Source organism: Pseudomonas sp. UBT (assembly GCF_050915955.1).
GTDB classification, from domain to species: domain Bacteria; phylum Pseudomonadota; class Gammaproteobacteria; order Pseudomonadales; family Pseudomonadaceae; genus Aquipseudomonas; species Aquipseudomonas antarctica_A.
This window is the reverse complement of record NZ_CP168080.1, coordinates 118,125-204,738: the sequence shown is the minus strand read 5'-3', so window position 1 is coordinate 204,738 and position 86,614 is coordinate 118,125. Positions and strand designations below refer to the sequence as shown.

Genomic DNA, 86,614 nt, shown 5'->3' with positions numbered 1-86,614 from the left:
GGGGCAAGAGCCCTTTGCTTACTTTGGGGCTTTTCCAAAGTGAGTCGCCGTAAGGGCGAAACCCATAGCTGCCATGACGCTTATAACGGATATGTACTCCGTAGCCCGGTGACAACCATAAGGCTTGCAGATAGTTATCCCCTGATAGTGCCCACATTTCATCTCAGCAATGCTCCACTAATGGCGTAAAGCTAGCATTCATTGAACGCTGCAAATCATTCCTTTGGCTGATTTAGCTGAAACATAAGCGCTCTAAAGTGCAGGTCTTCAAGCCAAGACCGTGCAGTCAGATAAGGGATTCGTATGTTGCAGACCCGTGTTATCCCGCCCGCCGAAGGCGCTTACCAATACCCGCTGTTGATCAAACGCCTGTTGATGTCCGGGGCGCGCTACGAGAAGACCCGGGAAATCATCTACCGCGACAAACTGCGCTACACCTACCCAACCCTGATCGAACGCGTTGCCCGCCTGGCCAATGTGTTGACCGAAGCCGGGGTCAAGGCCGGTGACACCGTCGCCGTGATGGACTGGGACAGCCACCGTTACCTGGAATGCATGTTCGCCATCCCGATGATCGGCGCGGTGATCCACACGATCAATGTGCGCCTGTCGCCGGAACAAATCCTCTACACCATGAACCACGCCGAAGACCGCTTTGTGCTGGTCAACAGTGAGTTTGTCGGGCTCTACCAGGCCATTGCCGGCCAGTTGACCACGGTCGACAAGACCCTGCTGCTCACCGACGGCGATTCCAAAACCGCCGAGTTGCCCCATTTAGTCGGCGAGTACGAAACCCTGCTGGCGGCCGCGAGCCCCAAGTACGACTTCCAGGACTTCGACGAAAATTCGGTCGCCACCACCTTCTACACCACAGGCACCACCGGCAACCCCAAGGGCGTGTACTTCACCCACCGCCAGTTGGTGCTGCACACCATGGGGGTGGCGACCATCATGGGCAGTGTCGACAGCGTGCGCCTGCTGGGCACCAACGATGTGTACATGCCGATCACACCGATGTTCCACGTCCACGCCTGGGGCTTGCCGTATGTGGCAACCATGCTCGGCTTGAAGCAGGTGTACCCCGGCCGCTACGACCCGGAATACCTGGTGGAGTTGTGGCGCAAGGAAAAGGTCACCTTCTCCCACTGCGTGCCGACCATCCTGCAAATGGTGCTTAACGCCAAGGCTGCCCAGGACGTGGACTTTGGCGGTTGGAAAATCGTCATCGGCGGCAGCGCGCTTAATCGCACACTGTATGAAGCGTCCAAAGCGCGAGGCATTCAACTGACCGCCGCGTACGGCATGTCCGAAACCGGGCCGCTGGTGTCTTGCGCCCATCTCAACGAAGAGCTGATGGCCGGCAGCGAAGACGAACGCACCACCTACCGCATCAAGGCCGGCGTGCCCGGGCCATTGGTGGAGGCGGCGATCATCGACGGCGACGGCAACTTCCTGCCCGCCGATGGCGAGTCGCAGGGCGAATTGGTGCTGCGTGCGCCCTGGCTGACCGAAGGCTATTACAACGAGCCGCAAAAGGGCGCCGAGCTGTGGGAAGGCGGCTGGATGCACACTGGCGATGTGGCCACTCTGGATGCGTTTGGCGTGATCGATATTCGCGACCGCATCAAGGACGTGATCAAGACCGGCGGCGAGTGGATCTCGTCCCTGGCCCTCGAAGACCTGGTCAGCCGTCACCCGGCGGTACGCGAAGTAGCGGTGGTGGGCATCGCCGACCCGCAATGGGGCGAGCGTCCGTTTGCCTTGCTGGTGGTGCGTGATGGCCATGTGATAGGTGCCCGCGAGCTCAAGGAACACCTCAAGCCTTTCGTCGAGCTGGGCCATTTGAGCAAGTGGGCCATTCCTAGCCAGATCGCCGTTGTTACTGAAATTCCCAAGACCAGCGTCGGGAAACTCGACAAAAAACGTATCCGCATCGACATCATTGAATGGCAGGCCAACAACAGCACGTTCCTGTCCACTCTCTGACGCCTCTCGCCGCGCCCGTTCGGGCGCGGCAATGCTCTATCTCGCGCCTTCACTTGTGATTTATCGATTTTCAGCCATCCTTGCCTCGCCGGCCTTCGTCGGCGTGGCGAAAGGGTTGTGGCAGACGGGTCGGTGATGCAAATCACACTTTAGAGGGATCAAGCGATACCCCCCGCTGGCTATAGTCCCTTCCAGAGTTTTTCAAGGATGTTGTGCTTCGGGCCATGGGGGCTCGGTTGCCGTTCAGCATTGGAATCGTTGTATTCCGGCCGTTACAAGCATCCAGAAGAAAGAACTCACTGCCATAACAATAATGCACATGGAGTAGCGTCGATGACCTCAGTAAACCAGTTCTGGCGCCGGGCAAGACTGCCCCTGGCCGTCAGTCTCGCTTCTACGCTCGCCGGGCCCGCATTCGGCGTCAGTTTCAACATCGGTGAAATCGAAGGTAGCTTTGACTCATCCCTGTCCGTAGGGGCGAGCTGGTCGACTGCCGGTCGCAATAAAGACCTGATCGGTGCCAACAACGGTGGCAGGGGTTTGTCGCAGACCTCTGATGACGGCCACCTGAACTTCAACAAGGGTGATGCCTTCTCGAAGATCTTCAAGGGCATCCATGACCTTGAGTTGAAATACGGCGATACCGGCATCTTTGTGCGTGGCAAATACTGGTACGACTTCGCGCTGCAAAACGAAGACCTCGACTTCAAGAACGTCAGCAACGACAACCGTAAAGAGGGCGCCAAGTCCTCTGGCGGGCAGATTCTCGATGCCTTCGTCTACCACAACTACACCATCGCCGATCAGCCGGGTAACGTGCGTCTTGGCAAGCAGGTCGTTAGCTGGGGCGAAAGTACGTTCATTGGCGGCGGTATCAACTCGATCAACCCGATCGACGTTTCTGCATTCCGCCGTCCGGGCGCCGAGATCAAGGAAGGCCTGATTCCGGTCAACATGTTCTACGTGTCCCAGACCCTGACCGATAACCTCTCCGCAGAGGCGTTCTACCAGTTGGAGTGGGACCAGACCGTGGTGGATAACTGCGGTACGTTCTTCTCCCAGCCGGACGTGATTGCCGATGGTTGCAGCAATAACCTGCGCGTCTTGAACAAGCGTTCCACCATCCCTGGCGCGGCCTTGCCAACCCTTAACGCGCTTGGCGTCGATGTGAACAACGAAGGCGTGCTGGTGCGTCGCGGCGGTGACCGTGATGCACGCGACAGCGGCCAGTTCGGCGTGGCCATGCACTACAACTTCGAGCCGCTGGACACTGAGTTCGGCGCGTATTTCATGAACTACCACAGCCGTGCGCCGATCTTCAGCGCGACAGGTGCGCCAAACTCGGCCTACACCCGTCCGCTGGGGCCATTGGCGGCATTGCGTCCGTTGATCGTGGCGGGCAGTTCGAATTACTTCGTTGAGTACCCGGAAGATATCCGCCTCTATGGCTTGAGCTTCTCCACCACGCTGCCTACCGGCACTGCCTGGAGTGGTGAATTGAGCTATCGGCCAAACGCGCCGGTACAGCTGAGCACCACCGATATTCTGTATGCGGGCGTCACGCCGATTCCGGGCTTTGGCAATGCTTCGGTGCTCAAGGGCACGCCGGGCCAGGACCTGCACGGTTACAACCGCAAGGAAGTGACCCAGTTCCAGACCACCTTTACGCACTTCTTCGACCAGGTGATGGGCGCCACCCGCCTGACAACCGTGGGCGAAATCGGCGTGACCCATGTGGGCGGCCTTGAGAGCAAAAACGTTGCACGTTATGGCCGTGATCCAGTCTTTGGTCCCGGCACCCTGCCTGGCGGTTTCTGCACCGCACTCGACAATTCGACGGCTCAAGGTGCCGGCCTGCCCAATGCGTCCGGCCTGAACACCAACTGCAACAATGACGGCTACACCACTGCGACGTCTTGGGGTTACCGCGCCCGGGCAATCTGGGAATACCCGGATGTGTTTGCCGGTGTGAACCTCAAGCCCAACGTGGCCTGGTCCCATGACGTCAAAGGTTACTCGCCAGGCCCTGGCGGCAACTTTGAAGAGGGTCGCAAGGCCGTCAGCCTGGGTGTCGATGCCGAGTACCAGAACACCTACACCGTCAGCCTGAACTACACCAACTTCTTTGGTGGCAAATTCACCACGGTGGATGATCGCGATTTCATCGCTCTGAGCGCCGGCGTGAACTTCTAAGCACACTCTTTTCAGATGCATGTAATTCAGGAAGAACCAGAACATGAAAATAACTAAAAGTCTGTTGCAGGTGGGTGTGCTTGGGCTGTCGATCATGGCGGGTAGCGTCATGGCGGCAGTCTCGGCGGATGAGGCGGCCAAACTGGGCACGACCCTGACGCCGATGGGCGCCGAAATGGCCGGTAACACGGCCGGCACCATTCCGAAATGGTCGCCACTGCCGACCAATGCCGGCGCTGTGGACGCCCGTGGTTTCCTGGCCAACCCGTATGCCAGCGAACAACCGCAGTTCACCATCACCGCGCAGAACGTCGAGCAGTACAAAGACAAGCTGGCGCCTGGGCAGTACGCGATGTTCAAGCGTTACCCGGACACCTTCAAGATGCCGGTCTACCCGACGCATCGCGGCGCTACCGTGCCGGCTGATGTGTTCGCCGCTATCAAGAAGAACGCCACCCACACCAACCTGGTGTCGGGCGGCAACGGCCTGGAAAACTTCGAAACCGCTGTACCGTTCCCGATTCCCAAGAGCGGCGTCGAGGTTATCTGGAACCACATCACCCGTTATCGCGGCGGCAGCGTGACCCGTCTGGTCACCCAGGCCACCCCGCAAACCAACGGTTCGTTCAGTCTGGTGTACTTCCGCGACCAGTTCGTGTTCCGCGACAAGATGAAGGACTACGACCCGAAAAACCCAGGCAACGTGCTGTTTTACTTCAAGCAGCAAGTGACCGCACCGGCGCGTCTGGCCGGTGGTGTGCTGCTGGTGCACGAAACCCTCGACCAGGTGAAAGAACCGCGTTCGGCGTGGGTCTACAACGCCGGCCAGCGCCGTGTGCGCCGGGCACCGCAAGTGTCCTATGACGGGCCGGGTACCGCTGCCGATGGCCTGCGTACCTCGGACAACCTCGACATGTACAACGGCGCACCCGACCGCTACGACTGGAAGCTGGAAGGCAAAAAAGAAATCTACATCGCCTCCAACAGCTACAAGATCGACGATCCGAAACTCAAGTATGTCGACATCATCAAGGCCGGCCACATCAACCAGGACCTGGCTCGCTACGAGCTGCGTCGCGTCTGGCACGTGGTTGCGACCTTGAAGGAAGGCCAGCGCCACATCTACGCCAAACGTGACTTCTTCATCGACGAAGACACCTGGCAAGCAGCGGTCATCGACCACTACGACGGCCGTGGCCAACTGTGGCGCGTCGCCGAAGCCCATGCCGAGAACTACTACGACAAGCAAGTGCCGTGGTACGCCCTGGAAACCCTCTACGACCTGCAGTCCGGCCGCTACCTGGCGCTGGGCATGAAGAACGAAGAGAAGCAGGCGTATGACTTCGGCTTCACCGCCACCACCAGCGACTTCACCCCCGCGGCCTTGCGCCAGGACGGTGTTCGCTAAGCCGCACTCGCTCGACAATGTGGGAGGGGGCTTGCTCCCGATAGCGGTGGGTCAGTCGATGTATTAAGTGACTGACACAGCCTTATCGGGAGCAAGCCCCCTCCCACTTTTGTTCGTGGTGCTCTGGCTGGGATATTTTTTGTCGCAGTTCTTTTTCAGGCAAATGTTGCAAAGATCTACAAACCTGCCGCTTTTACCGCTAGTCTGCGGACATCTGCAATGCCGACAACAGCCTTCTACAAGAGCCCGGCGATGACTGATCTGTCCCGAATCCAAGGGCCTGCAAGCGCTGTGATTCCGACGCTGGAAGCGCGCTTCTACAGGCCACCGTTGCCTGACGGCTATGTGCTGCGCCCGCGCCTGTGCGAGCGGCTGAGCGCGGGGCTGGAAGGGCGACTGTTACTGGTCAGCGCCCCGGCCGGGTTCGGCAAGAGTTCGTTAGCGGTGGAGTTCTGCCAGAGCCTGCCCGCCCATTGGCAAAGCCTGTGGCTGGGCCTGAGCCCTCGGGATAACGACCCCGGCCGCTTCCTCGAGCGCCTGCTCGACGGTTTACAACAATACTTCCCACAGCTCGGCGCCCAGTCCCTGGGCCTGCTGAAAATGCGCCAGCGTCACCAACCCTTTGCCTTTGAAGAATGGCTCGATGGCTTGCTCGATGAGCTGACGCTGCACCTCTCCACGCGCGCGCCGATATTGCTGGTGCTGGATGACTACCACCTGGCCCAGGGCCCGGTGCTGGATCGCTGCCTGCAATTTTTCCTCAACCATTTGCCCGATGGGCTGTTGGTCATGGTCACCAGCCGCCAACGTCCGGACTGGCATCTGGCGCGACTGCGGTTGTCGCGGCACCTGCTGGAACTGCATGAACAAGACCTGCGCCTGACCCATGACGAGTCGCTGGCTGTGTTGGATCGGCACAGCAGCTCGTTGCGCGGCGAGGCCCTGGATAACTTGATTCGTCGCAGTGAGGGCTGGGTGGCCGGCCTGCGTTTCTGGTTGCTGGCCATTTCCGAAGCCGGCAATGAGGCCGTGTTGCCGCAACACTTGCACGGCGGCGAAGGGCTGATTCGCGATTACTTGCTGGAAGAGGTCATCGACTGTCTGCCGGTTGACGTGCAAGCGTTTTTGTACGACACCGCCCCTCAGGATCGTTTCTGCAGTGAGCTGTGCGACGCCGTGCGTGAGGCCCATGACAGCGCGGAAATCCTCGGGTATTTGCAGGCCCACCAAGTGTTTCTGGTGCCGCTGGACGAGCAGGGCCACTGGTATCGTTATCACCATCTGTTTTCCGACTTGCTGCGCACCCGCCGTGCCAGCAATGCCACATTGCCGATTGCCAGCCTGCACCTGCGGGCCTGCCGCTGGTTCAACGCCCAGGGTTTGATTGATGAGGCGGTGGAGCAGGCGTTGCGCGCCGGCCACCTGGATGTGGCGGCGAACCTGGTGCAAAACCTGTCGGAGGAGCAACTGCTGGCTGAACAGAATGTCGGCATGCTGCTGCGCTGGAAGATGGACTTGCCCGACAGCCTGCTGATCAGCACGCCGCGGTTGATCGTGCTCTACAGCTGGGCGTTGGGGCTGGCCTGCCAGTTGGATGCGGCGGAAGAATTGTCCGGCTATCTCAGTCGGTTCCTGCCGGCGCCGTCGGCCACTGCGCAAAAATCGATGCTGGCGCAATGGTTGGCGCTGAGCGGGATCATCGCTCGCGGCCGAGGCGATCGCGAGTTGACCCAGCGCTATTGCAGCGAGGCGTTGGAAAGCCTGCCGCACAAGCGTTACGGCCAGCGCCTGATGTGTTTGTCGACCCTGTCCAACCTGGCCATCGTCGACGCTGATCTGTGGCGCGCCCGTGGCCTGAATCGCGAATCCCTGGAGTTGGCCCAGCGCGTCGGCAACCCGCTGTTTGAAGCCCTGGCCCACTACGACCGGGCGCGTGTCTTACAAGCGCGCGGCGAAATCCTGCGTTCTCTGGATGAGGTTCGCCAAGGCTTGCAGCGCTTGCATGGCCTGGCGCCCCAGCGCCTGTACGCCGTGCGTGCGCGGTTATCGCTCTACGAAGGTTATTTGCTGCTGGTGCGCTACCAGCCCGAAGCCGGCCTTGCACGCTTACGTGCTGGCTTGAGCGAAGCCCGCGCCTGCCGGGATATCAGTGTGTTGATCGGGCATTGCGTCATCGCCAGCTTTGAAGGGCGGCGTGGCGATTTCCCGAAGGCCTTCGCCGAACTCGCCGAAGCCGAGCGCTTGATGCATATCTGGGATGTGCCGCCGATCTACTACCTGGCGATGATCACCCTGATCAAATGCGAGCTGTGGCTGGCCCAGGGGCGCACTGACCTGGCCGACGCCTGGCTGGCTCGGCTGGGCCAAACCTACAATGGCGAGCACGCCGCCGCCGCCCCGGAGTTTCACCCACACCTGCCGCAACACATCGGGCTGCAACAGGCCGCGCTGGACGCTACTCGGCATCAGCCCGCCGCCGCATTGGAACGCCTCGAAGACCTGGCGCAACAGGCGCATAACAGTGGGCGCCAGATGATTGCGCTGATGGCCCTGACCCAGCAGGCGTATTTACTGCTGGAATGCGGCCAGGAAGCCAAGGCGCGGGCCATAGTGATTCAGGCCCTTGAAGCCGCCGCCGGTGGTGCGTTGCAGCCGTTCCAGCGCCTGCTGGAACGTTACCCGGACTGGATGCGTGAGCAACTGGGCAAAGACCCCCATGGCTTGCTGAACCAGAGTCTGTTGGCGCTGCTGCCGGCAGTCGCTGACGCGCCGGCGGCGCCCAACCACGAAACGCTGAGCACCCGCGAACTGGCGGTGCTGCAACTGATTGCCCAGGGCTGCTCGAACCAGGAAATCAGCAATCAGTTGTTCATCTCTCTGCACACGGTGAAGACCCACGCCAGCCATATCAACAGCAAGTTGGGCGTGGAGCGCCGCACCCAAGCGGTAGCGCGGGCCAAGTCGATGGGCTTGCTGGCCTGAAACTACCGCGCGGTCGGGCACTCTTTCAGTGATGTGTCGACCGCTTGGCTGACCAGGGCGGCGAAGCGCTTGACGTTGTTTTGGTGCGCCGCCACGAGGTCGTCGATGCTCGGGCCTGCGGGCGTTTGCAAGGTGGTGCGGCAGTTCAACGGCGGGCGGTCACCGCCGCTGGTTGGCCTCAGGCGCCAGCGCACGTCGAGCAACGCGTACTGCCCGGGCACCGAGTCAAAACGTTGAACCTCAAGGCGCAACGACACGGCTTGCCGGGAATGACTGTTCGCCAGTTGATCCACCAGCGCACTTTTCAGCTCATCGGCCAGGCTGGCGGCCCACCACTGGGTTTCCAGAATCGCCACGCCACTGTCACCCTGACGAATCACGATCTGCGGCCGGTCAACCTGTGGCGGCACGCTGATGCTTTCAATGCGGATATCGCTCGCCTGCGCTTGAGTGGCGTTACTCCAGTGCGCCGGCGTCAGGGTGTGGAATGCAATCGGCTCACTGCGACACGCCGCGAGTAGCACCAGCGCGGTAACCAGAGTGATTTTCAAGGGACGGGTCATGGCGGCTCCATTGCTCATTTGCGCGGTGGCCCTTGCAGGTCCAGGGGCGCGGCGTTGTCGGGGCGACCGCGAATCAGCGACTCCGGATGTCGGCCGAGGTAGTCCGACAGTTCGCGCAAGGAGCGCGACATGCGCGCCAGTTCATCCAGGGTCTGGGTCAGTTGTTCGCGTTGCGGCGAGTCGTCGGCCAGGGTCGAGTTGGCCGATTGCAGCGTCTTGCTCACGTCGCCCAGCGTGGCCTGTACACCGGGCAGGGTTTTGGCGTTGAACTGGGCGAGCCCTTTGCGCAGTTCGACCAGGCTGCTGTCGAGGTTACCCGCAATGCGCTCGACGGGCAGTTGGTTGAGCTTGTTGACGATGCCTTCGAGTTTTTCCTGCAGTTGTTCCAGGTTGCCGGGAATGGTCGGAATGTTGATTGGGCGCAGGTTCGGGTCAAACGCAACTTTTTCGGCTTTCGGGAAGAAATCCAGGGCGATGTACAGCTGGCCAGTCAGCAGGTTGCCGCTGCGAGCCTGGGCACGCAGGCCGTTTTCGATAAACGTGCCGATCAAGCGAACGCCGCCCGCTTCGTCGTTGGGGTCATGATTGGTGGCCTTGAGCAGCTTGGTATTGGCTTCCCCGAGCAATTGCGGATAAATCACGATGCCGACATTGATCGGAAAGCTGCGTTTCTTCGCATCGTAATCCAGGTTGATCGACACCACTTTGCCGAACTCGACGCCGAGGAACTCCACCGGTGCACCGACTTTCAGGCCGCGCAGGGCCTGATCAAACCGCAAGGCCATATATTGCCCTTTGCCATTGGGCGGGGCGAGGGCGCTTTGCTGGTCGTCGAACAGCTCATAGGCGTGATCTTCAGCGGCCGGCTTGTCGTTGGGGCTGTAGGGCGGCGCCTGGAAAGCGATGCCTCCAGCCAGCATTGACGACAGCGACTCGGTTTTAAGCGCGAAGCCATTGGCGCCGACGCTCAGGTCAATACCACTGGCGTTCCAGAATCGCGTGTTTTCGGTGACATACACATCATTGGGCGCATGCACGAAGACTTCGATATTCACGCCTTTGCCGTCGTCATCCAGCTCATAGGCCACCACCTGGCCGACCGGAATTTTGCGGTAATACACTGGCGAGCCGATATCCAGCGAACCCAGGCCCTGGGTATGCAGGGTAAAACGTTTGCCCGGTTCGCCATAGGTGATGGGCGGCGGGTTTTCCAGGCCTTTGAACTGTTTGGCGCGGGTGTCGGACTGGCCGATATCGGCACCGATGTAGTCGCCGGACAGCAAGGTGTCGATGCCGGACACGCCACCGGCGCCGATGCGCGGGCGGACAACCCAGAATTTTGAGTCTTCTCGGGTGAAGCTTTCCGCCTGCTTGGCCAACTTGATCGTGGCGTTGACGCTTTTCTGGTCGTCACTCAAGGCTACGTCAGAGACCTGGCCGATCACCACATTGCGATATTTGACGTCAGTTTTGTTGGCGACCAAGCCGCTGCCGGTCTTGAAATTGAGGACGATGGTCGGTCCCTGTTGCAGCACGCTGTGAACCACCAGCGAAATCCCCACCAGCACCGCCACTATCGGCACGATCCACACCAGCGAAACGCTGAAACGTCGTGTCTTGATCGCGGGTGAGCCGGCCGGCGTGTCAGTGTTGGGTGAGCTCATCCGAGGTCTCCTCATTGTGTGGGTTTTCCCAGATCAGCCGTGGATCAAAACTCATGGCTGCCAGCATCGTGAAGACTACCACCAGGCCAAAGAACAGGATGCCCAGGCGCGGCTCGATGGTGCCCAACGCCTGGAACTTCACCAGTGCGGCCACCAGTGCAACCACAATCACATCGAGCATCGACCAGTAGCCGATCAGCTCGACAAACCGAAACAGCTTCGAGCGTTCCTTGCGCGCCCACAGGCTGTTGCGCTGCACGGTGACCAGCAGCAGCGTCAACGACACGAACTTGATCCCCGGCACTGCAATGCTGGCGATGAAAATGATCAGGGCGATGTCCCAGGCGCCGTGCTGCCAGAACTCCAGTACGCCACTCATGATGGTGCTGTCCGCCCCCGAGCCGAGCATCGTCGTATTCATCACCGGTAACAAATTCGCCGGGATATAAAACGCGAGTGCCGTGAGCATATAGGCCCAGGTGCGCGTCAGTGAGTGAATCTTGCGCCGGTGCAGGGGCGCGCCGCAGCGTTCGCACTCGCTGGGCTCGTCGCGCATGTCGCACGACTGGCCGCAGGTGTGGCATAGGCACAGGTTCAGCTCGCGGGCGGTCGGTGGCGAATTCATACGGTGTCCCACAAGTCGCGCACATCGCGCCCGGCGATGCGGATCAGCAACAGGGCCAGGGCGGCAAGGGCAAACAGGCCGGTGCCGGGTATCACGTCGAGCATCCCGGCCAGTTTGAACACGGCCACCATCGAGCCCAGCAAGCAGACTTCCAGCATGCTCCACGGCCTGAGCGCTTCCAGCCAGCGCATGCACAATTTGAACGCCGGTGAGCGCTTGCCGGACAAGGCGAAACTCAAGACCCAGATCAGCAACAGCAGTTGAAAAACCGGCGCGATGATCATGGAGATCGCCGCCACCAACGCAATAAAGGTGATCGGCCCCAGGCTCAATGCAACCACCGAATCCCACAGGGTCGCGCTGTTTTTCAAGCCTTGCAGGCTTATGCTCATCACCGGGTAAAAGTTGGCGAAGGTCCACAATACTGCCGCCGTGACGGTCAGCGCGAGTCGCTGTTGCACTGACAACCCGTTGTAGCGCTGCAATACGCCGGCGCAGCGTGTGCACAGGGCTTTTTGATGTTTGGCGAGCGTGACCTTTTCATACACACAGTCGCAGTGTTCGCAGATGACCCGGTGATTCGCCATAAGTCTCGCTCCAGACGCGACGCTGCGGTGTTGGACGTGCTACGGGTTTGATGGCGCCTGAGTAGATTAGCAGCTGAAGCATCCCAAGCTTGATCCCTTCCTGATCAAGGGCAAGGTCAACCATACTGCGACTGGAATGTGCCATAGAGTTTGCAGGAACGCCCATGAATATCGAAAAAGCCGCACTGATCCGCGAAACCTTCCCCGTTGGCCCGTTGCAGTGCAACTGCACCATTATCGGCGACCCGATCACCAAAAAAGCCATCGTGGTCGACCCGGGCGGTAATCACGAGCTGATCCTGGCACGCCTCGACGCGCTGGGCTTGAAGGTGGTGAGCATCATCCATACCCATGCGCACCTCGATCACTTCCTGGCGTCCGGCCAGTTGAAAGAGAAAACCGGTGCGACCCTGCATTTGCACAAGGAGGACCAATTCCTCTGGGACAACCTGGAAATGCAGTGCCAGATGTTCCGCGTGCCCTACACGCCGGTGCCGCCGCCGGATCGCTGGCTGGAAGATGACGAGGAGTTGGCCTGCGGTTGCGGGGTGGCGCTGCATACGCCGGGGCACACACCGGGCTCGATGAGCTTTTGGTTTGCCGATGCCAGGTTATTGATTGCCGGAGACACCTTGTTCAAGCGCGGCGTGGGGCGTACGGATCTGTGGGGCGGGGACCAGGCGACCATCGTGCGTTCGATCAAGCAGCGTTTGTATACCCTGGATGAGGGCGCAACCGTCGTGACGGGGCATGGGCCGGACACGCGTCTTGGGGATGAAATGCGTGAGAACCCGTTCGTAAGGGCTTAGGTATCTTCGCGGATACCAAGTGGCAACCGTTCGACGATCCCTATAAAGAAAATGACAATTCCCGTTCAGGAAGTCTCTGCTAGGGTTTTAGAGTGCTCATCGGTTGTAGAGCGCGGGCCTGCCGGGCATGGAATTTTTACCGTTTGTCGTGTTCCAAACTCGGCACAGGTCTATTGCCAATGTCCTCTGCATCACAGAATGCAAAAGTAGGAGCTTTCTTCATGTTCACTTCGCGTCGTCTGCTTGTCGTTGCCACGGCTGTTGCCTTGTTGTCCGGCTGTGCGTCTCCTAACCCTTATGATGGAAGCCAAGGACAGGCAAACGGCTCATCGGGCATCAGCAACACGGCCAAATACGGTGGCCTGGCTGCATTGGCCGGTGGTCTGGCCGGTGCTGCGATCGACCACAATAACCGTGGCAAGGGCGCCCTGATTGGTGCTGCCGTTGCGGGCCTGGGTGGTGCGGGCTATGGCTACTACGCCGACCAGCAGGAAAAGAAACTGCGGGCCAGCATGGCCAATACCGGGGTTGAAGTTCAGCGCCAGGGCGACCAGATCAAGCTGATCATGCCGGGTAACATCACCTTTGCTACCAACTCGGCGGATATTGCCGGCAGTTTCTACACGCCGCTGAACAATCTGGCCAACTCGCTCAAGCAGTTCAACCAGAACACTATCCAGATCGTCGGCTACACCGACAGCACCGGCAGCCGCCAGTTGAATATGGACCTGTCCCAGCGTCGTGCGCAAAGCGTGGCCAACTACCTGACCTCCCAAGGTGTCAGCCCGACCAACCTGAGTGCACGCGGTGCCGGCCCGGATAACCCGATTGCCAGCAACGCCGATGTGAATGGCCGTGCCCAGAACCGTCGCGTGGAGGTTAACCTCGGCCCGATTCCGGGTCAGCAATACGGTCAGCCTGGGCAACAGCAGCAACAGCAACAGGCGCCACAGCAGAACAACCAGTTCCAGGGCAACCCATACCAGCAGTACCAGTAAACACCGGCCACAAAAAAGGGCGCCGTGCAATCAATGCACGGCGCCCTTTTTTTGTGGCTGTCGTTTATATCAGTCGATGTATTCGAACACTTTCACGATTTTCTGCACTCCGGACACACCCTGTACCAGATTGGCCGCACGGGTGGCTTCCGCCTGGGTCAGCAGGCCCATCATGTAGACGATGCCGTTGTCGGTGACGATCTTGATGCGTGAGCCAGGGATCGCGTTGTCGGTCAGCATCTGCGCCTTGATCTTGGTGGTCAGCAGGGCATCGTTGCTGATGGCCAGCAGCGTGATCGGGTCCATGACTTGCAGTTCGTTGTGAACCTTTTTCACCCGTTGCACGCTGGAGGCCGCTTGTTCAGCCTGCGCCTTGAGGTCGGCACGCGGGGTTTGGCCGGCGAGCAACACCACGCCGTTGAAGCTGGTCACGACAATGCGCGACGCACCATTGCCCAGGTCGGTGGCGGCCTTGGCGACGTTCACTTCAACTTTGGTTTCGATCAACGAGTCGTCAATCTTGCTGCCGAAGGTTCGTGTGCCCTTGTCGTCCTGGATGGGGGTGTCACGTGTCGCAGTGATTGCCGTGCTGCAGCCGCTGATGGCGAGGCACAGCGTAATGGCCAAAAGGCTGATGCGGTTAACGGTCATTCTTCACTCCCGAACAGTTGGCTGTCGATCAAATCGCACAGGCAGTGGATCGCCAGCAGGTGGACTTCTTGAATGCGTGCAGTGACATTGGCCGGGACGCGGATCTCCACGTCTTCAGGCAACAGCAGCGAGGCCATGCCGCCGCCATCGCGTCCGGTCAATGCTACGACAATCATTTCGCGATCATGTGCGGCCTGGATCGCTTGAATAATGTTTGCCGAGTTGCCGCTGGTGGAAATCGCCAGCAATACATCACCCGGCTGGCCAAGGGCACGGATCTGCTTGGAGAAGATTTCGTTGTAGCTGTAGTCATTGGCGATCGAGGTGATCGTCGAGGTGTCGGTCGTCAAGGCAATGGCCGGCAGGCTCGGGCGCTCGCGCTCGAAGCGGTTGAGCAGCTCGGAGGAAAAATGCTGGGCATCACCGGCCGAACCGCCGTTGCCGCACGAAAGCATTTTGCCCTCGTTGAGCAAGGCATTGACCATGACCTGACTGGCTTGCTCGATGTGCGGTGCAAGTACGTCCATCGCCTGTTGCTTGGTGTCGATGCTGGCCTGGAAAAGCTGGCGAATTCGGGATTGCATGTCCATCTGTGTGACCTTAAGTAGCGCGGCTGTGTGGCACAGGAATGTGCAGCCCGCAAAGCAAAGAGCAAAAGTGTGTGGTGAAGATGTCCGGTGAATCAGCTGTCGAAGGCATCTTTGAGCCAGTTCGGATCAGCAGGACCAGACGGTGTGCTTTCTATGGCAACCACATCGAAACGGCAGGGATAGTCAGCCCAGCGATGCTCTTTTTGCAGGAAAAACTGCGCAGCGAGTATCAGCTTCTGACGCTTGCGCCCGTCGATACTGGCGAGCGCGCCACCCCATTGTGCGTGTTTTCTGTAGCGGACTTCGACGAATACTACTGTATCGCCGTCAAGCATGACCAGATCAAGCTCACCGCGTTTACACAACCAGTTCTGCGCCAGAAGGCGCAGACCCCGTTGTTGAAGATACTCGAGAGCTTGCAGTTCGGCGTCCTTGCCGCTTTGTGCGCTGGACCGCTCGGGCATCAGCGCGGGGTGTCCGGCAGGCGCTGGATATCGCCGCCGACGAACTTCGCCCACGGCATCTGGCGGTCAACGCGCTGGTTGGCGCTGATGCCCAGGTTGCCCGAGAGACCGTCAACGCGCGTGTCCGGCAGTGCCTTGAGTTGGCCCAGGCGCGGTGCCAGGCGGTAGGCGTCCACGCCCATCGCATACAGGCGGCCGAGGCTGCCATTGGCCTGTGGCCATTGCGCGGCAACCTGATTGCGCAGTGGGTCAGTGGTGTTGAGCAACCAAGGGGTTTCGCAGAACATCACGTTAGTCATGTCCAGGTACTGGTTTTTGTCGCCACTGGCGCTGAACACGTGGGACGTCGCATACACCGGCACATCACCGGCGTACTGGAAGTTCAGGGTCGGCTTGATCTGCTGGGCCAGTTGCGGTGTCACGGCCAGGAAGATGAACTCGATGTCCTGACGGCGCGAAGGCTGCGCCGCTACGTCGGTGCCGACGGTGCTTTGCAGGCTCTTGGCGCGGCCTTCGCTTTTACGCAGTTGGAACAGGTCGGCAATCTGTTGGGCGAGGGCGACCGGCTGATCGACATACTCGACGCCGACGACGGTGCCGCCATTGGCTTCCCAGTCCTGACGGAAGGCCTTGTAGACACGTTCACCCCATTCGCCACGGGGCACCATGGCGGCGGCGCGATGCAAGCCGTCGGCGCGGGCGCGGCGCGAGACTTCGCGGGCTTCGTCTTCAGCTGCCAGGCCGAACTGGAACAGTTGCGGCGGGTTTTGATCGACTTCGCTGTAGTTCAACGCCAGGGTGGTAATCGGCAGTTGCGGGCGCGCGGCCAGTTGTTTGACCAGCGGCTTTTCCAGCGGGCCGACCACCAGTTGTACGCCGGCGGCCTGGACCTTGGCGTAGAAGTCGTCGATGGAGCTCAAGCGCGAACTGTCATAGAACTCGATGACTGGCGGCTTCTGTCCGGCTTGTTCAGCCTGGTAGTGCGCGGCCATGAAGCCTTCGCGCAGTGCCTTGCCGACCGAGGCCAGCGGACCTTCCTGCGGCAGCAGCAGGGCGATTTTGCTCAGGGGCTGGCTGGCCAGCTCCTTGAGCTTGGTCAGCGGGGTTGGCAGATCCACCGCCGCTGGGTGGCCTGGGTTCTGAGCGCGCCAGGTATCGATAGCGGCTTGCTGCTGCTCCAGGGTCCCGGCGCCTTTGACGGCCTTGGCCAGGCTGATCCAGCCGTCGAGTGTCGGGTTGCCGCTGGCTTGCAGTTGTTCGGCCGGCAGCGCGGCAATCAACGCCCAGATGGCTTCGTGGTTGCTCTTGGCGGCGTCACCTGTCAGCAGCGGGGCCATGGCGACACGCTCGCGAGCGGCTGCCAGGGTCTGGCCATCCGCTTCATAGGCGCGCGCATGCACGGTGCCGGTGCGGACCTGCTGGTCTGTCGGCAGCTCCTTCAGGCTTTGCAGGCTGGGGTGGTTCAGGGCGGCCAACGCAGCCTTGGGCTGGTTGCGCGCCATGGCCAATTCGGCAGCCAGGGTGCTGGCAAATACTTGCGCGGCCGGCTTCAGGACATCCAGGGGCACCTGCGCAAGAATCTGCGACGAACGGCCAGGGTTGTTCTGGTGGTAGGCCAGGTCTGCCGCACTCAGGCGCAATAACGCGGCCTTTTCTGGCGTCTTGGCGGAAGTGGCCTGTTCGAGCAGTTGCTCGATACTGGCGTCCGGGGTCCGGGGGAGGTCGCCAAGGCTGGACGAGGGCGAGCTGGCGCAAGCGGCCAATAAGGCAGCGAGGCAGAGGGCGGAGAGCAGCCGCAGGCAAGCGATCATGTAAGTGTTCCTGATACCGATCAAATTAGCGTGGAATTGTACCCAAGCACTGGCCCAGGCGCGATGTTAGTGGTGTGAAACCGTCGATTTAGGTCATGTAAATGTTGCTATTCGTCATCGGCGGCTGAAAAGGCATCAGCGCTGATGGCATATTTTCGAAGCGCCTACGCGTTACAATGCGGCTTTTGCCAACCATCGAGGTGTGCGTTTTGACTGCTCCAGGTCCTTTGAATTCCACTGCAGGCTCGCTTTTTGTCGTGGCGACGCCCATTGGCAACCTGGACGACATCAGTGCCCGGGCGCTGAAAGTGTTGCGCGACGTAAAACTGATCGCGGCGGAAGACACACGGCACTCCCAGCGTTTGATGCAGCATTTTGGTATCAGCACGCCATTAGCCGCGTGCCATGAACATAACGAGCGCGAAGAAGGCAGCCGTTTTATCACCCGCTTGTTGGCCGGTGATGATGTGGCGTTAATCTCGGATGCCGGAACCCCGTTGATTTCCGATCCCGGCTACCACCTGGTCCGCCAGGCCCGTGCCGTAGGTATCAATGTAGTGCCTGTTCCGGGGGCTTGCGCGCTGATTGCTGCATTATCGGCGGCCGGGTTGCCCTCAGACCGTTTTATCTTCGAAGGTTTCCTGCCGGCCAAGGCGGTTGGGCGTCGGGCGCGTCTGCAAGCCTTAAAGGAAGAACCGCGCACCTTGATCTTCTACGAAGCCCCGCACCGCATTCTTGAATGCCTGCAGGATATGGAACTGGTGTTCGGCGGTGAGCGCCTGGCGCTGCTGGCCCGGGAGCTGACCAAGACCTTCGAAACCCTCAAGGGCTTGCCCCTCGAAGAGCTGCGAGCCTTCGTCGAGGGTGACAGCAATCAGCAGCGCGGCGAATGTGTGGTGCTGGTGGCCGGTTGGACTGCCCCGGAAAGTGAAGATGCCGTGAGCAGCGAAGCCATGCGTGTGCTGGATTTGTTGCTCAAGGAGATGCCGCTCAAGCGTGCAGCAGCCCTGGCGGCTGAAATTACCGGTGTGCGTAAGAATGTGCTTTATCAGGTCGCACTGGATAAACAGAAAGCCGAATAGTTCCGGGGTTAAACCTGTATTCCGTCTGAACGTGATGGCACTGCTGCACTTTAATACTTGTCCTGAGCCCGCCGTGCCGTTAACCTGCGCGGCGGAGAGTCGATTGGACAGTCGCTGCCCTCTATGAAAATTAGGGGGGGGAGGAAAGTCCGGGCTCCATAGGGCGAAGTGCCAGGTAATGCCTGGGAGGCGTGAGCCTACGGAAAGTGCCACAGAAAATAACCGCCTAAGCACTTCGGTGCCGGTAAGGGTGAAAAGGTGCGGTAAGAGCGCACCGCACGACTGGCAACAGTTCGTGGCTAGGTAAACCCCACTTGGAGCAAGACCAAATAGGGTCCCAAGGCGTGGCCCGCGCTGGGACCGGGTAGGTTGCTAAAGATGTCCAGTGATGGCCATCGTAGACGAATGACTGTTCAAGACAGAACCCGGCTTACAGATCGACTCTCCACCTTTTTTCCTTCTGTTCGAATCTCGTGCAGAAACCCGGTAGTAACGCAAGAATCCCTCCCTGCCAAATCATTGGCAGATGCATCTTCGTAATACCAAAAAAATCTTACTCTTAATAAATTACTTTAACTTTAAGCCATAGCTCTATGAGCTATCTGCGGTTGTTGAGTCAAAAACATCGCCAAACTCTCGTTTCTCCTCCTTTTACGTTCCTAAATCTCCGTTCTGTAAGGCTTTTCCTTGAATCCGCGCCTTGACGGTGTGGTGGGCGCATTCCTATAGTGTGCGCAAGTGGCGGAAAGTGGCACAAAGTGGGTTTTTTGAACGTAAAACGCTAAAATTTGGAGAAACGCATCTGTGTTTCGCGGAGCTAACGCTATCAGTCTCGATGCAAAAGGCCGTCTCGCTATGCCGAGCCGGTATCGTGACGAGCTCGTTTCGCGAAGTTCAGGCCAGTTAATCATCACGATTGACGCCGTTGACCCTTGTTTGTGTGTTTACCCGCTCGATGAGTGGGAGTTGATCGAAACCAAGTTGCGCGCTCTGCCTTCATTGCGTGAAGAAAACCGCCGCCTGCAGCGTCTGCTGATCGGTAATGCCGTCGACCTAGAGCTCGATGGCAGCGGTCGTTTCCTGGTGCCTCCGCGTTTGCGCGAGTACGCCAAGCTGGATAAGCGCGCAATGCTGGTCGGCCAACTGAACAAGTTCCAATTGTGGGACGAAGATGCCTGGGATGCTGTTTCTGCAGCTGACCTGGCTGCTATTCAACAACCGGGCGCTATGCCTGATGAACTGCGTGATTTGATCCTGTGACTATTGATAGCGGCTTTAACCACATCACCGTACTGCTTGACGAAGCCGTTGAGGCTCTCGCCGTACGCGCGGATGGCTGCTATTTGGATGGCACCTTCGGCAGGGGCGGGCACAGCCGGTTGATACTCAGCCAGCTCGGGCCTGACGGCAAACTCCTCGGGTTTGACAAAGACCCTCAAGCGATTGCCACCGGGCAAGCGCTAGCGGCCGAAGACGGCCGCTTTGTCGTTGTGCAGCGTAGCTTTGCCGAGCTGGGTGCCGAAGTGGCCGAGCGCGGCATGGCAGGCAATGTGGCCGGGGTTCTGCTCGACCTGGGCGTGTCTTCGCCACAGCTTGACGACCCGGAGCGCGGCTTCAGTTTCATGAACGACGGCCCGCTCGATATGCGCATGGACCCTACTCGCGGCATCAGCGCTGCGCAGTTCATCGCCACCGCACCCCACGAAGAAATTACCCGTGTATTCAAGGAATACGGCGAAGAGCGGTTCGCTGGCCGTATGGCGCGCGCGGTTGTCGAGCGCCGCGAAATCCAGCCGTTTGAACGCACCGCCGACCTGGCTGAAGTGCTGAAAGTCGCCAACCCGGCGTGGGAAAAGGGCAAGAACCCTGCGACCCGCGCATTCCAGGGCCTGCGCATTCACGTCAATAACGAACTGGGTGATCTGGAAGTCGGCCTCGAAGCCGCACTGGAAGCCCTGGAAGTGGGCGGTCGCCTGGTGGTGATCAGCTTCCACTCCCTGGAAGACCGCATCGTCAAGCTGTTCATGCGTCGTCTGGTCAAGGGCGAGTCCGATAACCTGCCGCGCAACCTGCCGGTACGTTTTGAAGCCTTTGTGCCGAAAATCAAAATTCATGGCAAAGCGCAGTTCGCTTCCGAAGCCGAACTCAAGGCCAACCCACGTTCCCGTAGCGCCGTCATGCGCGTCGCGGAGAAGCTGCGGTGAGCAAGCTTTTCGCCAAGCCCCTCCCGGGCGGCAGCTTCTTTATGTTGCTGCTGTTTGTCGGCGTGCTGGTGTCCGCGATTGCGGTGTCCTACAGCGCCCACTACAACCGCCAATTGCTCAATACCCTTTATGGGGAATTGAGTGTGCGTGACAAAGCGCAGGCGGAATGGGGCCGGTTGATCCTTGAGCAAAGTACCTGGACGGCCCATAGCCGCATCGAAGTATTGGCCACCGAACAGCTTAAAATGCATATTCCGGGCGCGGCTGAAGTTCGCATGGTGGCGCCATGATGAAACTTGAAGGCGCACTCTACCCATGGCGCTTCCGTCTGATGCTGGGCTTGCTGGCACTCATGGTTGGCGCGATTGCCTGGCGGATCATCGACCTGCAAGTGGTCGACCGTGACTTCCTGATCGGCGAGGGCAATGCCCGTAGCCTGCGGCATATCCCGATTCCTGCGCACCGCGGCCTGATCACCGACCGTAACGGCGAGCCTCTGGCCGTCAGTACGCCGGTGACCACTCTGTGGGCCAACGCCAAGGAACTGCAAACCGCCAAGGAAAAGTGGCCAGAGCTTGCTGCCGCCCTGGGTCAAGACCCGAAAGCCCTGGCCGAACGCCTGGAAGCCCAGGCTAATAAAGAATTCATCTACCTTGTTCGCGGGCTCACCCCCGAGCAAGGCCAGCAAGTGCTCGACCTTAAAGTCCCCGGTGTCTACGGCATCGAGGAGTTTCGTCGTTTCTACCCGGCCGGTGAAACCACCGCGCATATGGTTGGTTTTACCGACATCGACGACCATGGCCGTGAAGGCGTAGAGCTGGCCTACGATGAATGGCTGGCCGGCGTTCCCGGTAAGCGGCAGGTCATCAAGGATCGGCGCGGCAGACTGATCAAGGATGTCCAGGTCACCAAAAACGCCAAGGCTGGTAAGCCCTTGGCGTTGTCGATTGACCTGCGCCTGCAATACCTGGCCAACCGCGAACTGCGTAACGCGATCATCGAAAACGGCGCCAAGGCCGGCAGCCTGGTGATCATGGACGTGAAGACCGGCGAGATCCTCGCCATGGTCAACCAGCCGACCTACAACCCGAACAACCGTCGCAACCTGCAACCGGCGATGATGCGTAACCGCGCGATGATCGATGTGTTCGAACCTGGTTCGACCATGAAAGCCATCTCCATGAGTGCCGCCCTGGAAACCGGGCGCTGGAAGCCGAGCGACAAAGTCGAGGTTTACCCGGGCACCCTGCAACTGGGCAAGTACACCATTCGTGACGTATCCCGTACCGAAGGCCCAGTGCTGGATTTGACCGGTATTTTGATCAACTCCAGTAACGTGGGCATGAGTAAGGTCGCCTTTGATATCGGCGGCGAAACCATCTATCACCTGGCGCAAAAAATCGGCTTGGGTCAACCCACAGGCCTGGATTTCCCGGGTGAGCGCGTGGGCAACCTGCCGAACTACCGCGACTGGAAAAAGGCCGAGACCGCCACGCTGTCCTACGGCTACGGCCTGTCGGTGACCGCGATCCAGTTGGCCCATGCCTTCTCTGTATTGGCCAATAATGGCCGAATGGTTCCCTTGAGCCTGATCCATGTCGACGAAGCGCCGAAAGCCACCCAGGTGATCCCGGAAAACGTCGCCAAGACCATGCAAGGCATGCTGCAACAAGTGATCGAAGCACCGCGCGGCGTATTCCGTGCCCAGGTGCCGGCGTATCACGTGGCAGGCAAGTCGGGTACCGCCCGTAAAACGTCGGTGGGCACCAAGGGTTACGCCGAAAACTCATACCGTTCGCTGTTCGCCGGCTTTGGCCCGATGAGCGACCCGCGCTACGCCATTGTTGTCGTGATTGATGAACCGAGTAAGGCCGGCTACTTCGGTGGCCTGGTATCGGCGCCCGTGTTCAGCAAAGTGATGTCCGGCACCCTGCGCCTGATGAACATCACGCCGGATAACTTGCCGCCGACTCAACAAGCGAACGCCGGGCCACCGGCCGCTGCTGCCAAAGCCAATGGAGGGCGCGGCTGATGTCTCTTAGTCTGAACAAGATTTTTGCCCACGCCGGTCGCGATCTGCTGATTCGCGAGTTGAGCCTGGACAGTCGTAATGTGCGCGCCGGTGACTTGTTCCTGGCGGTGCCTGGCGGCAAGTTCGATGGCCGTGCGCACATTGCGGATGCCTTGCAACGCGGTGCGGCCGCCGTCGCTTATGAAGTGGAAGGCGCCACCGTACTGCCTATCACCGATGTGCCGTTGATTCCGGTCAAGGGTCTGGCTGCGCAGCTGTCGGACATTGCCGGGCGTTTCTATGGCGACCCGAGCCGTCAATTGAACCTGGTGGGCGTGACGGGCACCAACGGCAAGACCAGCGTGACCCAATTGGTCGCGCAAGCCCTTGACCTGCTGGGTCAGCACTGCGGCATTGTCGGCACCCTGGGCACCGGTTTTTATGGCGCGCTGCAAAGCGGCATGCACACCACACCGAACCCGATTGCCGTGCAAGCCACCCTGGCCGACCTGAAAAAGGCCGGTGCCAAGGCCGTTGCCATGGAAGTCTCCTCACACGGTCTGGACCAGGGGCGCGTGGCTGCCCTGGCGTTTGACGTGGCGGTGATGACCAACCTGTCCCGCGATCATCTGGATTACCACGGCACCATGGAGGCTTACGCCGCCGCCAAGGCCAAGCTGTTTGCCTGGAATGACCTGAAGTGCCGGGTGGTCAACCTGGATGATGCATTCGGTCGTCAGTTGGCTGCCGAAGACAGCGAAGCGCGCTTGATCACCTACAGCCTGGAAGATTCCAGCGCGTACCTGTATTGCCGTGAAGGCCAATTTAATGATGAAGGCGTGCTCGCCACCTTGGTCACGCCGCAGGGCGAGCACCACTTGCGCAGCGCACTTCTCGGCCGTTTCAACCTGAGCAACGTGCTTGCCGCCATCGGCGCACTGCTCGGCCTGGATTACGCGCTGGATGAAATCCTGCGTGTGCTGCCGAAGCTGGAAGGCCCGGCCGGTCGCATGCAGCGCCTGGGTGGCGGTACACAACCGCTGGTCGTGGTCGATTACGCCCATACCCCGGACGCCCTGGAAAAAGTGCTCGAAGCCCTGCGCCCACACGCCAAGGGCAAACTGCTGTGCCTGTTCGGCTGCGGCGGTGATCGCGATCGCGGCAAACGTCCGTTGATGGCCGAGATCGTCGAGCGCCTGGCCGATGGTGTGGTCGTGACTGACGACAACCCGCGCAGCGAAGCCCCGAGCCAGATTTTCGATGACATCCGTGTCGGCTTTAAAGACGCCTCCAAGGCGAGCTTCGTTGCCGGTCGCGGCGCAGCCATTGCGCAATTGATCGCCAGCGCCAGCGCTGACGATGTCGTGGTGCTGGCCGGTAAAGGTCACGAGGACTATCAGGAAATCAACGGCCAACGCCATGCCTTCTCTGACCTGGTCGAGGCCGATCACGCGCTGACGGCCTGGGAGATCGCCCATGCTTAAGGCGATGAAGTTCAGCGAACTGACCCAGGCCTTGTCGGCCCGCGTACTGTCGAGCGATTGCAGCTTCGACGGTGTCAGTATCGATAGTCGCAACATCAAACCGGGGCAACTGTTTGTCGCATTGGCCGGCCCGCGTTTCGATGGCCACGATTACCTGAACGAGGTCGCCGCCAAAGGTGCCGTAGGCGCCTTGGTACAGCGCGAAGTGGCGGATTCCACTTTGCCGCAGTTGTTGGTCGCTGATACCCGCCTGGCTTTGGGCCAACTTGGGGCTCTGAACCGCGCTGCCTTTAACAAGCCGGTTGCAGCCATCACCGGCTCCAGCGGCAAAACCACGGTCAAGGAACTGCTCGCTGGCGTCCTGCGCACGCGCGGGCCGGTCCTCGCTACCCGTGGCAACCTGAACAATGATTTCGGCGCTCCGCTGACCTTGCTCGAACTGGCCCCGGAACACACGGCGGCGGTGATCGAGCTGGGCGCTTCGCGTATTGGCGAAATTGCCTACACCGTGGCGCTGACCAAGCCCCACGTTGCGATTCTCAATAACGCCGGTACCGCCCACGTTGGCGAGTTCGGCGGCCCGGAAAAAATCGTCGAAGCCAAGGGCGAAATCCTTGAAGGCCTCGATGCTTCGGGCACCGCTGTATTGAACCTCGACGACAAGGCGTTCGAGACCTGGCGTGTACGCGCCGCCGGTCGCAAGGTGCTGACGTTTGCCGTGCTGAACGCGGCGGCTGATTTCCATGCCTCCACGATCACTGTTGACGCCCGTGGCTGCCCGTCCTTCACCTTGCATACCCCGCAAGGCAGTGAGCATGTGCAACTGAATCTGCTGGGCAACCATAACGTCGCCAATGCCTTGGCCGCCGCCGCTGCCGCCCATGCCCTGGGTGTGTCGCTGTTCGGAATTGCCACTGGCCTGGGCGCGGTGCAGCCGGTTAAAGGCCGCACGGTCGCACAGTTGGCTACCAACGGCATGCGCGTGATTGATGACACTTACAACGCCAACCAATCCTCGGTCTGTGCCGCCATTGACCTGCTCAAAGGCTTCGAGGGGCGCAAGGTATTGGTGCTGGGCGATATCGCCGAACTGGGCGACTGGGCCGAACAGTCCCATCGCGAAGTCGGCGCCTACGCCACAGGCAAAGTCGATGCGCTCTACGCCGTCGGCCCGAACATGGCTCACGCGGTAAACGCCTTCGGTCTCGGCGCGCGGCATTTTGCAACCCAGGCCGAGCTGATCCAGGCGCTGGGCGTGGCTGAACAAGACAAACACACAACCATTTTGATCAAGGGATCGCGCAGCGCGGTGATGGAAAACGTCGTCGCGGCCTTGTGTGGCTCAAGTACGGAGAAACATTAATGCTGCTGCTGCTGGCTGAGTATCTGCAACAGTTCCACAAAGGCTTCGCGGTCTTTCAGTACCTGACCCTGCGCGGGATTCTGGGTGTGCTGACCGCGCTGTCTCTGTCGCTGTTCCTGGGGCCGTGGATGATCCGCACCCTGCAGAACCTGCAAATTGGTCAATCGGTTCGCAATGATGGCCCGCAGTCGCACCTGTCCAAGTCCGGCACCCCGACCATGGGCGGCGCGTTGATCCTCTCGTCCATCGGCATCAGCACCTTGCTGTGGGCCGACCTGCATAACCGCTACGTGTGGACGGTGCTGCTGGTGACCCTGTTGTTCGGCGCCATTGGCTGGGTCGATGACTACCGCAAAGTGATCGAAAAGAACTCCAAGGGGCTGCCGAGCCGCTGGAAGTATTTCTGGCAGTCGGTGTTCGGCCTTGCGGCGGCGATCTTCCTTTACACCACCGCGCCGAGCGCCGTGGAAACCACCCTGATCATCCCGATGCTCAAGGATGCGAGCATTCCACTGGGCATTGGCTTCGTGGTGCTGACCTACTTCGTCATCGTCGGCTCCAGCAACGCCGTGAACCTGACTGACGGCCTCGATGGCCTGGCGATCATGCCGACGGTGATGGTGGGCGGCGCGCTCGGCATCTTCTGCTACCTGTCGGGTAACGTGAAGTTCGCTGAATACCTGCTGATCCCTTATGTGCCGGGCGCGGGTGAGTTGATCGTGTTCTGCGGCGCGCTGATCGGTGCCGGCCTGGGCTTCCTGTGGTTCAACACCTATCCCGCACAAGTCTTCATGGGCGACGTCGGCGCACTGGCGCTGGGCGCAGCCTTGGGCACCATCGCCGTGATCGTTCGCCAGGAAATCGTGCTGTTCATCATGGGCGGTGTGTTCGTGATGGAAACCCTGTCGGTGGTCATCCAGGTGGCCTCCTTCAAATTGACCGGGCGCCGCGTGTTCCGTATGGCGCCGATTCACCACCACTTTGAACTCAAGGGCTGGCCCGAGCCGCGTGTGATTGTCCGTTTCTGGATCATCACCGTGATTCTTGTACTGGTCGGCCTTGCCACCCTGAAACTGAGGTAGAAACGAGTGTCCCTGATCGCTTCAGACCACTTCCGCATCGTTGTCGGCCTCGGCAAGAGCGGCATGTCCCTGGTTCGCTTCCTCGCGAACCGGGGCACGTCGTTTGCCGTGGCCGACACGCGGGAAAATCCACCGGAGCTGGTCACGCTGCGCCGTGACTACCCGCACGTGGAAGTGCGTTGTGGCGAGTTGGATGTCGAGTTTCTGTGCCGCGCCGATGAGCTCTACGTGAGCCCCGGCCTGGCTCTTTCGACACCGGCCCTGCAAGCGGCAGCGGCGCGTGGTGTGAAGCTGTCCGGCGACATCGACCTGTTCGCACGTAACGCCAAGGCGCCGATCGTGGCCATCAGCGGCTCCAACGCAAAAAGCACCGTGACGACCCTGGTCGGCGAGATGGCGGTTGCGGCCGGCAAGCGCGTGGCTGTGGGCGGCAACCTCGGCACGCCGGCGCTGGACCTGCTCAGCGACGACGTCGAGCTGTACGTGATGGAGCTGTCGAGCTTCCAGCTGGAAACCACGCACGACCTGGGTGCCGAAGTGGCCACCGTGCTGAATGTCAGCGAAGACCACATGGACCGTTACAGCGGCCTGCCGGCGTATCACCTGGCCAAGCACCGGATCTTCCGCGGTGCCCGGCAAGTGGTGGTCAACCGCCAGGATGCCCTGAGCCGTCCGCTGATGGGCGAGGGCCTGCCATGCTGGACCTTCGGCCTGGGTAAACCTGATTTCAAAGCTTTCGGCATTCGCGAAGAGAACGGCGAGAAATACCTGGCCTTCGAATTCCAGAACCTGATGCCGGTCCGCGAACTGAAAATCCGTGGCGCACATAACCAGTCCAATGCCCTGGCGGCCTTGGCGCTGGGCCATGCTGTGGGCCTGCCGTTTGATGCCATGTTGTCCAGCCTGCGCACATTCGCCGGCCTTGAGCACCGCTGCCAGTGGGTGCGCGACCTCAATGGCGTCAGCTATTACAACGATTCCAAGGCCACCAACGTCGGTGCTGCCCTGGCGGCCATCGAAGGCCTCGGTGCTGACATCGAAGGCAAGCTGGTGCTGATCGCCGGTGGCGATGGCAAGGGTGCCGACTTCAAGGACCTTAAAGGGCCGGTGGCTGCGCATTGTCGCGCCGTGGTGCTGATGGGGCGTGATGCCGACCTGATCGCCGCCGCCCTGGGTGACGCTGTGCCGCAAGTGCGCGCCACGTCCCTGGACGACGCCATTGCCCAGTGCAAAGCCATGGCCCAGCCGGGTGATGCCGTGCTGCTGTCGCCGGCGTGCGCCAGCTTCGACATGTTCAAGAACTACGAAGAGCGCGGCCAGCTGTTCGCCCGCGGCGTGGAGGCCTTGGCATGAATTTCAGAAATATCATCAAGCCGTATCCGTCACCGATCATCACCGGGCGTGGTATCGACCTCGACTTCCCGATGCTTGCCGGTTGCCTCGCGTTGCTGGGCCTGGGCCTGGTGATGATTACGTCGGCGTCCTCCGAAGTGGCCGCCGTGCAGTCGGGCAATACGCTGTACATGATGATCCGCCACCTGGTGTACCTCGTGATCGGTCTGGGCGCGTGCATCGTCACCATGATGATTCCGATTGCTACCTGGCAGCGCCTGGGTTGGCTGATGCTGATCGGTGCGTTTGGTTTGCTGGTCATGGTGATCCTCCCCGGCATCGGCCGCGAGGTGAACGGTTCGATGCGCTGGATCGGCTTCGGTGCGTTCAACGTGCAGCCGTCTGAAATCGCCAAGGTTTTCGTGGTGATCTACCTCGCCGGTTATTTGGTCCGCCGTCAGAAAGAAGTGCGCGAAAGCTGGATGGGCTTCTTCAAGCCGTTCATCGTGCTGCTGCCCATGGCCGGCCTGTTGCTGATGGAGCCCGACTTCGGCGCCACCGTCGTCATGATGGGCGCGGCTGCAGCCATGCTGTTCCTTGGGGGCGTGGGCCTGTTCCGTTTCACCTTGATGGTGGTGCTGGCCGTGGCCGCCGTGACGGTGCTGGTGCAGGCGCAACCCTACCGGATGGCCCGTCTGATTACCTTCACCGACCCCTGGTCCGACCAGTTCGGCTCCGGTTACCAGTTGACCCAGGCGTTGATCGCCTTTGGTCGCGGCGAGTGGCTGGGCGTGGGCCTGGGCAACAGCGTGCAGAAGCAGTTCTACCTGCCGGAAGCGCACACCGACTTCGTGTTCTCGGTACTCGCCGAAGAGCTCGGCGTGGTCGGTTCGCTGTGCACTGTCGCGCTGTTCGTGTTCGTGTGTGTACGCGGCATGTACATCGGCTTGTGGGCCGAGAAGGCCAAACAGTATTTCGCCGCGTACGTGGCCTACGGTTTGTCGTTCCTGTGGATCGGCCAGTTCCTGATCAACATCGGTGTGAACGTCGGCCTGCTGCCGACCAAGGGCCTGACCTTGCCGTTCCTCAGTTATGGCGGCAGTTCGTTGGTGATTTGCTGCGCGTGTCTCGGGTTATTGCTGCGCATCGAGTGGGAGAGTCGAACCCACTTGGGCAGCGAAGAGATGGAATTCAGCGAGAGCGATTTTGCCGAGGAGCCGAACCATGGGCGCTAACGTGCTGATCATGGCGGGCGGCACCGGGGGCCATGTGTTCCCGGCCCTGGCTTGCGCGCGTGAATTCCAGAACCGTGGCTACACCGTGCATTGGCTCGGTACGCCACGCGGCATTGAAAATGAATTGGTGCCGAACGCCGGCTTGCCACTGCATTTGATCAACGTCACCGGCCTGCGCGGCAAGGGCAAACTGTCCCTGCTCAAGGCGCCGTTCGTGTTGCTCAAGGCCGTCTGGCAGGCGCGCAAAATCATCCGTGAATTGAAGCCGGTGTGTGTGCTGGGTTTTGGCGGTTATGTGACCGGCCCTGGCGGTGTCGCCGCCAAGCTCGCCGGTGTGCCGGTGATTGTGCACGAGCAGAACGCCGTCGCCGGTACCGCGAACCGTTTGCTGGTGCCGTTGGCCGCGCGAGTGTGTGAGGCTTTCCCGAAAACCTTTGCTGGCTCGGACAAGCTTCGCACCACAGGCAACCCGGTGCGTACCGAGCTGTTCATGGATATTGCCCGCCAAGCGCTGACAGGCCGTAAGCCGCACTTGCTGATCCTTGGCGGGAGCCTGGGTGCTGAGCCGCTGAACAAGTTGCTGCCTGAGGCACTCTCGCAGCTGCCTGTGGAATTGCGGCCAGAGGTGTTTCACCAGGCTGGCAAAAATCATGATGAAGTCACTGCCCAACGCTATCGCGAAGCGGGTGTGGAGGCTGATGTACAGCCCTTTATCAAAGACATGGCCCACGCCTATGGCTGGGCCGACCTGGTGGTCTGTCGCGCAGGCGCGTTGACCGTCAGTGAACTGGCTGCGGCCGGTCTGCCGTCCTTGCTGGTGCCTTTGCCCCACGCCATCGACGATCACCAGACCCGCAACGCCGAATATTTGGCCGGGGAGGGCGCTGCCTTCCTGCTGCCGCAAAGAACGACTGGCGCCGCCGATTTGGCCGCACGCCTGACCGAGGTTTTGATGCAACCGGAACGACTCAACAGCATGGCGAGCACCGCAAGCCGCCTGGCTAAACCTGACGCAACCCGCACCGTGGTCGATATCTGCCTGGAGGTGGCCCATGGTTGAGAATCAGAAAGCCATGCCACAACCCGAGATGCGCCGCATCCGTCGCATTCACTTCGTCGGCATCGGCGGTGTGGGCATGTGCGGGATTGCCGAAGTGCTGCTGAACCTGGGTTATCAGGTGTCCGGCTCCGACTTGAAAGAGTCGCCGGTGACTGATCGCCTGAAGAGTTTTGGTGCACAGATCTTTATCGGCCACCGTGCCGAGAACGCCGCCGAGGCTGACGTGCTGGTGGTATCCAGCGCCGTGAACACCTCCAACCCGGAAGTGGCCACTGCCCTTGAACGTCGTATTCCGGTCGTGCCGCGTGCCGAAATGCTCGCCGAGCTGATGCGCTATCGCCACGGCATCGCCGTCGCCGGTACCCACGGCAAAACCACCACCACCAGCCTGATCGCTTCGGTGTTCGCGGCCGGTGGCCTGGACCCGACGTTCGTGATCGGTGGCCGTCTGAATGCAGCGGGTACCAATGCCCAGCTCGGCACCAGCCGTTACCTGATCGCCGAAGCCGATGAAAGCGACGCAAGCTTCCTGCATCTGCAACCGCTGGTCGCTGTCGTCACCAACATCGACGAAGACCACATGGCGACCTACGACGGTGACTTCAACAAGTTGAAGAAAACCTTCGTCGAGTTCCTGCACAACCTGCCTTTCTACGGTTTGGCCGTGGTGTGCCTGGACGATCCGGTGGTTCGCGAAATCCTGCCGCAGGTCAAGCGTCCGACCGTGACCTATGGCTTCAGCGAAGACGCTGACGTGCGCGCGATCAATGTGCGCCAGGAAGGCATGCAAACCTTCTTTACCGTATTGCGCCCGGATCGCGAGCCGCTGGATGTGTCGGTGAACATGCCGGGCAACCACAATGTGCTCAACTCCCTGGCGACCATCTGCATCGCGTCCGATGAGGGCGTCAGCGATGAAGCCATCGTCGAAGGCCTGTCGCGCTTTGCCGGTGTCGGCCGTCGCTTCCAGGTCTACGGCCAACTGCCGGTAGACGGTGGCGACGTGATGCTGGTGGACGACTACGGTCACCACCCGACCGAAGTCGCAGCGGTCATCAAAGCCGTACGCGGTGGTTGGCCGGAGCGCCGCCTGGTGATGGTTTACCAGCCGCACCGCTACAGCCGCACCCGCGATCTGTACGACGACTTCGTCAATGTATTGGCCGATGCCAACGTGCTGCTGCTGATGGAAGTCTACCCGGCCGGTGAAGAGCCGATCCCGGGCGCCGACAGCCGCAAGCTGTGCAACAGCATCCGCCAGCGTGGCCAGTTGGACCCGATCTACATCGAGCGCGGTGTGGACCTGGCGCCAATCGTCAAGCCGCTGCTGCGTGCCGGCGACATCCTGCTGTGCCAGGGCGCCGGCGACATCGGTGGCCTTGCGCCTAAATTGCTCGCCAGCCCGCTGTTTGCAGCCGTGCAGGGGAAGTCGAAATGACCACGAACTACGACGCCCTGTTCTCCACCATTACGCCTGCCGACCTCGGCCGCGTGGCCGTGCTGTTTGGCGGCAAGAGCGCTGAGCGCGAAGTGTCGCTCAAGTCCGGCAATGCCGTGCTTGAGGCGCTGCAAAGCGCCGGCGTGAACGCGTTCGGTATCGATGTGGGCGATGATTTCCTCGCCCGCCTGCAAGCCGAGAAGATCGACCGCGCCTTCATCATCCTGCACGGCCGTGGCGGTGAAGACGGCAGCATGCAAGGCCTGCTCGAGTGCGCCGGCATCCCTTATACCGGCAGCGGCATCCTTGCTTCGGCACTGGCGATGGACAAGTTGCGCACCAAGCAGGTGTGGCACAGCCTGGGTATTCCAACCCCGCGTCACAGCGTGCTGTGCAGCGAAGACGATTGTATTTCTGCAGCCAAGGAACTGGGCCTGCCTTTGATCGTCAAACCTGCCCATGAAGGCTCCAGTATCGGCATGGCCAAAGTGAACTCGGCCGCCGAATTGATCGACGCATGGAAAGCGGCAAGTACCTACGATTCGCAAGTGTTGGTGGAACAGTGGATCCAGGGTCCCGAGTACACCATCGCCACCCTGCGTGGCCAGGTATTGCCGCCTATCGCATTGGGCACGCCCCACACCTTTTATGACTACGACGCCAAATACCTGGCCTCCGATACTCAGTACCGGATCCCATGTGGCCTCGACGCAATCAAGGAACAGGAATTGATGGACCTCACGGCGAAAGCCTGTGAGGCGCTGGGTATCGCCGGTTGGGCGCGGGCAGACGTGATGCAGGATGACCAAGGGAATTTCTGGTTCCTTGAAGTCAACACTGCTCCCGGCATGACCGATCACAGCCTGGTACCTATGGCAGCCCGTGCCGCCGGTTTGGATTTCCAGCAGTTGGTGCTGGCGATCCTGGCCGCAAGCATTGAGCCAAGAGGCTAAGCACATGAACGGCGCATCGCTTCGTCATCAGCCCCCACAAGCTCCCGGCCGCAAGCCGGTGCCGCGGGGTGCCAGCCGGATGGTGGCTAAAGAACCGATGTCGGCGCGCCTGCCGAAAGCCAACTTTGGCTTTATCAAAGCGCTGTTCTGGCCGGTGCTGCTGGTGGCGTTGGGCTTCGGCACTTACGAAGGCGCACAGCGTCTGTTGCCGTATGCCGACCGGCCGATCACCAAGATCAGCGTGCAGGGCGACTTGAGCTACATCAGCCAGCAAGCGGTACAGCAGCGCATCGGCCCGTACCTGGCGGCGAGCTTCTTCACCATCGACCTGGCCGGTATGCGTTCGGAGTTGGAACAGATGCCATGGATCGCGCATGCCGAAGTCCGCCGCGTATGGCCGGACCAGGTGACGATCCGCCTGGAAGAGCAATTGCCTGTTGCCCGTTGGGGCGATGGCGCGCTGTTGAACAACCAGGGTCAGGCGTTTACCCCGCGTGAACTGGCCAACTACGAGCACCTGCCGCAGTTGTTCGGGCCGCAGCGGGCGCAACAGCAAGTGATGCAGCAGTACCAGGCCTTGAGCCAGATGCTGCGGCCACTGGGCTTCTCCATCGCACGCCTGGAATTGCGTGAGCGGGGCAGCTGGTTTTTGACCACCGGTGCAGGCAGTTCCGGCCCCGGTATCGAGTTGTTGCTGGGACGCGACCGCTTGGTAGAAAAGATGCGCCGCTTTATTGCCATCTATGACAAGACCTTGAAAGAACAGATTACGAACATTGCGAGCGTCGACCTGCGTTACGCCAACGGCCTGGCCGTCGGCTGGCGTGAACCGGCTGCGCCGACGACAGCCAAACCCGCTGTCGCGAAGAATTAAGAAGAGGCAGGACCCATGGCAAACGTGCAAAGCGGCAAAATGATCGTCGGTCTCGATATCGGCACCTCCAAAGTGGTGGCGCTGGTGGGCGAGGTCGGGGAAGACGGCGTTATCGAAATCGTCGGTATTGGCACGCATCCGTCCCGGGGCCTGAAGAAGGGCGTGGTGGTGAACATCGAGTCCACCGTGCAATCGATCCAGCGCGCCATCGAAGAAGCGCAGCTGATGGCCGGTTGCCGGATTCACTCGGCGTTCGTCGGCGTGGCCGGCAACCACATCCGCAGCCTGAACTCCCACGGCATCGTGGCGATTCGCGACCGCGAAGTCAGCGCGGCCGACCTTGAGCGCGTACTCGACGCTGCCCAGGCCGTGGCGATTCCAGCTGACCAGCGTGTGCTGCACACACTGCCGCAGGACTACGTGATCGACAACCAGGAAGGCGTTCGCGAGCCTCTGGGCATGTCGGGCGTACGTCTGGAAGCCAAGGTTCACGTGGTGACCTGCGCCGTCAACGCCGCACAGAACATTGAAAAATGCGTGCGCCGCTGCGGCCTGGAAATCGACGACATCATTCTCGAGCAGCTGGCTTCGGCCTATTCGGTACTGACCGACGACGAAAAAGAACTGGGCGTGTGCCTGGTGGACATCGGCGGCGGCACCACCGACATCGCGATTTTCACCGAGGGTGCGATCCGTCACACCGCCGTGATCCCGATTGCCGGTGACCAAGTCACCAACGACATCGCGATGGCGTTGCGCACGCCGACCCAGTACGCCGAAGAAATCAAGATCCGTTACGCCTGCGCCCTGGCCAAACTGGCCGGTGCCGGTGAAACCATCAAGGTGCCAAGCGTGGGCGACCGTCCTCCGCGCGAGCTGTCGCGCCAGGCCCTGGCCGAAGTGGTCGAGCCTCGTTATGACGAGCTGTTCACCCTGATCCAGGCTGAACTGCGCCGCAGCGGCTACGAAGATTTGATCCCGGCCGGCATCGTGCTGACCGGTGGCACCTCGAAGATGGAAGGCGCGGTCGAACTGGCCGAGGAAATCTTCCACATGCCGGTCCGTCTGGGCGTGCCCCATGGCGTTAAAGGCCTGGGCGACGTGGTGCGCAACCCGATTTATTCCACCGGTGTGGGCTTGCTGTTGTACGGGCTGCAAAAGCAGACCGACGGCATTTCCCTGTCGGGCCCGAGCATCCGTGACAGCTACCGCAGCGACGACGAGGCCAAAGCGCCGTTGTTCGAGCGGCTGCAGGCTTGGGTAAAAGGAAACTTCTGATGAAGTTAGCTTCAAGCGACAAGTTTTAAGCTTCAAGTAACACGCTTCAAGCTTGCAGCTAATAGCTTGCAACTTGGAGCTGATGTAAAGCAGTAGGCGAAAAAACTAGAGAAAACGAAAGGAGAGGGAACATGTTCGAACTCGTAGACAACATCCCCGCAAGCCCGGTTATCAAAGTAATCGGTGTCGGCGGTGGCGGCGGCAACGCTGTCAACCATATGGTCAAGAGCAACATTGAAGGCGTTGAATTCATCTGCGCCAACACTGATGCCCAGGCGCTGAAAAGCATCGGCGCGCGGACCATCCTGCAATTGGGCACAGCCGTGACCAAAGGCCTTGGCGCTGGCGCCAACCCGGAAGTCGGCCGTCAAGCCGCGCTGGAAGACCGCGAGCGTATTGCTGAAGTGCTGCAAGGCACCAACATGGTGTTCATCACCACTGGCATGGGCGGCGGTACCGGTACCGGTGCAGCGCCGATCATTGCCGAAGTTGCCAAGGAAATGGGCATTCTGACGGTTGCTGTCGTGACCCGTCCGTTCCCGTTCGAAGGTCGCAAGCGCATGCAGATTGCCGACGAAGGCATCCGTCTGCTGTCTGAAAGCGTCGACTCGTTGATCACCATTCCCAACGAGAAACTGCTGACCATCCTGGGCAAGGACGCAAGCCTGCTGTCCGCGTTCGCCAAGGCTGACGATGTGCTGGCCGGTGCCGTTCGCGGTATCTCCGACATCATCAAGCGCCCGGGCATGATCAACGTCGACTTCGCCGACGTACGTACCGTCATGAGCGAAATGGGCATGGCGATGATGGGCACTGGCTGCGCCAGCGGTCCGAACCGTGCACGTGAAGCCACTGAAGCGGCCATCCGCAACCCGTTGCTGGAAGACGTGAACCTGCAAGGCGCACGCGGCATCCTGGTGAATATCACCGCCGGTCCTGACCTGTCCCTGGGTGAGTACTCCGACGTGGGTAGCATCATCGAAGCCTTCGCTTCCGAGCACGCGATGGTCAAAGTCGGTACCGTTATCGATCCGGACATGCGTGATGAACTGCATGTAACCGTGGTTGCTACCGGCCTGGGCGCAAAAATCGAGAAGCCTGTAAAGGTCATCGACAATACCGTTCACACCGGCCACAACAGTCACGCCAGCCAAGCGGCTGCCGCTCCAGCGCCTGCGCGCCAGGAACTGCCGTCGGTGAACTACCGTGATCTGGACCGTCCGACCGTGATGCGCAACCAGGCTCAGGCCGGTGCTGCGGCGTCCCGTAGCCTGAATCCGCAGGATGATCTGGATTACCTGGACATCCCGGCATTCTTGCGTCGTCAGGCCGATTAATGGAATGTATCAGGGCTATGAAGGTGATTGGTGTTCAGCAAAGGTCTGGTCTGCTATTATCGCCAGCCTTTGTTGATACCAGTTCGCAATTTGCGCTGAAGCGGTCCAAGCCATGATTAAACAACGCACCCTGAAGAATATTATTCGTGCCACAGGTGTAGGTCTGCACTCCGGGGAGAAGGTATACCTGACCCTCAAGCCTGCACCTGTCGACACCGGCATCGTGTTTGTGCGTGCCGACCTGGACCCTGTGGTGCAGATTCCTGCTCGCGCGGAAAACGTTGGCGAAACCACTATGTCGACCACATTGGTCAACGGTGACGTCAAAGTGGACACGGTGGAGCACTTGCTCTCGGCCATGGCTGGCCTGGGCATCGATAACGCCTACGTCGAGCTCTCCGCGTCCGAAGTCCCCATCATGGATGGCAGCGCTGGTCCCTTCGTATTCTTGATTCAATCTGCCGGCCTGGAAGAACAGGACGCAGCCAAGAAGTTCATACGCATTCTGCGGGAAGTGACAGTAGAAGACGGCGACAAGCGCGCCACCTTCGTCCCGTTCGAAGGCTTTAAAGTGAGCTTTGAGATCGATTTCGATCACCCGGTATTCCGTGACCGCACCCAAAGTGCAAGCGTGGATTTTTCCAGCACTTCGTTCGTAAAAGAAGTCAGCCGCGCCCGTACCTTTGGTTTCATGAGTGACATCGAGTACCTGCGCAAGCACAACCTCGCACTCGGCGGCAGCGTTGAAAACGCCATTGTGGTCGACGCGGATGGTGTACTGAACGAAGACGGCCTTCGCTATGAAGACGAATTCGTGAAGCACAAGATCCTCGATGCAATCGGTGACCTCTACCTGCTGGGCAATAGCCTGATAGGCGAGTTCAAAGGCTTCAAGTCGGGCCACGCCCTGAACAACCAGCTGCTGCGCAAGTTGATTGCACAGACAGATGCTTGGGAAGTCGTGACCTTCGAAGATGCCAGCACCGCACCGATCTCTTACATGCGTCCCGTTGCGGCGGTGTAAGTAACAACTCTCTTCTTTAGTTTTGAAAGGCTGCCTTCGGGTGGCCTTTTTTTATGCCCGCCTTTTCTGAGAGCGCAGCCATTCCATGTGGGAGCTGGCTTGCCTGCGATAGCATCACCACGGTGTCTAAGTAATACCGAGGCGCCTGCCTCGCAGCCTCGCTGAAGCTCGACATCTCCCACATCGATTGGCTGCGCACTCACGAATCTCAAAGCGTTGCAGCATCCACAATCCGATTACGCCCCGTGTGCTTGGCCTCATACAGCGCCTGATCGGCACTCAGCAACAATGCCTCCAATGTAGTGCGGCTGCGTTTATCCCAGGTACTCATGCCGATACTCACGGTAATCGGCCGCTCGGCGCCGGCCACCCGTGGCAAGTGCTCGACACTGCTGCGGATGTGCTCGGCAATCACCCACGCGCCCTTGGCGTCGGTGTGCGGCAGCACCACCGCAAACTCCTCCCCGCCAAATCGTGCCGCCAGATCGGCTGGCCGGCGGATGTTGTCTTCGATGACGTGAGCCACCGCGCGCAAGGCCTCGTCGCCACCGTGATGGCCATGGCGATCGTTGAAGGCCTTGAAGTGGTCAACGTCGATCATCAGCAGTGTCAGCGGCTCGGTCGAGCGTTGCGCACGGTCCCATTCCAGGTGCAGACGCTGGTCCAGGGTGCGGCGGTTGGCCAGGCCGGTCAGTGCGTCGGTGGCTGCCAGTTCTGACAGCACCTGTTCGGCGCGATGGCGGCGGCGCAGTTCTTTGCTCAGCATCCAGGTCAACCACAATAGGCCAATGCACAGCACGCCCGTCGCGAAGCTGATCAGCAGGGCGGCTCGCTTCCATTGGGCGAAAACTTCGTCGCTGGACAGGGCCACCGCCACGATCAGCGGCAAGTTGCCGACGCTGGAGAAGGTATAAAGCCGCTCCTGCCGGTCAACGCTGGAAATGCCTCGAAAGTTGCCCTCACGTTCCTTGAGCATCCGCGTCACGTTGGGACGCTGGCTGAAGTCCTTATTGATCAGGTCCTGAGCCAGCAGGGGGTGCTGTGCCAGCACAATGCCTTCGTGGTTGATCAGGTTGATGGTGCTGTTGCTGCCGATATTCAGGCTGCTGAACAACTGATGGAAGTACGACAGGCGCATGGTGGCCACCGCGACGCCCTGGAAGCGCCCGTCCGGCCCGGATAAGCGGCGGCTGAATGCAATACGCCACTTATCGTCGCACACGCAGCGCGCCATGAACGGGCGGCTGATATACAGCCCGAGGTCCGGATTGTTCCGTTGAGCCTGGAAGTAGTCACGATCAGCAAAATTTTCTTTCTTTGGCGTGAGTAAGGAAGCGTCTGCGATGACCTCGCCATTGGCATCCAGCAGCAGGGTATCGCCCTTGTATGGCGCGGCAGCGGAGCGGTCGAACAGTATGAGGTGGCGAATACTGGCTGAGACGTCTTGCAGGTCACTGCGTTCGGTGGCGGCGATCAGCCCCTTGAGTGCCATGTCGTAGAGCTCGATGTTGCGCAGCACATCGGTGTCGATCAGTTGGGTGATGTTGTTCGCGGTGCGTTGGGCGGTCTGCAGGGTATTGGCGTGTTCGCGAATCAACAGCGCCGCCACCATCCCCACGATCAACAGGGCCGTGAGGACGCTGCCCAGGATCAACAAGCGTTCCGGGCGACGTGTGGGGCGGGAAAGGCGTGGGCTCATCGGGCTTACTTCTGCTTCGAGGATGCCAATAGCGTAGTCCTTGTATGGCTGTGCAGGGTCAGTTCAGCGCGCGGCAGCCTCCACAACCCGGTTGCGCCCACTGTGCTTGGCCTCATACAACGCCTGATCCGCCCGCAGCAGCAAAGCTTCCAGAGGCAAGCGGCTGTGTTTGTCCCAGGTACTCATGCCGATACTCACGGTAATCGGATGCTCGGCGCCGGCTACCCGTGGCAAGTGTTCGACACTGCTGCGGATATCTTCGGCGATCACCCAGGCGCCCTTGGCATCCGTGTCGGGCAGCACCACTGCAAATTCTTCTCCGCCATAGCGTGCGGCCAAGTCGGCCGGGCGACGGATGTTACTGCCGATGACTTGGGCGACCGTGCGCAATGCCTCGTCGCCACCGCGGTGGCCATGGCGGTCGTTGAAGGCCTTGAAGTGGTCAACGTCGATCATCAGCAGCGTCAGCGGTTCGGTCGAGCGTTGCGCACGGTCCCATTCCTGACGCAGGCGCTGGTCCAGGGTGCGGCGGTTGGCAAGCCCGGTCAGGGCATCGGTGGCTGCCAGTTCAGACAGTTCCTGTTCGGCACGATAGCGGCGGCGCAGTTCGTGGCGCAGCATCCAGGTCAGCCATAGCAGGCCAATACACAGCACGCCGGTGGCGCCACTGGTCAGCAGTGCGGCGCGCTTCCAGGGCGCGAACACGTCCTCGCTGGCCAGCGCCACTACTACAATCAGTGGCAACTCGCCGACATTGGTGAACGTGTACAAACGCTCAGTACCGCTGAGGGTCGAGATCGCCCGGAAGCTGCCTTCGCCTTCGCGCAATATACGTTTGAAATTGGGCCGATCGCTCAGGTCCTTATCAATCATGTCGCGCTCCAGCAACGGCTGCTGGGCCAGGAGAATGCCCTGATTGTTCAGCAGGTTGACGGAGCTGCCATTGCCGATGGTCAGGCGGTTGAACAATTGATCGAAATACGCCAGGCGCATCGTCGCCACGGCCACGCCAGCAAATTCGCCGTCCGGGCCCGTTACCCTGCGACTGAACGCGATGCGCCATACCTGATCGCAGGCGCAGCGGATCTTGAACGGGCGGCTGATAAACAGCCCCGCCTGCGCGTTTTGTTTATGGGTCTGGAAATAATCACGGTTGGCGAAATTGCGCGGCGTCGGCCAGAGGGTCGAGGAGTCGGCGATCACGTTTCCATCGGCATCCAGCAACAGCACTTCACCTTTGAAGGGCGCCGCGGTGGATTGATCAAACTGCACCATGTGGCGGATGTCCGGGGACGCCTGCGACAGGTCCTTGAGCTCGGTGGCCGAGATCAGGCCCTGCAGCGCCAAGTCATAGAGTTCGACGTTACGCAGCACATCGGCGTTGATCAGTTGGGTAATGTTGGTGGTGGCGCGCTTGGCCGCCTGCACGGTGCTGGCGTGTTCGCGGGTCAGCAACGCGGCGACGATAACCACAATCAGAGTGACGGTGAGACTACTGCCCAGAATCAGCAAAAGCTCTGGGCGTGCAGGCATTGTAGGAGTGCGGGGTGGACTCATCGCGCAGGCTTCAGCAGGGAAGATGCTGGCAGTTTAGTTCTACGCGATGAAAATTAAATCATGGGTGAAAAAGAAAGATCAGTGCCTTAGAACACGTTGATCGGGTAGTCCACGATCACCCGGTATTCATCCACATCCCGGTCCACTGCCGAGTAGCCGTTGCCGCCGCGGTTGGTCGCCCACTGCAGCCGCACGGCCAAATCCTTGGCTTTGCCGCCTTGCACCACGTACTTCAGGTCGATATCCCGTTCCCAGTGTTTCGCGTCCTTGCCATCGGCGCTGTACCAGGCGCTGTAGCCACGGCTGTTCGGGTCGACTTTGGTCAGGTCGGTCTTGCCGCTGATATAGGACACGGCGGACGTCAGCCCGGGCATGCCGAGGCCGGCGAAGTCATAGGCATACTTGAGTTTCCACGAGCGCTCGTTGGGGCCGTTGAAGTCCGAGTATTGCTGGGAGTTGTCCAGGTAAATGCTGTCGCCCTGGCTGATGTAGTCGAACGGCGTGTTGCCGTTGACCCGCTGGTAGGCAGCGGTGACGCTGTGGTTACCCACGCCGACGGTGAAATGCAGGCTGTAGGTGTTGTTGTCGATAGTACCCAGCAGCGACTGGCCGGTGTCCTCGGTGTGGTAGTAGTGCAGGCCGGGGTTGAGGCTGACCAGATCATTCAGCGCGTAGGTGTAGTCCAGGTCGTAGTAATACTGATGCCATACATCCTTGAGTTCGGAGGCATACAGGTTGCTGGTCAGGCCGGGAACACCGCTGAACGACACGCCGGCCCAGTTCAGGTGCTGGCTGTCGGCGTGGTCCGGCAGCGTGCCGTAGCTGGTGCCGATGCGACGGTGGCCGCTCTGGTTGTAGAGCTTGGTGAAACTGGCCTGGCCGCCTTCGAGCATCCAGCCGTCGAAGCTGTGGTTGGTCAGGCTTACGCCACGGAAGTCCTGCGGCAACATGCGGGTCATGCCGCCGGCGATGACCGGGTTGTTGAGGAACAGGTCACCGGCCTTCAGTTCGGTGTCGAAGGCACGCATTTTCAAGGTGCCGCCAGCGGTGGAGAACGAGCCTGGGGCTTTGCCGTTGCCGGAGCCTACGGGCAGGATGCTGGAGCCATCGGTGCCGCCACCGCCGTCAAGCTTGAGGCCGAGCATGGCGTTGAGGTCGAGGCCAAAGCCGACGGTGCCCTCGGTGAAGCCGGACTCGAAGGTGCCGATAAAGCCCTGGCCCCATTCCTTGCTGTCATCGGTGTGAATGTCGCGACGGTCGCGGTTCATGTAGTAGTTGCGGGTGTTGATTTTGAAGCTTGAACCTTCGACAAAGCCGTCAGCTTTAGGCGTGTCTGCCGCGTGGGCAAGGGGGATGATCGTTGCTGCAATCGCGAGGAATAACGGGGTGAACGTCAGCGAGTTCTTCACCGGTGGAGCTCCTTTGGTCAATCGAAAACGGCCAATGTCGTGGGGGTATGCCTGGCCTTTTTTAACGGCAAAAAAAAGCCGCTGAAGTCAGCGGCTTTAAACAGATTCCCAGTGTAGAGCCCTGGAAATAAGTCGAGGGAAATTCGGGTGAGCGGGGAAGCTGTCTTTGCCGTCGCGCTCATCGGTGCGTCAAAGTAACGCAGGCGAGCGGTGCGATACAGAGTGTAACAAGATAATGACTGTTGCCCAAACCGCAACAGTCAGGACGTCGGGAGGTCAAGGTGGGATTGGCGTGTGTGGGAGCTGGCTTGCCTGCGATAGCATCGCCGCGGTGCGAAAAGGTGTACCGAGGTGCCTGCATCGCCGGCAAGCCAGCTCCCACATTGGACTGAGGTGTTCTAAAGATCTAAACCGGCAACGTAATGCCAAACGTATTGCCGCCACCGTCACTGCGCACAAACACATCCCCGCCATGCATCAACGCAATTGCCTTGACGATGGCCAGCCCCAACCCGTGATTGGCCCCGCTGTTGCTGCGCGACGCGTCCACCCGATAGAAGCGTTCGAACAGCCGTGGCAAATGCTCGCTGGCAATTTCATCGCCAGGGTTGGTCACCCCGATGGCCACCTGATGCGCCTGCACTTCGATGTTCACTTCGATGATCTGTCCTGGCGCGGTGTGCTGTACCGCATTACTCAGCAGGTTGATCAGTGCGCGGCGCAGGTGGGCTTTTTCGATCTGCACCACGGCATCGCCGCGCACCCGAACCTTGACTTGGGCGTCTTCGAGGATGAAGTCCAGGTAGTCGAGGGTGGTGGCAACTTCATCGGCCAGGGAGCTTTCAATCAGCTTGGTGGCCTTGCTGCCCTGGTCGGCGCTGGCGAGGAACAGCATGTCATTGATGATCGAGCGCAGGCGTTCCAGCTCTTCGAGGTTCGATTGCAACACCTCGAAGTAATGCTCGGCGGAACGGCCGCGCGTCAGCGCTACTTGGGTCTGGCCGATCAGGTTGGTCAGCGGCGAGCGCAGTTCGTGGGCCACGTCGGCGTTGAATGACTCCAGGCGCGAGTAGGCCTGTTCAACCCGATCCAGCGTTGAGTTGAACGAGTTGACGAACTGGCTCAGCTCCGGAGGCAACGGCGACAAGTGCAGACGCCCGGAGAGTTTGGGCGGTGCGAGTTTTTGCGCTTCATCCGAGAGTTTGCCCAGCGGCTTGAGGCCGATACGCGAGACCCAGAACCCCAGCAGCGCCGCCAGGACCACGCCGACGAACGCCAGGCCGATCAAGGCCATCAACAGGTGGTGCTGGGTGGCGCGGAAGTTTTCGGTGTCGATGGCGATCATAAAGCGCAGCGGCGGGCGTTGTTCTTTGGCCGGGAATTGGCTCAGCAACACCTTGAACGGGTATTTATGCCCAGGCAGGCGCAAGTCGCGTTTGCCGGTCGGCCCTTGGGCGAAGGCGCGGATCTGCGCGTCGGGGTTGCCGTACTCGTAGTTCGGGTCGCTGCTCACCACCCAGAAGCGGATGCGCTTGTCTTCCTCGCCGAGCAATTTCAGTTTGGCGGTGATTTTCGCCCAGTGGTCCGGCGTGCCGAAGCGGTTCACCGACGATTCCAGCACGCTGTAGCGCGCCTCCAGCTCGGCCTCCGGCAACAACCCCAGGCCCCGATCCACTTGCTGGTACAGCGCGCCGCCGATCAACACGAAGATCAGCAGCGCCACCAGGGTGAACATGCCGCTCAGGCGCAGGGCGATGGAGTTAGCCGACACTGCGGTTCTCCAGCACGTAGCCCATGCCGCGAATGGTGTGCAGCAGCTTCTGCTCGAACGGCCCGTCGAGCTTGGCGCGCAGGCGCTTGATTGCCACTTCGACCACATTGGCGTCGCTGTCGAAATTGATGTCCCAGACCATCTCCGCAATGGCGGTCTTGGACAGGATCTCACCCTGGCGCCGCGCCAAGACGCTGAGCAGTGAGAACTCCTTGGCGGTCAGGTCCAGGCGCAGGCCGTTGCGACTGGCCTTGCGGCTGATCAAATCGATCCACAGGTCGGCGACGGTGACCTGCACCGGCTCATGGCCGCCGCTGCGACGGGTCAGGGCTTGCAGGCGCGCCACCAGCTCCAGGAACGAAAACGGTTTGCCCAAATAGTCGTCGGCACCTTCACGCAGGCCACGAATGCGGTCTTCCACGCGCTCGCGGGCGGTGAGCATGATCACCGGCGTTTGCTTGCGCGCACGCAGTGCTCGCAATACGCCGAAGCCATCGAGGCCGGGCAGCATCACGTCGAGCACGATCACCGCGTAATCGTTCTCCAGCGCCAGGTGCAAACCCTCGACGCCTTCGCGCGCCACATCGACGGTGTAGCCTTGCTCCGTCAGGCCGCGGTGCAGGTAGTCCGCGGTTTTTTCTTCATCTTCAATAATCAGGACGCGCATGAGCCTTTTGCTCCAGGACGGGGCCTGAGCCTCAGTGTGTGGTCGCCAGCTCAGGGGCTGGTTTGGGCCGGTGGAAAAACCGTTCAAGGTACAAGTATATGACCGGTGTGGTGAACAGGGTCAGCGCCTGGCTCACCAGCAAGCCGCCAACCACTGCGATACCCAGTGGCTGACGCAGTTCCGCACCAGGCCCGGAACCCAGCATCAACGGCACCGCGCCGAGCAAGGCGGCGAGGGTGGTCATGATGATCGGTCGGAACCGGGTGACGCACGCTTCGTAAATCGCCTCCTCAGGCGCCAGCCCGCGTACGCGTTGCGCTTCCAGGGCAAAGTCGATCATCAGGATGCCGTTTTTCTTCACAATCCCGATCAGCAACACCAGGCCGATCAAGGCCATGATCGAAAAGTCCTGGCCCAGCAGCCACAGCATGATCAGTGCACCCAGGCCCGCCGAGGGCAAGGTGGAGATGATCGTCAACGGGTGCACGAAGCTCTCATACAGCACACCCAGAATAATGTAGACCGCCACCAGCGCGGCGAGGATCAGCCACGGCTGGCTGGCCAGCGAACTCTGGAACGCCTGGGCCGCACCCTGGAACGTGCCGATCATGGTGGCCGGCATGCCGATTTCATTCTTGGCCTGGTTGAGCATGATCACCGCATCACCCAACGCCACGCCGGGGGCGAGGTTGAAGGACAGGTTGGCGGCGGGGAACATGCCGTCATGGCTGATGGACAACGGCCCCACGGTCGGCGGGTCGACCTTGGCCAGCGCCGACAGCGGCACCATCTCGTTGGTCAGGGGTGAACGCAGGTAGAAGTAGTTCAGGCTTTCGGCCTTGCCGCGTTGCTGGCTGTCCAGTTCGAGCACCACTTGATACTGGTTGATCTCGGTCTGGAACTCGTTGATCTGACGCTGGCCGAACGCGTCATAGAGCGCCTGGTCGACATCGGTAGCGGTCAGGCCAAAGCGCGCAGCGGCCTGGCGGTCGATGCTGATGTGGGTAATGCTGCCGCCCAGTTGCAGGTCGTTGGACAGGTCGCGGAAGGCCGGGTTGGCGCGCAGTTTTTCGGTCAGGCGTTGGGTCCAGGTGTTCAGCGTCGGGCCGTCGTTGCTCTTGAGCACATACTGATACTGGGCGCGGCTGGGGCCGGAGCTGAGGTTGATGTCCTGGCCGGCGCGAAGGTAAAGCACGATACCCGGCACCTTCGCCAGTTTTGGGCGGATGCGGTCGATGAACTGGCTGGCGGACACATCGCGATCACCGCGGTCTTTCAAGGCGATCCAGAAGCGGCCGTTGGCGATGGTCTGGTTGCTGCCGGTGACGCCCACCGAGTGGGAGAAGGCTTCCACCGCCGGGTCGGCCTTGATGATTTCGGCCAGGGCCTTGTGCTTGGCGACCATGTCCGGGTACGACACGTCGGCCGCCGCTTCGCTGGTGCCGAGTACAAAGCCGGTGTCCTGTACCGGGAAGAAACCCTTGGGGATAAACACGTAGCCGACCACGGCCAAGGCCAGGGTCACCATGAAAATGGCCGCCATCGTGCGTTGATGGGCCAATGCACGGCGCAGGTTACGCGCGTAGCCGGCGAGCAGACGTTCGCTGAAGCCGGGTTTGTCGTGGGCGTGATGCGTCGGCGCGCGCATGAACAACGCGGCCAGGGTAGGCGCCAGTGTCAGCGAGACCACCACCGAAATCAGGATGGTCGACGTGGCCGTCAGCGCAAACTCCTTGAACAGCCGCCCGACCACGCCGCCCATGAACAGCAGCGGAATAAACGCCGCCACCAGCGAGAAGCTGATGGACACCACGGTAAAGCCAATCTCGCCGGAACCCTTGATCGCGGCTTCGCGCTTGTCGAGCCCTGCTTCCAGGTGGCGGTGAATGTTCTCCACCACCACGATGGCATCGTCGACCACAAAGCCCACGGCGATCACGATCGCCACCAGCGTCAGGTTGTTCAGGCTGAAGCCCATCAGGTACATCAAGGCGAAACTGGCGATCAGCGACACACCCAGCACGCTGGACACAATCATCGTCGCGGATAACTGGCGCAGGAACAGTGCCATCACGGCCACCACCAGCAAGATGGCGATCAGCAAGGTGACCTCCACTTCATGCAGGGAAGCGCGGATGGTCTTGGTGCGGTCGGTCAACACGCTGACCTGCACCGACGCCGGCAACATGCCCTCCAGGCGCGGCAGCTCGGCTTGAATGCGGTCCACGGTCTCGACAATGTTGGCGCCGGGCTGGCGCGAAATGACCAGGTTGACCCCCGGTGTATCGCCGGACCAGGCCTGAACGTAGGCGTTTTCCGAACCATTGATGACTTTTGCGACATCACGCAGTTGAACCGGCGCGCCATTTTTGTAGGAAACGATTAACTGGCCGTATTCCTCCGGCTGAAACAATTGGTCGTTGGTCGACAGGGTCGACACACTGTTCTCGCCGTAAATCGCGCCTTTGGCCAGGTTCAAACTGGACTGTTGAATAGCCAGGCGCACGTCGGCGAGGGTCAGGCCGATCGCCGCAAGTTTATCCGGCGAGGCTTGTACACGAATCGCCGGGCGCTGCTGGCCGGTGATGTTGATCTGGCCGACGCCGTCGATCTGGCTGATCTGACGGGCCAACAGGGTTTCTACATAGTCGCTCAGTTCGGTGCTGGGCATGTTGTCGGAGCTGACGCTGAGGATCAGCACCGGGCTGTCCGCCGGGTTGACCTTCTTCCAGGTCGGCAGGCTCGGCATATCGCTGGGCAGTTTGCCGGACGCGGTGTTGATCGCCGCCTGCACTTCCTGGGCAGCGGTGTCGATGCTCTTGTTCAGGGTGAATTGCAGGGTCAGGAGGCTTGAGCCCAAGGCACTGCTGGAGGTCATTTGGGTCATGCCGGGGATGGCGCTGAATTGCACCTCCAGCGGCGTAGCAACCGACGACGCCATGGTGTCCGGGCTGGCGCCGGGCAGGGTTGCGGTCACCTGGATGGTCGGAAATTCCGCTTCCGGCAGTGGGGCGATGGCCAGTCGCGGGAAGGCAATCAGCCCCAGCAGCACCAAAGCAAAGGTCAGCAGCAGGGTGGCAACCGGGTGGTCAACGCACCAGGCGGACGGCGAACGGCTGCCACTCATGGCTGCACCTTGGCGTCGACGGTACGGATGACTTGAGGCGGTTCTTTGAGCACTTCCACCTGGGCGCCGGCCTTAAGGCGCGACTGGCCGTCGCTGACCAGCACATCGCCGGCCTGCACGCCCTTGATGATGTTCACATCGCTGTTCTGATAGGTGATCTGCACCGGCACAACCTCCACCTTGTCACCGTTGATGCGGTACACGAAATGCGAGTCCAGGCCGCGTTGCACCACGGTCGGCGGTACCACCAGGGCTTTTTTGTCGAGGGCGATCTGGATCTTGATGGTCACCAGTTGCCCCGGCCACAGGCGCTGCGAGGCGTTCTGGAATTCAGCCTTGGCGCGCAAGGTGCCGGTGGTGGAACTGATCTGGTTGTCGATCAGGCTCAAGTGGCCTTCGCCGAGCAGGTCGCCGGTCTGGCCGTCGGTGTCGGCCCCCATGTAGGCGTCGACGCTGGCTTGGGTCGGCGCCGAGATCAAGCCTTGCAGGGTTGGTAGCATTTGTTGCGGTAAGGAAAATTCGACGGCAATCGGGTCGATTTGCGTCACGGAGAACAGGCCCTGGGTGTCACTCATGCGCAGGAAGTTGCCCTCATCTACCGTGCGAATACCGACGCGGCCAGTGACCGGCGAGCGAATCTGGGTGTAGGAAAGTTGTACTTGGGCCGAATCAATCGCGGCCTGATTACCTTGCGCCGTGGCCTTGAGCTGGTTGACCAAGGCTTGTTGCTGGTCATAGGTCTGCTTCGAGACGCCGTCGTCGATGCTCAGTTCTTTGTAGCGTTTGAGGTTGACCAACGCCACTTGCAGCTGCGCCTGGCTTTCCCCCAGTTGCGCCTTGGCCTGGTCGAGGCTGGCGCGGATCGAGCGGTCATCGATGGTCGCCAGCAAGTCACCGGCCTTGACCAACTGGCCCTCTTTGACCAGCAGCTTGGTGAGGATGCCGTCGATTTGCGGGCGGATCACCACGCTGTGCAACGACAGCACCGAGCCGATCCCGCTGACAAACCGGGGAATGTCCTGTTGCGTGACACTCACCACCCGCACCGGAATAGCGGTCGACGCCGCCAGTTTGCTCTTGGCCGGTCGGTTGAATGCCCAAGCTGTAATTGCCACGACCACGAGGGCACCCACGATCAGGGCGGTTTTTCGTTGAATGTGCATGGGGTGGGGCGCCGAGGCAAAGGGGTGGGAGAGTGAAGGTCATTTATAGCCTGCCGACCCGGTCAGCACGGTGACTGCTAACTGACAGGGCTGTCAGTAAACTCCGACCATTCGTACCAGCGGTGGTTAAAGATCCCAGGCGCGCAGGTATACTGCGCGCCAGCGTGGCCCGCAAGTTGGCCCTGCCTCATTTTTTTGCACGCCCCGGAGCTTTCATGACTTCCCCGACACAACCCCCTGTTGAAGCGGCCGACCTCGTCGATCCGGCCAGCGCTGAAAGCGTTGAGAAAGCCGAGATCCCGGCGTTCAAGTTTCCGTTCAAGCCGGGTGAACTGGCCGGGGCCAAGAATGCCGCCCAGCCTTGGTATAAAAATGGCGCCAAAAACGGCCACACCAAGTCGCCAGGCATGGCCCCGCCGGGCACTCGTCGCTCCATGGGTAAACGCTAAGAATAAGTCAGCGAACGCTATAGCGGCGTTTGCCTACAGGTTCTGCTTATATTTCTGATTGTAGGTCCGCGACCGTTTCTTGAAAGTTTGCACAGCCGCTGCACCGCCCCCATTAATTGAACGGAGCTGGGTGCAGTGAGGCTGGTCTTTCAGGAAAAGGACGTTTCCCGTGGCACTGATACAGCGCTTTGCACTGCTTGCCCTGTTGTTCTCGATTGATGCCGTTGCGGTTATTGAACCGCCTCGGCGCGAAATCCGCTTCGCTGTTGCCGCGCAATTCCCGCCTTTCCAAAGCCGCAACCTGCAAGGCCAACTGGTCGGCCTGAATATCGACCTGGGTAACGCCCTGTGCCAGCAACTGAAGGTGCGCTGCACCTGGGTCGACCAGGTGCTTGTCGAAAACATCCCCGCGCTTGATGCCCGGCAATTCGATGCGATCATGGGGATGGCTCCCACGTCTGAGCGGCGGCGATGGGTGGGCTTCACCGATAACCTTTATCCCTTCACTACGCGTTTGGTCGCCCGCAGGTCCTCAGGCCTGATGCCGACCATCAGTTCGCTCAAGGGCAAGCGAGTGGGGGTATTGCTGGGCAGCAACCGCGAAGCTTTTACCCGCTCGAAGTGGGCGCCCGAGGGCGTGATCATCGAGAGTTTCTGGCTCAATGACGAACTGGTCCGCAGCCTGGTGGCCGGCGATATCGATGCAACCCTGCAGGGCACCGTGGAAATTCGGGGCGCGCTGCTCGACACCGACGCCGGCCAGGATTTCAACTTCCTGGGCCCTGCCATTTCGGCCGAACTTTTGGGCGACGGCGTGGCGATCGCGGTGCGCAAGCCCGATACGGCGTTACGCAATCAACTCAACCGTGCCCTTGAAGAGCTGATGCAAAACGGCCAATACCAACGGATCCTCGCGCCCTACCACTTGGAAGCGCCGTGACGGTTCATTAATTGCGCGCGCTGGCGCAGGACAGGTTCATAGCCAGCCTCTGACGCCTTGCAACCTGTGTGCTCAAGCCGTGCGCAAGGAAATAAACGCGTAGTTGGCCGGCACCTCGGTAGCAATCTGTGCGCCGGCATCCAGCAACTGCTCGGCGATGTCCAGGCCGGACACATGAAACACCCACTCACTGGCCACGGATGGCTGGTCAACCGCCAGCTCGATGGCCTGGGCAAAGGCGTGCATGTCGGGAAGGTACGCGGTAAACCCATCGCCCTTTAGCGCGGTGGTGCGAATGCCCAGCAGCGCACACACAGCCTCTTTGGTGTGTACGTCGTCACGGTCTGCCTGCCGGGAGCGGCGGATCAGTTCTGCCAGCTGCTGGTCCACCAACTCGCCTCCCACGATCAGCGCCGGGCCCTGTTCCCAGGATTCCGGCGGGCAGTCCTTGGCGGCAGGGTTCAGCGGGATGTGCGGGTTGATTTCCATCGGGTAGATACGGCACACCAACGGGCGGCGCTCATAAATGCCGCAGCGGTTGTCTTCGTCAAGATTCCGGCAGCGCCCGGCGTTGTAGGCGGCAAACGTGATGGCCACAAACGCCTCGGTATTGCCACTGGGCACCACCACCGAACGGCGCTCGGCGTGTTCGCGTTGTAGCACGGGCAAGCCCAGGCCATTGCCGAGAAAACCCTCTACCAGAACAATAACGTTACCGCCGTCAGCCGCCCAACTCCGGGCCTCTTCGAGGGTCAGGGGCACATGATGGTCGGTGCAGCATTTGCCGCAACCCACGCAGGAAAAATGAGTGTTCATGGAGGATCTGTCACCAGGCAAGGTCAGAGGGCACTCTTGAACAGTGGCGGGATTTTGCCTCTATTCACTGTTCAGGCACTGTGGAAGCAAGTTATGCGCCAGTGCCTGTCAGTCTGCGGGGACCAGGTCGCGCAGCACAAAGACCATGCCTGCACTTTCATACAGTTGCCGGGCGCGCAGGTTGCTCTCGCGCACTTTGAGGTCTACGTAGGGTTCGCCGCGCTGCTTGAACACCTGAAAGGTGTGCAGCAGCAACGCGCGACCCAGCCCCTGGCCTTGGGCGCAGGGGTGTATGGAGAGGTTCTTGATAAACGCGCTGGTCCAGCATTGAGCCACGCCGAGAATACCGTCACGGTGACTGGCCACCAGGCACAGCGTCGGGTCGAACTCGGCATCGGTGACGAACTGCTGCCGCCAGTGTTCCAGGCTGGCGACACGACCACCGCCTTGATCCTGGGTCATGCGCAACACCGCATGAATCGCCGGGGCCAGCTCGTCGCGGTAATGCTCCAGCCGGGTATCCGCTGGCCACTGCGGCGCAGGCAGGCTGGCGGTAAGGTCGCGGCGCAGCAGTTGGAAGTATTCCGCCACCGGTTACAGGCCCTTTTGCGCCACAGCCTTGGCAGCGATAACCAGGCACTTGGTCAGCTCGGGCGACGAAAACTTGGTCAGCACCGCGTCGGCGCCGGCCAGACGGGCTTTTTCACTGTTCATCGCGCTGTCCAGGGAGGTGTGCAGCAACACGTACAACTCCTGGAAATCCGGGGTTTCGCGCAGGGTGCGGGTGAGGGCGTACCCGTCCATTTCGGACATTTCGATGTCCGACACCACCACGTTGATCTGCTCGACCGTGCCTTGTAGCTCCAGCAGTACGTCGATGGCTTCCTTGGCGCTGCGTGCGGTATGGCACGTCAGGCCGAGGTTGCGCAGGGTGTGCACCGATTGCTGCAGGGCGACCTGGCTGTCGTCCACCACCAGAATCCGCGCGTTGCCGAGTACTTCGGCCTCTTCCATGGTCAAGTCGGTCGGCGCCACTTCAATTGGCGCCGGGGCGATGCCATGAATGACCTTTTCGATATCCAACACCTGCACCAGCCCGCCTTCGACCTGGGTCACCCCGGTGATAAACGAGCGATTACCGCCGGAACCATAGGGCGGCGGGCGGATGTCGGTGGTCAGGCAATGCACGATCTTGCTCACCGCCTGTACGTGCAGGCCCTGCTTGGAGCGGCTGACGTCGGTCACAATCAGGCAGCCGCCGTTCGGGTCTTGCAGGGGCATTTCGCCGAGGGCGCGGCTCAGGTCGATCACTGAGAGCGAGGCACCGCGCAGCGTGGCGATGCCTTTGACGTGGGGGTGTGACTCCGGCAGCTTGGTCAGCGGCGGGCACGGGATGATTTCACTGACTTTAAGCAGGTTAATGGCCATCAACTTGCCGCTGCGCAAGGTAAAGAGCAGAAGCGAGAGTGAATCTGCGCGGGCTTTGGTGGTGGACATAAAAACCTTCTGAGGATCAGGAATGACGATCTATAGAGGGTTATCGACTTGGGCACGCCAGGCTTTAACCGGATTTATGGAATGCAGCTGGTTGAGATGAACAGGCGTGTGTGGGAACTGGTTCGCCTGCGATAGCGTCACCTCGATATCACTGATACACCGAGGCGCCTGCATCGCGGGCAAGCCCGGCTCTCACATGGGGCCGCTCCTGCATTGGTCAGGTGTCAGCCCTTCCACACCTGCGGGTTCACCAGATCCTGCGGACGCTGGCCGAGCAGGGCGCTGCGCAGGTTGTCCAGGGCGCGGTTGGCCATGGCCTCACGGGTTTCATTCGTGGCCGAGCCGATGTGCGGCAGGGTCACGGCATTGCTCAGCTGGAACAGCGGCGATTCAGCCAGCGGCTCCTGTTCATACACATCCAGCCCGGCGCCACGGATTTTCTGGGTTTGCAGCGCTTCGATCAGCGCCGGCTCATCCACCACCGGGCCACGGGAAATATTGATCAGGATCGCGCTGGGCTTCATCAGCCCCAACTCGCGGGTGCTGATCAGGTGGCGGGTCTTTTCGCTCAACGGCACCACCAGGCAAACGAAGTCCGACTCGGCCAGCAACTGGTCCAGGCTGCGAAATTGCGCCCCCAGCTGCTGTTCCAGCTCGGTCTTGCGGCTGTTGCCGCTGTACAGAATCGGCATATTGAAACCCAGGCGTCCACGTCGGGCGACAGCCGCGCCGATATTGCCCATGCCGACGATACCGAGGGTCTTGCCATGCACGTCGCAGCCGAACAGCGGAGCGCCGACGCTGGCTTTCCACTGGCCGGCCTTGGTCCAGGCGTCCAGTTCGGCCACACGGCGCGCGCTGCTCATCAGCAAGGCGAAGGCCAGGTCGGCGGTGCTTTCGGTGAGTACGTCGGGGGTATTGGTGAGCATGATCCCGCGCTCGTTGAAGTACGGCACGTCGTAGTTGTCGTAGCCCACCGAGACGCTGGAGACCACTTCCAGTTTGCTGGCGCCCTCAAGTTGCGCGCGCCCGAGTTTGCGGCCCACGCCGATCAAACCGTGGGCGTGGGGCAGGGCTTCATTGAATTGAGCATTGATGTCCCCGCGCTTGGGGTCGGGCGCGATCACCTCGAAGTCCTGTTGCAGGCGTTCGATCATGTGCGGGGTGACGCGGCTGAAGGCGAGGACAGTCTTTTTCATTGCAGGCGGGCTCATCGACTACGGAAGAATACCAAGCACGCTAACATTCCTGTCGACAATTGTCAGGACGACCCTTTAACAGTGGGAGCTGGCTTTACCCCACCACTCGGGGCCTCGCTTAGGCTTGAATCCGTGGTTAACGGGGCCTGTCAGATCAAAAGCAAGAGCACGGCGGCCTGGTAGCCGACCTGAGTGGTTGAAGCAAAAGCAGGGCAGAAGCACAGCGGCACACTCTCTGTCTGATGTATCGAGATCCAAATGTGGGAGCGGGCTTGCTCGCGAATGCGATGGGTCAGCCAGCTTATCTGTAACTGATACACCGCCTTCGCGAGCAAGCCCGCTCCCACAATTTGACAGAGTTCAACTGCCAGCACCGCTGTGCTCTGCTTTCTGTGGGAGCTGGCTTGTCGGACCGCTCCCACATTTGAGTTATATCGACGAGCAGAAATCAGTTCGCCAGGCGAGCGCCGCTGAGGCTGCGACTCAATTCATACGCCACCAACTCCGCCTGATGCGCCGCCAGAATCTCCGGCAACGAACCGCGCAGGTATTCCACCCAGGTCTTGATCTTCGCATCCAGGTACTGGCGTGACGGGTAGATGGCGTACAGGTTCAGCTCTTGCGAGCGATAGGTGGGCATCACGCGCACCAGTGTGCCGTTGCGCAGGCCTTCGATGGCCGCATACACCGGCAACAGGCCAACGCCCATGCCGCTGGTGATCGCGGTTTTCATCGCATCGGCCGAGTTGACCAGAAACGGCGAGGTGTTGATCGCCACGCTTTCCTGGCCTTCGGGGCCATTGAAGGTCCATTTATCCAGCTGGATAACCGGGCTTACCAGGCGCAGGCAGGCGTGGTTGAGCAAATCCTGCGGCCGTTGCGCGCAGCCTTTGGCCTTGACGTAGTCCGGCGAGGCGCACGCGATGCTGTAGGTGATGCCCAGGCGCTGGGACACGAAGCCCGAATCCGGCAATTCACTGGCCAGCACGATGGACACGTCGTAGCCCTCGTCGAGCAGGTCCGGCACGCGGTTGGCCAGGGTCAGGTCGAAGGTCACGTCAGGATGGGTGCGGCGGTAGCGGGCAATCGCGTCAATCACGAAATGCTGGCCGATACCGGTCATGGTGTGCACTTTCAACTGCCCGGCAGGGCGCGCGTGGGCGTCGCTGGCTTCGGCCTCGGCCTCCTCGACATAGGCGAGGATCTGTTCGCAGCGCAGCAAGTAACGTTTACCGGCTTCGGTCAGTGCAATGCGACGGGTGGTGCGGTTGAGCAAGCGGGTTTGCAGATGGGCCTCAAGGTTGGAGACCGCGCGCGAGACGTTGGCGGTGGTGGTGTCCAGTTGCACGGCGGCGGCGGTGAAGCTGCCGGCTTCGGCCACGCAACTGAAAGCGCGCATGTTTTGCAAAGTGTCCATGGAGTGTTCTCAGGGGAGATAACAAATTGTGACAGAAAGTTACGCCGTCCAGTGATCCCTACCAACGGATTATCGCCTGAACGGTAACAAAGATTCACAGGAATGCCAGCTTATCGTCCTCCATCGCGCCCCCTAGAATTGCGCCACCTTCCCCGCAACACCACCTCAGGAATACGCTTGCCGTGCCGCGTCGCATCAACAGAGAGCTGAAGGCTCTCAGTGTTTGGGCCTTATCGTTAGCAATCAGCGGCTGCATCGGAACCGGAGGAATCGCCCCTCAAGGCCAGGCCCTCAACGCCAATAACCTGGTCACCGACGAAGCGATCCAGAGCGCCGCCCGGGACGCCCACTGGCCCACCACCCACTGGTGGCAAGCCTACGGCGATCCGCAATTGAACCGCTGGGTGGAACTTGCCACGCAAAACAGCCCGAGCATGGCCATGGCCGCCGCGCGGGTGCGTGAAGCGCGGGCCATGGCCGGGATTGCCGAGTCGGCCGAGTCGTTGCAGATCAACAGTGACACTACCCTCAAGCGCCACAATTGGCCGAAGGATCAGTTTTACGGTCCGGGCGAATTGAGCGGCGCCAACACCTGGGACAACAATTCGTCCCTGGGCCTGAGTTACGCCCTCGACCTGTGGGGCCGCGAAAGTAACAGCACCGAACGCGCCGTCGACCTGGCCCATATGAGCGCTGCCGAAGCGCGCCAGGCCCAGCTCGAATTGCAAAACAACGTGGTGCGCGCCTATATCCAGCTGTCGTTGCACTATGCCAACCGCGACATCGTTGCCGCCACGTTGGCCCAGCAACAGCAAATTCTCGACCTGGCCAACAAACGCTTGAATGCCGGGATCGGCACCCATTTTGATGTCAGCCAGGCTGAAACGCCGTTGCCGGAAACCCATCGCCAACTCGACGCCGTGGACGAAGAAATCGCCCTGAGCCGTAACCAACTGGCGGCGTTGGCGGGCAAAGGTCCGGGTGAAGGCGCGCAACTGCAACGGCCGAGCCTGGCCCTCGCCGCGCCGCTGAAATTGCCATCGAGCTTGCCGGCGCAATTGCTTGGTCAGCGCCCGGACGTGGTCGCCAGCCGTTGGCAAGTCGCCGCCCAGGCCCGAGGCATTGATGTGGCCCATGCCGGTTTCTACCCCAATGTCGACCTGGTCGGTAGCCTGGGTTTCGTCGCTACCGGCGGCACCATGCTGGGCTTTCTCAGCGGTCAGAAATTCAACTACAACGTCGGCCCGGCGATCACCTTGCCGATCTTCGACGGCGGCCGTTTGCGCGCGCAGTTGGGCGAGGCCAGCGCCGGTTATGACCTCGCCGTGGCCAAGTACAACCAGACTCTGGTCAATGCGCTCAAGGGCATCAGCGACCAGTTGATCCGCCGCGAATCCATGGACAAGCAGTCGGCCTTTGCCGCGCAGTCGGTGGCCTCGGCACAGAAAACCTACGACATCGCGATGATCGCCTATCAGCGCGGCCTTACCGACTACCTCAATGTGCTGAACGCCCAGACCCTGCTGTTCCGCCAGCAACAGGTGGAGCAACAGGTGCAGGCCGCGCGCCTGAGTGCCCATGCCGAACTGGTGACCGCCCTGGGTGGCGGGCTCGGCGCCGGTAACGATATGCCGCAAGATGCCAAGAGTCTCCCCGGCAAAACCCCGGCGGCGCTTGCCGTGTTTGATCACTGAGTAGGCGTTCATGACTTCCTTGCCTGCACCGCTGCGCTGGTTGCACTCCCTTGAGTGGCGCCGTGGTTTTTTCGACTGGGCACGCAGTGATGGCGTGACCTGGGTCTATATCTTCAAGGTGCTGATCGCTGCGTTCCTCACGCTGTGGTTGGCCATGCGCCTGGAGCTGCCGCAACCGCGTACCGCGATGATCACCGTGTTTATCGTGATGCAACCGCAGAGCGGCCAGGTGTTCGCCAAGAGCTTTTACCGCTTCCTCGGCACCCTGGCGGGTTCGGCGGTGATGGTCTTTTTGATTGCCTTGTTTGCACAGAACACCGAATTGTTCCTCGGCGCGCTGGCGATCTGGGTCGGCATTTGCACCGCTGGCGCAACGCGTAACCGCAACTTCCGCGCCTATGGTTTTGTGCTGGCCGGCTACACGGCGGCGATGGTGGGTTTGCCCGCCCTGGCGCACCCGGACGGCGCGTTCATGGCGGCGGTGTGGCGGGTGCTGGAAATTTCCCTGGGGATTCTCTGTTCCACGCTGGTCAGCGCCGCGATCCTGCCGCAGACCAGCAGCGCGGCCATGCGCAACGCCCTGTATCAGCGCTTTGGCGTGTTCGCGCTGTTCGTCACCGACGGCCTGCGTGGGCGCAGCCAGCGCGAAGGTTTTGAGGCCAGCAACGTGCGCTTTATCGCCGAAGCCGTGGGCCTGGAAGGCTTGCGCAGCGTCACCGTGTTTGAAGACCCGCATATGCGTCGGCGCAACGGTCGGCTCAGTCGCCTCAACAGCGAGTTCATGAGCATTACTACGCGTTTCAATGCGCTGCACCAGCTGTTGGAACGGCTGCGCACGGTTGAAGCCGATCATGTGGTCGCGGCGATCAAGCCCGGCCTGCAGGACCTTGCCGAAGTGCTCGACGGCTTCTCCGGCCGTGCCCTCACCAGCCCCGACGCCGCGCGCCTGGTCAACCAACTGAGCGCCTACAAGGACGGCCTGCCCGCCAAAGTGCGCAGCCTGCGTGCCACCTTCCAGGAAGGCAACCCGAGCGAAGCCGAGCAGCTGGATTTTCATACGGCCTACGAGCTGCTGTACCGCTTCGTCGACGACCTGCACAACTACGCGCAGACCCACGCCTCCCTGGCTGATCACAGCCATGCACGCGAGCAGTGGGATGAAACCTTTATCCCCAAAACCAACTGGCTGGCCTGCGCCGCTTCAGGGATTCGCGCGTCGTTCATCCTGATCGTGCTCGGCAGCTACTGGGTGGCCACCGCCTGGCCGAGTGGCGCGACCATGACCCTGATCGCCGCCGCCACCGTTGGCCTGTCCGCCGCCACGCCCAACCCCAAACGCATGGCGTTCCAGATGGCCTGCGGCACCTTGATCGGCGCATTGGTGGGCTTCGTCGAAATGTTCTTCGTGTTCCCCTGGATCGACGGTTTCCCGCTGCTGTGCGTGATGCTTGCGCCGGTGATCATCTTCGGCGCCTTCCTCGCCTCACGGCCAAAATATGCGGGCGTCGGTGTGGGCCTGCTGATTTTCTTCAGCACCGGCTCGGTGCCGGACAACCTCACGGTCTACAACCCCTACACCTTTATCAACGACTACATCGCCATGGTCATCGGCATGCTGGTGTGCGCGGCGGCGGGGGCGATAATCCTGCCGCCCAACAGCCGTTGGCTGTGGCGCCGCCTCGAGCAGGACCTGCGTGAGCAAGTGGTGTATGCGATCAGTGGCAAGCTCAAGGGCCTGGCGTCGAGTTTCGAAAGCCGCACCCGCGACCTGCTGCACCAGGCTTACGGCCTCGCCGTCGGCCAGCCGCAAGTGCAGCGCGACCTGCTGCGCTGGATGTTCGTGGTGCTGGAAGTCGGCCACGCGATCATCGAACTGCGTAAGGAGCAGGCGATTTTGCCGGTGCACCCGGCCTATGCCGAATCCCAGCCATGGCGCCAGGCAATCCGCGTGATGGGCCGCTCGCTGGTGCGGCTGTTCCTGCAGCCCAGCGCGAGCAACCTGGAGCGCGGGCTAATTGCCGTCGACCATGCGATCAGCCGCGTGCAGGCCACCGACGAACCTTTCGCCCCGCACTTCGACACCTCGGCCCTGCGCCGGGTGAAAAGCTACCTGCACTTTATTCGCACCTCGTTGCTTGACCCGCAATCGCCGCTGGCTGCCCTCAAAGGATCTCCACATGCCGCGTGAAATAGCCTTTCACGGCCTCTACATGCCGACCATGACCCTGATGTTCTTGATCGCGGCCGCGCTTGCCTGGGCCCTGGATCGCTTCCTGGCCGGGTTCGACCTGTACCGTTTTTTCTGGCACCCGGCGTTGCTGCGCCTGAGCCTGTTCGTTTGCCTGTTCGGCGCGCTGGCGCTGACCGTCTACCGTTGAGAATGCCCCGATGAAAAAGTTTTTCAGCCTGCTTGCGACCTTGCTGGTACTGGCTTTGGCGATCTGGATTGGCCGCACATTGTGGGTGCACTACATGGAAACGCCTTGGACCCGCGATGGCCGCGTGCGCGCCGACATCATCAACGTCGCCGCCGACGTTACCGGGGAAGTGGTCGACGTGCCGGTGCGGGACAACCAGTTGGTGAAAAAGGGCGACCTGCTGATGCAGATCGACCCCGAGCACTACCGCATTGCGGTCAAGCAAGCCCAGTCCCTGGTAGCGTCCCGTAAAGCCACCTGGGAAATGCGCAAGGTCAACGCCCACCGCCGCGCTGACCTCGACGCGTTGGTGATCTCCAGGGAAAACCGCGACGACGCCAGCAACATTGCTGACTCCGCCCTGGCCGACTATCAACACGCGCTGGCGCAGCTGGAAGCCGCTGAACTTAACTTGAAGCGAACGCAAGTCGTGGCGGCGGTGGACGGCTACGTCACTAACCTCAACGTGCACCGTGGCGACTACGCGCGCATCGGTGAAGCGAAGATGGCTGTGGTCGATATGAACTCGTTCTGGGTGTATGGCTTCTTCGAAGAAACCAAGCTGCCCCACGTCAAAGTCGGCGACAAGGCCGATATGCAACTGATGAGCGGCGAGACGCTCAAGGGCCATGTGGAAAGCATCTCGCGCGGCATCTACGACCGCGACAACCCCGAGAGCCGCGAGCTGGTGGCGGATGTGAACCCGACCTTCAACTGGGTGCGCCTGGCCCAGCGGGTGCCGGTGCGGATTCACATTGATGAAGTGCCGGACGGCCTGTTGCTGGCGGCGGGTATCACCTGCACCGTTATCGTTGACCCAGCACAACACTGAAAGGTGGAGCGGGCTTGTGTGGGAGCTGGCTTGCCTGCGATAGCGCACTGTCAGTAGAAAGATGTGCAACTGACCCACCGCTATCGCAGGCAAGCCAGCTCCCACCGTTTTGAGCGCGTCAGGCCTTGATGAAGGTTTCATGCAGGTGGCGCCACAGCAGCGCGCCGCTGGCCTGCTTTTCGAACACCACGGTGGCGCGTCGATCGGTCTGGGTGCCGCTGTCGTCAACCTGATGTTCGCGATAGGTCACGATGGCACCGCGCGCATGCCGGTCAATCCCGACCATTTCACTCAAGGTGATTTTCAGCCCCGGGCGCATGCCGCCCAGGCGCGTGAACAAGGCATTCAATCCGGCTGCATTTACCCTCGCGCCGGTGGCGGGGGCAACCATGCTGAATTCAGGCGAGAAGCGCGCCAGCAAACTCTGCAACGTGCCTTCTGGCGCAACCCCGGCAAACCACTGTTCGATCTCGACGTGGGTCTGGGTCACTTCCTCAAAAAAATCGCGGTAATCAATCATGGCTGTGGCTCGCTGGCAGGGTGAAGCAGTGTGCTGACTCTGGACGCATCCAGGCGCAACACTGCCAAGAGGGGCAGCAGTGTCAGGGCTGCCGCTATCGTGAAGGTTATGGCGAAGGAATCCAAGGCCGACAACAACGCACTGAGTGCGGCGGCGCCGAGGCAGAAACTCACTTGCCGATTGATATTCCACAGGGCGCTGGCGTGGCCCATGTGTGTATCGGGAATGTCGAGAAACGCCAGCGTCTGCGCGGTGCTGCTGCACAGGCTGCCACCCAGGCCCATCAAGGCGTAGGCCGCAATAATCACGGCGGGCTCGGGTTTGGTCAGCAGGAGGATTCCGATGCATTGCAACACCATGCCCGCCAGCAGCAACGGTTTCGGGCCGCAGCGGTTGAACAGCTTTTTGCTGAGGAAAATCGCCAGCGCCGAGGCCAGCGCCCACGGCAACATCAGTGCGCCGGTGTGTGTCGCGTCATAGCCCAGGCCGCGCAGGTAGAGGATGGCGATCAGGCAGGTGCCGATGAATACGCCCGGGATGAACAGATAGATCAGCATCGCCACCCGCAACAGCGGGCTGCGGATTTGTTTGAAAATGCTGCCCAGCTCCAGGCCCGGTCGAACGGTTGTCGGGCTATCAGGTTTTATCCACAGCAACGCCAGCAGCAGGGTCATCAGTGCCAGTGGCAGGTTGGCGTAAAAGATCCAGCGCCAGGCCATGGTGTCGACAATCAACCCACCCAACGCCGGTGACAGCGCCGGAACCAGCAGGGCGACCGACATCACGCGTGCCGTCAGTTGGCTGCGTTCTGCCGGTGGAAAGTGCCGATAAGCCATGGCCTGGCCCACGGGAATCAGCAAGCCGCCGCCCAGCCCTTGCAACGCACGCCAGCCAATCAGTGTTTCGATGGAGCCGGCCTGGCCGACCATTACCGACGCGCCGGCAAACACCAGCAGGCTCACGGCGATCAGTGTTCGCTCGCCCAGGATCGCCGCCAGCCAGACGCTCAAGGGAATAATCACGGTCAGCCCGAGCATGTATGCGTTGCTGATCCACGCCAATTGCGTGACCGAGGCGTGCAGTTCGCGGGCGATATCCGGGTAGGCGACTGTGGCGACAAACATGTTCACCAAGTCCAGGGCGAAGCCCAGTAAAAAGATCCAGGCGACTTTCGAGCGGTAGGTCATGAACGCGATCCTGCGAGTGAAGCGGGCAGGGTAGGCGCGATGCAGGGTTTGGGATACGCCGGTTTGCCTGTTAGTTTGTCAAAAATATTTTGACAAAGGAGGGCGTGGCCGATGGTCAGCCTGGACCGTTTCGACACCTTCAAGGCCGTGGTCGAGGCCGGCTCGCTGACCGCGGCGGCGGACCTGTTGGGCCAGACCCGTGCCGTGGTCAGCTTTAACCTCAAGCGCCTGGAAGCAGAATTGGGCGTGACCCTGCTGACCCGCAACACCCGCCAACTGGCACTGACCGATGCCGGCGAACGCTTCTACTTGCGTTGCACGCGCATGCTTGAAGAAGCGCGTCTGGCGGTGGAAGAGGCGCGCTCCGAACATGCCCAGCTCAAAGGCACGTTGCGCATCACCACCACCGTGGAATATGCGCTGGCGGTAGTCGCCCCGGCGGTGGAAGCCTTTCGCCGCGCGCACCCGGACCTGAACATTCACTTATCCACATCCTCCACCCATGCCGATTTGATCTCGGAACGCTTTGACGTGGCGATTCGGTTGGGCCGCCTGCTGGACTCCACCCACCGCGCGGTGCAGCTGTCGACGTTCGAAGTATTTGCGGTGGCCGCTCCCGGGTTTGCCGGCGTTCAGACGTTGGATGAGTTGGAACGTGTGCCCAGGTTGGGCCATGGCCGTTTGACGGAACTGAGCGTGACCGACCCGGCAGGTGCCGCGCATCAATACCGCGCCGGTCAAACGGCGCTGGTGGCCGACAGTGCTGCCGTCCTCCAGGCGTTCGCCGTGCGTGGACACGGCGTGGCAGTACTGCCGCAATGGCTGGTGCAGGAGGATCTGGAGGCGGGGCGGCTGGTGCGGTTATTGGCCGACCATCGCTTCGCCCCACAAGGGGTTTATGCGATGTACCCGGATACCCGGCATTTGCCGTTGAAGGTGCGGGCGTTTATTGATTTTATGAAAGGTTAGAGTGAACCCGTCAGGCCGAAGCGCTTTTTCAACACCGCCTCCAGCAACGCCTTGGGCAACAACGCCGCCATCAACGGCAACGCCCGGCTGCCATTGCCCGCGCGCAACAACCGTGGCGGTTTTGACTGCTGCACCGCTTTCAGCACTTGAGCGGCAAAGTGCTCGGCTGAGGTCGGGTTGTCTTGCGAGGCCTGGGTGCGCGCACGAATACCGTCGCGCAACGGCCACCACGGCGATTTCTCGTTGATCAACAGTTCGGCCTGGGCGCCTGCATTTTTCGCAAAGCTCGTGTCGATAGCCCCCGGCTGTACTTCCATGACCCTTACACCAAATGGTGCCAGTTCCATGCGCAATGCATCGCTCAGGGCATGCACCGCGGCTTTCGACGCGCAGTACGCCCCGGCAAACGGTGTAACCAGCACCCCGGAAACGCTGCCGATATTGACCACCAGGCCTTTACCGCGACGCAGCGCGGGGAACAGCGCCTGGGTCACGCCGACGATGGAAAACACGTTGGTCTCGAACTGGCGTTGCATCGCTGCGGTGCCGCCGTCGAGCAGCGGGCCCATGGCGCCGTAGCCGGCGTTGTTGATCAACACATCCAGCTCGCCCCACTGTTCGGCGAGGTGCTGCAAGGCGGCGTTGTCGTTGACGTCCAGTTGTACCGTGTTGAAGCCGGCTGCAGCGAGGGCGGCGACGTCTGCCTCGCGGCGGGCACTGGCCCAGACCTCAAAGCCTGCAGATTTGAACGCGTCGGCCAGGGCGCGGCCGATGCCGCTGGAGCAACCGGTGATGAGTACGTTGGGCATGGATCAGTCCTTTGTCAGTCCGAGAAGCTGCCTTGCAGGTGCTCGGCGCGAAATTCCAGGGTTTGCGGGCGGTAGCCAGGGCGCAATGGAGGTGTGGGCAGGCAATCGTCCCAGGTAGCGCCGGCCTGCAGTTCGCCGGGGCCGCGATAACGTGGCGCCGCATAGACGTTGTCGGCCAGGTTGACGGTATCGCCCGGTGCATAAGCGGCGAGCCGCCAGCGCAGCTCGGTGAGGGGCACGTCGTTGCCGTTGTTCAGCACCAGTTTCAAGGGGCGGTCGGCCGGGCATTCCTGTGGTGCATAGCTGATGCGCAATTCCAGGCGCGACAGTTGCGAGGCTTCGCGGTTGTCCAGCCACACCACCCAAATGGCCACAAAGCCCAGGCCGACGGCAGCGGCCAGCGACACCGGCAACGCCTTGGCGGGGTAGCGCAGGAGCAGGATCAGCCAGGTGATGATCAGTAGAACGCCGAAGAACATGATGATGACCTCGCGAAGGGATAGACCATCGTACCTGTGGCTGGGCTGGGTTGACTATCTGCGGGCACAGACAGGGTATGTGCGCTGCATTGAACACATGATCAAACAAGTTTTTTTAGCGGTTTTTGTACGAATCGACACTCAGGAAGTACCGAAGCCTGTCGGAACAGAGCGCTTCAACAGGTCCTATTTCCAGTCCTTTTATGTGAGAAAGAGTCGATGATTAACCTCCCCCTCAGTCCAGGCAATCTGCAACCGCTTTTGGCTATAACGCCACCCTCTTCATTGCCGGTTGAACCACCTGCGGCGGCGGTGGGCTATGAAACGTCACAAGCGCCTTCGGCTCCCCAAACGCCCACGTTGCCTCGGTTGCGCAGAGCCCCATTGGAAAACCCTCCGGCCCGCGACACCTCTAAGCCTTCGGCGCTGACGCTCAGTCAGCGCCAAGAATTGGCAGGGAACATTCATAACAATTATTGCCTGACGGTGGCGTTGGAAGATATTCAGGCGGCCATCGCCGAGGATCCGAGTCTGGATGTTGCAGCGTTGCTCGAAGCGAAGACGTTTTCCGCTCATTACGTTTCAACCTTTGGGCGCGCCTATAAAATCGCGCCGGGCGAGGATGTGCCGCTGGCGTGGTTCCTGCGGGAAAATCAATTGCTGGTCCCCAAGGACCTCGGGCAACTGGCCAACCTCATCGCCGTGTGCAAGGAGCCGCTGCCCGAGCCGGTTGAGCACGGCAATTACTGGGGGCTGTTATCCCAGCCCGCCACATTGGACAGTGGCCAGCGCACCCGGCTAAGCGAAATGGCGACCGCTGAAATGGCCAAGTTGTCGCCTGGCAAAGGTATCTTCGCTGCTTTTTATGAGACGCATGGGGCTTCGCTTCAAGGCATGAGCGCCGCGCAGATGCTTGAAAGCATGCTGGGCAGTGCTCAGATCAGACACTTGGGCCAAGCGCTGGAAACGGCCTTCAACAGTGACGCGTCACTGACCAGCAGAGATGCAAATTGGGCGTTGGCGGCAATGGTGCTGGCGCTGGATCCACAGGCCGGCAGCAAGCGTGGCGTCGTGGCCGGGTATGACCTTTACCAGCCAGCCAATCGGGACGTCCATCCTTCGGTGGTGGTCTCGCGCCTGGAGAAACATCTGGTGGACCAGGGCAAGGTACCTGCCGAGCTGGCATCGGCCGCCGCGCGCTTGTTGCTTGCAGGCGCTGACCCTGCCTTCATTGCCGAAGATATGCCCAGCAACCTAGTGGTCAAGTCGGCGGCTTTTGCCAAGCTGTCGGCGGTTGTGCAGGCGCAAGAGTTTTGGGCGCCGGGCATCGCGACATACACCGATTTTCAAACGTTCATGGGGCTGGCCAACCACAGTCCAGTCTCGGAGGCCGAGGTGGTTGTCGAGGCCAAGGCTCAGTCCAATGCGTTGATTCAGTGGGGCGTTGCCCAGGACAAAATTGCAGGAAAGGACGATGAAGCCTATACGTCGGAAGACGTGGCCGGGTTACGCGACGCTTTCAATGAGGCGCTCTCCTCACTGAAAAAAGCCCAGGAGCAGATAAGCGCTGCCATGCCTGTCCGCAAGAACATCGCACTTGAAAACCTGAAGGCTGCCTACGGCGCCGATCACCCATTTGATGTGCGTAATATCAGCATTGCCAACATCGATGCCAGCGAAAGCCAGCACCACTCGTTACTGGATATCTACATGTCTGGAAAGATGGACCGTATCCCAAGAGGGGAGCGGTACGATTTTCAATTAGGTAACCGTTTCCCCCGGGTCAAGCCGCTTCCTGATGTTAACCAGACATTCGACAGCCAGTTCGATAGCTACTTCAACAACTTGAAGGAGGGCGTGACAACCACCTCCAGACACCAACTATTGCAGCTGTCTGCGCAAGACAAACACACCATTGCGTCGGGTAAGGTCGAGTTTTTTTCTCTACGCAAAGCCAGTGTTGCGCAGGCTGAGGGGGCGCAGACCCCGGAGCAGGCACAAGCGGCCAAGGCGCGTTACGGATTGTTGATGCGGGTGCTGACCAAAATCGACAAAAACGGCAGTGACCGGGACGATAAAAACCTGCGCCATGTGTACTACGAAGTGTTCCCCTTGCAAGGCGTCATCCGCCGTCGCGACGACCTGCCCCGGTATCTGCCTAACCCGCCTCCACGAGTGGCCAACGCTCAAACCTACGCCACGACTCAGGCTAAAGGGGTCAGTGTTCCGGTCGATTATGAGGCCTATGAAAACGGCACCCCGTCACAGGCCGGCAAGGTTTCGACGGGGCTGCTGACTCAGCAGCTCAACGCACCTTATTTGCCTGAGCCCAGGCAAGGGCAGGACGCCAGTTCCACGGTTTCCGTGAATGCTCGGTTCAACACGATCGCCAAGGTGATCGCCGACCACCTGTTACATGATCGCGATGCCATAAAGGCAGGCGCCAAAGACGTGACCGAGGTGGAAAAGGAAGAGGTCGGCATCCAGGCCGGGCATGATTTTGTGACCGGACTGATTCCGTTCAAAAATGCCATCGAAAACGCAGTCAAGGGCAATACCGGCGCGGCCCTCAAGGACTTTGCGCTGGATATCTTTGGCTTCATCCTTCCATTCGGCAAAGGGCTGGGGCAGGCGAGCAAGGCGTTGGGCAAGTTGGGTGAAAAGCTCGGAACACGGGCGTTCAAGGTGTCCGATGGTGTTTTGCGCTCAGTTGCCAGTGGCCTGAACCCCACCGATGGTCTGGGAGACCTGGCAGTGGGACTGGCAAGGGGCGGGAAGACCGTGTTGAAAAGTAGTTACAGGGAGCTGAAGCAACTATTGCAGGAGCAGTCTGTCAGTGTTGGCGTCTCTGGGAAGGTATCGAACGCGGTATCCGACATCGCCGGCACCGGTCGCCAGCTGCCCGACTACAGTGCTCACTCACTGCCTGATAGCCTGCTTGAGGGCCGTAATATAAAAGGGGATGGCACTTACCAAGTCGGTGATCAGCACTATGTTCGTTTCACCGATGGCACGGCCACCAGCCGAGTATTTGAAATCAGCCGGAACTATAAAGTTGCGGGCGGCCAGGTTCGGGTTATTGATCCTGTCACCCAGAAAACGGTGATGTTCCTGCAGCCAACGGGCACCGGCGAATGGCGACTGAACAGCATGCTGGGGGGCGTCAAGCCCGAAACACTGCAACGCATGAGTGGGATCAGGCCTCAGCCGCAAAAACGTCCTGCCGGGCATGGCAGCTCTGGTTCATCTGCAGGCGTGGGGGTATCCGGCAGTCAGCCGGCCTTTAAACGACCCAAGGTGCCTGAAGCTTTCCCGGGTGAAAAGGCGCTGATGGATCCGCCCGTCACAGGCGAGAACCGTTTCTACCATTACACCGGGGCAAAGTCTCATGCCGCAATTAACAGCGATTGGCATCTGCAGTCCTCGGTGCTTAACGTGGATGGCAAGCCGTTACCGGGTGGGCGAGCCAGGCATTACTTCACGGATCTGGCGCCTGATGATGCGGCAACCAAAGAGATCTCCACGACTATTTTTGGGCGCCGTCGACATGGCAACCAATTGGACAAGATGACGCATTACTACGAGGTCAATACCTCGGGGCTGACGGTCATGAAAACCGATAACCCGCATATTTTTTATGTGGAGACGAAATTTGCCCTGCCCTTGAAGTACAGAGTAGAGGGTGAGCAGGTGAGTCGAATCATTACCCACGGTCAAACGCCATTCACCGCGTAGCCTCTACGGCCCCTCCCGCATTTAACCGCGTACCGCCTTTGAGATACGGCCAACCGCGGGAGGGGGCTTGCTCACGATGACTTGCTTACTGCGCAGAAGAATCCGCCTGCAAGCCTTCGATGGAAGCCTCAACCAATGCCAAGCCGGTTTCGGCCAATTGCAGGCTGGCCCAATTCAGGTAGCTCTGGTGTTCTGTGCATAAGTCTTGAGCCGCCAGGGTGAGCACGCGCGCAGTGCCAAAAACATAACTGGCATGTTCCAGTGCATGTTCGATGGGAATGCCGGGTTGTACGCAAAACAACGGTTCTTCACTGCGCTCGCTAGGGCCGAACGGGGTGGGGCGGGTGGTTTTTTTGGACATGATGGATCTCCTGATGAAAATGGGATCCTATGAGTTTCCGAGGCCGTCAAACCTCATCACGAATGCGTCGTGACAGGCGCGAGGATAGGCAGGATGGGGGCAAGGGTCAATGATGGCGGTTGTGCTTTCGGGCGCCATCGCAGGCAAGCCAGCTCCCACAGTTGACCGGGTACATCCGTTGGAATGCATTCCCCTGTGGGAGCTGGCTTGCCTGCGATGAGGCCTTTACAGGCACCACAACGCCCAAACAAAAAGCCCCCACCCGGCCCACTGCGGATAGGGGACGCAATGGGCTGGGCGAGGGCTTCTTCTACGACCGTTTTACTGCGCGATAGTTTTCACCGACACACCACGTTCAATCGGCGTGGAGCGCCCGTAGATATCTTCAAACCGCTCGATATCGTCTTCGCCCAAATAGCTGCCCGATTGCACCTCGATGATCTCCAACGGGATCTTGCCCGGGTTGCGCAGGCGGTGCACCGAAGCGATGGGAATGTAGGTGGACTGGTTTTCGCAGAGCAGGAACACGTTCTCGTCACAGGTGACTTCGGCCGTGCCGCTGACCACGATCCAGTGTTCGGCGCGGTGGTGGTGCATTTGCAGCGACAGGCACGCCCCCGGCTTGACCGAGATGTGCTTGACCTGGAAACGCCCGCCCATGTCCACCGAGTCGTAGGAGCCCCACGGCCGATAGACTTCGCAGTGGTTCTGGGTTTCGCTGCGGCCCTGTTCGTTGAGGGTCGAGACCATCTGCTTGACGCCCTGGACCTTGTCCTTGTGGGCAATCATCATCGCGTCCTTGGTTTCCACCACCACGATATTGTCCAGGCCGATCACCGACACCAGCTTGCCGTTGCCATGGATCATGCAATTGCGGCTGTCCTGGATGACCACGTCGCCTTTGCTGACGTTGCCGTTGACGTCTTTGTCATTGACCGCCCATAACGAGGCCCAGCAACCTACGTCGCTCCAGCCGGCACTCAGCGGCACCACGCAGGCGCGCTGGGTTTTTTCCATCACGGCGTAGTCGATGGAATTGTCCGGGCAGCAGGCGAAGGTGGCTTCGTCGAGCGTTACGGTGTCGGCATCCTGCTCGCTGCGTTCCAGGGTGAGTACGCAGGTGTCGTAGATGTCCGGATCATGTTTTTTCAGCTCTTCAAGGAAGCGGCTGGCGCGGAACAGGAACATGCCGCTGTTCCAGAAGTAGCCGCCGCTTTTGACGAACTCGATCGCGCGTTTTTCGTCGGGCTTCTCCACGAACTGTTGCACGCGGCTCACCCCTTCGGGCAGCAGCGAGTCGTTGGTGGACTTGATGTAGCCATAACCGGTTTCCGGACGGGTCGCCGGCACGCCGAACAGCACCATCTCGCCACGCTCGGCGGCCACGGTAGCCAGGGCCAGCGCACGTTGCAGGGCTTTCTGGTCGTCGATCACGTGGTCGGCCGGCAGCACCAGCATCAGTTCGTCGCGGCCTTCGTTGACCAGCATCATCGCGGTCAGGGCCACGGCCGGCGCGGTGTTGCGCCCGAACGGTTCCATCAGGATGCGCTGGCATTCGAGCTTACGCGTGCTCAGTTGCTCGTTGACGATAAAGCGGTGGTCCTTGTTGCAGACCACGATTGGGGAGTCCATGCCTTCAAACACCAGGCGCTCCAGGGTTTGCTGGAACAGCGTGTGCTCGCCGGTCAGGGCCAGGAATTGCTTAGGGAACTGTTTGCGGGAAAGCGGCCAAAGACGTGAGCCGCTACCACCGGAAAGGATTACTGGGATCATGGATGTTTCTCCTTGAATCGATTTGGGTCAGAGCTACGAAGGTTTGTCGTTTCACTCTTGTTTTTGTCTCGGTCTCTGTGGGAGCTGGCTTGCCTGCGATGCAGGCGACTCGGTCTGTCAGTGACACCGAGGTGATGCCATCGCGGGCAAGCCCGGCTCCCACAGGGAAATCATCAGCGGGTCGACACCGGGCGTTTTACCCAGACTGGCGAGATGCTCGAACCGGAACCGGTGACATACAGCACCGCCGCTTCACCGCGCTCCAGGGCTACCGGCTTCACGTCGCCGACCTTTTTGTCACCGTCATACAGCGCCAGGCTGACTTTCACCGGGTTGATTTCGCGCTCGCCACGGCTTTTGGCGGCCACCGACTTGACCACGTCGGTCTTGCCGTCGGCGGTCTTCAGGGTCAGGGCCTTGTCGCTGAGGTTCTGCACGCGTACCAGGGATTTCTGCTTGTTCTTGAACGGCGGTTCTTCGATCAGTTGTGGCTGGCCGCTGCCGCTGTTAACCAGGGTGTAGTAGTGGTCGGCGGCGAGTTTGACCGGCACGGTCTGGCTGCCGACCTTGGCGCTGTAGTCGCCGCCCGGCATGAAGCTGAAGTCGCTGCTGGCCAGCGGTGCAACGTCGTTCAGGTTGGTGGCGCCGACGGTGGCGCTGACTTCCTGGTTACTGGCGTTGTAGACCCGCACGAAGCTTGAGCCTTTTGGCGCGGTTGGGCCGTAGAGGGCGGCGTCGCCCCCGGCGAAAGCGGACATCGATACGAAGCTCAAGCCGGCAGCAATAGCCAGGGTCTTGGCGAGACGACGCGGAGTAGTAGTGAAAGTCATGTGAGTTACCTCTCTTTCAGTTTTGCGCCCGGTCGGGCGTCTCGGATTTTTGGTGTTTAACTGGGGTGTTCAGTGCCATGTTTTGTTGGCGCGAACCGGCTTGTTTAAGCTGCGCAACCCACTGCGGGTCGGCGTCACCGATTTCGTTGTTGACGGGCAGATAACGTTCAGGAAATTCCCAGATCAGCACCTGTGGCGGGCTGTTCTTGAAGTCGTCGCTTTTCAGGTAGCTGAGCATCGGCAGAATCGGGCCGTGGCCGTCTTCGGAGTAGTTGATGACGTCGCTGTGCAAGGCTTGCTTGAGCGCGCCGACGAAGTTCCAGTTGGGGTTGGCGCTGTAGCTGGTGCCGACCAGTGCCACTGGGGTTTCGCTGTTGCTGAACAGCGCGTCGTCGCCTTGGTTTTCAGCCAGGTGCGTCACGCGTTTTTGCAGCGGCTCCTTGGGCGGCATCAGGTTTTCAAACAACGGGTCCAGCGGCAGGAACAGACGCAGGTCGCCTTTGTGCGGCTCCGTCTTCTCGGCCTCGGTCACAAAGCGTTGTCGTTCACCGCTGAGCGGCGTCTTTTCGCTAATCACCTTGGCCAGCTGTTTGGCGGCGATTTCGGCGCCGTCCGGCGTCCAGTGGGTGTCGGTGCGCAGGAACACTTGCTTGCCGCCAAGCTTGGCCTGTTGCAGCGGGCCTAGCAGGTCCGGGGCGATAATCTTGTCGGCAGCCACGCGGGCGTGGAAGTCCTGGTACAGGTTGGCGTGGATGCTCGCCGGTTTCACGTCACCCAGGTGTTCCGGGTACAGGCGCACCTTGGCCGGCACAATCGCCATGACCAATTGAATGCCTTGGGCTTTGAGCTTCTGGCGTACGCCTTCGACCAGCGCGTAGTTGCCCTCCAGGTTCTGGTCTTCATTGACGGCGGGGTTGAACTCCTCGTCGCTGTACAACCAGTGATCGCGGCCCAGCACCACGCCAGGGCGGCCTTCGTTGAACAGCTTGTAGTCCAGCGCAGCCCACAGGTTGGTGCCAATACGCTTGATCGGGAACTGGTCGTCGTAATGCGTTTCGACGGCTTTGGTCCAGCGACCATTGAGCACCGTCGCGTCGGGATTGGTGCTGAAGCCGAAGAAACTGCGCATCGACCAGGCGCCCAGGGCCAGCAGCACCAGCAGGAACAGCGCGATATAGAGGACGCGGAATGAACGGGTCATGGTCGGCTCCCTCAGAATTGGAAGTAAAGGAACGGCGAGAAACTCTGCGCCGACAATTTCAGGATCGACGCCACGAACAGCAGCAGCACTGCGGCGCGCATGGCGTAGCGTGGCCAGTCAGCGGTCCAGTAGGCCGGTTGCACGGCGGCGTCCTGGCCGACGGTGAAACCTGGCTGATGGATGCTGCCCGGGTTGTCGCCCGGCACGGCCTTGATCAGGCTCGGGTCGGCTGGCTTGGCTTTCTCGGCAGGGCGGTTGCTGTAGAAATCGCGCAGGCCAAAGAACGCCAGTGTTGCGTAGGCCACCACCAGGGTTGCCACTTGCAGGCCGGTAAGGTTGGCGCGGTTGAGTTCCGACAGCGACCACTCGCCAAAGCTGAACATCGCACCGTACATACGGCCGGCGACGTGCAGGTTCTCCGAGCGGAAGATTACCCAGCCCATCACCACCAGCAGGAAAGTGAAGGCCCAACGCACCACGTTGAAACTGCGCGGCGCGGTGTTGAGGCCGATGGCTTTTTCAATCGCCAGCCACATGCCGTGCCAGGCGCCCCACACGATGTAGGTGATGTTCGCACCGTGCCACAGGCCACCGAGCAGCATGGTCAGGAACAGGTTGCGGTAGGTGGTCAGCGTGCCTTTACGGTTGCCACCCAGGGTGATGTACAGGTAATCGCGCAGCCAGGTGGACAGGCTGATGTGCCAGCGGCGCCAGAACTCGGTGATCGACTGGCTGATGTACGGCTGTTTGAAGTTTTCCATGAAGCGGAAACCCATCATCAAGCCCAGGCCGATGGCCATGTCGCTGTAGCCGGAGAAGTCGAAGTACAGCTGCGCGGTGTAGGCCAGCGCGCCGAGCCAGGCATCGCCGGTGGTGGGGTTTTGCAGGGCGAAGCAATGGTCGGCCACCACCGCCAGGGTGTCGGCGATGAAGACTTTCTTGATGAAACCCTGCATGAACCGCGTGCAGCCCTCGGAGAACTTGTCGAGGGTGTGTGTGCGGTTGTTGAACTGGTCGGCCAGGTCGCGAAAGCGCAGCACCGGGCCGGCAATCAAGTGCGGGAAGATCGCTACGAACGCCGCAAAGTCGATGAGGTTGCGGGTGGCCGGGGTGTCGCCGCGGTACACGTCGATGATGTAGCTGATGGACTCGAAGATGTAGAACGAGATCCCGATCGGCAACAGCACGTGGGTGAGAATGAACGGCTCCAGGCCCGCCGACTTCATCATCACGTTGATGCTGTCGACACCGAAGTTGGCGTATTTGAAGTAGCCGAGAATGCACAGGTCGACCGCCACGCCCAACAGTAGCCAGCGTTGAGCCGGCTTGGTGCGCACGCCTGCCGCACCGACCTTGAGGCCGATCCAGTAATTCCACAGCGTGACGGCGGCGAACAGCGCCAGGAAGTCCACTCGCCACCAGGCGTAGAACACGTAGCTGGCAATCAGCAGCAGCAGGTTGCGATAGCGTTGCCCGCTCAAATAGTACAAGCCGAGGAAAATCGGCAAGAACAGAAACAGGAACACATTGGACGAGAAAACCATCCCGATCTCTCCATGTTTAACCAACAGTCAAGGGCCAGAGCCCCCCCAAACCCCCCCACGATTTCGGGGGAGGTTGTATTGCACTCTCACTGAAGGAACCGGGTCAGTGTGGGAGCGGGCTTGCTCGCGAATGCGGTGGCTCAGTAACGGATGTGTCGACTGACACACTGCATTCGCGAGCAAGCCCGCTCCCACATTTGGAGCCGGTTTCTTCAGTTAGCTTTGTTGCCTTTTTCATGCGTCGGGTCGTAGACCTTGGTCAGGTCACCGCCCAATCGGAAAGTCTTGAACGGTTGCATGCCATGCTTGCGCTCGAGCACATCCGGGGCGCAGGTGTAGAGGGTGCAGAAGGGTTCAAGCCAGGCAAATTTCATGTCCTCCTTGAGGTCCTTCATGTCCTGCTCTTTGCCGTTCTGCTTCTCGAAGATTTCCGGGTCTTTGACCCCGGCGAGCACCTTGTCACCCAGGCGTTTCAATGCACCGTTGTTTTCCTGGCGCAGGTCCACGCCGTTGACCAGGGCGAAGCTGGCGATAATCGACAGCGGCGGCAGCGCGTAGTTGTGGTACGACAGGGCACGTTGCTGGCGCTTCAATTCATTCGGCAGGAAGCCCTGGTCATCGACCTGGTTGGCGCCGACCTTGTATTCCTTCACCGCCCAATCAAACAGGTCGCGGCGGTTCACAGCGACGGACGTGGCCATCACCGACCAGGCCGCCCAGTAGGAGTGGTTGTTGGTTTTTTCCAGCGGCAGGTTGTCCCAGTCGCTGACGACCTGATCGGCCATTTTGCTGAACCAGGCTTCGATCAACTGCGACTCTTGCTGGTGGTTGGCCAGCGGGTGCGAGTCGGAGAACTTCAGGCGTACATAGGCCGAAGCCATGCTGCCCAGCGCCCATTTGCGCATGGACTTGCCGGTGTGGTTGAAGTCCTTGGACATCAACGCATCCGCCTTGGCCCAGCTCGTGAGCCAGTTCAAGGTGCATTCCAGCTGCTGCGGACGACCGTCGCGCATGAATTGCATCACGCGCTTGCTGGTGTCTTTTTCCAGCTTGGTGATGTCGGCGGTGCTGTCGCGAAAGGCTTTTTCGGATTGCACATTCAGGGTGGAACGGGCTTTGTCCGAACCTTCGTACTTGCTGCGAAATTGCAGCGAGCCGGTGTACGGCGCCGGCATGGCGTCGCAGTCATTCTTGAAGTCGCCGGTCTTGAATGCTTCCACCGGGGCGAAATAGCCCTGGGGTGGACGCAGTGGCGCGGCGGCATTCACGGAGCCGGCGAACATCGCCAGGCCCAGTAATGTTGGGATCAATAACTTCTGCATAGGTAACCTCATTGCCCGGTTGAGGCGGTCTGTTGACCACCGGCGGGGAATACGTTGCGTGTGCAAATTTTCGCTTCGACTTTCTGCGCGGCAGCGCCCTTTTCTGGGCCCTGCACTTCCACGGCCAGCAAGTTTTGCGAGGCCCAGTCTTCGTCGGTGCGCAGTTCAAAGGCGAAACGCCCGTCTGTATCGGATGTTTCGGGTTTGTCGATCTTGATGTCCTCGTGGCGCCCGTTCATGTACCAGAGGGTGGCTTGCAGGGTTTTCACCGACGGGTCGGCGAAGCGGATGTCGACCTGATGGCTGCTGTTGCGCAGGTCTTTGTTCGAACTGTTGACCATTAATTCGTTCTTGCCGGGTTTCAACGTGGTGCTGGCGCTCATCTGCGCGGTCTTGCCTTCGCAGCCGTTGTCGAGCAGCGACATCATCTGGCGGTAGATGGTCTCCTGGTCGAGGCGATACAGTGGCGAGAATTCCCAGATCAGAATTTTCGGCGGGGTTTTCTGGAATTCATCGCTGCCCAGGTACTGGATCATCGACCCTTCCAGGCCACCGCCGGGGAAGGCGACGTTGAGGATGTCGGCACCGATTTCCTGTTCAAGGAAGCCGGCGAAATTGTAGTTCTTGCCGCTGTGGCTGGTGCCCACCAGGGTGATCTGCGGGTTGCCGGCATCGCTGAACAGGTCGCCGTCGCCCGCTTCGCCTTTGGGCTCGGTGGTGAATTGGTCCATGTACTGGATCGCGTAGCTGGTGCCGCACAGCTGCCCGGCCATGTTGTGCAGGGTGCCGGTCTTGCCCATGCGCCCGGAGCGCTTGGTTTCGAACTCACGCTGGGGGATGCCGGCAAACTCCGGCATTGCACGCACTTTGGCACCGACGATTTTCGCCGTGCGCTGGGCACCGTACGGGGTCCAGTGTTGGTCGCCACGGAAGTAGAAATCGTGGGCGGGCAACTCATCCGGCAGTTGCTCGTTGGTAAGCGGCGACAAGTCCGGCACCACGTAACCCATCTTGGCAAAACGCCCGAGCATGGTTTTGTAATTGCCCAGCGCTTTGTCGAAATCGAAACTGGCTTTCTCTGCGGGGTTGAGCTTGTTGCGGTTCACCAGGCCACGGGTCGGCTGGTAGACCACCACCAGTTCCACGCCTTTGGCCTTGAACGCATCGTGCAGTTGTTGCATGCGCTTGTAGCCGGCGGGGCTGGTGTCGAATTCAGTGCGCAAATCTTCCTGGGTACGGAACAGCCAGTCGCCCTGGGCTTGCACCAGCGTGGTGAAGTTCTGCTGGTAGCGCGTGGTGTAGTTCTTCGCGTCATGGGCGGCCGGGCACAGGCTGCAGCACGGCTCGGCGCTGAACGTAGGCGCTTTCACTTCATCGGCGCGCACGCCCTGGCTGGCCGACAGCAGGCCGAGGGTCAGACCCGAGAGGCTCAGCAGTTTGATCATGTGTGGGTGCATAAGGGTCATCCTCAGTCCTGCATTTGGGTCTGGCGTTCGACAGGATCGATCAGCACGGCTTTCTGCTGGCGAACCAGCAGGTCGAGAATTTCTTCCTGACGGTCACCCAGCACGCCGTTGAAGCTGATGCCGCTTGATTTGGTCGGCGCCAGCATCGCTACGCGGTACAGCTCGACGCTCAACGGCGAGTCGATGGACAGCGGCCCGCTGCCGTTACCCGCGAGTTCACCGCCGACCACAATCAGCGAGACCTTGGTGTCGAACGGGTCGAGGGCGATGTCGCGGTCGGTGTCGGTCAAATCCTTGATGTGGCCGTACACGCCGGTCAGGCCGTTGGCCATGGCGCTGTTCTCGTACAGGCGAATGTTCACGCTGTTACGGATGCGGATACCGTGGCGACGATTGGCAATCACCTTGTTGCCCCACAGCAGGTTGTCGCCGCTCTCATAGAGGGTGATGCCGTCGGTGTGGTTGCGGTAGATCTCGTTGTCGGCGATCAGGTTGTTCACGCTGTTACGGTCGATCACCAGGCCTGAAAGCTTGTTGTCATAGCTGCGGTTATTGAAGATGAAGCTGTCGTTCACTTCCCGCGAAATGATGATGCCGTGCTTCTTCTTGGTGCCGTAGACGGTGTTGTCCGCGATGATCAGGCCGTGGGAACGGTCGTGCGGGTCAATCCCGTAGACGATGTTGTCTTTGTAGGTGTTGCCCTTGATCACGAAGCCGGTGGTTTCGTAGCAGTAGAAGCCGTACCACATGTCCGAGAATTCGGAATCGATGATCCAGCCGGTCGGCTCGGAGCGCTTGAGCACCTTGGCCATGTTCGGCGTGTACTGGGAAATACTCACCCCGTACGACTTACTGTTGGCGTAACCGAAGCTGGCCATCTTGCTGTTGGCGATGTAGGTCTCGGTGCCGCCCCAGGCCAACAGGAACGGGCGGAATTCCTTGGGCGACTGGAAGGCCGCCGGTCCGTTGGCCTTTTCGTTCCAGCCGGTAATCCGGGTGTCGCGCACAAACAGCTGGCCGTCGTTGATCAGGAACGAACCGGCCTGCTGGGACAGGCGCAGTTCCTGAGTCTTCTTGTCGATTTCGAGGATGCCCTTGCGGCCGACCACGATCGGCAGCTTGGCCAGGAACACACCCGGCGACGTTTCGCTGAGGTACTGCTTGGGTACTTTGCCGAGCAGGTCCTTGAGGTTCATGTAGCCGTCGTCGACAAAGATCGCCTGGGGAATACCGTGTTGGCGCACCACCCATTCGGCCATCTTGTTGTCGCCGCCGATAAAGTCCTTGAGGGCGTCTTCTTGCATCATGCGGCGGATGCTGACTTTGCCGGGTTTGCTGCGCACGATCTTCTTTTCCATCGCCGCAGCGGTGTAGCCCGACAGGTCCGGCAGGGCCGGTTTGGCCATTTCCAGTGGCGCGGTTGGCGGGCTGGAGATGGTGTAGGTTTTGGCCTGTTGCAGTTCTTTGGCGATGGTCGGCGCTTTCACCGCCGCACCGTCGGCAAAGGCCGAAGTGCTGGCCAGCAGCATGGCTGCGACCAGCAGGCTGACCGAGCCTTTGAGGGCTTGAGGGTTCATCGCGCAGGCTCCCATCAGAATTTCCAGATCACGTCGACAAAGGCGCGGTGCATGTACGAGTCGACGCCGCTGCCATAGGCGTCGCCCGGCTTGAACACGCCCGCCCGCAAGCGCACCAGGGCCGACGGTTCGTTGATCGACTGGCTCAGCGCGGCCGGCAGCAAGCCTTTCTTGAAGTATTTGGTGACCACGACGTCCATCTCCTGGCCCAGGTCCTTCTTGCCGTCTTCAAGCGGCAACGAGGTGCTGGAGAGGATTGCGCCGGTCACGTCATCGGTGTTGTTCTGCACGGCATCGATGCCGTTGCTGCCCACCGGCTTGTTACCGTCTACGCGCCAGAACTTGTGGTAGACCAGGCTGGCGTCATAGTCCTCGCGCAGCTGCCAGGAACTGAACAGGCTCATGGACTGCATGTTGTTCATCTCGCCGCGAAACGCCTCGCCGAAGCGGTGCACGCGCGATTGGGTGCCGGTCCAGTTCGAACGGTTGCTTTGCAGACCGTTCTGCTCGTAATTGGCACTGGCGCGCGAGTAAGCCGCGCCGACTTGCCACTGCGGGTCGAGGCGCAGACGGATACCCAGGTCGGTGGCCCAGCCGCTCACGTCATCGCTGCGCTTGGCTTCTGTCGGGCGGGAGCCGTCGGCGTTCAAGGCGTTGACCGTGTCGCGGTTGCCTTTCATGCCAGTGACGCTGGCCCAGTAGTTGACGGTGTTGGTGTTGCGCCAGTTATAGGCGTCGCTGTTGGCTTCGATACCGAGCCAGGTCATGTCGCCGTTTTCGCGCTTGTCCAACGGGTCGCTGGCCACACCCGGTTCGGCATAGTCGAGCTTGCCGTCGTCATGGGTGTGGTGGCCACGCAGGCCGATCCACTGCCCTGGCGTCCACTGGTAGGCGGCGTCGGCGTAGAAGTGCTTGCGGTCTTTGTCTTTAGGCGACAGTTCTTTCAGGTCGGTGCGGTATTCGCTGAAGCGTTCGGCGGCGCCGACATTGGCCTTGAGCAAGGTGGTGTCGAAGGTCCAGTTCAGCGCTTCGATATTGGTATCGCGCCATTGGCCGTCGTCATTGTTCAGGCGCTGGCGACCGAACTTGAGGAGCTCGCCAGGGTAGGGCGTGAAGCCGCTGTAGCCGACCCAGAACTCGCGCATGGCCAGGTAGTTTTTCTTGGTCTTGCGGTCGTTGTTGCTCGATTGTGAGGCGCTGTCATCGGAGGACTGTTGCAGGGTGTCGGTCTCGATGATGTCGCTCGACGTCACGGCCTGACCCATGGCATAGGCGCTCCACGCGCCGCTTTCGCCATAGACCCATGGGCGCAGGTCGAGGCCGATGCCGTTGACGTCGCCGCCGGGCTTGGTGCCCAGGTCGCGGTCGTCTTCGGACTGGCCGGTGATTTTCACTTCCAGGCCGAAGTTCTTGGCTTCGGTCAGCGCGGCCAGGGTCGGGCATGACCACAGCAGGGCGCAGGTCAGGCCGATGCCGGCCTTGACGAATGGGTTGAGCTTCATAGGGATTCCTCGCCGTCTTCTTCTTGCAGGGCGTGCAGTTGCAGCGTGCTCTGGGCCAGGGTGCCGCGGGTGGCCAGCTCCTGTTGCACCAGGCGTTGGCCTTCGGCGCGTTGCTCTGGCGTCAGTGGGGCTTCGAGCTGCGTGGCCAAGTCGTTGGCCTCTGGCGTGTCCTGGGCTTTAGCCAACTGGCTGAAGACGTAGGCGTTCAATGGGTTGGGCTGGGTGCCCTTGCCTTGGGAAAACAATTGGGCGATGGCGAAGTCGGCGCTGTTCTGGCCATTGCGCGCAGCGGTCAGCAAGTGGTCGAGGGCTTTTTGCGAGTAAACCTTGCCCAGGTAGCCACGGCGGTAGATCTGGCCGAGGTAGTAATCGGCGGCGACTTCCTTGCCCACGGCTTTTTCGAAGTGCGCTTCGGCGGCCTTGGCGTCCGCCGGCACCCACTTGCCTTCGTAGTAGAGCTTGCCCAGCAACAGTTCGGCGCGCGGCTGGTCGGCGGCGCGGCCGTTGTCCAGGTACTTCATCATCTGGTCGACATCGCCCAGTTCGGGGAAGTCGTAGAGCAGTTGCGCCAGGCTGACCCAGGAGGCGGGGTAGCCGGGGGCGATTTTTTCCAGCAGGGCCTGGGCGGTTTTTTCGTCAGGCTTGCCGAGGGTCGCGTCGCCCAATACACGTGCAACGCTGTCGACGCGCTGGGCAGTGACGGTGCCACGGCTGTAAGCGGCTTCCATCTGCTTGAGGAGTTCGGCCTGTTTTTCCGGTTCGGCTTTTTTCTGGTAGACCGTGGCCAACTCGACGTAGCAGATGTCGGTGGTGTTCAGCGCGGCCTTGCAGATGCGCTCCACATCATCCAGATGCTGGTCGTAGGTGTCCTGGGTGCGATACAGCAGCACCTGGGCCAAACCTGCTTCCGGGTAACCCGCCGCCTGCCACTTGCTGATCTGTTGCTGGGCATTCACGTTGGGGAAGCTGTGCGGGCATTGCAGGTAAAGCATCGCCAGCGGGATCAGGGTGTTGCCTTCGCCATTGGCAAAGGCTTTTTTCAGCAGCCCTTCGGCTTCGTGCTGCTCGGCCTCGGTGGCGCCCGGCTTGGCCACCAGCAGCCGACCCAGACGGGCCTGGGCTCGCGGCGAGGTATCGGCGGCGGCGCGGTAGGTGGCCTCGGCCTGACGGATTTGCTCGGGGTCGCGGGTGGTCACCTGGATATCCGCCAGGCCGACTTGGGCCTCGCTGTAACCCAGGTTTGCCAGCTGCTGATAATTCTGTTGGGCGGTGACCGTGTCGCCACGTTTGAGGGCTTCGTTGGCCAGGCGCTGGTCGGGCAGGCCGGCGCAACCGGCGAGGCTGACCGCCAGTGCCAATGTGCAGAATGCAGAGGCGAAGTGCGACCCGCTCTGTGTGGGAGCTGGCTTGCCTGCGATGCGGGCAACTCGATCTTTCAGGTGCACCGAGTCGATCCCATCGCGGGCAAGCCCGGCTCCCACAGTGCTCTGTGTTGTGCTTGAAATAGGGTTCACAGGCATGTCCTCGCTTACAGACCGTGAGCCATGGCTTTATCGATCAGCCAGTTCAGCGAAGGGCCACGGTCGCTGGTCACTTCTACCGGGCGGCCGGCGTAGGTGCTGTCCAGCGGCGCATCCGGCTTGATCTGTACGCGGATGTCCGAGGACAGGTCGTCGCTGTTCAGGCTGGCGCTGCTGACGATGGTGCCGGTGCGGACCTGTTCTTCGTCGGCCACCTGGAAGCTCACGGCGGTACCTGGGCGCACGTCGGCGAACTGGCGATAGGTGAAGCGCGCTTCTACATTGGCCAGGCTGCCGCGTGGCACCAGTCGGAAGATCACATCGCCCTTGCTGGCGTACTGACCGTCGGCGACCAGTTGCTGGGCGACGACGCAATCACACGGGGAGGTCAGGGTGCCGGTCATTTGCTTGCCGAACAGTTCTTCGACCTTGGCCGGTTGCAACTGCTCTTCGTCCAGATGGCCCTTGAGCACATCGAGCATGCTGGTGCTGAACGTCGCCAATGGCGCGCCTTTGGCCGCTACCGCGTCACCTTTGAGCAGGCTTTGTACGGTACCGTCGCGCGGCATGGTTACGTTCATGCCGGGCACGCTGACGAGGCCGGCCTGGGCGTGGCTGACGAAGTACATGCCGTAGACCGACTTGAAGACAAAACCGAACGCGGCGAGGCCGACAATGAAGATCCCGGCGCTGAACACCACGGCGCGCAGGCGACCGAACGCGGTCATGCCGCTGCCGCCATCCTTGACCTTGCGCGCCTTGGTGAAGTTGTCCCGTTGCAGGGTCGCCAACACGTCGCCCATGGTCACGATGTCGCCCGACAAGTGCGAGGTGATCAAGTGGCGCAGGGTGGAAATATCCTGGGCATCGAGGTTCTGGAACTGACAACCGGTGCGGCCGCTCTGGCGATCGTAGGAGCGAATCTGCAGCTCTACATCCATGGCCAGGCCGAGGTTGTCGATGACGAATTGCAGGCGGCCCTTGTGCACTTCACCCACGGTCAGCGGCTGCGTGGCGGTGAACGCCAGGCCGCCGGCGGACAGGTCGATTACCCGTGCTTCGGTCTGGGTACGGTCGGTGTTGAAGAAGCGCAGCTTGGCCGGGATTTTGACCCGGGCATGTTGGCGCTGGGCTTCGGATTCGTGGACAACATTGGCGTTTACTTGGCTGTTCATCAGGGCAATTTCCTAGAGTTAATTCAGGCTTGGCAGGGTCAGACCATCATCAGCAACACGGCGACGAAAATGCTGCCGGCGGAGAAGGTCATGGTCCGAGACGACCAGGTGTTGAACCAACGTTGAAAGCTGGCCAAATCGCGGGTCAGTTTGGTGTCCTGGCGGGTCCAGGACTGTTGATCAAGGCGGAAGAACACGTAGATCTTCACCAGCGCGCCCATGATCTGGTTGTAATAGAGAATCACCGGGTACGCCGGGCCGATGGTGTGGCCGGAGCACGACAGCAGCAGGGTCAGGATCAAGCGGGTGATGCCGATCCACAGCAGGTACGCGAGGATGAACGCGCCGCCGTACTTGAAGGTGGCGATGACGGCCACGGTCAGGCCGAGCAGGGACGTCCACATCGACACGCGCTGGTCGAACAGCACCACGCTGGTGAACAGGCCAAGGCGGCGAACGCCCAGGCCGAGAGCGCGGGAGTTCTGGCGCAGGTTGTTGCCGTACCAGCGGAACATCAGCTTGCGGCTGGCCTTGATAAAGCTCTTTTCCGGTGGGTGTTCCACGGTGTTGATCGCGGCGTCCGGCACGTAGAAGGTGTCGTAACCGAGGCGCATCAGGCTGAACCAGCTGGACTTGTCATCCCCGGTCAAAAACTTGAAGCGGCCCAGGCGCCAGTGTTGCAGCGAGTCGCTTTCCACGTCGGCGATAAAGCCCGGGTCGGTGACGACGCTGGCACGGAACACCGACATGCGCCCGGTCATGGTCAGCACGCGCTTGGACAGGGCCATGGAACACATGTTGATGTGGCGCTGGGCGAAGCGCAGTTTGTGCCACTCGCTCATGATGTAGCCGCCGCGCACTTCGCAGAACTCGTTGGTGGTCAGGCCGCCGACATTGCCGAACAGCTGGAACCACGGCACGGTCTTGCGGACTACGCCTTCGGCGAGCACGGTGTCGCCATCGATCACTGCGACCACTGCACGGTCATCCGGCAGGTGGCGGGAGATGGCGCGGAAGCCGTAGGCCAGGCCGTCACGTTTGCCGGTGCCGGCGATGCGGACGAAGTCGAGCTTCACGTGGTCCGGCGGGTTCATGCGCTCCCACAGGCTTTTCACCAGCAGCTCATCGGACATTTCCACCAGCGAGCAGACCACGGTGGTGGGGAAGCCGCATTCGATGGCCTCGCGAATCACCGAGCTGTAGACCTGGGCGGTGGTCAGTGCATCGATACGGAAGCTGGTGACCATCAGGAACACATGGGACGGGTCTGCCGCCTTGCCCAGCTTGCGCACCTTGCGCCGCAGGTGTGGGTAGACCACATACAGGAACAGCATGCCGCGAAAGAAATGCGTAGCACCCATCGAGTAGCGCCAGATACCGACGGCGCCAATCAGGAAAATAAAATTCTTCGACTCGGAGTCGAATGTGCTGGCTGGCAAAGCCAGAGCTAGAAGCGCTAAAAGCCCCAGAAATAATAGCCAGCCAGTCGCTTGGTTTAACCGTTGCATATTCATGTCCGTCACGGAGGAGTAGGGCTTCAAGCTGCAAGCTACAAGCTGAAAAAAGATCGCTTCTAACTTGCAGCTTGCCGCTTGAAACTAGCCGCTGCTCCTCACCAACAAATACCTTCGGTACGGCCACTTACGCTGGTGGCCTTGGACATGAAGCCCACCAGGTCGACCACTTGCTTGCCGTGCGGTGCGTTATGCGCCAGGGCACGGAATTTCTCGTCACGGTTGCCGAGGATGATCACGTCGGAGTTGTTGATCACCTCATCGAAGTCCGAGTTGAGCAGGGACGACACGTGCGGGATCTTGCCTTCGATGTAGTCCTTGTTCGCACCGTGCACACGGGCGTATTCGACGTTGCTGTCGTAGATGCTAAGGTCGAAGCCCTTGCCGATCAGCATTTCCGCGAGCTCTACCAGTGGGCTTTCGCGCAGGTCGTCAGTGCCGGCCTTGAAGCTCAGGCCCAGCAGCGCGACTTTGCGTTTGTCATGGCCGGCGACGATGTCGAAGGCGTTCTGTACCTGGGACTCGTTGCTGCGCATCAGCGAGTTCAGCAGCGGCGCTTCCACGTCCAGGGCACCGGCGCGGTAGGTCAGGGCACGCACGTCTTTTGGCAGGCACGAGCCGCCGAACGCGAAGCCAGGGCGCATGTAGTACTGGGACAGGTTGAGGGTCTTGTCCTGGCACACCACTTCCATCACTTCACGGCCATCGACGCCAACGGCCTTGGCGATGTTGCCGATCTCGTTGGCGAAGGTGACTTTGGTGGCGTGCCACACGTTGCAGGTGTACTTGATCATTTCGGCGACGGCGATGTCCTTGCGGATGATCGGCGCGTCGAGTTCTTCGTACAGCGACTGCAGGACATCGCCGGAGGCTTTGTCGAACTCGCCGATGACTGTCATCGGCGGCAGGTCGTAGTCGGCGATGGCAGTGGATTCGCGCAGGAATTCCGGGTTGACCGCGACACCGAAGTCGACGCCGGCTTTTTTGCCGGAGCAGTCTTCGAGGATCGGGATGACAACGTTGGCCACAGTGCCCGGCAATACGGTACTGCGCACCACGATGGTGTGGCGGGTGGTCTTGTCACGCAGGACAAAACCGATCTCGCGGCATACCGATTCGATGTAGTTGAGTTCCAGATCGCCGTTTTTCTTGCTCGGCGTGCCGACGCAAATCATCGAAAGGTCGGTATCGCGGATGGCGTCGGCGAAGTTGGTCGTGCCGCGCAGTCGACCGTTTGCGATGCCTTGGCTCAACAGTTCGCCCAGACCCGGTTCAACGATGGGCGATTTGCCGGCATTGATCAGGTCGATCTTATCCTTGGAGATGTCTACACCGACCACTTCATGGCCACGGGCAGACAGGCAACCGGCACAGACTGCGCCGACGTAACCTAGACCAAATATGCTGATGCGCATCGCATTTACCTCTTTGTCATTGAAGACGATATTAATCATGCCAATTAGATGGCCGGAGTTCATGTTTGCAAGCGTCACTGATGCCACGAAAGTTGGGCGAATAGACGCCGACTTGCCGTGTATAGGCATGTTAAATAACGAGTGACTCATCATTGCACTCAAGTTGTGCGAAACGTGGCCTTGTTATTGGAGCCTGCCCTGAAATGCAGCCAGCCTTCTTGGGAGAAGGGCCTGGCGCCAGTGCCGCAGAGCCTTGATAGAGGCTTTAAGCCTTTAATTATCAATGCCTTGGGTTGTCTCACTGACCCATTAGGGGAGGTTGAGCCTTGGCCTTATAGTTCGTGGCAATTCTTCCTTGTCGCCGCTATTAACTAATCGGTTGGTAATATGACCCCTGAGTCAAAGTTAAATATGACAACTTTGCTACTTCCGTTGGTCGCCATGTAAGTCATCTCTTACAGCAACAGAGAATTTCGTTACCGGTGGTATGAGCGGTGCATCAGGATGAAGTTCCTGGCCGCTCATCCTGTTTCCAGAAATTTCTTGAAATATTAGAAAAGATGGCACTGGCATTACAGTGATAGCACTTGCTACTTGGGCGAGTCGTAATAGGGAGTTGGTGAGGCAGGATAGTTTTGTGCCACTACCGTTTGAAAAAAACGGTGCCACTACGAAAAAAAATTTGAAATGTCGAGTGAAAGATTTGTTAGGAATGTGTCTTTGTGTTTTTTGACGTCAAATAAATGACGATTTAGGGTTTGGAATGCAAACAAAAATGTGGGAGCTGGCTTGCCTGCGATGGCGCAATTTCAGTCAGAGAACAGTCGACTGATACTCCGCTATCGCAGGCAAGCCAGCTCCCACATTAGAGTGTTAGCGTTTGTGAGGGCTGAGCAAGGCCTTATTCCGGTGCGTGATCGCGCAAAAACACCAAATTGTCCGGCTTGGACTGCTCTGCGTTGAAGCGATAACCCTGCACATCAAACTGCTTGAGCTTGGCCGGGTCGTTGATGCGCTCTTCGATCACAAAGCGGCTCATCATGCCCCGCGCTTTCTTGGCGTAGAAGCTGATGATCTTGTACTGACCGTTCTTCAGGTCCTTGAATTCGGTGTTGATGATCCGCGCGTTCAGAGCCGTGCGCTTGACGGCCGATAAGTATTCGTTGGAGGCCAGGTTGAGCAGCAAATCATCGCCTTGTTCGGCCAGTGCTTCATTCAACCACTCGCTGATGCGCGTGCCCCAGAACGCGTAGAGGTCCTTGCCACGGGCGTTGGCCAGTTTGGTGCCCATCTCCAGGCGGTACGGCATCATCAGGTCCAGCGGGCGCAGCAGGCCGTACAGGCCCGAGAGCATGCGCAGGTGGTCCTGGGCGTAGCTGAAGTCGGCATCGCTGAAGGTTTCGGCGTTGAGGCCGGTGTAGACGTCGCCCTTGAATGCCAGCAGGGCCTGTTTGGCATTGGCCGGGGTGAAGGCGGGCGTCCAGCTGCCGAAGCGGGCGGCGTTGAGGCCACCGATTTTATCGGAGACGTGCATCAACTCGCTGATTTGCGCCGGGCTGAGTTCGCGCAGTTGTTCGATCAGCTCCTGGGAGTGGTCGAGGTACTGCGGCTGGGTGAAGCGCGGGGTGACCGGCTTTGACTCGAAATCGAGGGTTTTGGCGGGGGAAATCACCATCAGCATGAAATCGTCTCCTTTAATCGTGGCGTGTCGCGTGGGCGGGATTCTAGGGGGTTGGGGGGTTAGACTCCACCTATGATGGTGATAGAGCGCTGCTTTGTCGTTGGTGTACATATCCGTTGCTGCGGTAACGGCGGCTTAGGGTTCCGCCCTTACGGCGGGTCACTTTTTTACAAAGCGCCTAAAAAAGTAACCAAAAAACGCTTTGCCCCACCACTCGGTGCCTCGCCTGGGCTCGGCATGCCCGCACTCCGGCTTGAATCCGTGGGCCGCCGCGATGGGCCATCCTTGGCCC

Annotated in this window: 69 protein-coding genes and 1 other RNA gene; 32 read left to right on the top strand and 38 right to left on the bottom strand. The window is 60.5% G+C overall.

From position 1 onward, the window contains the following. Positions 1-303 precede the first annotated feature (303 nt). The 4 genes from ACDZ94_RS24000 (at position 304) to ACDZ94_RS23985 (ending at position 8,569) form a co-directional block, all read left to right on the top strand. Complete coding sequence (locus ACDZ94_RS24000) at positions 304-1,986, top strand: fatty acid--CoA ligase (protein ID WP_064450744.1); 1,683 nt, start codon at positions 304-306, stop codon at positions 1,984-1,986. Positions 1,987-2,319: 333 nt separating this feature from the next. Continuing rightward, positions 2,320-4,179, top strand: coding sequence for a DUF1302 domain-containing protein (locus tag ACDZ94_RS23995; protein ID WP_064450745.1), 1,860 nt, complete (start codon positions 2,320-2,322; stop codon positions 4,177-4,179). Between the two features lie 43 nt (positions 4,180-4,222). Next, a complete protein-coding gene (locus ACDZ94_RS23990) occupies positions 4,223-5,587 on the top strand; it encodes a DUF1329 domain-containing protein (RefSeq protein ID WP_432751541.1) in 1,365 nt (454 codons plus the stop codon). 252 nt (positions 5,588-5,839) lie between these two features. Further along, positions 5,840-8,569: a LuxR C-terminal-related transcriptional regulator gene (locus ACDZ94_RS23985; RefSeq protein WP_432751618.1), complete on the top strand. Its 2,730-nt coding sequence runs from the start codon at positions 5,840-5,842 to the stop codon at positions 8,567-8,569. Between the two features lie 2 nt (positions 8,570-8,571). Here ACDZ94_RS23985 and ACDZ94_RS23980 read toward each other — a convergent pair whose 3' ends face one another. The 4 genes from ACDZ94_RS23980 to ACDZ94_RS23965 are packed head-to-tail and all read right to left on the bottom strand — an operon-like array spanning position 8,572 to position 12,008. Then, on the bottom strand, positions 8,572-9,132 hold the full coding sequence (locus ACDZ94_RS23980; RefSeq protein WP_432751540.1) for a PqiC family protein: 561 nt from the start codon (positions 9,130-9,132) through the stop codon (positions 8,572-8,574). 14 nt (positions 9,133-9,146) lie between these two features. Next, entirely contained in the window at positions 9,147-10,796 is a 1,650-nt protein-coding gene (locus tag ACDZ94_RS23975; RefSeq protein ID WP_064450749.1) for an intermembrane transport protein PqiB, read from the bottom strand. Next, complete coding sequence (locus ACDZ94_RS23970; protein ID WP_064450750.1) at positions 10,777-11,421, bottom strand: paraquat-inducible protein A; 645 nt, start codon at positions 11,419-11,421, stop codon at positions 10,777-10,779. The genes ACDZ94_RS23975 and ACDZ94_RS23970 overlap by 20 nt, the downstream gene beginning before the upstream one ends. Continuing rightward, entirely contained in the window at positions 11,418-12,008 is a 591-nt protein-coding gene (locus tag ACDZ94_RS23965) for a paraquat-inducible protein A (protein WP_064450751.1), read from the bottom strand. The genes ACDZ94_RS23970 and ACDZ94_RS23965 overlap by 4 nt, the downstream gene beginning before the upstream one ends. A 164-nt stretch (positions 12,009-12,172) precedes the next feature. Between ACDZ94_RS23965 and ACDZ94_RS23960 the strand changes: the two genes are divergently transcribed. Further along, entirely contained in the window at positions 12,173-12,817 is a 645-nt protein-coding gene (locus tag ACDZ94_RS23960) for an MBL fold metallo-hydrolase (RefSeq protein WP_064450752.1), read from the top strand. Positions 12,818-13,038: 221 nt separating this feature from the next. Continuing rightward, complete coding sequence (locus ACDZ94_RS23955) at positions 13,039-13,815, top strand: OmpA family protein (RefSeq protein WP_053254460.1); 777 nt, start codon at positions 13,039-13,041, stop codon at positions 13,813-13,815. A gap of 69 nt (positions 13,816-13,884) precedes the next feature. On the opposite strand, the gene ACDZ94_RS23950 is transcribed toward ACDZ94_RS23955, so the two are convergent. From ACDZ94_RS23950 to ACDZ94_RS23935, 4 genes are all read right to left on the bottom strand, one after another. Continuing rightward, positions 13,885-14,466 carry a BON domain-containing protein gene (locus ACDZ94_RS23950; protein WP_064450753.1) on the bottom strand — a complete coding sequence of 194 codons (582 nt, stop codon included), beginning with the start codon at positions 14,464-14,466 and terminating at the stop codon, positions 13,885-13,887. Next, positions 14,463-15,056, bottom strand: coding sequence for a phosphoheptose isomerase (locus ACDZ94_RS23945; protein WP_003216190.1), 594 nt, complete (start codon positions 15,054-15,056; stop codon positions 14,463-14,465). The genes ACDZ94_RS23950 and ACDZ94_RS23945 overlap by 4 nt, the downstream gene beginning before the upstream one ends. A gap of 92 nt (positions 15,057-15,148) precedes the next feature. Beyond that, complete coding sequence (locus tag ACDZ94_RS23940; RefSeq protein WP_064450754.1) at positions 15,149-15,520, bottom strand: YraN family protein; 372 nt, start codon at positions 15,518-15,520, stop codon at positions 15,149-15,151. After that, positions 15,520-17,331, bottom strand: a complete 1,812-nt coding sequence (locus tag ACDZ94_RS23935) for a penicillin-binding protein activator (RefSeq protein WP_432751539.1) — start codon at positions 17,329-17,331, stop codon at positions 15,520-15,522. The genes ACDZ94_RS23940 and ACDZ94_RS23935 overlap by 1 nt, the downstream gene beginning before the upstream one ends. A 176-nt stretch (positions 17,332-17,507) precedes the next feature. Between ACDZ94_RS23935 and rsmI the strand changes: the two genes are divergently transcribed. The 18 genes from rsmI to lpxC all read left to right on the top strand — a co-directional run bounded on the left by rsmI (position 17,508) and on the right by lpxC (position 37,088). Continuing rightward, positions 17,508-18,413, top strand: coding sequence for a 16S rRNA (cytidine(1402)-2'-O)-methyltransferase (rsmI, locus tag ACDZ94_RS23930; RefSeq protein WP_432751538.1), 906 nt, complete (start codon positions 17,508-17,510; stop codon positions 18,411-18,413). 95 nt (positions 18,414-18,508) lie between these two features. Further along, positions 18,509-18,862, top strand: an RNA gene (gene rnpB / locus ACDZ94_RS23925) — RNase P RNA component class A. Between the two features lie 355 nt (positions 18,863-19,217). Beyond that, positions 19,218-19,673, top strand: a complete 456-nt coding sequence (gene mraZ / locus ACDZ94_RS23920) for a division/cell wall cluster transcriptional repressor MraZ (protein WP_064450756.1) — start codon at positions 19,218-19,220, stop codon at positions 19,671-19,673. Next, entirely contained in the window at positions 19,670-20,617 is a 948-nt protein-coding gene (gene rsmH, locus ACDZ94_RS23915) for a 16S rRNA (cytosine(1402)-N(4))-methyltransferase RsmH (protein WP_432751537.1), read from the top strand. The genes mraZ and rsmH overlap by 4 nt, the downstream gene beginning before the upstream one ends. After that, the gene (gene ftsL / locus ACDZ94_RS23910) at positions 20,614-20,907 is read left to right on the top strand and encodes a cell division protein FtsL (RefSeq protein WP_003216203.1); all 294 of its coding nucleotides are present in this window, start codon (positions 20,614-20,616) and stop codon (positions 20,905-20,907) included. Before rsmH ends, ftsL begins: the two co-directional genes overlap by 4 nt. Further along, positions 20,907-22,649: a peptidoglycan D,D-transpeptidase FtsI family protein gene (locus ACDZ94_RS23905; protein ID WP_167353720.1), complete on the top strand. Its 1,743-nt coding sequence runs from the start codon at positions 20,907-20,909 to the stop codon at positions 22,647-22,649. The genes ftsL and ACDZ94_RS23905 overlap by 1 nt, the downstream gene beginning before the upstream one ends. Further along, on the top strand, positions 22,649-24,112 hold the full coding sequence (locus tag ACDZ94_RS23900) for a UDP-N-acetylmuramoyl-L-alanyl-D-glutamate--2,6-diaminopimelate ligase (protein ID WP_407016568.1): 1,464 nt from the start codon (positions 22,649-22,651) through the stop codon (positions 24,110-24,112). The genes ACDZ94_RS23905 and ACDZ94_RS23900 overlap by 1 nt, the downstream gene beginning before the upstream one ends. Beyond that, complete coding sequence (locus tag ACDZ94_RS23895) at positions 24,105-25,475, top strand: UDP-N-acetylmuramoyl-tripeptide--D-alanyl-D-alanine ligase (RefSeq protein WP_064450760.1); 1,371 nt, start codon at positions 24,105-24,107, stop codon at positions 25,473-25,475. The genes ACDZ94_RS23900 and ACDZ94_RS23895 overlap by 8 nt, the downstream gene beginning before the upstream one ends. Beyond that, positions 25,475-26,557, top strand: a complete 1,083-nt coding sequence (gene mraY, locus ACDZ94_RS23890; protein WP_058414269.1) for a phospho-N-acetylmuramoyl-pentapeptide-transferase — start codon at positions 25,475-25,477, stop codon at positions 26,555-26,557. Before ACDZ94_RS23895 ends, mraY begins: the two co-directional genes overlap by 1 nt. 6 nt (positions 26,558-26,563) lie before the next feature. Next, positions 26,564-27,910 (top strand): UDP-N-acetylmuramoyl-L-alanine--D-glutamate ligase, encoded by a 1,347-nt coding sequence (gene murD / locus ACDZ94_RS23885; RefSeq protein WP_064450761.1) that lies wholly within the window; start codon positions 26,564-26,566, stop codon positions 27,908-27,910. After that, positions 27,907-29,124, top strand: coding sequence for a putative lipid II flippase FtsW (ftsW, locus tag ACDZ94_RS23880; protein WP_064450762.1), 1,218 nt, complete (start codon positions 27,907-27,909; stop codon positions 29,122-29,124). Before murD ends, ftsW begins: the two co-directional genes overlap by 4 nt. Further along, positions 29,114-30,184: an undecaprenyldiphospho-muramoylpentapeptide beta-N-acetylglucosaminyltransferase gene (gene murG, locus ACDZ94_RS23875; RefSeq protein WP_128590812.1), complete on the top strand. Its 1,071-nt coding sequence runs from the start codon at positions 29,114-29,116 to the stop codon at positions 30,182-30,184. Before ftsW ends, murG begins: the two co-directional genes overlap by 11 nt. After that, positions 30,177-31,622 carry a UDP-N-acetylmuramate--L-alanine ligase gene (gene murC, locus ACDZ94_RS23870; protein ID WP_432751536.1) on the top strand — a complete coding sequence of 482 codons (1,446 nt, stop codon included), beginning with the start codon at positions 30,177-30,179 and terminating at the stop codon, positions 31,620-31,622. Before murG ends, murC begins: the two co-directional genes overlap by 8 nt. Further along, a complete protein-coding gene (locus ACDZ94_RS23865) occupies positions 31,619-32,575 on the top strand; it encodes a D-alanine--D-alanine ligase (protein WP_432751535.1) in 957 nt (318 codons plus the stop codon). The genes murC and ACDZ94_RS23865 overlap by 4 nt, the downstream gene beginning before the upstream one ends. Before the next feature lie 4 nt (positions 32,576-32,579). Next, positions 32,580-33,449, top strand: a complete 870-nt coding sequence (locus ACDZ94_RS23860; protein WP_064450766.1) for a cell division protein FtsQ/DivIB — start codon at positions 32,580-32,582, stop codon at positions 33,447-33,449. Between the two features lie 15 nt (positions 33,450-33,464). Further along, complete coding sequence (gene ftsA, locus ACDZ94_RS23855) at positions 33,465-34,727, top strand: cell division protein FtsA (RefSeq protein WP_017738691.1); 1,263 nt, start codon at positions 33,465-33,467, stop codon at positions 34,725-34,727. 131 nt (positions 34,728-34,858) lie between these two features. After that, the gene (ftsZ, locus tag ACDZ94_RS23850) at positions 34,859-36,064 is read left to right on the top strand and encodes a cell division protein FtsZ (protein WP_053254475.1); all 1,206 of its coding nucleotides are present in this window, start codon (positions 34,859-34,861) and stop codon (positions 36,062-36,064) included. Between the two features lie 112 nt (positions 36,065-36,176). Then, positions 36,177-37,088: a UDP-3-O-acyl-N-acetylglucosamine deacetylase gene (gene lpxC / locus ACDZ94_RS23845; RefSeq protein WP_003216227.1), complete on the top strand. Its 912-nt coding sequence runs from the start codon at positions 36,177-36,179 to the stop codon at positions 37,086-37,088. Positions 37,089-37,296: 208 nt separating this feature from the next. Here lpxC and ACDZ94_RS23840 read toward each other — a convergent pair whose 3' ends face one another. The 7 genes from ACDZ94_RS23840 to ACDZ94_RS23810 form a co-directional block, all read right to left on the bottom strand. Next, positions 37,297-38,787 (bottom strand): sensor domain-containing diguanylate cyclase, encoded by a 1,491-nt coding sequence (locus ACDZ94_RS23840; protein WP_064450767.1) that lies wholly within the window; start codon positions 38,785-38,787, stop codon positions 37,297-37,299. A gap of 63 nt (positions 38,788-38,850) precedes the next feature. After that, positions 38,851-40,344: a sensor domain-containing diguanylate cyclase gene (locus ACDZ94_RS23835; RefSeq protein ID WP_432751534.1), complete on the bottom strand. Its 1,494-nt coding sequence runs from the start codon at positions 40,342-40,344 to the stop codon at positions 38,851-38,853. A gap of 86 nt (positions 40,345-40,430) precedes the next feature. After that, a complete protein-coding gene (locus ACDZ94_RS23830; protein ID WP_128590817.1) occupies positions 40,431-41,753 on the bottom strand; it encodes an OprD family porin in 1,323 nt (440 codons plus the stop codon). Positions 41,754-42,159: 406 nt separating this feature from the next. After that, complete coding sequence (locus ACDZ94_RS23825) at positions 42,160-43,524, bottom strand: heavy metal sensor histidine kinase (protein WP_064450770.1); 1,365 nt, start codon at positions 43,522-43,524, stop codon at positions 42,160-42,162. Next, complete coding sequence (locus tag ACDZ94_RS23820; RefSeq protein WP_064450771.1) at positions 43,514-44,191, bottom strand: heavy metal response regulator transcription factor; 678 nt, start codon at positions 44,189-44,191, stop codon at positions 43,514-43,516. The genes ACDZ94_RS23825 and ACDZ94_RS23820 overlap by 11 nt, the downstream gene beginning before the upstream one ends. A gap of 31 nt (positions 44,192-44,222) precedes the next feature. Beyond that, the gene (locus tag ACDZ94_RS23815) at positions 44,223-47,318 is read right to left on the bottom strand and encodes a multidrug efflux RND transporter permease subunit (RefSeq protein ID WP_064450772.1); all 3,096 of its coding nucleotides are present in this window, start codon (positions 47,316-47,318) and stop codon (positions 44,223-44,225) included. Further along, positions 47,315-48,481 (bottom strand): efflux RND transporter periplasmic adaptor subunit, encoded by a 1,167-nt coding sequence (locus ACDZ94_RS23810; RefSeq protein ID WP_432751616.1) that lies wholly within the window; start codon positions 48,479-48,481, stop codon positions 47,315-47,317. Before ACDZ94_RS23810 ends, ACDZ94_RS23815 begins: the two co-directional genes overlap by 4 nt. A 215-nt stretch (positions 48,482-48,696) precedes the next feature. Between ACDZ94_RS23810 and ACDZ94_RS23805 the strand changes: the two genes are divergently transcribed. Beyond that, positions 48,697-48,930 carry a hypothetical protein gene (locus tag ACDZ94_RS23805; RefSeq protein ID WP_053254483.1) on the top strand — a complete coding sequence of 78 codons (234 nt, stop codon included), beginning with the start codon at positions 48,697-48,699 and terminating at the stop codon, positions 48,928-48,930. Between the two features lie 175 nt (positions 48,931-49,105). After that, positions 49,106-49,870: a transporter substrate-binding domain-containing protein gene (locus tag ACDZ94_RS23800; RefSeq protein WP_410524792.1), complete on the top strand. Its 765-nt coding sequence runs from the start codon at positions 49,106-49,108 to the stop codon at positions 49,868-49,870. A gap of 72 nt (positions 49,871-49,942) precedes the next feature. On the opposite strand, the gene ACDZ94_RS23795 is transcribed toward ACDZ94_RS23800, so the two are convergent. The 5 genes from ACDZ94_RS23795 to ACDZ94_RS23775 all read right to left on the bottom strand — a co-directional run bounded on the left by ACDZ94_RS23795 (position 49,943) and on the right by ACDZ94_RS23775 (position 54,799). Continuing rightward, positions 49,943-50,686: a YkgJ family cysteine cluster protein gene (locus ACDZ94_RS23795; RefSeq protein ID WP_064450775.1), complete on the bottom strand. Its 744-nt coding sequence runs from the start codon at positions 50,684-50,686 to the stop codon at positions 49,943-49,945. A gap of 108 nt (positions 50,687-50,794) precedes the next feature. Then, positions 50,795-51,277, bottom strand: coding sequence for a GNAT family N-acetyltransferase (locus tag ACDZ94_RS23790; RefSeq protein ID WP_432751615.1), 483 nt, complete (start codon positions 51,275-51,277; stop codon positions 50,795-50,797). Positions 51,278-51,280: 3 nt separating this feature from the next. Next, complete coding sequence (locus tag ACDZ94_RS23785) at positions 51,281-52,183, bottom strand: chemotaxis protein CheV (RefSeq protein ID WP_432751614.1); 903 nt, start codon at positions 52,181-52,183, stop codon at positions 51,281-51,283. Between the two features lie 224 nt (positions 52,184-52,407). Next, positions 52,408-53,382 carry a 2-hydroxyacid dehydrogenase gene (locus tag ACDZ94_RS23780; protein WP_064450778.1) on the bottom strand — a complete coding sequence of 325 codons (975 nt, stop codon included), beginning with the start codon at positions 53,380-53,382 and terminating at the stop codon, positions 52,408-52,410. Positions 53,383-53,830: 448 nt separating this feature from the next. Then, entirely contained in the window at positions 53,831-54,799 is a 969-nt protein-coding gene (locus ACDZ94_RS23775) for a LysR family transcriptional regulator (RefSeq protein ID WP_432751613.1), read from the bottom strand. A 182-nt stretch (positions 54,800-54,981) separates the two neighbouring features. Between ACDZ94_RS23775 and ACDZ94_RS23770 the strand changes: the two genes are divergently transcribed. Genes ACDZ94_RS23770 through ACDZ94_RS23755 form a run of 4 tightly spaced genes read left to right on the top strand, consistent with a single transcriptional unit; the run spans position 54,982 to position 59,742 of the window. Beyond that, positions 54,982-56,493 (top strand): efflux transporter outer membrane subunit, encoded by a 1,512-nt coding sequence (locus ACDZ94_RS23770; protein WP_432751612.1) that lies wholly within the window; start codon positions 54,982-54,984, stop codon positions 56,491-56,493. 10 nt (positions 56,494-56,503) lie between these two features. Beyond that, entirely contained in the window at positions 56,504-58,681 is a 2,178-nt protein-coding gene (locus ACDZ94_RS23765) for an FUSC family protein (protein ID WP_064450781.1), read from the top strand. Further along, positions 58,671-58,871, top strand: a complete 201-nt coding sequence (locus tag ACDZ94_RS23760) for a DUF1656 domain-containing protein (protein ID WP_053254492.1) — start codon at positions 58,671-58,673, stop codon at positions 58,869-58,871. The genes ACDZ94_RS23765 and ACDZ94_RS23760 overlap by 11 nt, the downstream gene beginning before the upstream one ends. A 10-nt stretch (positions 58,872-58,881) precedes the next feature. Then, a complete protein-coding gene (locus ACDZ94_RS23755; protein WP_432751611.1) occupies positions 58,882-59,742 on the top strand; it encodes an efflux RND transporter periplasmic adaptor subunit in 861 nt (286 codons plus the stop codon). Between the two features lie 118 nt (positions 59,743-59,860). Here the strand turns inward: ACDZ94_RS23755 and ACDZ94_RS23750 are convergent, their stop codons facing one another. Together ACDZ94_RS23750 and ACDZ94_RS23745 are read right to left on the bottom strand one after the other, a co-directional pair. After that, positions 59,861-60,262 carry a hypothetical protein gene (locus tag ACDZ94_RS23750; RefSeq protein ID WP_064450783.1) on the bottom strand — a complete coding sequence of 134 codons (402 nt, stop codon included), beginning with the start codon at positions 60,260-60,262 and terminating at the stop codon, positions 59,861-59,863. Continuing rightward, positions 60,259-61,449 (bottom strand): MFS transporter, encoded by a 1,191-nt coding sequence (locus tag ACDZ94_RS23745; RefSeq protein WP_432751610.1) that lies wholly within the window; start codon positions 61,447-61,449, stop codon positions 60,259-60,261. Before ACDZ94_RS23745 ends, ACDZ94_RS23750 begins: the two co-directional genes overlap by 4 nt. Before the next feature lie 111 nt (positions 61,450-61,560). On the opposite strand from ACDZ94_RS23745, the gene ACDZ94_RS23740 reads away from it, so the two are divergent. After that, positions 61,561-62,418, top strand: coding sequence for a LysR substrate-binding domain-containing protein (locus ACDZ94_RS23740; protein WP_432751609.1), 858 nt, complete (start codon positions 61,561-61,563; stop codon positions 62,416-62,418). Here the strand turns inward: ACDZ94_RS23740 and ACDZ94_RS23735 are convergent. Continuing rightward, positions 62,415-63,227, bottom strand: coding sequence for an SDR family oxidoreductase (locus tag ACDZ94_RS23735; protein ID WP_064450786.1), 813 nt, complete (start codon positions 63,225-63,227; stop codon positions 62,415-62,417). The two genes, ACDZ94_RS23740 and ACDZ94_RS23735, sit on opposite strands and share 4 nt — an antisense overlap. Positions 63,228-63,241: 14 nt before the next feature. Continuing rightward, positions 63,242-63,706, bottom strand: a complete 465-nt coding sequence (locus ACDZ94_RS23730) for a hypothetical protein (protein ID WP_064450787.1) — start codon at positions 63,704-63,706, stop codon at positions 63,242-63,244. Between the two features lie 384 nt (positions 63,707-64,090). On the opposite strand from ACDZ94_RS23730, the gene ACDZ94_RS23725 reads away from it, so the two are divergent. After that, the gene (locus ACDZ94_RS23725) at positions 64,091-67,441 is read left to right on the top strand and encodes a hypothetical protein (RefSeq protein ID WP_432751608.1); all 3,351 of its coding nucleotides are present in this window, start codon (positions 64,091-64,093) and stop codon (positions 67,439-67,441) included. An 85-nt stretch (positions 67,442-67,526) separates the two neighbouring features. On the opposite strand, the gene ACDZ94_RS23720 is transcribed toward ACDZ94_RS23725, so the two are convergent. The 14 genes from ACDZ94_RS23720 to yaaA all read right to left on the bottom strand — a co-directional run bounded on the left by ACDZ94_RS23720 (position 67,527) and on the right by yaaA (position 86,322). After that, on the bottom strand, positions 67,527-67,802 hold the full coding sequence (locus tag ACDZ94_RS23720) for a DUF3077 domain-containing protein (RefSeq protein WP_432751607.1): 276 nt from the start codon (positions 67,800-67,802) through the stop codon (positions 67,527-67,529). Positions 67,803-68,123: 321 nt separating this feature from the next. Then, positions 68,124-69,575, bottom strand: coding sequence for a mannose-1-phosphate guanylyltransferase/mannose-6-phosphate isomerase (locus tag ACDZ94_RS23715; protein WP_262667063.1), 1,452 nt, complete (start codon positions 69,573-69,575; stop codon positions 68,124-68,126). 173 nt (positions 69,576-69,748) lie between these two features. Continuing rightward, positions 69,749-70,405: an alginate O-acetyltransferase AlgF gene (locus ACDZ94_RS23710; RefSeq protein WP_064450790.1), complete on the bottom strand. Its 657-nt coding sequence runs from the start codon at positions 70,403-70,405 to the stop codon at positions 69,749-69,751. Positions 70,406-70,421: 16 nt separating this feature from the next. After that, positions 70,422-71,606 carry an alginate O-acetyltransferase gene (locus ACDZ94_RS23705; RefSeq protein ID WP_064450791.1) on the bottom strand — a complete coding sequence of 395 codons (1,185 nt, stop codon included), beginning with the start codon at positions 71,604-71,606 and terminating at the stop codon, positions 70,422-70,424. 11 nt (positions 71,607-71,617) lie between these two features. Next, complete coding sequence (locus tag ACDZ94_RS23700; protein ID WP_128590854.1) at positions 71,618-73,150, bottom strand: MBOAT family O-acyltransferase; 1,533 nt, start codon at positions 73,148-73,150, stop codon at positions 71,618-71,620. Between the two features lie 212 nt (positions 73,151-73,362). Next, positions 73,363-74,472, bottom strand: a complete 1,110-nt coding sequence (locus ACDZ94_RS23695; RefSeq protein WP_432751606.1) for a mannuronate-specific alginate lyase — start codon at positions 74,470-74,472, stop codon at positions 73,363-73,365. Positions 74,473-74,480: 8 nt separating this feature from the next. Then, positions 74,481-75,929, bottom strand: coding sequence for an alginate O-acetyltransferase (locus ACDZ94_RS23690; protein WP_432751617.1), 1,449 nt, complete (start codon positions 75,927-75,929; stop codon positions 74,481-74,483). A gap of 11 nt (positions 75,930-75,940) precedes the next feature. Beyond that, complete coding sequence (algG, locus tag ACDZ94_RS23685; RefSeq protein WP_064450794.1) at positions 75,941-77,530, bottom strand: mannuronan 5-epimerase AlgG; 1,590 nt, start codon at positions 77,528-77,530, stop codon at positions 75,941-75,943. After that, a complete protein-coding gene (locus ACDZ94_RS23680; protein WP_432751605.1) occupies positions 77,530-79,017 on the bottom strand; it encodes an alginate export family protein in 1,488 nt (495 codons plus the stop codon). The genes algG and ACDZ94_RS23680 overlap by 1 nt, the downstream gene beginning before the upstream one ends. Next, on the bottom strand, positions 79,014-80,537 hold the full coding sequence (gene algK / locus ACDZ94_RS23675) for an alginate biosynthesis TPR repeat lipoprotein AlgK (protein ID WP_432751604.1): 1,524 nt from the start codon (positions 80,535-80,537) through the stop codon (positions 79,014-79,016). The genes ACDZ94_RS23680 and algK overlap by 4 nt, the downstream gene beginning before the upstream one ends. 8 nt (positions 80,538-80,545) lie before the next feature. After that, on the bottom strand, positions 80,546-81,712 hold the full coding sequence (locus ACDZ94_RS23670) for a PilZ domain-containing protein (RefSeq protein ID WP_432751603.1): 1,167 nt from the start codon (positions 81,710-81,712) through the stop codon (positions 80,546-80,548). Positions 81,713-81,750: 38 nt separating this feature from the next. Continuing rightward, positions 81,751-83,226 (bottom strand): mannuronan synthase, encoded by a 1,476-nt coding sequence (gene alg8, locus ACDZ94_RS23665; protein ID WP_156526250.1) that lies wholly within the window; start codon positions 83,224-83,226, stop codon positions 81,751-81,753. A gap of 98 nt (positions 83,227-83,324) precedes the next feature. Next, positions 83,325-84,641: a nucleotide sugar dehydrogenase gene (locus ACDZ94_RS23660; protein WP_064454857.1), complete on the bottom strand. Its 1,317-nt coding sequence runs from the start codon at positions 84,639-84,641 to the stop codon at positions 83,325-83,327. A gap of 901 nt (positions 84,642-85,542) precedes the next feature. Next, a complete protein-coding gene (gene yaaA / locus ACDZ94_RS23655; protein WP_432751602.1) occupies positions 85,543-86,322 on the bottom strand; it encodes a peroxide stress protein YaaA in 780 nt (259 codons plus the stop codon). Positions 86,323-86,614: the final 292 nt, after the last annotated feature.

What these genes read in the sequence shown, in the direction of transcription:
- ACDZ94_RS24000 (WP_064450744.1), top strand. Translation starts at nt 304, where the DNA reads ATGTTGCAGACCCGTGTTATCCCGCCCGCCGAAGGCGCTTACCAATAC.
- ACDZ94_RS23995 (WP_064450745.1), top strand. Translation starts at nt 2,320, where the DNA reads ATGACCTCAGTAAACCAGTTCTGGCGCCGGGCAAGACTGCCCCTGGCC.
- ACDZ94_RS23990 (WP_432751541.1), top strand. Translation starts at nt 4,223, where the DNA reads ATGAAAATAACTAAAAGTCTGTTGCAGGTGGGTGTGCTTGGGCTGTCG.
- ACDZ94_RS23985 (WP_432751618.1), top strand. Translation starts at nt 5,840, where the DNA reads ATGACTGATCTGTCCCGAATCCAAGGGCCTGCAAGCGCTGTGATTCCG.
- ACDZ94_RS23980 (WP_432751540.1), bottom strand. Translation starts at nt 9,132, where the DNA reads ATGACCCGTCCCTTGAAAATCACTCTGGTTACCGCGCTGGTGCTACTC.
- ACDZ94_RS23975 (WP_064450749.1), bottom strand. Translation starts at nt 10,796, where the DNA reads ATGAGCTCACCCAACACTGACACGCCGGCCGGCTCACCCGCGATCAAG.
- ACDZ94_RS23970 (WP_064450750.1), bottom strand. Translation starts at nt 11,421, where the DNA reads ATGAATTCGCCACCGACCGCCCGCGAGCTGAACCTGTGCCTATGCCAC.
- ACDZ94_RS23965 (WP_064450751.1), bottom strand. Translation starts at nt 12,008, where the DNA reads ATGGCGAATCACCGGGTCATCTGCGAACACTGCGACTGTGTGTATGAA.
- ACDZ94_RS23960 (WP_064450752.1), top strand. Translation starts at nt 12,173, where the DNA reads ATGAATATCGAAAAAGCCGCACTGATCCGCGAAACCTTCCCCGTTGGC.
- ACDZ94_RS23955 (WP_053254460.1), top strand. Translation starts at nt 13,039, where the DNA reads ATGTTCACTTCGCGTCGTCTGCTTGTCGTTGCCACGGCTGTTGCCTTG.
- ACDZ94_RS23950 (WP_064450753.1), bottom strand. Translation starts at nt 14,466, where the DNA reads ATGACCGTTAACCGCATCAGCCTTTTGGCCATTACGCTGTGCCTCGCC.
- ACDZ94_RS23945 (WP_003216190.1), bottom strand. Translation starts at nt 15,056, where the DNA reads ATGGACATGCAATCCCGAATTCGCCAGCTTTTCCAGGCCAGCATCGAC.
- ACDZ94_RS23940 (WP_064450754.1), bottom strand. Translation starts at nt 15,520, where the DNA reads ATGCCCGAGCGGTCCAGCGCACAAAGCGGCAAGGACGCCGAACTGCAA.
- ACDZ94_RS23935 (WP_432751539.1), bottom strand. Translation starts at nt 17,331, where the DNA reads ATGATCGCTTGCCTGCGGCTGCTCTCCGCCCTCTGCCTCGCTGCCTTA.
- rsmI (WP_432751538.1), top strand. Translation starts at nt 17,508, where the DNA reads ATGCGGCTTTTGCCAACCATCGAGGTGTGCGTTTTGACTGCTCCAGGT.
- ACDZ94_RS23905 (WP_167353720.1), top strand. Translation starts at nt 20,907, where the DNA reads ATGAAACTTGAAGGCGCACTCTACCCATGGCGCTTCCGTCTGATGCTG.
- ACDZ94_RS23900 (WP_407016568.1), top strand. Translation starts at nt 22,649, where the DNA reads ATGTCTCTTAGTCTGAACAAGATTTTTGCCCACGCCGGTCGCGATCTG.
- ACDZ94_RS23895 (WP_064450760.1), top strand. Translation starts at nt 24,105, where the DNA reads ATGCTTAAGGCGATGAAGTTCAGCGAACTGACCCAGGCCTTGTCGGCC.
- mraY (WP_058414269.1), top strand. Translation starts at nt 25,475, where the DNA reads ATGCTGCTGCTGCTGGCTGAGTATCTGCAACAGTTCCACAAAGGCTTC.
- ftsW (WP_064450762.1), top strand. Translation starts at nt 27,907, where the DNA reads ATGAATTTCAGAAATATCATCAAGCCGTATCCGTCACCGATCATCACC.
- murG (WP_128590812.1), top strand. Translation starts at nt 29,114, where the DNA reads ATGGGCGCTAACGTGCTGATCATGGCGGGCGGCACCGGGGGCCATGTG.
- murC (WP_432751536.1), top strand. Translation starts at nt 30,177, where the DNA reads ATGGTTGAGAATCAGAAAGCCATGCCACAACCCGAGATGCGCCGCATC.
- ACDZ94_RS23865 (WP_432751535.1), top strand. Translation starts at nt 31,619, where the DNA reads ATGACCACGAACTACGACGCCCTGTTCTCCACCATTACGCCTGCCGAC.
- ACDZ94_RS23860 (WP_064450766.1), top strand. Translation starts at nt 32,580, where the DNA reads ATGAACGGCGCATCGCTTCGTCATCAGCCCCCACAAGCTCCCGGCCGC.
- ftsA (WP_017738691.1), top strand. Translation starts at nt 33,465, where the DNA reads ATGGCAAACGTGCAAAGCGGCAAAATGATCGTCGGTCTCGATATCGGC.
- ftsZ (WP_053254475.1), top strand. Translation starts at nt 34,859, where the DNA reads ATGTTCGAACTCGTAGACAACATCCCCGCAAGCCCGGTTATCAAAGTA.
- lpxC (WP_003216227.1), top strand. Translation starts at nt 36,177, where the DNA reads ATGATTAAACAACGCACCCTGAAGAATATTATTCGTGCCACAGGTGTA.
- ACDZ94_RS23840 (WP_064450767.1), bottom strand. Translation starts at nt 38,787, where the DNA reads ATGAGCCCACGCCTTTCCCGCCCCACACGTCGCCCGGAACGCTTGTTG.
- ACDZ94_RS23835 (WP_432751534.1), bottom strand. Translation starts at nt 40,344, where the DNA reads ATGAGTCCACCCCGCACTCCTACAATGCCTGCACGCCCAGAGCTTTTG.
- ACDZ94_RS23820 (WP_064450771.1), bottom strand. Translation starts at nt 44,191, where the DNA reads ATGCGCGTCCTGATTATTGAAGATGAAGAAAAAACCGCGGACTACCTG.
- ACDZ94_RS23815 (WP_064450772.1), bottom strand. Translation starts at nt 47,318, where the DNA reads ATGAGTGGCAGCCGTTCGCCGTCCGCCTGGTGCGTTGACCACCCGGTT.
- ACDZ94_RS23810 (WP_432751616.1), bottom strand. Translation starts at nt 48,481, where the DNA reads ATGCACATTCAACGAAAAACCGCCCTGATCGTGGGTGCCCTCGTGGTC.
- ACDZ94_RS23805 (WP_053254483.1), top strand. Translation starts at nt 48,697, where the DNA reads ATGACTTCCCCGACACAACCCCCTGTTGAAGCGGCCGACCTCGTCGAT.
- ACDZ94_RS23795 (WP_064450775.1), bottom strand. Translation starts at nt 50,686, where the DNA reads ATGAACACTCATTTTTCCTGCGTGGGTTGCGGCAAATGCTGCACCGAC.
- ACDZ94_RS23785 (WP_432751614.1), bottom strand. Translation starts at nt 52,183, where the DNA reads ATGTCCACCACCAAAGCCCGCGCAGATTCACTCTCGCTTCTGCTCTTT.
- ACDZ94_RS23780 (WP_064450778.1), bottom strand. Translation starts at nt 53,382, where the DNA reads ATGAAAAAGACTGTCCTCGCCTTCAGCCGCGTCACCCCGCACATGATC.
- ACDZ94_RS23775 (WP_432751613.1), bottom strand. Translation starts at nt 54,799, where the DNA reads ATGGACACTTTGCAAAACATGCGCGCTTTCAGTTGCGTGGCCGAAGCC.
- ACDZ94_RS23765 (WP_064450781.1), top strand. Translation starts at nt 56,504, where the DNA reads ATGACTTCCTTGCCTGCACCGCTGCGCTGGTTGCACTCCCTTGAGTGG.
- ACDZ94_RS23760 (WP_053254492.1), top strand. Translation starts at nt 58,671, where the DNA reads ATGCCGCGTGAAATAGCCTTTCACGGCCTCTACATGCCGACCATGACC.
- ACDZ94_RS23755 (WP_432751611.1), top strand. Translation starts at nt 58,882, where the DNA reads ATGAAAAAGTTTTTCAGCCTGCTTGCGACCTTGCTGGTACTGGCTTTG.
- ACDZ94_RS23750 (WP_064450783.1), bottom strand. Translation starts at nt 60,262, where the DNA reads ATGATTGATTACCGCGATTTTTTTGAGGAAGTGACCCAGACCCACGTC.
- ACDZ94_RS23745 (WP_432751610.1), bottom strand. Translation starts at nt 61,449, where the DNA reads ATGACCTACCGCTCGAAAGTCGCCTGGATCTTTTTACTGGGCTTCGCC.
- ACDZ94_RS23740 (WP_432751609.1), top strand. Translation starts at nt 61,561, where the DNA reads ATGGTCAGCCTGGACCGTTTCGACACCTTCAAGGCCGTGGTCGAGGCC.
- ACDZ94_RS23735 (WP_064450786.1), bottom strand. Translation starts at nt 63,227, where the DNA reads ATGCCCAACGTACTCATCACCGGTTGCTCCAGCGGCATCGGCCGCGCC.
- ACDZ94_RS23730 (WP_064450787.1), bottom strand. Translation starts at nt 63,706, where the DNA reads ATGTTCTTCGGCGTTCTACTGATCATCACCTGGCTGATCCTGCTCCTG.
- ACDZ94_RS23720 (WP_432751607.1), bottom strand. Translation starts at nt 67,802, where the DNA reads ATGTCCAAAAAAACCACCCGCCCCACCCCGTTCGGCCCTAGCGAGCGC.
- ACDZ94_RS23715 (WP_262667063.1), bottom strand. Translation starts at nt 69,575, where the DNA reads ATGATCCCAGTAATCCTTTCCGGTGGTAGCGGCTCACGTCTTTGGCCG.
- ACDZ94_RS23710 (WP_064450790.1), bottom strand. Translation starts at nt 70,405, where the DNA reads ATGACTTTCACTACTACTCCGCGTCGTCTCGCCAAGACCCTGGCTATT.
- ACDZ94_RS23705 (WP_064450791.1), bottom strand. Translation starts at nt 71,606, where the DNA reads ATGACCCGTTCATTCCGCGTCCTCTATATCGCGCTGTTCCTGCTGGTG.
- ACDZ94_RS23700 (WP_128590854.1), bottom strand. Translation starts at nt 73,150, where the DNA reads ATGGTTTTCTCGTCCAATGTGTTCCTGTTTCTGTTCTTGCCGATTTTC.
- ACDZ94_RS23695 (WP_432751606.1), bottom strand. Translation starts at nt 74,472, where the DNA reads ATGCAGAAGTTATTGATCCCAACATTACTGGGCCTGGCGATGTTCGCC.
- ACDZ94_RS23690 (WP_432751617.1), bottom strand. Translation starts at nt 75,929, where the DNA reads ATGCACCCACACATGATCAAACTGCTGAGCCTCTCGGGTCTGACCCTC.
- algG (WP_064450794.1), bottom strand. Translation starts at nt 77,530, where the DNA reads ATGGGAGCCTGCGCGATGAACCCTCAAGCCCTCAAAGGCTCGGTCAGC.
- ACDZ94_RS23680 (WP_432751605.1), bottom strand. Translation starts at nt 79,017, where the DNA reads ATGAAGCTCAACCCATTCGTCAAGGCCGGCATCGGCCTGACCTGCGCC.
- algK (WP_432751604.1), bottom strand. Translation starts at nt 80,537, where the DNA reads ATGCCTGTGAACCCTATTTCAAGCACAACACAGAGCACTGTGGGAGCC.
- ACDZ94_RS23670 (WP_432751603.1), bottom strand. Translation starts at nt 81,712, where the DNA reads ATGAACAGCCAAGTAAACGCCAATGTTGTCCACGAATCCGAAGCCCAG.
- alg8 (WP_156526250.1), bottom strand. Translation starts at nt 83,226, where the DNA reads ATGAATATGCAACGGTTAAACCAAGCGACTGGCTGGCTATTATTTCTG.
- ACDZ94_RS23660 (WP_064454857.1), bottom strand. Translation starts at nt 84,641, where the DNA reads ATGCGCATCAGCATATTTGGTCTAGGTTACGTCGGCGCAGTCTGTGCC.
- yaaA (WP_432751602.1), bottom strand. Translation starts at nt 86,322, where the DNA reads ATGCTGATGGTGATTTCCCCCGCCAAAACCCTCGATTTCGAGTCAAAG.